69 protein-coding genes are annotated in these 82261 nt (G+C 38.4%); 30 read left to right on the top strand and 39 right to left on the bottom strand.

Annotated elements, in window-relative coordinates; translation table 11 throughout:
- From rpsC to rpsL, 11 genes are all read right to left on the bottom strand, one after another.
- On the bottom strand, positions 1–627 hold a 627-nt coding region (gene rpsC / locus V7D82_RS04545), incomplete at its 3' end, for a 30S ribosomal protein S3 (protein WP_333599785.1).
- Positions 628–632: 5 nt separating this feature from the next.
- Positions 633–1043: a 50S ribosomal protein L22 gene (gene rplV / locus V7D82_RS04540; RefSeq protein ID WP_324471052.1), complete on the bottom strand. Its 411-nt coding sequence runs from the start codon at positions 1041–1043 to the stop codon at positions 633–635.
- A 6-nt stretch (positions 1044–1049) separates the two neighbouring features.
- Positions 1050–1328 carry a 30S ribosomal protein S19 gene (gene rpsS / locus V7D82_RS04535; protein ID WP_007136562.1) on the bottom strand — a complete coding sequence of 93 codons (279 nt, stop codon included), beginning with the start codon at positions 1326–1328 and terminating at the stop codon, positions 1050–1052.
- 10 nt (positions 1329–1338) lie between these two features.
- Positions 1339–2163 (bottom strand): 50S ribosomal protein L2, encoded by an 825-nt coding sequence (gene rplB, locus V7D82_RS04530; RefSeq protein WP_333599784.1) that lies wholly within the window; start codon positions 2161–2163, stop codon positions 1339–1341.
- A 6-nt stretch (positions 2164–2169) separates the two neighbouring features.
- The gene (rplW, locus tag V7D82_RS04525) at positions 2170–2460 is read right to left on the bottom strand and encodes a 50S ribosomal protein L23 (protein ID WP_333599783.1); all 291 of its coding nucleotides are present in this window, start codon (positions 2458–2460) and stop codon (positions 2170–2172) included.
- Positions 2461–2466: 6 nt separating this feature from the next.
- Positions 2467–3096: a 50S ribosomal protein L4 gene (rplD, locus tag V7D82_RS04520; RefSeq protein ID WP_333599782.1), complete on the bottom strand. Its 630-nt coding sequence runs from the start codon at positions 3094–3096 to the stop codon at positions 2467–2469.
- A complete protein-coding gene (rplC, locus tag V7D82_RS04515) occupies positions 3096–3713 on the bottom strand; it encodes a 50S ribosomal protein L3 (protein WP_264520620.1) in 618 nt (205 codons plus the stop codon). The genes rplD and rplC overlap by 1 nt, the downstream gene beginning before the upstream one ends.
- A gap of 110 nt (positions 3714–3823) precedes the next feature.
- The gene (rpsJ, locus tag V7D82_RS04510) at positions 3824–4129 is read right to left on the bottom strand and encodes a 30S ribosomal protein S10 (protein WP_026710316.1); all 306 of its coding nucleotides are present in this window, start codon (positions 4127–4129) and stop codon (positions 3824–3826) included.
- An 11-nt stretch (positions 4130–4140) separates the two neighbouring features.
- Complete coding sequence (gene fusA / locus V7D82_RS04505) at positions 4141–6297, bottom strand: elongation factor G (protein WP_333599781.1); 2157 nt, start codon at positions 6295–6297, stop codon at positions 4141–4143.
- A 10-nt stretch (positions 6298–6307) separates the two neighbouring features.
- Positions 6308–6784 (bottom strand): 30S ribosomal protein S7, encoded by a 477-nt coding sequence (rpsG, locus tag V7D82_RS04500; RefSeq protein WP_333599780.1) that lies wholly within the window; start codon positions 6782–6784, stop codon positions 6308–6310.
- Positions 6785–6808: 24 nt separating this feature from the next.
- Positions 6809–7192, bottom strand: a complete 384-nt coding sequence (gene rpsL / locus V7D82_RS04495; RefSeq protein ID WP_007136570.1) for a 30S ribosomal protein S12 — start codon at positions 7190–7192, stop codon at positions 6809–6811.
- 275 nt (positions 7193–7467) lie between these two features.
- Between rpsL and V7D82_RS04490 the strand changes: the two genes are divergently transcribed.
- The 6 genes from V7D82_RS04490 to rlmB all read left to right on the top strand — a co-directional run bounded on the left by V7D82_RS04490 (position 7468) and on the right by rlmB (position 15930).
- Positions 7468–9135 (top strand): hypothetical protein, encoded by a 1668-nt coding sequence (locus V7D82_RS04490; protein ID WP_333599779.1) that lies wholly within the window; start codon positions 7468–7470, stop codon positions 9133–9135.
- Between the two features lie 97 nt (positions 9136–9232).
- A complete protein-coding gene (locus tag V7D82_RS04485; RefSeq protein WP_333599778.1) occupies positions 9233–12436 on the top strand; it encodes a SusC/RagA family TonB-linked outer membrane protein in 3204 nt (1067 codons plus the stop codon).
- A gap of 4 nt (positions 12437–12440) precedes the next feature.
- Positions 12441–13874, top strand: a complete 1434-nt coding sequence (locus V7D82_RS04480; protein WP_333599777.1) for a SusD/RagB family nutrient-binding outer membrane lipoprotein — start codon at positions 12441–12443, stop codon at positions 13872–13874.
- Positions 13875–13884: 10 nt separating this feature from the next.
- Positions 13885–14613 carry a BT_2262 family domain-containing protein gene (locus V7D82_RS04475; RefSeq protein ID WP_333599776.1) on the top strand — a complete coding sequence of 243 codons (729 nt, stop codon included), beginning with the start codon at positions 13885–13887 and terminating at the stop codon, positions 14611–14613.
- A gap of 18 nt (positions 14614–14631) precedes the next feature.
- The gene (locus V7D82_RS04470; RefSeq protein ID WP_333599775.1) at positions 14632–15132 is read left to right on the top strand and encodes a lipid-binding protein; all 501 of its coding nucleotides are present in this window, start codon (positions 14632–14634) and stop codon (positions 15130–15132) included.
- Positions 15133–15195: 63 nt separating this feature from the next.
- Complete coding sequence (gene rlmB / locus V7D82_RS04465) at positions 15196–15930, top strand: 23S rRNA (guanosine(2251)-2'-O)-methyltransferase RlmB (protein ID WP_333599774.1); 735 nt, start codon at positions 15196–15198, stop codon at positions 15928–15930.
- A gap of 116 nt (positions 15931–16046) precedes the next feature.
- Here the strand turns inward: rlmB and V7D82_RS04460 are convergent, their stop codons facing one another.
- Positions 16047–16814, bottom strand: a complete 768-nt coding sequence (locus V7D82_RS04460; protein WP_333599773.1) for a rhomboid family intramembrane serine protease — start codon at positions 16812–16814, stop codon at positions 16047–16049.
- 89 nt (positions 16815–16903) lie between these two features.
- On the opposite strand from V7D82_RS04460, the gene V7D82_RS04455 reads away from it, so the two are divergent.
- The gene (locus V7D82_RS04455; RefSeq protein WP_333599772.1) at positions 16904–18181 is read left to right on the top strand and encodes a replication-associated recombination protein A; all 1278 of its coding nucleotides are present in this window, start codon (positions 16904–16906) and stop codon (positions 18179–18181) included.
- Here the strand turns inward: V7D82_RS04455 and V7D82_RS04450 are convergent.
- Genes V7D82_RS04450 through radC form a run of 3 tightly spaced genes read right to left on the bottom strand, consistent with a single transcriptional unit; the run spans position 18178 to position 20336 of the window.
- Positions 18178–18960 (bottom strand): hypothetical protein, encoded by a 783-nt coding sequence (locus tag V7D82_RS04450; protein ID WP_333599771.1) that lies wholly within the window; start codon positions 18958–18960, stop codon positions 18178–18180. The two genes, V7D82_RS04455 and V7D82_RS04450, sit on opposite strands and share 4 nt — an antisense overlap.
- Position 18961: 1 nt before the next feature.
- Positions 18962–19645 (bottom strand): YjjG family noncanonical pyrimidine nucleotidase, encoded by a 684-nt coding sequence (locus V7D82_RS04445; protein WP_333599770.1) that lies wholly within the window; start codon positions 19643–19645, stop codon positions 18962–18964.
- 1 nt (position 19646) lies between these two features.
- The gene (gene radC / locus V7D82_RS04440; protein WP_333599769.1) at positions 19647–20336 is read right to left on the bottom strand and encodes a RadC family protein; all 690 of its coding nucleotides are present in this window, start codon (positions 20334–20336) and stop codon (positions 19647–19649) included.
- 51 nt (positions 20337–20387) lie between these two features.
- Between radC and V7D82_RS04435 the strand changes: the two genes are divergently transcribed.
- Positions 20388–21002, top strand: coding sequence for a DUF1287 domain-containing protein (locus V7D82_RS04435; RefSeq protein WP_333599768.1), 615 nt, complete (start codon positions 20388–20390; stop codon positions 21000–21002).
- Here V7D82_RS04435 and V7D82_RS04430 read toward each other — a convergent pair.
- On the bottom strand, positions 20995–22350 hold the full coding sequence (locus V7D82_RS04430; RefSeq protein WP_333599767.1) for a UDP-N-acetylmuramate--L-alanine ligase: 1356 nt from the start codon (positions 22348–22350) through the stop codon (positions 20995–20997). The genes V7D82_RS04435 and V7D82_RS04430 overlap by 8 nt on opposite strands.
- Before the next feature lie 3 nt (positions 22351–22353).
- A complete protein-coding gene (locus tag V7D82_RS04425) occupies positions 22354–23052 on the bottom strand; it encodes a tetratricopeptide repeat protein (protein WP_333599766.1) in 699 nt (232 codons plus the stop codon).
- 349 nt (positions 23053–23401) lie between these two features.
- On the opposite strand from V7D82_RS04425, the gene V7D82_RS04420 reads away from it, so the two are divergent.
- The 3 genes from V7D82_RS04420 (at position 23402) to V7D82_RS04410 (ending at position 40945) form a co-directional block, all read left to right on the top strand.
- Positions 23402–28972 (top strand): immunoglobulin domain-containing protein, encoded by a 5571-nt coding sequence (locus tag V7D82_RS04420; protein WP_333599765.1) that lies wholly within the window; start codon positions 23402–23404, stop codon positions 28970–28972.
- Between the two features lie 190 nt (positions 28973–29162).
- A complete protein-coding gene (locus V7D82_RS04415) occupies positions 29163–35174 on the top strand; it encodes a GEVED domain-containing protein (RefSeq protein WP_333599764.1) in 6012 nt (2003 codons plus the stop codon).
- A gap of 257 nt (positions 35175–35431) precedes the next feature.
- Positions 35432–40945, top strand: a complete 5514-nt coding sequence (locus V7D82_RS04410; RefSeq protein ID WP_333599763.1) for a T9SS sorting signal type C domain-containing protein — start codon at positions 35432–35434, stop codon at positions 40943–40945.
- Positions 40946–41020: 75 nt separating this feature from the next.
- Here V7D82_RS04410 and V7D82_RS04405 read toward each other — a convergent pair whose 3' ends face one another.
- The gene (locus tag V7D82_RS04405) at positions 41021–43174 is read right to left on the bottom strand and encodes a S46 family peptidase (protein ID WP_333599762.1); all 2154 of its coding nucleotides are present in this window, start codon (positions 43172–43174) and stop codon (positions 41021–41023) included.
- Positions 43175–43550: 376 nt separating this feature from the next.
- Between V7D82_RS04405 and V7D82_RS04400 the strand changes: the two genes are divergently transcribed.
- Entirely contained in the window at positions 43551–44075 is a 525-nt protein-coding gene (locus tag V7D82_RS04400) for a hypothetical protein (protein WP_333599761.1), read from the top strand.
- 61 nt (positions 44076–44136) lie between these two features.
- Here V7D82_RS04400 and obgE read toward each other — a convergent pair whose 3' ends face one another.
- From obgE to hpt, 4 genes are all read right to left on the bottom strand, one after another.
- A complete protein-coding gene (obgE, locus tag V7D82_RS04395) occupies positions 44137–45171 on the bottom strand; it encodes a GTPase ObgE (protein ID WP_333599760.1) in 1035 nt (344 codons plus the stop codon).
- 85 nt (positions 45172–45256) lie between these two features.
- The gene (locus tag V7D82_RS04390; protein WP_333599759.1) at positions 45257–46531 is read right to left on the bottom strand and encodes a hemolysin family protein; all 1275 of its coding nucleotides are present in this window, start codon (positions 46529–46531) and stop codon (positions 45257–45259) included.
- A 59-nt stretch (positions 46532–46590) separates the two neighbouring features.
- Positions 46591–47163: an adenylate kinase gene (locus V7D82_RS04385; RefSeq protein ID WP_333599758.1), complete on the bottom strand. Its 573-nt coding sequence runs from the start codon at positions 47161–47163 to the stop codon at positions 46591–46593.
- Positions 47164–47196: 33 nt separating this feature from the next.
- Positions 47197–47727, bottom strand: coding sequence for a hypoxanthine phosphoribosyltransferase (gene hpt, locus V7D82_RS04380; protein ID WP_333599757.1), 531 nt, complete (start codon positions 47725–47727; stop codon positions 47197–47199).
- 96 nt (positions 47728–47823) lie between these two features.
- On the opposite strand from hpt, the gene V7D82_RS04375 reads away from it, so the two are divergent.
- The 10 genes from V7D82_RS04375 to V7D82_RS04330 all read left to right on the top strand — a co-directional run bounded on the left by V7D82_RS04375 (position 47824) and on the right by V7D82_RS04330 (position 54757).
- Entirely contained in the window at positions 47824–48360 is a 537-nt protein-coding gene (locus tag V7D82_RS04375) for a hypothetical protein (protein WP_333599756.1), read from the top strand.
- A 53-nt stretch (positions 48361–48413) separates the two neighbouring features.
- Positions 48414–49577: a 5-(carboxyamino)imidazole ribonucleotide synthase gene (locus tag V7D82_RS04370; protein WP_333599755.1), complete on the top strand. Its 1164-nt coding sequence runs from the start codon at positions 48414–48416 to the stop codon at positions 49575–49577.
- Positions 49578–49588: 11 nt separating this feature from the next.
- Positions 49589–49882: a hypothetical protein gene (locus V7D82_RS04365; RefSeq protein ID WP_333599754.1), complete on the top strand. Its 294-nt coding sequence runs from the start codon at positions 49589–49591 to the stop codon at positions 49880–49882.
- Positions 49882–50367 (top strand): 5-(carboxyamino)imidazole ribonucleotide mutase, encoded by a 486-nt coding sequence (gene purE / locus V7D82_RS04360; RefSeq protein ID WP_333599753.1) that lies wholly within the window; start codon positions 49882–49884, stop codon positions 50365–50367. Before V7D82_RS04365 ends, purE begins: the two co-directional genes overlap by 1 nt.
- Before the next feature lie 3 nt (positions 50368–50370).
- Positions 50371–52395, top strand: coding sequence for a M3 family metallopeptidase (locus V7D82_RS04355; RefSeq protein ID WP_333599752.1), 2025 nt, complete (start codon positions 50371–50373; stop codon positions 52393–52395).
- A gap of 227 nt (positions 52396–52622) precedes the next feature.
- The gene (locus V7D82_RS04350; protein ID WP_333599751.1) at positions 52623–53126 is read left to right on the top strand and encodes a GbsR/MarR family transcriptional regulator; all 504 of its coding nucleotides are present in this window, start codon (positions 52623–52625) and stop codon (positions 53124–53126) included.
- A 57-nt stretch (positions 53127–53183) separates the two neighbouring features.
- On the top strand, positions 53184–53468 hold the full coding sequence (locus V7D82_RS04345; RefSeq protein WP_333599750.1) for a hypothetical protein: 285 nt from the start codon (positions 53184–53186) through the stop codon (positions 53466–53468).
- Positions 53465–53905 (top strand): hypothetical protein, encoded by a 441-nt coding sequence (locus V7D82_RS04340; protein ID WP_333599749.1) that lies wholly within the window; start codon positions 53465–53467, stop codon positions 53903–53905. Before V7D82_RS04345 ends, V7D82_RS04340 begins: the two co-directional genes overlap by 4 nt.
- A gap of 10 nt (positions 53906–53915) precedes the next feature.
- Positions 53916–54296, top strand: coding sequence for a hypothetical protein (locus V7D82_RS04335; protein ID WP_333599748.1), 381 nt, complete (start codon positions 53916–53918; stop codon positions 54294–54296).
- Positions 54297–54304: 8 nt separating this feature from the next.
- Entirely contained in the window at positions 54305–54757 is a 453-nt protein-coding gene (locus V7D82_RS04330; protein ID WP_333599747.1) for an SRPBCC family protein, read from the top strand.
- 67 nt (positions 54758–54824) lie between these two features.
- On the opposite strand, the gene V7D82_RS04325 is transcribed toward V7D82_RS04330, so the two are convergent.
- Together V7D82_RS04325 and V7D82_RS04320 are read right to left on the bottom strand one after the other, a co-directional pair.
- Positions 54825–58685, bottom strand: a complete 3861-nt coding sequence (locus V7D82_RS04325; RefSeq protein ID WP_333599746.1) for a GEVED domain-containing protein — start codon at positions 58683–58685, stop codon at positions 54825–54827.
- A gap of 349 nt (positions 58686–59034) precedes the next feature.
- The gene (locus V7D82_RS04320; protein ID WP_333599745.1) at positions 59035–59859 is read right to left on the bottom strand and encodes a hypothetical protein; all 825 of its coding nucleotides are present in this window, start codon (positions 59857–59859) and stop codon (positions 59035–59037) included.
- Between the two features lie 155 nt (positions 59860–60014).
- Here V7D82_RS04320 and gcvP point away from each other — a divergent pair, with 155 nt between their 5' ends.
- The 8 genes from gcvP to V7D82_RS04280 all read left to right on the top strand — a co-directional run bounded on the left by gcvP (position 60015) and on the right by V7D82_RS04280 (position 68644).
- Positions 60015–62858: an aminomethyl-transferring glycine dehydrogenase gene (gcvP, locus tag V7D82_RS04315; protein ID WP_333599744.1), complete on the top strand. Its 2844-nt coding sequence runs from the start codon at positions 60015–60017 to the stop codon at positions 62856–62858.
- 141 nt (positions 62859–62999) lie between these two features.
- Positions 63000–63380: a group III truncated hemoglobin gene (locus V7D82_RS04310; RefSeq protein WP_333599743.1), complete on the top strand. Its 381-nt coding sequence runs from the start codon at positions 63000–63002 to the stop codon at positions 63378–63380.
- 122 nt (positions 63381–63502) lie between these two features.
- Complete coding sequence (locus V7D82_RS04305) at positions 63503–64561, top strand: 3-oxoacyl-ACP synthase III family protein (RefSeq protein ID WP_333599742.1); 1059 nt, start codon at positions 63503–63505, stop codon at positions 64559–64561.
- Between the two features lie 44 nt (positions 64562–64605).
- The gene (locus tag V7D82_RS04300; protein ID WP_333599741.1) at positions 64606–65130 is read left to right on the top strand and encodes a methyltransferase; all 525 of its coding nucleotides are present in this window, start codon (positions 64606–64608) and stop codon (positions 65128–65130) included.
- A 354-nt stretch (positions 65131–65484) separates the two neighbouring features.
- Entirely contained in the window at positions 65485–66123 is a 639-nt protein-coding gene (locus tag V7D82_RS04295) for a WG repeat-containing protein (protein WP_333599740.1), read from the top strand.
- Positions 66124–66228: 105 nt separating this feature from the next.
- On the top strand, positions 66229–67077 hold the full coding sequence (locus V7D82_RS04290; protein WP_333599739.1) for a glycosyltransferase: 849 nt from the start codon (positions 66229–66231) through the stop codon (positions 67075–67077).
- Positions 67078–67130: 53 nt separating this feature from the next.
- Positions 67131–67877 (top strand): MlaE family ABC transporter permease, encoded by a 747-nt coding sequence (locus V7D82_RS04285; RefSeq protein ID WP_333599738.1) that lies wholly within the window; start codon positions 67131–67133, stop codon positions 67875–67877.
- Positions 67877–68644: an ABC transporter ATP-binding protein gene (locus V7D82_RS04280; protein WP_333599737.1), complete on the top strand. Its 768-nt coding sequence runs from the start codon at positions 67877–67879 to the stop codon at positions 68642–68644. Before V7D82_RS04285 ends, V7D82_RS04280 begins: the two co-directional genes overlap by 1 nt.
- Before the next feature lie 2 nt (positions 68645–68646).
- Here V7D82_RS04280 and V7D82_RS04275 read toward each other — a convergent pair whose 3' ends face one another.
- From V7D82_RS04275 to V7D82_RS04205, 15 genes are all read right to left on the bottom strand, one after another.
- Positions 68647–71889 (bottom strand): gliding motility-associated C-terminal domain-containing protein, encoded by a 3243-nt coding sequence (locus tag V7D82_RS04275; RefSeq protein ID WP_333599736.1) that lies wholly within the window; start codon positions 71887–71889, stop codon positions 68647–68649.
- 114 nt (positions 71890–72003) lie between these two features.
- Positions 72004–73065: a mannose-1-phosphate guanylyltransferase gene (locus tag V7D82_RS04270; protein ID WP_333599735.1), complete on the bottom strand. Its 1062-nt coding sequence runs from the start codon at positions 73063–73065 to the stop codon at positions 72004–72006.
- Between the two features lie 57 nt (positions 73066–73122).
- The gene (locus V7D82_RS04265) at positions 73123–73725 is read right to left on the bottom strand and encodes a SprT-like domain-containing protein (protein WP_333599734.1); all 603 of its coding nucleotides are present in this window, start codon (positions 73723–73725) and stop codon (positions 73123–73125) included.
- A 2-nt stretch (positions 73726–73727) separates the two neighbouring features.
- Positions 73728–74411, bottom strand: coding sequence for an SDR family NAD(P)-dependent oxidoreductase (locus V7D82_RS04260; protein ID WP_333599786.1), 684 nt, complete (start codon positions 74409–74411; stop codon positions 73728–73730).
- 75 nt (positions 74412–74486) lie between these two features.
- Complete coding sequence (locus tag V7D82_RS04255) at positions 74487–75113, bottom strand: hypothetical protein (RefSeq protein ID WP_333599733.1); 627 nt, start codon at positions 75111–75113, stop codon at positions 74487–74489.
- Positions 75113–76147: a D-alanine--D-alanine ligase gene (locus tag V7D82_RS04250; RefSeq protein WP_333599732.1), complete on the bottom strand. Its 1035-nt coding sequence runs from the start codon at positions 76145–76147 to the stop codon at positions 75113–75115. The genes V7D82_RS04255 and V7D82_RS04250 overlap by 1 nt, the downstream gene beginning before the upstream one ends.
- Entirely contained in the window at positions 76148–76858 is a 711-nt protein-coding gene (locus V7D82_RS04245; RefSeq protein WP_333599731.1) for an NRDE family protein, read from the bottom strand. It lies immediately after the preceding gene.
- Complete coding sequence (locus tag V7D82_RS04240; RefSeq protein ID WP_333599730.1) at positions 76846–77334, bottom strand: DinB family protein; 489 nt, start codon at positions 77332–77334, stop codon at positions 76846–76848. The genes V7D82_RS04245 and V7D82_RS04240 overlap by 13 nt, the downstream gene beginning before the upstream one ends.
- Before the next feature lie 57 nt (positions 77335–77391).
- Positions 77392–77781: a DoxX family protein gene (locus tag V7D82_RS04235; protein WP_333599729.1), complete on the bottom strand. Its 390-nt coding sequence runs from the start codon at positions 77779–77781 to the stop codon at positions 77392–77394.
- Positions 77782–77786: 5 nt separating this feature from the next.
- On the bottom strand, positions 77787–78242 hold the full coding sequence (locus tag V7D82_RS04230; RefSeq protein ID WP_333599728.1) for a YHS domain-containing (seleno)protein: 456 nt from the start codon (positions 78240–78242) through the stop codon (positions 77787–77789).
- 101 nt (positions 78243–78343) lie between these two features.
- A complete protein-coding gene (locus V7D82_RS04225; protein ID WP_333599727.1) occupies positions 78344–79219 on the bottom strand; it encodes a helix-turn-helix domain-containing protein in 876 nt (291 codons plus the stop codon).
- A 2-nt stretch (positions 79220–79221) separates the two neighbouring features.
- On the bottom strand, positions 79222–79641 hold the full coding sequence (locus V7D82_RS04220; RefSeq protein WP_333599726.1) for a nuclear transport factor 2 family protein: 420 nt from the start codon (positions 79639–79641) through the stop codon (positions 79222–79224).
- 58 nt (positions 79642–79699) lie between these two features.
- Complete coding sequence (locus V7D82_RS04215) at positions 79700–80236, bottom strand: carboxymuconolactone decarboxylase family protein (RefSeq protein ID WP_333599725.1); 537 nt, start codon at positions 80234–80236, stop codon at positions 79700–79702.
- A gap of 122 nt (positions 80237–80358) precedes the next feature.
- On the bottom strand, positions 80359–81036 hold the full coding sequence (locus V7D82_RS04210) for a Crp/Fnr family transcriptional regulator (protein ID WP_333599724.1): 678 nt from the start codon (positions 81034–81036) through the stop codon (positions 80359–80361).
- An 84-nt stretch (positions 81037–81120) separates the two neighbouring features.
- Positions 81121–82260, bottom strand: coding sequence for an acyl-CoA dehydrogenase family protein (locus tag V7D82_RS04205; protein ID WP_333599723.1), 1140 nt, complete (start codon positions 82258–82260; stop codon positions 81121–81123).
- Position 82261 lies beyond the last annotated feature (1 nt).

Below are 82261 nucleotides of genomic sequence, written 5' to 3'. Positions count from 1 at the left end.
TTTTCCGTAAACCTCACCTTTCATGATCCATACTTTGATACCCATTCTACCATAAGTAGTATGTGCTTCAGCCAAAGCATAATCAATATCGGCTCTGAAAGTTGATAGAGGAATTCTACCTTCTTTGAATTGCTCCGAACGTGCCATTTCAGCTCCGTTCAAACGACCAGAAATCAAAACTTTAATACCTTCTGCATTCATACGCATTGCTGCTGCGATAGCCATTTTAATAGCTCTTCTGTATGAAATACGGCTTTCGATTTGACGTGCAATACTAGTTCCAACTAAATATGCATCTAACTCAGGTCTTTTAATTTCAAAGATGTTGATTTGAACCTCTTTGTCAGTAACTTTCTTAAGTTCTTCTTTTAACTTGTCTACCTCTTGACCACCTTTCCCGATAATAATACCAGGTCTCGCAGTTGTGATAGTAACGGTTACAAGTTTCAAAGTTCTCTCGATGATTACTTTTGATACACTAGCTTTTGATAAACGAGCATGGATATACTTTCTGATTTTATAATCCTCAGCGATTTTATCACCGTAATCATTTCCACCATACCAGTTTGAATCCCATCCTCTGATGATACCAAGTCTGTTTCCTATTGGATTTGTCTTTTGTCCCATCTTACTTAATTGCTTTGTGTGTTATCTAATTGTCCTAATACGATGGTAACGTGATTAGAACGTTTTCTAATTCTGTGTGCTCTTCCCTGTGGAGCCGGACGAAGTCTTTTCAACATCATTCCACCATCTACAGTGATTGTTTTAATGAATAAGCCTGCTTCTGAAACGTTTCCGTCAGCATTTTTCTGCTCCCAATTGTTGATCGCAGATAATACCAATTTCTCTAATTTTCTTGAAGCTTCTTTTGAGCTAAATCTTAAAATATTTAAAGCTCTTTCCACTTTCTGACCTCTTACCAAGTCTGCTACTAAGCGCATTTTTCTAGGTGAAGTAGGGCAGTTATTCAATTTCGCGAAAGCAATAGACTTATTAGCCTCTTTTCTCGCATCTGCTGTTTCTCTTTTACGAACTCCCATTGCTTCTTATTTTTTACCTTTATTTTTTGCTCCAGCATGACCTCTAAAAGATCTAGTTGGTGAAAACTCTCCTAATTTGTGTCCTACCATGTTCTCAGTTACATAAACCGGAACAAATTGACGACCATTGTGTACTGCGATTGTTTGTCCAACGAAATCCGGAGTAATCATAGATGCTCTAGACCAAGTCTTAACCACACCTTTGTTTCCACCAGCAATATTTTCCTGAACTTTTTTATCTAATTTATAGTGTACAAAAGGTCCTTTTTTTAATGAACGTGCCATGTCTATCTAATTATTTCTTTCTGCGTTCAACAATATACTTATTACTTGGGTTTACTTTAGAACGAGTTCTATACCCTTTAGCAGGAAGTCCTTTTCTAGAACGTGGGTGACCTCCAGATGAACGACCTTCACCACCACCCATTGGGTGATCGACAGGGTTCATGGCTACTGGTCTTGTTCTAGGTCTTCTTCCTAACCATCTTGTTCTACCTGCTTTACCAGATACAATCAACTGATGATCTGAGTTAGAAACTGCTCCAATAGTTGCTGAACAAGTCAACAAGATTAATCTTGTCTCTCCTGATGGCATTTTGATTGTAGCATATTTTCCGTCTCTTGCCATTAATTGAGCAAATGTTCCGGCCGAACGAGCAATAGTAGCTCCTTGACCTGGACGCAATTCGATACAAGAAATTACAGTACCTAATGGAATTTTGCTCAATGGCAAAGTGTTTCCGATTTCTGGTGCTGCACCTTCTCCTGACACAACAGTTTGTCCTACTTGTAGACCATTTTGAGCAACGATATACGTTTTCTCTCCATCTACATACCACAATAATGCGATAAAAGCAGTTCTGTTTGGATCATATTCAATTGATTTCACTGTAGCTGGAATTCCAACTTTAGTTCTTTTGAAATCGATCATACGATACCTTTGTTTGTGACCACCGCCTGTATAACGCATGGTCATTTTTCCTTGACTATTTCTACCTCCTGAGTTTTTTATCGGTGCTAACAAAGAGCGCTCCGGCTTATCAGTCGTGATGGCGTCAAAACCATTCACAACTCTAAAACGCTGACCCGGGGTAATAGGTTTTAATTTTCTAACTGACATTTTCTATTAGATATTATTGTAAAAATCTATTGTTTCTCCCTCTTTTACTTGTACAACTGCTTTTTTGTAAGCACTTGTTTTTCCGCTAATCAAACCACTTTTTGTATACTTAGTAGTTCTATCAGCTCTATAGTTCATCGTGTTAACAGACACAACCGAAATTCCGTAAGCAGCTTCTACTGCTTTCTTAATTTGAACTTTGTTTGCTTTTCTGTCAACAACAAAACCAAAACGATTGAAAACCTCACCATCTTTGGTGATTTTTTCAGTTATGATAGGCTTAATTATGATACTCATGGTCTGTTATTTGCTTAAATTTTCTTCAATTCCTTCTAAAGATCCCTCTAAAAGAACTAAATTATTTGCATTTAAAATTTCGTAAGTACTTAATTCTGAGTTAGTTACTACGCTAGATGCCTTTAAATTGCGTGAGGACAAATATACATTTTTATTTGAATCACCCAACACAAACAAAGATTTTTTGTTTTCTAACCCTAAAGCTTTCAAAACATTAATAAAACTTTTGGTATTTGGCGTTTCAAAATTAAAGTCTTCCACAACTACTAAATTTGATTCTTTTACTTTTAAAGAGAAAGCTGATTTACGAGCTAATCTTTTTACTGTTTTGTTCAATTTGAAAGAATAGCTTCTTGGTCTTGGACCAAATACTGTTCCTCCACCTTTGAACAATGGACTCTTTTTAGATCCTGCACGTGCAGTACCTGTACCTTTTTGTTTTTTAATCTTACGAGTACTTCCCGCTACTTCAGCTCTTTCTTTTGCTTTGTGCGTTCCTTGTCTTTGATTTGCTAAGTATTGCTTAACATCAAGATATACTGCGTGATTATTTGGCTCAATGCCGAATACTGAATCAGAAAGTTGTACTTTTCTTCCAGTATCTTTTCCGTTGATATCTATTACTTTTACTTCCATTACTTCTGAATGATTACGTAAGAGTTTTTACATCCAGGAACACATCCTTTGATAACCAGTAGGTTCTTTTCAGCCACTACTTTTAAAACTCTAAGATTTTGTACTTTTACATTATCACCACCCATTCTTCCTGCCATACGCATTCCTTTGAATACACGTGATGGATAAGAAGATGCTCCTACAGAACCTGGCGCTCTCAAACGGTTGTGTTGACCGTGGGTAGCTTGTCCAACACCACCAAAACCGTGACGTTTTACAACCCCTTGGAAACCTTTTCCTTTTGATACACCTTGTACATCAACAAATTCTCCTTCGCTGAATACTTCCACAGTGATGTTATCACCTAATTTGTAATTTTCTTCAAACCCTTGGAATTCAACGACTTTTTTCTTGGCAGAAGTACCCGCTTTTTTAAAGTGACCTAAGTCAGCTTTAGTAGCGTGTTTTTCGCCTTTGTCATCGAAACCAAGTTGAAGAGCTGAATACCCGTCAACCTCATTGGTTCTGACTTGGGTAACGACACAAGGCCCAGCTTCGATTACTGTACAAGGAATGTTTTTCCCATTCTCGTCGAAGATGCTTGTCATGCCGATTTTTTTTCCAATTAACCCAGACATATTAAACTAATTATTAATTAATAAATTTTTTGTTATTCAATCATAAAGAATTAAGTAGTAGAATCATTTTCAAAACTCTACTACTTAAAACTTAAACTTTTAAAGAGTACTTACACTTTGATCTCTACTTCAACTCCACTTGGCAACTCTAACTTCATTAGAGCGTCAATAGTTTTTGAAGATGAAGAGTAAATGTCTAATAATCTTTTATACGAACTTACTTCGAACTGCTCTCTCGCTTTTTTGTTCACGTGAGGAGAACGCAATACCGTAAATATTTTTTTGTGTGTAGGTAACGGAATAGGACCTGTTACAACAGCACCTGTGCTTTTCACAGTTTTTACGATTTTCTCTGCTGATTTATCAACCAACATGTGATCGTAAGACTTTAATTTTATTCTAATTTTTTGACTCATCTTGATAAGAATTAAGCGTTACCTTTTGCTTTTTTGATTACTTCTTCTGAAATATTAGAAGGAGTTTGCTCGTAGTGAGAGAATTCCATTGTAGAAGTTGCTCTACCTGAAGACAATGTTCTTAATGTAGTTACATAACCAAACATTTCTGAAAGTGGCACATTAGCCTTGATAGTTTTGGCTCCATTTCTGTCACCCATATCATTCACCTGACCTCTACGACGGTTGATATCACCAACGATATCTCCCATGTTTTCTTCCGGAGTAATTACTTCCATTTTCATGATTGGCTCAAGGATTACAGCTCCGGCAGCTTTTGCTACTTCTTTGTATCCCATTTTAGCGGCTAATTCAAAAGAAAGTGCATCAGAATCCACCGGGTGGAAAGATCCATCCAATAGAGTTACTTTTAAACTATCTACTTGGTATCCAGCTAAAGGACCTGTTTTCATTGCTTCTCTGAAACCTTTCTCTACAGAAGGAATATATTCTTTAGGAACGTTTCCACCTTTTACTTCGTTAACGAACTGTAAACCAACTGGTACTTTTCCGTCAACTTCATCAGCAGGCTCTAATCTAAATACGATATCACCGAATTTACCACGACCTCCCGATTGTTTTTTATAGGTTTCTCTGTGTTGAGCAGATTTTGTGAAAGCTTCTTTGTATTCTACTTGAGGCTCACCTTGGTTTACTTCAACTTTGAATTCACGTTTCATACGATCTACAAGGATATCTAAGTGTAACTCACCCATACCTGAAATAATCGTTTGACCTGAAGCCTCGTCTGTTCTTACGGTAAACGTTGGATCTTCTTCAGCCAATTTTGCCAAAGCCATACCCATTTTATCCACGTCAGCTTTAGTTTTTGGTTCAATAGCGATACCAATTACTGGTGCAGGGAATTTCATTGACTCAAGAATGATTGGGTGTTTTTCATCACACATCGTATCTCCAGTCTTGATATCTTTAAATCCAACTGCTGCTCCAATATCACCTGCTTCGATATAATCGATTGGGTTTTGCTTGTTAGCGTGCATTTGGTAGATACGAGAAATTCTTTCTTTGTTTCCTGAACGAGTGTTCAAGATGTATGAACCAGCATCTAAACGACCTGAATAAGCACGGAAGAAAGCCAAACGACCAACATAAGGGTCAGTAGCAATTTTAAATGCCAAAGCTGCGAACGGCTCTTTTACATCAGGACGACGTAAGATTTTAGTTTGATCTTCTTCTAATAAATCAGCATCATCAGGGTGAATACCTTGGATACCTTCTTTATCTAAAGGAGATGGTAAATATTTACATACAGCATCCAACATAAATTGAACACCTTTGTTTTTGAATGATGAACCAGCAATCATAGGAATGATAGCCATATCCATTGTAGCAGCTCTTAAAGCGTTGTTGATTTCTTCCTCAGTGATAGATTCTGGATCTTCCATGTATTTATCAAGTAGGTTCTCATCATAATCAGCTACTGCTTCAATAAGAATGTCTCTGTATTCTTTAACTTCAGCAACCATGTCAGCAGGGATATCGATAATATCGAAAGTAGCTCCTTGTGTAGCATCATGCCAAACAATTGCTTGATTTTTAACCAAGTCAACCACTCCTCTGAAATCATTCTCTTCACCAATTGGCAAAGTGATCGCTACTGCGTTTGATTTCAACATATCTCTAACTTGTTGACAAACTGCCAAAAAGTTAGATCCTTGACGGTCCATTTTATTAACGAATCCCATACGTGGAACTCTATATTGATCTGCAAGTCTCCAGTTAGTTTCTGATTGTGGCTCAACACCATCAACAGCACTAAATAAGAAAACCAATCCATCCAATACACGCAATGAACGGTTTACCTCTACAGTAAAGTCAACGTGTCCTGGGGTATCAATAATGTTAAAGTGGTAAGCTTGTGATTCTGGTAATGGTTTACCTTGTTCTGTTGGAAAACTCCATTCACAAGTTGTTGCAGCAGAAGTAATGGTAATCCCTCTTTCCTGCTCTTGTGCCATCCAGTCCATTGTTGCAGCACCATCGTGCACTTCACCAATTTTGTGTGATTTTCCGGTATAGAATAATATACGCTCCGTTGTTGTTGTTTTACCAGCATCAATGTGAGCAGCAATTCCAATGTTTCTTGTTAATTTTAAATCTCTAGCCATTTCTTAAATATTAAAATCTAAAATGTGAGAATGCTTTGTTAGCCTCAGCCATCTTGTGAGTATCCATTCTCTTTTTAACTGCCGCACCTTCTTCTTTAGCCGCAGCTAAGATTTCAGAAGCTAGTTTTTGAGCCATTGATTTCTCATTTCTTCTACGGGCATAAAGAAGCATCCACTTCATTGCCATAGAAATTTTTCTGTCTGGTCTGATTTGCATTGGGATTTGGAAGGTAGCTCCACCTACTCTACGACTACGTACTTCTACGTGAGGCATAACGTTTGTTAAAGCATCTTTCCAAACTTCTAACGCTGATTTTTCATCATTGTTCTTTTTTGTTTCTACGATATCCATGGCATCATAGAATACTTTGAAAGCTGTTGATTTCTTACCATCCCACATCAAGTTGTTCACGAAACGTGTTACTAACTGATCGTTAAATTTAGGATCTGGTAAAAGTGGTCTTTTCTTTGCCGCTCTTTTTCTCATGTCTTTTCTTTAAAAGTTTTAAAATTACTTTTTAGCTTCTTTTGGGCGTTTAGCACCATACTTAGATCTTCTTTGTGTTCTTCCTGCTACACCTGAGGTATCAAGCGCACCACGCACAATGTGATATCTAACTCCCGGTAAATCTTTTACCCTTCCGCCTCGCACTAATACTATCGAGTGCTCTTGTAGATTATGTCCTTCTCCTGGGATGTAAGCATTCACCTCATTTCCATTAGTCAAACGTACACGCGCAACTTTACGCATGGCTGAGTTTGGTTTTTTTGGAGTAGTAGTGTAAACACGCGTACAAACACCTCTTCTTTGAGGACAAGAATCTAAAGCAACCGATTTACTCTTCTTAGTGATTTGAGTTCTTCCTGTTCTTACTAATTGTTGAATTGTTGGCATAATTAAATACTAAAATTTCTTTATTTATTAAAATCCCGCTTTTTTAGGGGTTGCAAATGTAGTAATTATTTTGAACGAAACAAATCGTAATTAATTAATTTTTTTATTATTTAAACATTTGTCTATTAATGAAATAAAGAATAGCCATTACGCAAGCCTTCGCCTTTAAAACCGAAGCCCCGTCAATGGCTATTTCAAACAAATTGTTTTTAGATTCGATTATCAGCAATAAAAACAGATTTTTTGCGTTATTTTGAAGCAAACAATCATCTCATTTGAAACAGATTTTTCTCTTTTTATGTCTAATTATCTTCAGCGGAACAATTTCTGCGCAGTATCTTCATTTAAAAATCATTGGGCAAAACGAGAAAGAAACCAAAACCATAGACAGCATTGGCTACAATTCAGATCATCCAAACACCAAATCAATTGTTGACGAAAATAATTTGTTGTATGAAAAGCTCGGACAAAAAGGCTATTTGGAAAGCCAGCTTTCTGAAAATTTCAAGTTAAATGATTCCACATTTTGTTTCAAATACAGCCTCGGAAAAAAAATAAATTATGCACGCATATATATAGGTATAAATTTTCAAGAAAACATACCGAGTAGTTACACCATCAAAAACGATTCTCTGACACTTCCTTTCGAAGAAGTTGAAAGCTTTTTGAGCGGCACTTTAAAAAAATTAGAAAGCAATGGTTTTTCTATGGCCAAAGTCAAACTCATCAATCTTCAAAGGAAAAGCAATTTCATTACTGCCGATTTATCAATAATAAAAGAATCGAAGAGACAATTGAACGGCATAGTAATTAACGGCTATGACAAATTTCCGGAAGGGCACAAGAAAAATATAATCCGACTCTACCGCAATAAAGTTTTTAATCAAAAAAACCTAGACAAGCTCTACAATGATTTTGACAAGTTCCGTTTTGTGAAGCAAAGTAAGTATCCTGAAATTTTATTTACCAAAGACTCGACCAAAGTGTATGTGTACTTGGAAAAAGCCAAAGCCAATACTTTTGACGGATACATTGGCTTTACTAACGATGAAAACAAAAAGCTGGTTTTTAGCGGCTACTTGGATTTGGTCTTGAATAATATTTTAAATTCGGGAGAGAAACTTTCGCTCTACTGGAAAAGCGACGGTCAGCAACAAAGAACATTTAATCTTGGCGTTGAATTGCCTTATGTCTTCAAAAGCCCAATCGGCATTAAAGCCGAATTAAACATCTTCAAGCAAGACAGCACTTTTCAAAACACTAAAACCGCCATTAACCTGGGTTATTATTTCAATTATAACACCCGTGTCTACTTGGGTTATCAATCCACCGAATCGAGTGACATCCAAAATGCCAACACCACGACTTTGAGTGATTTCAATAATTCATTCACAACTTCTTCTCTAGAATTTCTAGATTTTAAAAATGATGATTTTCTATTTCCGGAAAAAACAAATTTAAATTTTGTTCTGGGCCTTGGCAAAAGATACTCTAAATTGATTTCTGACAATCAACTTTTCACCAGCTTGTCATTGAAACACAATTTCTATTTGAATGAAAAAAACATCTTAAACATTAAATCCGAGAATTTCTATCTGCAAAGCGAAAATTACATTGTTAATGAATTACACCGATTTGGAGGCATAAACTCTATTCGTGGCTTTAACGAAAATAGCCTGCAAGGAAACATTTTTACCTCCATACTAACCGAATACCGCTACATACTAACACCAACCCTATACATTCACTCCATCATTGATTACGGGCATCTTCAGGACAAAACTTCAGACAGTAAAGAAAACCTACTCGGTATCGGGTTTGGATTCGGATTATTAACCAAAAATGGGCTTTTCAATATTGTTTATGCCAACGGAAGCACAAACAACCAACCCATCAAATTATCCAATTCCATAGTCCATATAAGTTTTAAAGCTAATTTCTAAGAGTTTAAAAACTTTAACACTAAAAAATTCTGTCAATATTAGGATTTTTAAGATTTTTTTAAGACTTTTGGAAGACTAATTATAACCAAATTAAATAATGAAAACAAAGTTAAATGGATTCTTGACGCTATTTATTGCGTTATTAGTGCAAATCTCTTTTGCACAAGAAAGGATTGTAACTGGTGTTGTATCTGACAACAGTGGCTTACCAATTCCAGGAGTTAATGTTCTTGTTAAAGGAACTAAACTAGGTACTCAAACTGATTTTGACGGTAAGTATTCTATCAAAGCCGCTCCAAATCAAACACTTGTCTTCAACTTTGTTGGGATGAAATCTCAAGAAATTGTAGCTTCATCATCAACAATTAATGTCAAAATGAAAGACAATGCTGTTGAATTAGAAGGAGTTGTAGTAACAGCTTTAGGTGTTAAAAGACAAAAGAAAGCATTAGGGTATGCAACAACTACAGTAACAGGGAAAGACCTTACTGAAGTTAACAACACCAATGTATTTGAATCTTTATCTGGTAAAATTGCCGGTGCCGACATTACTGCGCCTGCACAAGCTGGAGCTTCATCAAAAGTAATTATTAGAGGTTTTGGTTCATTAAGAGACAATAGCCCTCTGTATGTTATTGACGGAACGCCTATCTCTAACAACACAACAAGCGCAACAGGCAATACAAGAAGTTATGATGCCGGTACTGGTATAGGGGACTTAGACCCTAACAATATTGAAACCATGACAGTATTAAAAGGCTCAGCCGCTGGTGCTTTGTATGGTTCAGCCGGTGCTCATGGTGTCATAATAATTACCACCAAATCAGGCAAAAACAAATCAAAAATTTCTGTTGAAACGTCACATTCCGCTGAATTCTCACAAGTATCAAGAGTGCCACACTTTCAAAATACTCACGGTCAAGGATGGGACAATAAAGGATATTCTAACTGGTCTGGTCACCCTGACTATGGCTTCAGTAATGAAAATGGTTCTTGGGGACCAGCATTTAATGGTGAAATCAGACCTTGGGGAGCAATTGTTGATAACGCTCAACAAATTAAACCTTATGTAGCATTAAAAGACAATTATAAAGATTTCTTCGAGCAAGGCGCAACATATACTAATAGTGTTAGAGTAAGTGGTGGTGGAGAAAATTCAAATTTCTCTATTAATTTTTCAGACGTTAATTCAGACGGTATTATACCAACAGATGCTGACTCTTTTAAAAGAAAAACTTTTGGCTTCAACGGAGGTGTTACTAGTGATAAATTAAGCTTTAAAGCAAGTCTTAATTACATTAAAAAAGATCAAAATGCAGTAAACACTGGCCAAGGAGCCGATGCTGGTGAAGGAAACACATTAGTTCAAGAAATGTTACAAATCCCTCGTGATATCAGTATCGTTGATTTAGCCGATTACACCAATAATCCTTTTAACAACAACAGTAATTACTTTACTCCTTATGCAACTAATCCATATTGGGTAATTAATGAAAACTCCACTAATATTGTTGCCAATCGTTTCTTTGGAAATGCTAATTTAACTTATAAATTCAACAGTAAATTATCTTTAAGCTATCAAATTGGTGGTGATTACAAGGTAGAAAAAGTAAAATCATATGGTGCAAAAGTAACATACGAACCAGGATCCGCACAAGATTTAGGTGGTGCCAATGCAATCGTTGGTGGTGTTACTGAATTAACTGATGAAATTTCTAATTACGACACGAATTTAATTTTATATTACAATACAAAAATTAAAGAAAATTTTGGTATCAATTCATTTATTGGTTTTGGAAGCTATGAAAATAAAAGAAACAGATTGTTAGCTTCTATCACTAATTTAGATATCCCTAATTTTTATGAACTATCAAATTCTGCCGTTAAACCAACCGTGGCACAAAATGACACTATGAGTAGAGGATATTCTGTTTACGCATCCGTTGAAGCTTCCTATAAAGAAAAAATTTATTTAACCCTTACTGGAAGAAATGAGTGGAATTCAACTTTGCCAAAACAAAACAATTCTTACTTCTATCCATCTGCCAGTTTGAGTGGTATTGTTATTGACAACTCCGATTATTTCTTTAAAATAAGAGCCGGTTATGCTGGCTTGGCCAATGGAACTGATCCTTATCGAACTAACTCAGCTTTAGTTCCAGGTAATGCGGTTTTAGGCTTTGGTAACATCTTTTTACCAATTGGTGGTGTTAACGGATATGAAAATGGCGGAACTTTAGGTAACGCAAACTTAAAACCAGAATTTGTTCATGAGTTTGAAGTTGGATTCGAAAGTAACTTGTTTAAAAAGAGAGTAAATTTAGATGTCTCTTTATATAACAAAAAAACAGACGGAGGTCTAGCCACCGTTCCAACAGCTACATCAACCGGTTATGCTTTTATTACACAAAACGCTGTTGATTTAACTAATAGAGGTATTGAATTAGTTTTAAACCTTGTTCCGGTAAAAACTGAAAATTTCCAATGGGATTTTACTACCACTTTTGCCAAAAACGACTCTAATGTAGATGCTGTTGCTGGTGGACTTGATAAACTTCAGTTAGCAACAAACTATGGAGTATCTTTCAATGCAGTAGTAGGTCAACCATTAGGAGTATTTGAAACATTTGTTCCTCTTAAAAATGACGCAGGTCAATATATTGTAGACCCAACAACAGGATACTATAAAGTATCAAGTGATGAGCAAATCGTTGGAAATGCTCAAAGAGATTTCATCATGGGTTTCAAAAACAAAATTTCATATAAAAACCTAACCTTATCATTCGGAATCGATTGGAAACAAGGTGGTGAAATGTATTCATACACTAAAAGACTATCTCATTTCACAGGAAATGGTATAGAAACTATTTATAATGACAGAAATCCATTTATCATTCCTAATTCTGTTGTTGACAATGGTGACGGTACCTATTCTGAAAACACTACGCCAATTAACTTTGCGACAGTGTCAGGAGAATCTAATGGTAATGTAACTGATTTCTGGAATACTCAAAACAATCCTGGCGTTGAGGCTGGACATGTTATAGACAAAACATTCGTAAGATTAAGAGATGTTTCGTTAACGTATAACCTTCCTTCTAAATTATTAAAAAACACAGGGATAGTGAATGCTTCATTCAGTATTTATGGTAAAAATTTAGCTTTGTGGACTCCAAATGAAAATCCTTACATCGACCCAGAATTATCAACTTACGGTTCAGATCTAGGAAGTGAGCAAGGAGAATTTGGTGCCAACCCGGCACAAAGATCATATGGTGCTACACTTAAATTAACCTTTTAAAAAAATGAAAATGAAAAAGTTTATATTTAGTATTATAACCTTAACAACTGTATTCGTTAGCTGTAATACAGAGTTAGATATCAATAGCGACCCGGATTTATTAAATCCTGACAACGCCCCACTTTCTGCTCAATTACCAGCAGGAATAACTGGAATTGTTGGTTCTGAAGGAGCTGGAATGGCTATTTTTGGCGGTTTCTGGTCACAATACTGGACACAAAGTAATGTGGCAAATCAATTTAAAGACATTGACAATTATTCTGCCAGTACATCAGATTACAATTTTATCTGGGATGGAATGTATGATGCTTTGGGAGACATACGCAATGTTAAAAGAAGAGCATTAGCAGAAGGTAACTGGAAGTATTATTTAATTGCTACTACGCTTGAAGTACAAGCTTCACAAGTGTTAACTGACATGTATGGCAGTATTCCTTACAAAGAGGCAAATAACAAATTGATTTTATCTCCACATTTTGATACCGGAGAAGAAATTTACGGTTACATGATTGATGATTTAAATGATGCTTTATCAAAAGATTTATCTCAATCTACCGGTTTGGTACCTGGAAGTGATGATTTAATTTTTGGAGGTGATATGACAAACTGGACAAAGTTTGCCAATACATTAAAACTAAAAATTTACATGAGACAAACAAACAGTTCAAGAGCAGCAATAGCTGATGCTGGTATCCAACAATTAATTACTGATGGTGTCGCATTTTTAGATACTGATGCTTCAATGACTCAATTTGTAGATGAAATCAATCAAAGTAATCCACTGTACGAATACGTTGTTAGAAGACTTAATGTAGCAACTAACTTAAGAATGAGCAAAACATTATCCTCTTATTTAATTGATAATTCTGACACACGTAAAGCACAATATTATCTTGCTGGTAACGCTCTAAACCAAGGTGATTTTAATAGTACAGCTACTAACATTGCTGTTGTTAAACTAAGTGCAACTACACCGGTATTATTATTAAGCAAAGAAGAAAGTCTATTTTTACAAGCCGAAGCTATGGAGAGATATAACGGTGGTGTTGGTGCAAAAGCATTATACGATGCCGCTGTTACTGCCAACTTCGCTAGATATTCATTAAGCGCATCATCTTACCTTACAGGAGTTTATTCTTATCCAGTTGCCGGTACATTTGATCAAAAATTAGAAGCTATTATAACTCAAAAATGGGTTGCCAGTTTCCCTGGAAATGGATTTGAAGCGTTCTTTGAAACAAACAGAACAGGATATCCAAGAACTTCAGCTGTACCACAAACAGATGCAGGCTATGTTTCAGGACAACTTGCTTATGCCGCAAATGGAGTTACAGGTGGTTTATTCCCTAAAAGAATAGTTTATCCGCTAACTGAAAGAAATGCAAATACAAATGCGCTAACTTTAGTACCAATAACTACCCCAATTTGGTGGGAATAAAAAAAATATTATGAAAAAAGTAATTTTAAGTTTAGTATTCATTTGTGCTTTTTTAGTATCATGTGAATCGGATACAACAGGAAATGTATCCAAGGTAACAAATTATCCTCAATTTACACTTAATGGGGACGCCATTATTTATGTCCAAAAAGGAGATGAATTTATAGACCCAGGTGTAATTGTAACTGAAGGTGGTGTAGAAATACCATATACAACTTCTGTTTCAGGAGATTATAGAGGAGGTACAACATTAGATACTGACATAGTAGATGTATATCAAATTGTATACTCAGCCGTAAATCAAGATGGTTTCTCAGGATCTATTTCAAGAACTGTAATTGTATACGAAGACAGTGATTTAATCACTAGTATTTCTGGTTTATACAAATCAACAGTAGTAAGAAATGGAGTTGTATCAGCTCAATATGCTAATTTAAAATATGTATTAGTATGGAAAAATACGGACGGTACATATGAAATGTCAGATGGTATTGGTGGATATTACGCTATTGGTAGAGGTTATGGAACTGGTTATGCCGCCAGACCTGTAATCATTACGGCTAATGATATTGCTACAAATAACTTTGCTCCAATTCCAAGTTTTGGTGTAGGAGCTTTTGGAGGAACAGCAACAATGTCAGGTTTAACAGCTAATCCAGCAACCAATAAATTAAGTTTCTCAACCACTTGGGATGCAGGATATACATTTGTAGTAACTATGACTAAAGTTGTTTTATAAATTATAAATATGAAAAAAATGAAGATTTTAAAAAATAGTTTAATAGTTAGTTTTATCCTAGCATTAACACTTGTTTCCTGCGATGAAGGTGGAGATCCAAATCCAGGAGGCACTAACACTCAAAAATTTGCTGGCGATTGGCACGTGATTGCGTTAGAAAACGATGGAGTAACTCCAGCCTTTGGGGGAGATTATGTATTGTTTTCAACATATAATGCCTCTTCAAATGACGAAAACTTTTGGCTTGATGACCACGATAACTGGATGGAAATTAAAACAAAAGTACAAGCCACAGATTTTACCAACTTGACATTCTCCGGTCAACCAGCCTCAGCAGAGCTTTATACTGGCGCTACTGTTACAGTAACCAATGGTAAAATTCTAAAAAATGCTGCCCATTCATTTGGAGGACATATTGTAGATAGCCTTTATTTTGAAGCTGAATTTGATTGGGATCCGGGTGTAACTTACAAGTTTGCCGGTCACAGAAGAACAGGTTTCATAGAAGATGAATTATAGTATTTATTTTTTATAACACAAAACCACCAGTTATCACTGGTGGTTTTTTTATATCTTTGCGCCATGGAAAAAGAAAACCAAATCTTCGGAATCAGAGCTATTATTGAGGCCATAACCGCCGGAAAAGAAATCGATAAAGTATTTATTCAAAGCGATGCTCAAAGCGAATTAATGCAGGAATTGATGAAAGCTATGAAAAAACATAGTGTCAATTTCTCCTATGTTCCCGTAGAAAAACTAAACCGATTAACCCCCAACAATCACCAAGGTGCTGTAGCAACCATTGCTCCTATCACGTTTGTAAAATTGGAAACACTGGTCGACAGCGTAGTCGAAAGTGGTAAAACTCCCCTATTCTTAATCCTTGACCAATTAAGTGACGCCCGTAACTTTGGAGCCATTATCAGAACAGCAGAATGCACCGGTGTGGATGGTATAATAGTTCAAAAAACTGGCTCAGCTCCCGTTAATGGCGACACCGTAAAAACTTCAGCCGGAGCCGTATTCAATGTGCCAATTTGTAAAGTCGACCACATCAAAGACGCCATTTTTTATTTGCAAGGCAGCGGTATCAAAACGGTAGCAGCCACCGAAAAAACAGAAAGCAGTATTTATGATATTTCACTTGCTGAACCCGTGGCCATCATTATGGGTAGTGAAGACCGTGGCATCAATCCTTCGGTACTGAAAATTGTAGATGAGAAAGCCAAGTTACCCATGTTCGGAACCATTGGTTCTTTGAATGTTTCTGTGGCCTGTGGCGCTTTTCTATACGAAACAGTAAGACAAAGACAATAAGAAGCGAATGGCTTGGGATGGATCAGCAATCCCTATTCCCGCTATTCAATACAATAAAAATGTCCCGAAAATTCGGGACATTTTTATTTCCATTACTATCGGGGCTAGTTAGCCAATTATTCGATTGTTTTGTTCTCGTCAGTTCTTTGCATATACTCATAAACATAGTGAATGGGAGCTGGCGGAATCTCCTCCATACTTTCTTCCTCAGGTTCCGGTGTATTCACAAAGTTGCCATTCTCATCAAAATGCTTCATAAACACATCCTCCTCCGGATTGAAATCGGGCTTCTCCCAAGGATATCGGGTAGCCTTAACATAATCGGGCGTTTTAAAATAAGCAGCAAATAAGAAGCCGGTAATTAGTCCGGCTAAATGTCCTTCCCATGAAATCTGCTTATCCACTTCCGGAAAAACATACCAAATCAAACCTCCGTAAATCATCACTACTGAAAGCGACAAAGCCATCAAACGATAATATTGCGTCATCATTCCTTTAAAAAAAATAAAGGAAACCAGCACATAAATCAAACTACTGGCACCAATATGAAAAGAACTTCTGCCAATTACCCAGGTAATAATACCCGAAAGCAAAATGCCATACAACAAAACCTTCAGCGAAACATCTCTATAAAAATAAATAAGTGCCGTAGTCAGTATAAAAAGCGGAATAGAATTATTGGCAATATGATTCAAATCGCCATGCAAAAACGGACTAAAGATAACGCCTTGCAAACCCGAAAAAGTTCTGGGTAAAATACCATGCGAAGTCAAATCGACATTAAAACTATTTTCAAAAAAGAAAACAGCCCACATCATAAGTAGCAACAGCGCCGGGACTATCCAAACAGAAGGCGTAAATTTAAAATGATGGGAATCGTTCATGAAACTATTTTAAAATCTATCAAGTCAATTCAAAGATAAAGCCAAATTTTATTTAATGCTATTTTGGCAGAAATCTTTACTTTTACACCATGGAAGCACCACTTGCCGAACGCATCAGACCACAACGTTTAGAGGATTATATCAGCCAATTACACCTCGTTGGTGATAACGGCTCGTTGACACAACAGATTGCACGAGGCGTTATTCCTTCGATGATTTTTTGGGGTTCTCCCGGTACTGGCAAAACCACTTTGGCGCAAATTATTGCCAAGCAAAGCAATCGTCCGTTTTATGAATTGAGCGCCATCAACAGTGGTGTGAAAGACATTCGGGATGTGATTGAAAAAGCCAAACTCAGCGGTGGTTTGTTCACTGCCAAAAATCCAATTCTTTTTATTGATGAGATCCACCGTTTCAGCAAATCACAACAGGATTCGTTATTGGCTGCGGTTGAAAAAGGCTGGGTTACGCTAATTGGAGCTACTACGGAAAATCCAAGTTTTGAAGTTATTCCCGCTTTGTTGTCACGTTGTCAGGTTTATATTCTCAATCCGTTTTCTAAAGAAGATTTATTGGCTTTGTTGCAAAGAGCTATGAAGGAAGACAAAATCATTTCGACTAAAAAAATAAAACTAAAGGAAACCGAAGCCTTACTACGCCTTTCGGGCGGAGATGGACGCAAACTATTAAATATTTTTGAACTCGTGGTAAACGCCAGCCCTGAAGGCCAGATTAAAATTACCAACGACAAAGTTTTAGAATTAGTACAACAAAACACGGTGCTCTATGATAAAACCGGCGAGCAGCATTATGATATAGTTTCGGCTTTTATCAAATCCATTCGCGGCAGCGATCCTAATGGAGCCGTGTATTGGTTAGCCCGAATGATAGAAGGTGGCGAAGATGTAAAATTCATAGCCCGAAGAATGTTGATTTTATCGAGTGAAGATATAGGCAATGCTAATCCTACTGCATTTATTATGGCCAATAATACCTTTCAGGCGGTAGCCACTATCGGTTATCCTGAAAGCAGAATTATATTAAGCCAGTGTGCGGTTTATTTAGCAACTTCAGCGAAAAGCAACGCCAGTTATATGGCAATAGGCGAAGCACAAGCCTTGGTAAAACAAACCGGCGATTTATCGGTACCGATTCATTTGCGAAATGCCCCTACGAAGTTGATGAAAGAATTAGGTTATGGCGAAGAATACCAATATTCACACAATTATGCCAATAACTTTTCGGAACAGGAATACTTGCCGGATGAAATTAAAAATACCGCGTTCTATAAACCCGGAAATAATGCCCGGGAAAACGAATTACGCACTTTTCTGAAGAATCGCTGGAAAGACAAATACGGCTATTAAAACTTTAGTTTCAGAGGTTCAGAAACTAGTTTTCCACTTTCATAATATTCAAAAAACCATTGGTCGTTTTTTAAAATTACTACACCGTTAGTATTTCCTTTTACCCCGATGAAAACATTTTTCTGTGAAGTGTTCAGCAATCGCATAATGACTCTTGGTTCACTATTGACAATTTGAAATCCATTGGTAATAGGTTGGGCAAAAAAGAACATTTCCGGACTAATTGCTTCCGTTGTTTCCGTACTTTGGGTTTTGGCGGCTAACGTTTCTGATAAATCTTTTTTTACCGGAATTGGCGTCACAGGTGTTTCCGGTACAACTGGTATACCGTTGGCGTTGGTCGCATCATTTTTACCGTTATAGGTATAATTCAGTTTCTCAAATGATTTAGAAGCATTTCTTATAGCTTCATTATAGGCAACTGCAAAATCTTTTTCCCGGCTGGTGCCAAAATCAGTTTCATAAACAACCTTTTCCTTACAATCCTTTAGAACCACTTTTATTTTAGTAGCAAAAAAACTATTGTCCTCTACCAACGAAGCATACAAAATAGCACACCTTTTGCTAGTGACTTCTTCAGGAATATCATCCGTGCTTAAAAACGCTTTGAATCCGTATTTCTGTAACAAAAGTTTAGTAGTTGTATTTAATCGGTATCGGTCATTATATTTTAAAAAATCAAATTTAATGGGAACTATTACATATTGATAATCATTGATGCTTTGCGAAAAAGCCGGAATAGCTAAAAGTAAAATCAGCAACAAGAATGTTTTCTTCATTTTATAGTATATTTTTTAATTCTGATAAATGTTTTATGGTCAAAACTCCTGCTATGGAGTGGATTTCTTTTTCGTCAAATAAAATGGCCTGCATACCGAATTCCATCGCCCCTCTGACATCCGCATCAATACAATCACCAATCATGATGGCATTTTCTTTATTGGCTTTTGCCAAAGATAAGGCAAATTCAAATATGTTCCGGTGTGGTTTTTTGACACCAGCCAATTCCGAATTGGTAATCGTTTTAAAGTAATTCCCAATGCCGGAATTGTTGATTTTTTTGCTTTGTACTTCGGCAAAACCGTTGGTAATAATGTGCAGATTGTATTTCGGATACAAATACTCTAAAACTTCCAAAGCGCCATCAAAAAGCTGATTATTATCGGGCAAAAAATCAATATAATCGTGTGAAATTTTATCAATAGCAGCATCAGAAATATTGTAATTCAGCGCATCAAAAGATTGTCGCAAACGAGTATAACGCAATTCTTCGTGTGTTATTTTATCAACTTGATACAGCTTCCAACACGCTTGATTGATTGGCGCATATATTTCCATAAACACTTCGGTATCAATGGTCGGATGTTGTTCTTTGAAGATTTTATCAAAAGCGATAACGGAATTTTTATCAAAGTCCCAAAGCGTGTGATCTAAATCAAAAAAGATATCGGTAATGTGTTTCATTTTAAAAAATACCTTCGTCCTGAAAACTCAAATAGCCCTTTTCGGTGATGATAATATGGTCAAGCACTTTAATATCTAATTGGTCTCCGGCGATTTTTAGTTTTTTAGTAATTTCTTTATCAGCGTCACTGGCCTGCAATTTCCCTGACGGGTGATTGTGTGTCAAAATTACGGAAGTAGCATTGTGTTCCAAAGCCATTTTGAAAATTAATCGAATATCCACCACCGTTCCGGTAATTCCTCCTTTGGAAAGTTGTGCTTTATAAATCACTTTATTGGAATTATTGAGATACAAAACCCAAAATTCTTCATGCGGCAATTCGCCAATAATGGGTTGCATAATCTCGAAAACCGCTTTGCCCGAAGTTATTTTTTGAAGTGCTACTGCATCTTCGGCTCTGCGTCTTCTTCCCAATTCTAAAGCCGCTGCGATGGCAACAGCCTTGGCCTCTCCTATTCCTTTGAAGGTCATTAACTGTTTCAAAGACAATTTCCCTAAAGTATTCAAGTTGTTGTCCACGCTGGCCAAAATTCGTTTGCTCAAAGCCACAGCACTTTCATTGCGGCTTCCGGAACCTATCAAGATAGCTACTAACTCGGCATCACTCAAAGCGGTCTTGCCTTTCAACATGAGCTTTTCGCGGGGCTTATCATCTTCTGCCCAATGTTTTATGGAGAAATTTTGTTCCATTAGTAATACTAAAAGCTTGCTTTTTACGTTATTAAATGAAACCCTAAAAGTATGAAATCATTTCATTTTACGCTAATTTTACTTACATTTTTAACATGCGGACAAAAAAGCAGCGAAGCTGTAGTTTCACTAAAAACAAATCCGTTTCAGGAAAAATTATCAGCTGCCGCTATTTCAATCATTGACCCAACTATTGAATATGACCCAACCTATTTTGCCATAAAATACCCTTATGGCGATGTGCCCAAAGACAAGGGAGTCTGTACTGATGTGGTGATTCGGGCATATCGAAAACTGGGTGTCGATTTACAAAAGGAAGTCCATGAAGATATGGTTAAAAACTTTTCATTGTATCCCAATATCAAAAAATGGGGGTTGCATAAAACCGATACCAATATCGACCATAGACGCGTTCCAAATCTTGAAGTTTTCTTTGCCAGAAAAGGTGAAAAATTAACTGTTTCCGATAATCCGGATGAGTATCAAACAGGAGAAATTGTGACTTGGATGATTGGCAAAAAATTTCCCCACATTGGCATCATTACTAATAAAAAATCACCGGACGGAAAGCGCCCGATGATAGTTCATAATGTGGGAAATGGTCAGGTTCTAGAAGATTGTTTGTTTCATTATGAAATTGTTGGGCATTTTAAATATACTAACTAATCAACCCTTTGACCTCATCAAAATTCAATCCGCCATAATTCCCGGAACTCATTAAAAGCAATGCTGAATTATTCAAATCGTAATTAAAAAGAAAGTCTTTAAACTCAGCCGGATTGGTATAAATAATCAAATCATCCCGTTTGAAGGATTGGGCAATTTGGTCATAACTTACTTCTTCCAGTTGTTTGATCTTCACTGCATCAGGTGAATAGAAAACCACTGCTACATCAGCGGCATCGAGTGCTCCTTCGTATTCTTTCAGGAATTCGGCATTCAAACTGCTGTAAGTGTGTAATTCTAAACAGGCCACTAACTTTCTGTTTGGATATTGGGCTTTTACGGCTTTGGTTGTTGCCGACACTTTACTAGGCGAATGCGCAAAATCTTTGTAAGCCACTTTGCCTTTACCTTCAGCAATTTTTTCTAATCGTTTGGAAGCGCCTTTGAAACTGGCAATGGCTTCGTAGAAATCAGCTTCGTCTACGCCCATGTTTTGGCAAATCCATTTGGCACCAGCCAAATTATTGAGATTGTGTGCCCCAAAAACCTCAATCGGCATTGGTCCTTCCGGTGTGTCTAATAAAGTCGTTCCATCTTCCACCGAGTAACTTGGCGTTTGATACGGAATTCTTCTGATGGTATTGGTTGATTCTTCGGCTACTTTTTTAACCGTGGCATCTTCCTCGTTATAAACCAGGATTCCGCCTTTGGTAATTTGGTTGACAAAAATCTCAAATTGCTCTACATAGTTTTCAAATGTTGGAAACACATTGATATGATCCCAAGCAATTCCCGAAAGCAACGCAATATTGGGTTGGTACAAATGAAATTTTGGTCTTCTGTCTATTGGAGAAGACAGGTATTCATCGCCTTCCAACACTATAAAATCATTGGTTTCGGTTAAATGCACCATGGTATCAAAACCTTCCAGCTGTGCTCCTACCATATAATCTACTTCGATATTGTGATAATGCATCACGTGTAAAATCATAGAAGTAATGGTCGTTTTTCCGTGCGAACCGCCAATGACTACACGGGTTTTGTTTTTGGATTGTTCGTATAAAAATTCGGGATACGAATAGATTTTCAATCCGAGTTCTTTGGCTTTCAATAATTCAGGATTATCGGCTTTGGCATGCATTCCCAGAATGATGGCTTCAATATCAGCCGTGATTTTTTCGGGAAACCAGCCCATTTCGGCCGGCAATAAACCCTTTTTTTCTAATCTCGATTTGGAAGGTTCAAAAATCGCATCATCGCTTCCGGTGACTTGGTATCCTTTGTTGTGTAAAGCTAATGCCAGATTGTGCATGGCGGCACCGCCAATGGCTATAAAATGTGTTCGCATGTTTTAAGACTTGGTTTTATCTTGGTATGTTTCTAATACTAATTTTGCTCTTTGGGGCTGATTCATTTTGTTTTTATATAAATCGGCCAATTTTTGATAAGTGGTTTTAGAGCCGCCAATGGCTATGGCTTTGGTATAATTTTTTTCGGCGTCTTTGTAGCGTTCAAAATACTCGGCAATATGTCCTTTGGCCAGATAGCCGTCAACGGGAGAAATTTTGAGTAATTCGTTGGCATACTTTTGTGCTTTTCGTTCGCTTCCGCCAACAATTCCGGGCAATTGAAGGTATAATTCAATCAAAGCCCACCGCGCTTCTATATGATTCGGATTGAGCTGTATGGCTTTTTCAAAGGAAGATTTTATATCGCTTATCATTCCCAGTGCTTTGAATTTATTACAGTCTTTGGCTTTCATACCAAGGCAGCCACCGTATTTATAATAATAATTGGCTTCTTTAGGATTGAGTTGTTTTAATTTACCATAATAAAACATGGCGCTGTCCCATGATTTATTCATACCTTCTATATCGCCTAAATACTCTAATGCCTTTAAATGATTTGGATTTTCTTTAATAACGTTTTCAAAAATGGGTTTGGCCAAAGCATACTTTTCCTGAGAAAATAGCTTTTCGGCTTTTTCAAAATTGGACTGTGAATACAATAGCACAGGAAAAAGAAGCATGATTTTGACAATCAATCTCATTTATTGCTTTTTAATAGGAAACAAATATAAGTTTTATTGTGTTTAAACGGAAAGCTAAAAACAGGGATTGCAAATAAATCATAGGCTTTTTCAATTCATGCTTTTCTCCACAAAATCGTTGGAATTTACTAAATAAAACCTCCGTTAAAGTAAGATTTAATCGACGAACTACCTTGCTTCAAAAAACATAAATGATTGCTTTGTAGCTAATTACGATTTTAACAACAAAAAATTTGTCAAAAACTGTAATTTATCGATTATTGAGGTAGAATACCTATAAAATTGCCCTTCACTGGTGGTATCGGGTAAATTTGTGGAAGTATTAACGAAGTTTAAAATTCATCGCCCTATGAAGAAAAACTACTTACACTCGAAAAAAAGATTTTTACTAGAATTATTTTTTGCTAAAAAATATATCCTACTTCTAGTTGTGCTTACTTCTTTCACAAGCCAATCTTTACAAGCTCAAACTGCCGGTCCGAACAATGCCGGAACAGGAGCTAACAACACCGGAACAGGAACTATTGCCTGGACCACTTTCGCTAATGTAACTGCTGCTGATGGAGCAAGTGCTACCTCTGCAATCACAACCAATGCTTTTACCAATTATTTGCAAGGCACTAATTATGGTTTTTCCATTCCTACCGGAGCTATAATTAACGGCATAGAAGTTGTTATAAACAGAAAAACCAGCGCCAATAACGGTGGAAAAGTTACCAAAGACAACATCGTCAGAGTAATTAAAAACGGTACTATCGTAACGGCTACAAATTATGCCACGGCAACCGGATGGCCAACAACATTGGCAACCGCAACCTATGGTAGTGCAACCGATTTGTGGGGAACTACATGGACTCCGGCTGATATAAATGCTGCTAATTTTGGTGCCGTGATATCGGCAACCGCCAATAGCGGCATTACTGCTGCTGTTGATTATATTCAAATTAAAATTTATTACACCACCATAACCTTTTCACCAGCAAACGGATGTGTTGGATCTGGAACTTCTGTTGTAATAACCGGAAATAATTTGATAGGGACAACAGCTGTAAATTTTAATGGAACAGCAGCGAGCTTTACTCAAAACAGCACTACTCAAGTAACAGCTACTTTACCTTCTGCTGCTATAACTGGAACAATATCTTTAACGACTCCGTCGGGCACAGGAACAAGTGCTGCTAGTTTTACTGTAAATCCATTACCAGCAGTTGCTGCCATAACAGGAACTACATCCGTTTGTATTGGTAATACAACCTCTCTAACGGATGTAACTTCTGGTGGAACATGGAGCAGTGCAACACCTGCAAAAGCTTCCATCAATTCGAGTGGCGTTGTAACGGGAGTTGCTGCCGGGACAGCTGTTATTTCTTATACCTATACGAATGGCAATGGGTGTACTAATTCCGTTAATACTACCGTTACTGTAAATGCTTTACCTGTAGTTACTGCGCCAAGTTCGGTTTGCACAGGAAATACTGCTCAATTAACTCCAAGTTCCGGCGGAACATGGAGTAGCAGCGATACCACAAAAGCAACTATTGATAATACCGGGCTTGTTACAGGAGTAACTTCAGGAAATGTGACTTTTACTTTTACTGATACCAGTACAAATTGCAGCGCTACTACAACTCCTGTGAGTGTCGTTACATCCCCATCAATTACTACAAATCCAGCAGCAACTCAAACTATATGCTCTGGTAGTTCTGTAAGCTTTAGTATTAGTGCAACTGGTGGCGGTTTAACTTACCAATGGTATAACGGTGCTACTTCATTAACTAACGGAGGAACTATTTCGGGAGCTACTACTTCAACATTGACGATAAATCCTGTTTCCTTAAGTGATGCCGGAGCCAATTATTATTGTGTTGTTAGCGGTTCTTGTTCTCCAAATGCTACTTCCAATACAGCCGAGTTAATTGTTATTGACAAAGTAACTATAACTACCCAACCTTTAAGTGTTCAATCATTTTGTATTGGCGATACCGCAACCCTATCCGTAAATGCTACTAATGGAACGGCATACCAATGGTACAGAGGAGCTACACTTTTAGTGGACGGCGGTACTCTTTCTGGAGCTACCACAAACACATTAACGATATCGCCATTAGTTGTTGGAGATAGCGCTTCTAACTATTATTGTTTGGTATCAGGAACAAGCCCTTGCAGTGCAGTGGCTTCCGGTTTTGCTACTGTAAATGTAAATCAAGGTGTTTCTATTACTACCCAACCACAAGTTTCTTTAGCGGTTTGCCAAGGCAATTCAGCAAGTTTTTCGGTTAGTGCTTCCGGTGGAAATTTAACGTATCAATGGTACAAAGGAGCTTCTTTACTAAATAATGGTGGAACTATCACTGGTGCCACAACAGCAACTTTAGTACTATCTTCAACATCAGCAAGTGATTCCGGCTCATATTCTTGTCTTGTTACTAACAGTTGTTCCGGCAGTATTGCCAGTGATACCGCTACATTAGTGGTTAGCGCTACTACGGTTGGAGGTGCTGTGACTAGTTCAATGCCAAATGTACTTCCTGCCGTAAGCAACATAACGGAATGTCATTTTGCAACGGGAACCTTGTATTTAAGCGGAAATACCGGTAGTGTTGTTAGATGGGAATATACTACAACCGGTGGCGCTTCGTGGATTCCTATTATTAATACTGCAACCAGTTATACTTATACTAATATTACTGTTTCCACTTTTTTCAGAGCTGTAGTCCAAAATAGTCCTTGTAGTTTGGCCTATTCTTCAACTACCTTAGTAAATGTTATACCAAATGTAAAACCAACTCCGGTTACAGCTACGCCATCTACTATTTGTATTGGGGATTCTTCGGATTTATTTTCACAAAGTGGTTTTGCCACGAGTTCATTAATTCAAGACGGAGGTACATTTAGCAATGCTAATCCAGCCAACTGGCAAGTTGATGGTTGTGGTAATTGTTTGAATGCGGGTGGAAGTAATACCAATCCGGCTCCATTTCATTTGAGTGCTACGAATGGCGGAACGTATTCCGGTGTAAATTATACTTCTAACGGAAAATTTGCTATTGCCAATGGAAACTACAACTCCATAATGGAAACTCCTGCTTTCAATACTTATGGTTTGAATTCAGCGACTTTGAGTTTTAATCATGCTTTTAATTTACAAGTTGGCGCTTCCGCTACGGTAGAATTATCTTTAGATGGTGGTCTAACTTACACTGTCGTTTTAGCACAATATGTTGGTGCCAGTACCCGAACTCCCTATACAGCATTCCCTATTACAACTATTGATTTGAGTAATTATATTGGTCAAGCCAATTTAAAAGTTCGTTTCAATTATCATGGCACTGTAAACAGTTCTTGGGCCATTGATAATATTTTAATTCCGGAAGCTCCGTCCAATTTGACTACTGAATGGGTGGATTCATCTACCGGACTTGTAATTAGTAACACGGCTACCGCTACAGTTTCTCCAATCGTAACTACCACTTACGCTATAACATCACACTTAAACGGTTGTACCAGTTATGGCCCAGACGGAACAACTTATGTTACGGTTACTGTTAACCAGAGACCAACTGCTAATATCGGTCCGTCACAAACTATCTGCAATGGTGGAACAGCTACATTTAGTGTTGCTTTAACAGGAACCGCTCCATGGAGCATAACATACAGTAACGGAACAACCTCAACGACAGTGAACAATGTTAGTACAAATCCGTATGTGTTTAGCATTAGTGGTATAACTTCTAATAAAACCTATACCATCACGGCGTTAAGCGATTCCAAATGTATTTCAAAACCACAAGATTTAACGGGTTCCGCGGTTGTTACTGTTTTAAACGGAACGGCTGGTTTATGGACTGGTTTGATCAGTACCGATTGGTTTGATTGTAGAAATTGGGCCGGTGGTTTACCGTCTTCAACGATTAATGCTCAAATTCCGGCAGGAGCAGCAAGAATGCCTCTCATTGATCCTTCTTCATCAAGCTTTGCTGCTTCGTACAGCAATATCGCTTCGGCACAAGATATAATCATTGCTAACACAGCATCAGTAACTATGGCTGCCAATTCCAACTTATACATTAGCAGAGATTGGAAAAACAGCGGAACTTTTACACCGGGAACCGGAACGGTAACCTTTAACGGGTCAACTGCAAATCAAATTCAAACGATAAATGCAGGTATAAAAACCAACGAAACATTTTACAATTTTACACTTAACAACTCTAACGGAGCAAAAGGTATAAGTGTAGTAGATGGTTTTGCCTTAACTATAGCTAACAGTCTGTCTTTACAAAGTGGCGACCTTCGTCTGGTTGGCGAAGCACAGTTACTACAAAGTGGTACAGCTGCTAATCCATCTTCGGGAACGGGTAGAATTTTAAAAGATCAACAAGGAAGTCAAAGCAGCTATCATTATAATTACTGGTCTTCTCCGGTTACAACTAATGGTACTACTTATACCATAGGAGGTGTGTTAAGAGACGGAACAGATTCCACTTCAAATCCATTCAGTCCAAGCAATGTGACGTTCGGTGGCGGTGTTTATTTTGCAGATGGTGCTTTAACAAGTCCTGTAAAAATTAGCACAAGTTGGTTATATAAATACACCAGTGTTAGCACCGCTTACGCCGGATGGCAGTATGTAGGCAATACCGGCACCCTTAAACAAGGAGAAGGATTTACCATGAAAGGAAACAGTGGTTCTTCATCAAATACAACACTTCAGAATTATGTTTTTGTGGGCAAACCAAATAATGGAACTATTTCGGTAAGTATAGCGCTAAACCAAAGTTACTTAGTTGGAAATCCTTATCCTTCTGCCCTTGATGCTGATGAATTTATTAAAGACAACATTAAAGACGGAGCCGGAAGAGCTGCCTCTAACATCTTCAACGGAGCGCTATATTTTTGGGATCATTTTGGAGGAACAGCTCATATTTTAGGACAATATGTGGGTGGTTATGCTACCTATTCCTTAATGGGTGGGGTGGTTGCCATTTCTAATGATCCATTAACTGCCAATAACGGGTCAACCGGTACAAAAGTGCCAACAAAATATGTAGCTGTTGGTCAAGGATTCTTTATCGGAACAGGAGCCACAACAGAGTTAACCACCAACAATCCTAACTTAAGTACACCAGTAACTGGTGGTACCATCAATTTTAAAAACAGTCAGAGAGTTTTCAAAACAGAAACTTCTGGTAGTTCTCTATTTTTCAAGAATACGGCAACCGAAGCTACTGCAACTGACGAGCGACCAAAAATCAGACTAACCTTTGAATCGCCTTCCGGTTTGTACAGACAGTTGTTAGTTGGCGCTGACGAAAATGCCACCAGTTCTTTTGATATTGGTTACGATGCTCCGATGATTGATGCTAATGATGAAGATTTATACTGGCCAATAAACGGAACCAAATTTACTATACAAGCCATAACTGATTTCAATGAAAACCAAATTATTCCTATTGGAATCAAAACAGCTACTGAAGGATTGAGTACCATTAGAGTGGCTGGCTTGGAGAATATCCCTGAATCTACTCAGCTTTATATTCACGATAAAGAGACCGGAAACGATTATGACATTAAGAACAGTGATTTTTCAATCGCGTTGCCAATAGGTGACAATACCGATCGATTTTCATTGCGTTTTACCGGAAATGCATTAGGAATAGTTACTCCTGATAATGTAAAACCACTACTCTATTTTACAAACAATGACAGCATGTTAAACATTAAAAACAATAGCTTGACCAGAAATATTACTGCAGTAAACTTATTTAATTTATTAGGTCAATCGGTTGGCACTTATAAAGTCGAAAACACTAACCAACAAGATATAAAAATACCGCTTCAACAACTGGCATCAGGAACCTACATTGTAAAAGTAACCACTGACAAAGGTGATTTTAGTGAAAAAATAATCATACAGTAAATTAACAATTAGCTAAAAAACACAATAATTAATGACAATTATTCGTGATTTTATTAAAATAGAACCATTATCAATACTCATTTAACAAAAATAAAGCGTTAATCCAAATTTTAACATTCAAGCGCATATATATTGTGTATATTTGAGATTATAACACGTTCAGTTTATTTACTGCATCAGCTTTTCGACTATGAAAAAAAACTATTTCATCCCCAACCCGAAAAGTCTCAAATCGTTTACCCCTACTGCTATTTGCTCTGTTCTTTGTAAAAAATCATGGAACGGAACGCATTTACTATTGCTAATTATTACCTTTTTTGCTACATCATTTGAAAATGACTTAAATGCACAAACGGTTACGACATACACAAGCTCAGGGACTTGGGTCTGCCCACAAGGAGTCACTACTATACAAGTAGAAGCTATAGGTGGCGGCGCAGGAGGAAGAGCGTCCGGGAGTACTAAAGGCGATACCGGAGGAGGTGGTGGTGGTGGCGCTTATGCCAAAAGAAGCGCTGTTACAATGATTCCCGGAACATCCTATACGATAACCGTTGGAGCTGGAGGAGCCACTTCATTTAACGGTGGCACAACTACCGCTGCATTTGGAAGCACAACAATAACAGCCGCAGGAGGTTCAACAGGAACAACCACTACCAATGGTCTCGGCGGGAATGGCGGTACAGTAGCCGCAAGTCTTGGAGATGCCGGTGCTGTTTTTGCCGGTGGAAATGGCGGTAATGGTTTTGGTTCTTCTAGTGGCGCTGGTGCTGGTGCTGGTGGTGGTGGTGGTTCAGGTGCCGGAAGTGCTTTAGCCGGAAACAATGGAACTAGTGCTGCAAATACATCTACCGGTGGCGCAGGCGGTGCTGCAAGAGTTACTTATGGTGGTGCCGGTGGTGCCGGTGGAAACAACGCTACAGCAGGTTCGAATGCTTCTACTACCAATTATGGTGGCGGTGGCGGTGGCGCCGGAGAGAAAAATTTAAGCGGTGGTAACGGACAGGGAGGCGCAATGATCATTACTTACACTTGCCCAACAAATACTGTAGCTAATGCAGGAACTAATCAAACTTTAGTAGCTTGTGCTACCACAACAACTCTGGCGGGTAACATTCCAACATACGGCACCGGAACCTGGAGTGTAGTTTCGGGAACAGCAACAATAACTTCTCCAAATTCAGCAACATCAACTGTTACGGGATTAACATTAGGAACAACCGCAACCTTGCGTTGGACAATTACCAACGGAAGTTGCGGAAGTACAACAAGTGACGTAACAATTACTACTTCTTATGGCTCTAGCTGTTTGACATATTGTACCGTTGGGGGAAACACCGCGGCTAGTTCTTATATTTCAAATGTTACGCTCAATACTATAAATCAAAGCAACTCTGCTTGGAATGGTTATGTGAATTATTACCCAACCGTTTCAACTAATTTACTTCAATCGAATTCCTATACCATAAGCGTTACCATTTGGAATGCAACAACTTCTCAGAAAAATATTTCAGCCTGGATTGATTGGAATTTGAATGGCACATTTGATGTCGCTACTGAAACGATTTTATCCACAACTTCAACCGTTGCCGCAGCACAAAGTGTAACGTTAACCAATACTTTTACGGTGCCTTTGAGCGCCGTTGTAGACTTATCAAGATTGAGAGTTGAACTTGCCTTTAACGCGGAAGGAGCCGCCGCTCCTTGTAATGTAAACAGCTTAACGGATGCTCAGGATTACAAGATAAATGTGCAGCAAATTTTGCCTTGCTCAACCCCAACAACGCAACCTACAGTATTATCGTTAACTCCGGGAGGAATAGAAATTTCCGGAACTTTTACAGCAGCATCGCCAGCACCAAATAATTATTTGGTTATAATCAACACAACCGGTACTACACCTACTCCCGTAAACGGAACAACTTATACCATTGGAGGAACTGTAGGTGCCGGAAACACAGTAGTTGATACCGATAGTAATAACAGCTTCACCGCTTCCGGATTAACTATTTCTACGTTGTATTATATTTTTGTTTTTTCATACAACTCTTCCTGTACAGGAGGTCCGTTGTATTTAACTTCAAGTCCTTTGACCACAAGTGTCACTACATTAGCAACCAGCTATTGCATCCCTACCGGAAACTTGAATTGTTCTACCAATGGAGATTACATAGCAAATGTCACTATCAATACACTAAACAACAATACAACCTGTGCGGCAAGTGGGTATACCAATTATCCGGCAACGGGAACTCAAACTACTACTCTAACCCGAGGCAACACATACAATTTAAGCGTAGGAACCGGAAATGGAAATAAAAAACACGGTTTGGCTGTTTGGATAGATTTCAATAAAAATCAAGTATTTACCGATGCCGGAGAATATTTTTTCATTGGTAATGGCGTTATTGCCAATTCCATAAATACTGTGGCGGTGGCTATCCCTGCAGGGGCTACATTGGGAACAACAAGAATGAGAGTGCGATACGGCCGGCAAACTAATGTGGCTTCAACTTCAAGTTGTACTATGAGCGGAACTTATGGAGAAACCGAAGATTATACTATAACCATCGCTGATCCTATAGTTTGCGTAGCACCAACAACACAACCTATAACGTTAATACTAAATTCTACTGGTACCACCATTGCAGGAAGTTTTACTGCTCCGAGTCCGGCGCCCGATAATTATCTTGTTGTTATTAATACAACTGGTGTAGCGCCGAGTCCGGTTAATGGAACTTCTTATACTATTGGCGGAACCGTAGGAGCCGGAAACACAGTAGTGGACAATGATGCCAATACTGCTTTTGTAGCTTCAGGATTAACCGTTTCGACCACTTATTATATTTTTGTTTTTGCCTATAATTCAGCTTGTTCCGGTGGACCAAAATATAATATGGTAAGTCCGTTAAATGGAAGCATAGCCACTATCAGTTCTAATTACTGTACTCCATCTGTAAGCAGCGGGCAGCAAAGCTTGGGTTATTTCTCTGAAGTAAGTTTTGTGGGAACACTGAATGACGTTTCCAATTATTCAACTTATTCTTCGAGTCCATTGGGGTATCAGGACTTTACTAATCTAACCAACTTAGCCATTCAAGCCCAGGGAGAAGGAGTTAATATTTCCGTACAAGCTTTGAATTCGTCTTATATGAAAGCTTGGGTAGATTGGAATAAAGATGGTGATTTTTTGGATGCCGGAGAGCAAGTATATAGTACCGGCGGAATTTCCACCTATTCAACAACTTTCGGATTTGTTATTCCGAGTGGCACTGCTGTGGGTAATTATAGAATTCGTTTGCGATTAAACAGTCGTGATTTTACATTCCCTTACGATGCCAATTCAACAGATAGTTATACTTCCTGTGGTAATATTAATTATCCGGGAGAAACCGAAGATTATCTATTTACCGTTGTATCAAGCTGCAGTGCCTTAATTTCAACAGTTACTGATGGAAGAACTTGTGGCTCCGGAACGGTAACTCTGGCAGCAACCAGTGCTTCTGCCGGCGTGACCGAATACCGATGGTACACCACCCCTACAGGATCAACGCTTGTCGGAACATCTTCTACCGGAAGCTGGACAACTCCTTCAATTTCCACCTCAACAATTTATTATGTTACGGCTTATAACGGTTGTGAATCTTTAGTAAGGACCGCCGTAACCGCCAATATCAGTCCAATTCCGACATTGACTTATTCGCCAAGCAGCCCAAGTGTTTGTGGTGAAGATGTTGTGTTGAATTTAACAGCTACCGGCGATCAAGAAGAAGTGTATTTAATAAACGAAAAATTCTCCAGCGGATTAGGAACATTTACCAATACCAATATCGTTTCTACTACTGAAAACACTAATTCTCAATGGCAAAATAAAACGAGCACCTTTATACCAACGGCGGTTACAAATTACAATGTTTGGTTTCCGGCCATTTCAACCGGTGTTAACGGAAATGGTTTTGCTTTTGCTACTTCCGATGTAGGTGGTGTAACGATTCATAATCAAATGGCTTCGGCTACAGTAAGTTCCGCCAGCTTCACAAGTTTAACGTTATCCATGCGTTTGTTTTATTCCAGATATTATGAAGACGGGCTATATCTTCCGCTTGATTATGTTACTATTGATGTTTCAACCGATGGCGGTAGCAATTGGACCGAAATAAAACGATATACTGAAGATGTTGGTATTGGAACCCGATTTGAAACAGTTTCTTTTGATTTGGCCGCTTATATAAACCAGCCCAATTTAAAAGTTAGAGTTCGTTATTATGGCGAATGGTGTGATGGTTTAGCTGTGGACGATGTCAAATTATATGGTTACAGACCTATTGGAACAGCCTTAAGCTGGACAAGCGCTACTCCTGTTGCCGCCTTTACCGATGCGGCCTGTACCATTTCATACACAGCAGGAACTCCGGCTACGAATGTTTATGTGAAGCCAACAATTACGCAATTAGAAACCGGAACTTATTCTTTCACAGCTAATGCTACTTTGGCTAATGGCTGTACAACCAGTCAAACGATTACTGTAACTAATAATTCTAAAATTTGGCAAGGAGCAAATTCAAGTTGGGATGATGACAGCAACTGGAAACCTAGTGGAAAACCAACATCAAGCAATTGTATTATCATTCCTGACACTCCTATTGACCCAATCATTTCAGGAACAAGTTATGATGCTTATGGTAAAAACATCACTATCAAAAATGGAGGAATAGTAACTGTCAATTCTGATAATAACATTACCATAACCGATGAAGTAACAGTTAAAACCGGTGGTTTATTTGATTTGAAAAACAGTTCCAGTTTGATTCAAACTAATGACAGCGCCATTAATTCCGGAAGTATAAAAATGACCCGAACCAGTAGATCTATGACAAGATGGGCCTATGTGTATTGGGGCTCACCAATAGTCGAAGATGCTTTTAGCCAAATTCCGAGTCAATTTGATTTGAAATACAAATGGCAATCGGGTACCTCAGCGGGAAGTTGGCTAACACTATCTTCTGTTTCAGCCGGACAAGGATTCATTACCCGCGTGAAGAATATTGCCCCGTTCAGCACCGGAACCGGAACTATAGATTTTCCATTTATCGGAACACCGAGAAATGGAGCCCTAACGGTAACAGTTGATAGTTTTGACTCAAGTTCCTTAGTGGCTGGAAATACTGTTCTTTTGGCAAATCCATACCCTAGCGCCATTAATGCTACCACGTTTTTACAACATTCTAACAATACAGAATTGGGAGGAACGTTGTTCTTTTGGACATCCATTACAACCTATTCAGGTACCGGCTTGTATAATACTTTAGATTACGGAAGTTGGAATTTATCAGGCGGCGTGGGTACAGCACCATCGACAGACCCAACTAACCTCAGTTTAAAACCTAACGGTAGAATTGCCGCCGGACAAGGTTTCTTTGCTCAGGTTTTTGCTGATGGAAACATCTCTTTTAACGACAGTATGCGTGTTCCTGATTATAATTCTCAATTTTTCAGAACGAATCAAAACACCGCTGATTTAAAAAACAGAATTTGGTTAAATCTATACAGTGCTACTACCTTCAGACAAACTTTGGTGGGCTACATAGCAGGCGCTACCAATGATTTTGATAAATTTTATGACGGTGATTCCTATACCAATAATGAAATCAACATTTATTCTTTGCTTAACGAAAGAGCATTAGTCATCCAAGGGAAAGCTCTTCCATTTGATGACAATGATGTTATTCGACTTGGATATAAAATAACGAACAAGGGAATCTATTCAATTACTATTGATGAATTGGATGGGATTTTTGGGCAAAATCAAAATGTATATTTGAGAGATCGATTGTTAGGCGTTGAACATGATTTAAAACAAAGCCCCTATTCATTCCAAAGCGATTCCGGTACTTTTAACAATAGATTTGAATTAATTTTCAAAACAACTGCTCTGGGAATTTCAACTCCAAAAGAAACACAACCGCTTGTGTATTTCTCAAATTATGACAGCACATTGAACATTAAAAATAATAATTTGAATACAGTTCTTAAATCTGTGAATTTATATAGTGTTTTAGGTCAATTAGTAACAACTTATGCTATTAAAAATGACGATCAACAAAACATTCGAATTCCAATAACAAACGTTGCATCGGGAACATATATTGTAAAAATACACTCAGAATCTGAAAGTTATACTCAGAAAGTAATTATAAACTAATCTAACTAAACTTTAGTATCGCTACCGATTCTACTAAAAAAGGATGTTTTAAAAAAGCATCCTTTTTTATTGTATAACTATTCCTTAATAAATCTAAAAAAATAATTAGAAAATATCTTATCAATGATATTTTTTACCACATTATCCGCATTTATTTATCAACAATCGTTGATTATGTTTTATTTTTTTAACAAAATCAATGTATAATATTTATATTTGATATTTGCTAACGGATTGCCAAGATTGAATAAATTCCCATGACTATAGATTACCCAAAAACTCAAAATTCCAAACCGGTAGTTTTGAGGACAATTGCCTCTCAAATTGCGTTAGTAGCACTAACTGTTCTATTCAATATTGCTACCAGTTTTGCCCAATGCAGCAACTATCAGGTTTATGAAAGCTTAGGAACATCATTACCCACTTCAGGCGGAACATGGGCTGCCACATCTATGACATACGGAACCACATCAGGAACAGCAAGAACAGGTGTAAATTATGCTATTTTTAATGCAAATGGCGACATATTAGAGACTCCTCAAATTGCAAATCCAAGCATTTTTTCATTTTGGTACAAACGCTCCGGAACCTCAACAGGTTCACCGCAATTCACAATTGAGACTTCACTGAATAACAGTACTTGGACATCGCAAGGAACAGTAACACCTACAGGAACCTATCAGCAATTCACTTTAAATTTGGCAGCTCTTTCGTTGACCAATGTTTACGTTAGAATCAGGGATACCAGAGCATCAGGAGCTGCAGAAAGATATGTTGATGATATTTCCTGGACATCAACAGCAAGCAACACTGTGATTCCAACAATTGCCAATTGCTCACAAACCATTACTTGTGGCACAACTTATAGTTTTAGTGATTCCGGAACTACAAGCGACACCTATAATGCTTCGGAAGATTATACTATCACTTTTACACCTTCAGTAGGTACTAATAAAATTCAAATGATCTTCAGCACATTTGATACTGAAAGCTATGACGGAATGGTTATTTACAATGGGCCTACTACCGCTTCACCCATAATTTCTTCCGGTTTATCAGTGGGAAGTAGCAGCACAAATTGCCCCGCTGGATCGTATTACGGAACAACAAGTCCCGGAACCATAGTTTCAACCGATGCAACGGGAGCTATAACCATACGCTTTAGGTCTGACTCAACCACCAACAATCCGGGTTGGTTAGCTAGTGTTAGTTGTATTTCCGTAAGTCCGTGTGTCGCTCCTGCAAGTCAAGCTTCAGCCTTTTCTCTCGGAACCATAACATCAAGTTCAATTCCTTCTTCATTTTCAGGAACGGCTGATGGTTATTTGGTAATAAGCTCAACAACCAACAGCCCGCCATCACAACCTGTCAATGGAACAACCTATTCCAGTGCCAATATTGCTACACTTGGGGCAGGGTTAACTTTTGTTCAAACAGGATCATCAACCAGCATTGCTGAATCGGGGTTATCCGGCAACACAAAATATTACTATTTCATTTATGCGTACAACAACACCAGTTGTTCCGGTGGTCCGATTTATAATACCAGCGGAGCCCTTACCGGTAATGGCACAACTTGTCCGGCCGTACCGAATTCGGTTGCCACGGCCAGTATATCCACTAGCGGATTTTCACTCAACTGGGCCATACCCACGGGTGGTTCTGCTTCCGCAGTAACCTATACTGTTCAAGTGACAACAGACTCCGGTTACACGACAAATGTGGCGGGCTCTCCATTTACTATTGCTGCACCGACTGTAACCTTAAACCTAACTGGGTTAAGTTCCGGAACTAAATATTATTACAGAATTCTTGCCAGCAATGGCTGCAGTAGTACGTATGTTACCGGAAATGTTACCACAGTAGCGGTTGCTCCTTCAAACAATCAATGTGCAAATGCAACTTCGTTGCCTTGCGGAACTACCAATTTATCGGGCACTACAGTTGGAGCTTTAAGTTATGTTAACGGAACAGGCTGTACTATGGCAGACTATGGTGTTTGGTATACTTTTGTTGGAGATGGAAATTCAAATACTATAGCAGCAACAACTACAAGTTATGACATTGAAATGTCAATAGCTAGTGGGTCTTGCGGATCTTTAACCAATATAACCTGTCAGGACATAGCGGTTTCAAGCGGCACAGAGACTTATACTTTTACAGCAACCTTAGGAGTAACTTATTATGTCTATATTGCTTATTACTCAAGTGGTGGAACTACTACAGGACCTTTTACCATTTCGAGAACTTGCACAACCCCTTTTAATCCATGTACCTCTATTCCAAATATTTCGGCTTGTAGCTCAACAACTAATACTACAATAGCATCCGGTACCGGAGTTTATGGTTCCTCTACTTGCGGATGGAGTACTCCGGGTCAAGAACAGATTTACACCTTTACACCTTCTACATCCGGAAATTATTTTATACAACAAATTAGCTCTTTTGATTATATTAATTATCTATTCAAACCCGTTTCATCAGGTTGTGGCAGTAGCGGTTGGACATGTATCGATGCGCTTTGGGGAGCCGGTACCACACCGGTTTTTGCCCTAACAGCCGGAATTCAATATTACATCCTTTTAGACCCAGAAAGCTCATCCGGCGGAAGCATTAGTTTTGTACTTAACTGTCCGATTACAACTCCCGCAAATGATAATTGTAGTGGTGCCATTTCATTAACGGTGAACCCTACTTTATCTTGTGCTACCAATACTTCAGGAACAACTTTAGGAGCTACTCAATCTCAAACAGCTTGTTCCGGTACGGCCGATGATGATGTGTGGTATAAGTTTGTGGCCACAAATCCATCTCACACAGTAACCGTAACTCCCGGTAGTTTGTCGGATATTGTACTGCAAATTTTTAGTGGTAGCTGCGGATCTTTAACAAGTGTAGATTGTGTTGATGACACATATTCTTCAAACGAAGCAACAATATTATCCGGATTAACCATTGGAAATACTTATTACATAAGAGTTCATAGTTACAGTAGTGGTTCGGGGCAAGGAACATTTACCATTTGTGTTACCACAAATGTACCTTGCACCAGCGGTACAGGAACCGGTACAACCAGTTTAGGTTGTCCATCAGTGACCTCAGGTGGTTTAGGTCTAAACGGAGCAGACCCGGCACCTATCGACTGCCTTTCCAACTCAAGTTGTGTTGACTTGGAAGCTACCTACTTAAGATTGGGTCAAACAACAAGCTACTCAGTGGAGGCTATCCCTTACGCACCGCCTTATCAATTCAATTGTTTAGCCAATGCGGTGAGTGTGAATAGCGATGATATATGGTCTCCGGTAGTTAACTTGCCTTTTAATTTTTGTTTTTATGGCAACACTTATAATTCCTGTCTAATTGGTTCGAACGGCATGTTATCTTTCAATACTGCCAATGCCGGAGGAGCCACCGGATATGCTTTTAGCAATAGCTTACCAAGCACAACCGGAGCCTTATTTGCCAATACCATTTATGGCGTTTATCACGATATTGATCCGAGTGTAGGTGGCGAAGTGGGCTGGGAATTAATAACTTTAAATACAGGTTGTCGTGCTTTAGTCGCTTCCTGGAGTGATGTTCCCATGTTTTCTACCAATAGCATTTTATACAGCGGCATGATGGTACTTTATGAAAATACAAATGTTATTGAAGTATACATCAAAGAAAAAAATATAGACGACTACAACGTATCGCCCTGGAATGGTGGGAATGCCATTGTTGGAGTTCAAAATGCGGCCGGAACACAAGCGGTAGTGGCTCCTGGAAGAAATGGTCTAGACACCAATTGGGCAGTCACCAATGAAGCCTGGCGATTTGTTCCTGCCGGCACATCGATTACCTCAATCAAATGGTATGAAGGTGCCGGAACTGCTGGTACTGTTGTTGGTACTACTGATACGATTAATGTTTGTCCGGCTTCAACAACAACTTATACTGCTGAAGTAACCTATACTTTGTGCAATGGGACAACTCTGAAAGAAACCGATCAAACCACCGTTACCGTTACCGGAAGTAAAGTATGGAATGGTTCCGTTGATACCGATTGGAACAAAGCAAACAACTGGACACCGGTTGGCGTTCCAACGAATACTGACTGTGTTGTGATTCCGAATGTAACCAATGATCCAATCATTTCCGGAACATCGTACAATGCTTATGGCTATAATTTAACTGTGCTAAATGGAGGAAATTTACAATTGAATTCGGCTAACAACATCACCATTACCGATTTTGTGAAAGTAGCCACCGGAGGAACATTTACCATAAAAAACAGTGGCAATTTGGTTCAGATTAATAATTCGGCAGTAAATACCGGAAACATTACTATGGAACGAACCACTAGTATTCGCCAGTTAGATTATGTGTACTGGTCATCACCGGTAGCCAATTTTAACGTGAGTAATATCACCGCTCCTATCGCCTCCGGACTAATTTATAAGTGGAACACAACTGTCGCTAACAACAACGGAGGTCAGGGCAATTGGCAAAGCGCCACTGGTAATACGATGTTGCCGGGAACAGGTTATATAGTCGGAGGTCCGGCTAGTTTTAGCAATACTGCTTACTCCACACTTCTTGGCACTTTTAATGGTGTCCCAAACAATGGTATCATCACTACAATCATTTACCGTGGCAATGACCAAAACACAGCGTATCATACCGGAACCAATGGAACCGAAATAAACAATTACAGCGACAACTGGAATTTACTTGGAAACCCTTATCCTTCCTCGATAAAAGGCAGTCAGTTTTTATTAGACAACAACACCAAGATTATGGGACAACTAAGATTATGGACCCACGGAACGTTGCCGGCCATCATTTCGAGTCCGTTCTACAACACCTTTATTTACAATTACAACCCGGGTGATTATTTTACTTATAATTTCACCGGAACCAGTTGTTGTCCGGCTGCGGGTGCTGATTTATTTGTTGGTGCTGCTCAAGGATTTTTTGTTCAAATGGTGGATGGTGCTGCTTCCTCCACTACCGTTTCTTTTAACAATAATCTTAGAAATGAAAGTTATTCCAATACTACCTTTTATAAAACAGCCAATCCAAATGCAGCAAATACTAACATAATCGATATCGAAAGAAACAGAATTTGGCTGGATTTATTAGATGTTAACAAGCAATCTGACCGTGCCCTGATTGGTTATATTGAAGGCGCTACCATGGAGGCCGACAGCTTCTTTGACGCAGGTACATTGGCACCAACTCAAATGGCAATTTATTCTATGATTGGCAATGATAAGTTTGTAATTCAAGGACGCTCAATTCCTTTTAACCCTAATGATATAGTGCCGCTTGGCGTTAAAATCACCACTCCTGGCAAATACACTATTGCCATTGGAGCAGTGGATGGTTTGTTTGAAAATCCAAATAAAAACATCTTTTTAGAAGACACTGAAACCAAAACAATTCAAAATCTACGCGAAGGCCCTTATACTTTTGACATTACTGCCGGAACGAATAACACCCGTTTCAGATTGCGTTATAAATATCCACATGGCAATGGCAACAATAGCAAAGCGTTATCAGAAACTGTTCTTGTAACCGCTGCCAATAAACAAATCAGCATACAATCTTCGGAACAAAACATTCAAAGTGTAATACTATATGATTTAGTCGGAAGAGAAGTTTATACTGCTGATAAAATAAACAAAACCGAAGTTACCATCAACAATGCCGTAATAAACCAACAAGCGTTGATTGTCAAAATCATGCTAAGCGACGGCACCATCGTAACCAAAAGGGTGATGAATTAATCTCATTAAACTATCTATCCATAAAAAAAACGTCCCGAAAATTCGAGACGTTTTTTATTATAAACTGAAGTGATCTTATTTTACCAAAGTCATTTCGTCAACAATGTGTTTGGCTCCCGAGAAATTCTCAATAACCCAAAGCACATAGCGAATATCTACATTGATGGTTCTTTGCAATTTGTTGTCAAAGATAACGTCACCGGCCATAGCTTCAATGTTTCCGTCAAAAGCCAAACCGATTAATTCCCCTTTACCGTTCAACACCGGAGAACCTGAATTTCCACCTGTGATATCATTATCGGTTAGGAAATTCACGTGTAAACTTCCGTCTTTATCAGCAAATCTTCCGTAGTCTTTTTTCTTGTTCATTTCAAGAACTTTCACCGGCAAGTCAAATTCTTCATCGCCTTTTTTATACTTTTTCACTTGTCCGTCAAGGGTAGTGTAATTGTTGATTTTAGCATCGTTACGCTTATCAGCTGGCAAAGCACGAACTTTTCCATAAGTCAAACGCAACGTAGAGTTAGCATCCGGATATTTGATAGCGCCAATTTTTGACTCTCTCAAACCTTCCACTAACAAACGGAAAGAAGCTCCGTAATCATTTTGTGCTTTGGCAATTTCATCTGATTTTGAAGTAAAATGTGTTACCAGATTAGTAGACAAAGCATACAACGGATCGTTATCTAATTGTCCTTGTGTTGGCAATTGCAGGAATGCTTTCACTCTGTCTAACGAAGAAAAAATACTCAAATCAATAGCCGCATTGGCATATTTTGTAAAATCGTTATTATTTTCAGCACCAATTTTTTCTACCATCGGAGCGATTTTGTAACCGGTTGATTTGGTAGCATACAATTTCAATTGTGCCGCCAAGATGTCTTTTTCAGCCGGAAGGTATAAGTCTTTATAAATGGCTGTTGCCGCTTCTTCGATAGCCGGAGCCATTTGAGCTCGTTTAGCCGCATCTGCTTTCACATAAGCATCTACTTGTTTTCCTAATGTTCTTGCGATGTTACCCAAAGCCGAGGTTCTGAACAATTGTGATAAGTAGTTATCATGTCTTGACTTTTCATTGGTCAAGGCGTAGAACTTATTGATATTGGTAATAACGTTACCATACTTGGCTTTGTTGGCTGGTTTGTTGGCCCATTTGTCAAATTTAGCTTCTTGTTTTGCTTTTGAACTGGCTGTACCGAATTTGGTTAACGCATCAATCATTCCCTGACGGTTTTTCCAATAGTTGGCTGTTCTGGCATATTTTGAAGCGTAAACCAGATTCAAGGCATCGCTTTGATCCATGTATTTTTTCATGTTGTCCATACCGGTTTTAGCACCTTCTACCCAAGCAGGGTAAGCAAACTTTACATTTTGCTCAATACCACCTGCCGGCATCCAACGATTGGTAGTTCCGGGATAACCTAAAATCATGGCAAAATCACCTTCTTTAACTCCGGCTAAATTTACAGGCAAATAGTGTTTTGGCTGTAAAGGCACGTTGTTTGGAGAATAATCTGCCGGGTTGCCCTCTTTATCAGCATAGACTCTGAACATAGAGAAATCAGCTGTGTGACGTGGCCATTCCCAGTTGTCAGTATCGCCACCAAATTTTCCTAAACTTTCCGGCGGAACTCCTACTAAACGTACGTCTTTATAATCCTGATAAACGAAATAATAGTACTCATTGCCTTGGAAAAACGATTTTACCGAAACGGTATATTTTCCACCTTCGTTGTTTTCTTTTTCGATTAAAGCAATCTCAGCATTCACTGCTTTCTCTCTATCTGCCTCGCTCATTGACGGATTTAGTTTGGCCAAAATTCTTTTGGAACAATCATCCATACGCACAAAGAAACGCACATACAAACTGGTTTCCGGATGTTTTTCAGCCATTTTGTTTTGGGCCCAAAAACCATCTTTCAACAAATTGTTATCCGCTGTCGAAAGCTCAGCCACGGCATCGTAACCACAATGGTGATTGGTTAATACTAAACCATCTTTAGAGATGATTTCGGCGGTACAGCCTCCATTGAATTGTACAATAGCATCTTTCAAACTGTGGTGGTTGATGCTGTAAATTTCTTCGGAAGTCAGTTGCAAACCTTCTTTTTGCATGTCTCTATGGTTCAAACGTTCAATAAACATTAGAAACCACATTCCTTCATCGGCCTTCATGCTCATAGGAAGCAACATCATCCCGACGATTAAGGATAGAATAATTTTTTTCATTTTAGTATTTATAAGTGTTATTAGATTGAATGCTAGTAGTCTATCAAAAAACAAAATTGTTACAAATCGTGTTACAGAATAGCGCTAAAAAGCGGTGCGAATATAGTTTTTTTCGAGAATTTACGAGGGGTTTTTAACATAAAAACAACACCATCATCGTGTTGAATTCGGAGATTTGAAGATTTGAAGATTTGAAAATGAGCTTTTTGTCTTAAAAAACCAACTTTTCAGCATTTTCAAGGGCTCACAGCCTTCAACGAGGCTTCGGACTCCTTCAAAGAGTCTTCGGAGTGCTTCCAAAACACTTCGGAAAGTTGCTTTTGGTCTTCGGACAGTAACAAACACTTTTCGGAAGGATTCTTTTTGATTGCGGAGGATGGCAAACGTATTGCGGAGAGGTGCGATGTTGCTTTGTAATCTTTTTTATATATTAGCTGATGATATTAAAACAGGAATAAAATTGAATTTTGGAATAGCACAATATACCAGCTTATCTCAAGAACAAAGCAATTGGATAAATGATTTATCTGTTGAATTAAAATCTTTTTTTGAAAATCGGGATTATGGGAAAGATTTAAATGAGCTATATTTTGGAATAATAATCGTAAAACCTGAATTTGACCAATTTTTTAAGGTCAAAAGACCACGATATAAACCAGGAGAAAGGACATCATTTGTTGACGGATTTGAAATAAAGTCAAATAATTGTGTGGAAATTGATTGTAAAATAGAATTCAACAAAGTTTCAGCACTCAATAAAACAGAACTAATTAAAAAAGTCTCTGAAGAAATATTGACTACATCGGGTTCTCTTACTCGATTATCAAAACTGAAAGATTTTGACTTTAATTCTTATAAAGTAGACTTAGAAAAATATTTGATTCAAAAAAGACACATATAGTCAAAACCACTCAGAGTGACAAATTCAAACAAAAAATCCCGCCTTTAAGCGGGATTTTTATTTATATACCATGACTGTTCTCCGGTTCTTCGGTGTCTACGTTTAGCATTTCCCAAAGCTTGTCTTTTAACTCGGTTAAGCCTTGATTGGCTACTGAGGAAATGAACAAATACGGAGTCCCTTTGAACTCTTTATCTAACTGGGATTTTAATTCGTTTTTCAATTCGTCGTCCAGCATATCGCATTTGGAAACCACAATCAGTTTGTCTTTATCCAACATTTCCGGATTGTAGCGGCGTAATTCGTCTAACAGAATTTCGTATTCTTTTTTGATATCATCGGCATCGGCAGGCACTAAAAATAATAACGTCGAGTTTCTTTCGATGTGGCGTAAGAAGTAATGCCCCAATCCTTTTCCTTCGGCCGCACCTTCAATAATCCCGGGAATATCCGCCATGATAAACGACTTGAATTCGCGATACGCCACAATGCCTAAATTCGGCTTCAAGGTCGTAAACGGATAATCGGCAATCTTTGGCTTGGCAGATGTCAATACCGAAAGCAAAGTCGATTTTCCGGCATTTGGGAAACCTACCAAACCTACATCGGCCAAAACTTTCAATTCCAAGATTACATCCAACTCTTCCGTTGGCATACCCGGCTGGGCATAACGCGGTGTTTGATTGGTCGAACTTCTAAAATGCCAGTTCCCTAAACCACCTTTTCCGCCTTTTACCAATATTCTTTCTTCACCATGTTCCGTGATTTCGAACAAAATTTCTTCAGTTTCTTTATCGCGAACTACAGTTCCTAATGGCACTTCAATCACTTTATCTTCCCCATCGTGTCCGGTACTACGAGAGCTTCCGCCATCGCCACCGTGACCGGCTTTGATATGACGCGCAAACTTTAGATGAAATAAAGTCCATAGTCCTTTGTTTCCTCTTAGTATCACGTGCCCACCGCGACCACCATCACCACCATCCGGGCCACCTTTTTCAATAAATTTTTCTCGGTGTAGATGCGAAGAACCTTTCCCTCCTTTTCCGGAAGAAACATATATTTTTACGTAATCTACAAAATTTCCCTCTGTCATAATTCCTAGTTTTCAGTCTCAGTTTTCAGTCTCAGTTCCGCCATTTACCACTTTCTGTAAACTGCGACTGTGACGGCCAACTTATTTATTCTTTTAATGCTTTTACCAGCACTTTATCAATCTTCACGCCATCCATATCGATGACTTCTAATTCAAATTTGTTCCAAATGAGTTTCTCTCCGGTGGTAGGTATTTTGCCCATTTCGGTCATGATTAAACCGCTCACGGTGGTTACCTCATAGTCATTGGTCAACTCATCCATATCAAAATACGTCAGGAAATCGTGTAAGGAATACAATCCGTCCACCAGCCACGTTCCGTCTTCCCGGCTTATCAATTGGTATTCATCATCATCAAAATCGGCCGCATCACCCACCAAGGCTTCCAAGATGTCATTCAAGGTAATAATTCCCTGAAAAACACCGTATTCGTCGGTTACCAAAGCATAATGTACTTTGGATTTTTTGAAATTCTCCAGCGCTTTATAGGCCGAAGTATGTTCAATCATATAGACCGGTTCTTTGACAATCGATTTTAATTGGAAATTGCCTTTTTCAAAACCGGCAAACAAATCTTTCAGCAATACTATACCAACCACATCGTCCAAATTATCCTGACAAACCGGATAAAACGAATGCAATTCGTCCAGCATTTTGGTTTTCAATTCGGCAACCGTATCGTCATACGAAAGATAAACAATCGATTGGCGGTGCGTCATTAAGGAATTTACCTTTCGGTCGCCAATGTGGAAAACGCGTTCTACTATGTCTTGTTCTATTTCCTGTACCTCGCCGCCTTCGGTGCCTTCTTTGATAATAGCTTTGATTTCTTCTTCGGTAACTTTTCCGTCGGCTGTTGGTTTGATTTTGAAAACATCCAAAATAAAATCGGTGGATTTAGTCAATAACCAAATAAACGGCATAGTGGCTATGGACACCATTTTCATGGGAACGGCAACGCCTTTGGCAATCGCTTCGGGATAATTCAATCCAATTCTTTTCGGCAATAATTCACCTAAAACCAAAGAAAAGAAAGTCAATATCACCACTACAATTCCAACAGCAATGCTGTGGGCATAAAGCTTTAACGCCGCAAAGCTCTCTATAAATAAAGTAACATCGGTAGTAATCTTATCTCCGGAATAAATCCCGGTCAGAATCCCGATTAACGTAATTCCGATTTGAACCGTAGATAGAAATTTGTTAGGTGAATTGGCCAAATCCAACGCCACCTTGGCATTGGTATTTCCTTTTTTGGCTGCGGTTTCCAAACGGTTTTTACGCGCCGAAATCAATGCGATTTCCGACATGGAAAAGACGCCGTTGAGCAGTATTAAAAAAAGAATGATTAGTATTTCCATTTTGAGTTATGAGTTATAAGTTATGCGTTATGAATATAACTGCTAACCAAAAACGTAAATTATAAATTGTCGATTACTGAGCTTAAGCGTTGCGTAACTTCTGCAATAGTACCGATGCCATCCACCGCATAAAACTTACCCTGAGCATCATAATAGTTGGTCAATGGCGCTGTTTTTTGGTTGTATTCGTCATACCGGTTTCTGATTTTTTCCTCGTCCTGATCGTCAGGTCGGCCTGATGTTTTACCTCTTTCCAACAAACGTTGCACCAAGATTTCATCGTTAGCTTCCAACGCCACAGTAGCCGTAATGCTTTGTCCTTTGGATTCTAAAAAAGCATCCAAAGCGGCTGCCTGCGCCAAAGTTCTAGGAAAACCGTCGAATAAAAATCCGGCTGAGAGTGGGTTGTTATCCACTTCGCTTTCCAACATTTTGATGGTTACTTCATCGGGAACTAAATCGCCTTTGTCCATAAAGGTTTTGGCTAGCTGCCCCAAATCCGTGTTGTTTTTTATATTGTATCTGAAAATATCTCCGGTAGAAAGATGCGTCAGGTTGTATTTTTCTTTTAAAAATTCAGCTTGTGTGCCTTTGCCTGCACCTGGTTTTCCGAAAAGAACGATGTTAATCATTTTGTAAAAGTTGTAGTTATAGTAAGGTATATGTTATTCTGCTAATTGGTATACATCCGGTAAATTTCTTCCTAAACCGTCGTAGTCTAAACCGTAACCAACGATGAATTTATTTGGAATTCTGATTCCTACGTAATCTATTTTAATGTCTTTTTTATAGGCTTCCGGTTTGAAAAATAAGGTGGCAATTTTTAAATGCTTCACTTTTTTTTCTTTGAAAATAGCTTTCAGTTCTTCAATAGTATTTCCGGTATCCACGATGTCTTCGACGATTACTACTGTTCTGCCTTCCAAATCTTGATTCAAACCAATCAGTTGTTTTACTTCATGAGTTGTTTTTGTTCCTTCATACGAAGCCATTTTGACAAAACTCACTTCACACATCCCACGATATTGTTTCATCAAATCGCTCATCACCATAAAAGCGCCATTCAAAACGCCAACAAATACAGGCACTTCATCAAAAAAATCATCGTCCATTTGTTTGGCCAAATTTTTAATGGCAAAATCAATCTCTTCCGAAGAAATAAAAGGTTCGAAGGTTTTGTCGTGCAAATGTATCATGTGTGTTGTTTTTAAAATAAGGTGCAAATTTAAAGAAGTCTTGAGTATTAAGTACTAAGTATTAAGACTTTTTTCCAAAAATGCTATTTTTACAAAATGAATACGATTTTTCAGGACCGAATTGCTAAAAGCAACGCCAGTACCAATTGCCGCCATGGCCTTCGCGATTTTGTGGCTCAAAACCCGGAACACATGACTGAGTTGGTGGCATTCGCAACGGATTTATCTAATAAAAACCACTACAAAGCCGTCTGGATTATTGAATTGCTGGTCGAAACGCATACGCAAATGCTGGTTCCATTCATTGACTTAATTTGTAATACGATGGCCCAGTACAAACACGAATCCGCCATTCGTGGGATGTCAAGAACGGCTTATTTTTTAAGCACTTCCAAAACTATTTCATTGACCGAAAACCAAAAAGAAAAACTGATTGAAATCTGTTTGGATTGGCTCATTGGTGATGCTAAAGTGGCTCCAAAAGCCTATGCCATGTACACTTTATGCCATTATGCCCAAAAGGAAGACTGGATTAAAGACGAATTGAGAAACATCATCAACAAAGATTTTCATGCGCAATCCGCCGGATATAAGGCTGCCGCCAAAGAAGTTTTGAGAAAGATTTCGAAATGATTTTTGAATTGGATATAGTATCTTTGTGCCAACAACTACAACAACTACAACGAATGAATTATTTCTCTTCTGATTTTAAACTGGGAATTCTCGGTGGCGGGCAATTGGGCAAAATGCTCTTGGCCGAAACCCGAAAGTTCGACATTCAAACCTATGTTTTTGATCCCAGCATGGATGCGCCTTGCCAATACGGAGCCACAAAATTTTTTATTGGTGATTTGATGGATTTTGATACGGTTTATGATTTCGGGAAAAAAGTGAATCTGTTGACTATTGAAATTGAAAATGTGAATTTGGATGCTTTGGACCAATTGGAAGCGGAAGGCTTAGCCGTTTTTCCATCGCCAAAAACATTGCGATTGATTCAAAACAAAGGCGTACAAAAAGATTTTTATGTCGAAAATCAAATTCCAACAGCCGCCTATAAACGATTTACTTCCTTATCGGATTTAAGAACGGAAATTGAAAACGGCATGATAGCCTTGCCTTTTGTATGGAAATGCGCTCAGTTTGGTTATGATGGTAATGGTGTAAAAGTGGTACGTTCCATTTCGGATATAGAAAATTTACCCAATGTAGAATGCATCGCGGAGCAAATGGTACCATTTAAAAATGAACTGGCCGTGATTGTTGCCCGTTCCGTTTCCGGGGATGTAAAAACCTATCCGGTTGTTGAAATGGAATTCCATCCCGAAGCCAATCAGGTAGAATATGTAATTTGCCCGGCTCGAATTGACTATAATATTGCCAAAAAAGCGAATAAAATTGCGCTTCAGGTTTCCCAGGCCTACAACCATGTTGGATTGCTGGCGGTTGAAATGTTCCAGACGCATGATGAAGGGATTTTGGTCAATGAAGTCGCACCGCGCCCTCACAACTCAGGACATTACAGCATTGAAGCCAGTTATACTTCGCAATTTGAAAACCATTTGCGAGCCATCTTGAATTTGCCTTTGGGCAATACCGCTAGCAAAGTTGCCGGAATTATGGTAAATTTGGTCGGAGCAGAAGGTTTTTCGGGACCGGTGATTTATGAAAACATCGAAAAAATCATGGCAATAGATGGTGTTACGCCACACATTTACGGCAAAAAAGAAACAAGACCATTCCGCAAAATGGGACACGTAACGATTGTCAATGAAGATATGGCAGAAGCCAGAAAGATAGCCGAAGAAGTAAAGAATACTATTAGAGTGATTAGTAATTTGAAAATGTAACCCTTTGAAATTTGAAAATACTAAAGCCATTTTTTAAGATTAGTTTTTATGCTGTCATTGTCTTTTGTGTGATTTCATATGTCTCATTAATGGCATCTATGCTAAGCAGTAAATTAAATAATACCTTTCCAAATTTCAGTATGGGTTTTCCTTTTACCTATTACCATCAATTTTTACTACATGACAATGATTTCCATCATGGATTTAAAAGAGGAATGGTGGCTGATTTTTTAATTATCTGGATAATTACATTCATTCTTTTGGCAATAAAAAAAAAACCACAAACAACAAACCAACAACAATAATGAGCAAAGTAGCCATCATCATGGGAAGCCAAAGCGACTTGCCAATCATGCAGGAAGCCATCGACATCTTAAAGAGTTTTGACATCGAAACGGAAGTCGATATTGTTTCGGCACACCGAACTCCCGAAAAATTATTTGAATTCAGTAAAAATGCGCACCATCGCGGTATTTCGGTTATCATTGCCGGTGCAGGCGGTGCTGCCCATTTGCCGGGCATGGTCGCATCAATGTCGCCACTTCCTGTAATCGGTGTTCCCGTTAAATCGAGCAATTCCATTGACGGCTGGGATTCTGTTCTGTCTATTTTGCAAATGCCAGGTGGTGTTCCTGTGGCAACGGTAGCTTTAAACGGAGCCAAAAATGCCGGAATTCTGGCAGCACAAATCATCGGGAGCCATGACAAAATGGTACTTGATAAAATTATATTATACAAAGAAAGTCTCAAAGACGCGGTGAATAAATCATCGGACGAAATGAAGAAATAAACTATGAAAATCTTAACAGAAACCTTTACTACCAAACACAATACGGCACCATTTAGCCAAATTAAAATAGAGAATTACCAACCCGCTTTTGCAGAAAATATTGCCAAAGCCCGGGCCGAAATTGACGCGATTACTAACAATCCGGAAGAGCCGACTTTTGCCAATACCATTGAAGCTTTAGACTTTTCGGGAGAAGCTTTGGATAGATTGTCGTCTATTTTCTTCAATCTGAATTCGGCGGAAACTTGTGATGAACTGCAAAAAATTGCTCAGGAAGTATCGCCTTTACTGACTGCTTTTGGGAACGATATTGCTTTGAACGAAGATTTATTCAAACGGGTAAAAGCTGTTCACGACCAAAAAGACAACCTAACGTTAACTCCGGAACAAGCCACGTTATTGGATAAAAAATACAAAAGTTTTACCCGAAACGGAGCGCTGCTTTCCGAAGATAAAAAAACCCGTTTGCGCGAAATAGATACTGATTTAGCCAAATTAAAATTGACTTACGGGGAAAATGTTTTGGCCGAAACCAACAGTTACAAGCTGCATATTTCCAACGAAGCTGATTTACAAGGATTGCCCGATGGCGCTAAAGAAATGGCTCGCTCATTAGCCAAATCCGATGATTTAGACGGTTGGATGTTTACACTGGATTTTCCAAGCTATTTGCCTTTTGTAACTTATGTTGACAATCGTGAACTGCGTAAAGAAATGGCGATTGCTGCGGGGAAAAAAGCCTTTCAGGAAAATGATTTCGACAATCAGGAAAATGTAAAAAACATAGTGAAATTGCGTCACGAAAGAGCCAAGTTATTAGGCTACAACTCGCATTCGCATTTTGTTTTGGAAGAACGCATGGCACAAACTCCGGAAAAAGTACAATCGTTTTTAAATGATTTACTGGAGAAAGCCAAACCGGCAGCTCAAAAAGAATTTGCCGAATTAACCGCTTTCGCTAAAGAATTGGACGGATTGGAAAGTCTGGAAAAATGGGACAGCGCTTATTATTCAGAAAAACTGAAACAGAAGTTATTCAGCTTGGATGACGAGATTCTGAAACCGTATTTCAAATTAGAAAACGTACTGAACGGCGCTTTCACTGTAGCTGAAAAATTATTTGGTATCAAGTTCAAAGAAGTTTTTGATATCGACAAATACCATGACGATGTACAGACTTTTGAAGTATTAGACTTCGAAGAAAAACTGGTAGCCATCTTCTACTCCGACTTTTTCCCGAGAAAAGGAAAACGCAACGGCGCCTGGATGACCTCGTTCAAGCCACAATTTATTAAAAATGACATCAACGAAAGACCGCATGTGTCTATCGTTTGCAACTTTACGCCACCAACCGAAACCAAACCATCGTTGTTGACTTTTAACGAAGTGACCACTTTGTTTCATGAATTTGGACACGCCTTGCACGGTATGTTAGCCAATACGACTTATCCAAGTTTATCGGGAACTTCGGTGTTTTGGGACTTTGTGGAATTACCAAGTCAAGTGATGGAAAACTGGTGTTACGAGCCGGAAGCTTTGGCTTTGTTTGCCAAACATTATCAAACAGGAGAAATCATTCCGCAGCAATATGTGGAAAAAATTAAGGAAAGTGCGAGTTTCTTAGAAGGCATGGCAACATTGCGTCAATTAAGTTTTGGACTTTTAGATATAGCGTATCATGCCAAACCGCATAAGATAGAAAATGTAAAAACCTTTGAAAAAGCAGCCATGAGCAACACTACCCTGTACCCTGATGTGGCTGAGAATTGCATGAGCACTTCGTTTTCGCACATTTTTCAAGGCGGGTATTCATCGGGGTATTATAGTTATAAATGGGCGGAAGTTTTGGATGCGGATGCTTTTGCGTATTTTCAGGAAAAAGGCATTTTTAATAAAGAAGTCGCCACCAAATTCAAAGACAACGTACTTTCCAAAGGCGGAACTGAATTGCCGATGGAATTGTACAAACGTTTCCGCGGACAGGAACCAAAACCTGAAGCGTTATTGAAGCGAGCCGGATTGATTTAAAGTATGAAGTACGATTTACAAAGTACAAAGCATACTATATGATTTAAGAACCGGAGGTAACACTTCGGTTTTTTTTATGAAAATCAAATCGCGTTAGGGATTGCAGCGAGCTACCATGTAGCGCGGAAAGCCCGACCCTGAACTTGTTTCAGGGGAACGCCCAAATTAACTATAAATATCTTTCATTTTTTTTTGAAAGTTTAAAAACTTTTAGTTACCTTTGAGTCATGGAATTCAAAGAAGCTAAAAATAAATTCGTTCAAACCTGGGGAGCCTTGGGCTCACAGTGGGGCATCAACAAAACGATGGCACAGATTCATGCCTTGTTGATGGTGTCTAACGAAGCCGTTTCGATGGAAGACATTATGGACGAATTGCAAATTTCACGCGGGAATGCCAGTATGAATTTGAGAGCGCTAATGGATTGGGGCATCGTGTACAAGGAATACAAAACCGGGGAACGCAGGGAGTATTTTACTGCCGAAAAAGACTTGGACGAATTAGCAGTGAAAATCTCGAAAGAACGCAGCAAACGCGAAATCAAACCGGCTTTGAAAGTATTGAAAGAAGTGTCTTCGATTGATGCGAGTGCTACCGCTGAGGAAAGACATTTTGTGGAGCAAACCTCAAAATTGTATGATTTTGTACTGAAAGCTGATAATGTTTTGGACAAAATAACCGAATACAAAGACAATTGGCTGGCACAGATTTTAATTAAATTTATGAAATAACCTTTTTTTTTAATTCTAACTTTCATTTTTTTCTGAAAGTTTAAAATAATAAATATCATGAAAACTTTTTTTAAAATAACCGAAATCATAAATATTATTGCATTGCTATTCCTGTTGTTAGGCGCTTACGGATTGGCCATCACTGGCATACTGCAAGTTACTGCTGCCTTATTATTTGTCATACTGTTTCCAAAAAACAAATTAATCTATTGCTACTTTGGTTTGGTTATTCTTTTCTTTTTACTTTGGGATGGTCATAGCATGGATTGGCTTTTTTTACTACCTATCTTTTTAGTTTTCTTCCTAACTTTTATCATTTATAATCAAAAAAGAAAATTATGAACACCACTATCCCCAACTGGCTCATCATCTTTAGTGGTGTTGGTCAAATTTTTACAGCATTGATTTATCCTTATATCCGTCATCATGTTTTTGATTGGTATAATGATGTGAAACAACTCAAACCGCTGAATCAGGAAATCTGCAAAACCTATGGGCGGTACATACAAGGATTGAACTTTTCGTTTGGTTTGATTGCCATTTTGTTTACCAATGAACTGAAAGAACAATCAGCATTGGCCGTTGCTTTGACCGGATTAATAGCCGCCTATTGGGTTGGAAAAGTAGCCACACAAATTGCTTATTATCCAATGTATCAAATTCCACAACGCAGGCTTTTCAAAATTGGGAGTTATGGTATGAATGCATTGTTTGTGCTTTTTGCCTTAGTGAATACATTGCTTTTCCTTCATAATATAATTGGACATTATAAACTATAAAACAGCAAAAATGAATTGGTCCTATTTATTTAAACATTGGTTTGGTACATTATTACTTGGACCTATAATTGGTCAAGTAACCGAATATTACTCTTCGGTCAATTCCCATCTGGTTTTAGGTTATTTAGAAGCCTATCCAGTATTCATTATGGTTAGTTTATTTTGTTCAAGCCCAACTTACATTTTATATGGTTTTTTATATCTCTTCTTAGCCAAAAAAAATAGCAACCCTAACTATGCCAAAGTGATTTTAATTTTATTTGCAGTTTCAGGAGTTATAATTTCATTTTGGTTAATCGGAGGCAGCATGAGTTTTAATGGTACCATATCTTATTGTATTGCCTCAATATTAGCCGGGCTTTTATTTAAATTAAATTTCAAAAAACTCTAAATAAATCCATGACCACCATCCGTCTCATCACCAAAATACACGCACCAATACAAACCGTTTTTGACGTAAGCCGCAACATCGATGTGCATCAACTCTCTACTTTTCAATCCAATGAAAAAGCCATAGCCGGCAGAACTTCGGGTTTGATTGAACTAGGAGAAACAGTTACCTGGCGCGGAAAACATTTTGGTTTTTATCTGAAACATCAAAGCAAAATCACCGAAATGGAGATTCCCAATTATTTTGTGGATGAGATGATTAAAGGTCATTTCAAATCGTTCCGGCACGAGCATACTTTTGTTGCCAAAAACGATACAACCGTCATGATTGACCATTTGGAATATGAAACCCCTTATGGCATTTTGGGAAAACTTTTTAATCGATTACTTCTGAAAAACTATCTGACTTCCTTTCTTAAGCAGCGAAATACTTTCCTTAAAAATTTAGCAGAAAAAAAATAGGCAAACCCATTCGTTTTAAAACAAAAAAGCCACCTTACGGTGGCTTTTCTATATAAATAATTTATGCTTATTGTTTAATGACTTTGATTGTTTTTGAAGCATTTGCTGTTTCAACTTTAACAAAGTAAGTACCGCTAGTCAAGGTAGACATATCAAGAGCGGCGGTAATTCCGTTTACTTTTTTGGAAGCAACTTTTTGGCCTAAAGTGTTGTACACCTCAACAGCCGAAATAGTGCCTACATATTCAATATTTAAAATATTGGTAACCGGATTAGGATAGTATTTCAATCCACTCAAATCAAAAGAAGCATTCCCTAGCGCAACTGTAACTGTCACGGCCAAAGTAGTAACACTTCTACAACCATCAACTGTTTGTACAGCATAGTAAGTAGCACCCGTAACTAACTGAGTACTGGACGCCAATGGATTTACATCCGCTAATGCATCAGCTTCAGAAGCATACCAAACTACGGCAGTTCCGGTGGCTGTTAAATTAGCTACAGTAGCGTCGGCAGTATTGGCTACAGAAACCGTTTGCGTAGAATTGCCTGTTGGAGCCGGTGTGGAAGTAACAGTAATCCCAACTGTACCCTCAGCATAGCAACCTGTAGTTGCATTGGTCCCTCTAACAGTATAGATGGTACTGGATGCTGGTGATACGGTAATTTCATTACTAGTCAATGCGTCCGGATTCCATAACCAGTTTACCGTTCCTGTTGACCCCAATGGCCCTCCAAGAACAACATTCAAACGCTGTAAAGAAGTAGCTGGTGTTACTGTTCCAGCCGTTACAAGGTTTTGAATAGGATTAGTCGCAAACGTAGTACTGGTAGTAGCCGATATCGTCATAGTATTTGTAGTAGCAGTATAGTAAGTAATAGCATTATTAGTACTATCTACACCATTTTGTCTGATATCAACAACAATGTTAGAAACACCGTCCCAAACATAAGGTGTTGCAAAAGTAATTGTATTCACTCCTATAGCGTGAGTGTAGGTTGCAGGACCATATACGGTAGTTAAACCGGTAGTAATAAATGAGGTTAAAACATCATTGGTAGTTGTTCCGATTCTTATAGAAAAATTAGTAACATTAGTGCCTGAGCCTAAAGTAGTAATATCATAAGCAATAGAAGTTATATTCCCTGGTTTTAATCCCATAGCCTGAAGCTCAGTCGCAGTAAATATAGTTTGATTCCAATATTGAGCCCAACGATTACAAAAAGCAGTTGGTTGTGTCGTAGCACTAGTTAATGTTGTTCCTGTTCCAACAGAAACAGTCCCCGGTACAGTAGTTAAGGCTGTCAGTGTAGCAGAACTTCCTTGACAAATGGTAGCCGAAGTTGGTGATACCAGTACAGTCGGATTTGGATTTACCGTTACTGTCACAGGAACAGTAGTGGTACAATTGCCTGCCGATTGAGAAGCTGTTAAAACATAGTTGGTAGTAACACTTGGATTAAATATCCAACCCGCTGCTGCATTACCGGTTACGTCTGTTGCCGGTGACCATACATAAGTATCATAGTCAGCTGTTCCGGCTGTAATAGTCACAGCTGCAGTTGATTGTCCGCTGCAAACCGCCACTGGAGTAGTCGTCGTTAAAGTCGGTGGCGTAGTTACCGTAGCAACAACTTCTGTTCTTGGTGAAACACAACTACTGTTGTATTTTAAATCATAAAAGTAATAATAGGTACCGGTAGTAGTTCCACCCCATTCAGAAGACGTTACGTTAAGTTTACCATCCGTTCCGTTATAAGGGAAAGTCAAGGTAGTGGAATCGCGAATTAAAGTAACACCCGTATAGGCTTTCACCAAAATTCTATAACCTGTTCCGGCTGGTAACGTAAAGTTAAGCGGAATAATATTCGGGGTAGTAGTGCCTCCGGCTGCAATAGCTACATTTCCGGTAGAATAGATTTCAGTTAATGCTGCATTCGTGATTTTAATATCTACTGTCCCGGCAGTCGTTGAATATAAAGAAACGCTTTGCAAGTTTAAAGGTTCTGTAGTATTAAAAACAACACCCCAGTTTGTTAAAGTGGTACCGGTAGCCGAGGCTGGTGGAGCCGATTTTCCTGAAGATTGAGTAGTACCATTAAGGCTAGCTTCAACCCAGTAAGACGTGGTAGCCGAAATACTTGGTGTAGTATAACTTGTTCCCGTTGCCAGAGCATTTCCTCCTGTAGCAGCAGCATACCATTTCAAAGTACCTGCTGTAGCCGTAGCACCCAAACTAACGGTTCCTTGTCCGCAAACAGAACCCGGAGTAGTACCATTGATAACCGGTGGGTCACAAGGCGTAGTAAAAGTAGTAGATGATGTCGACCAAATACTAGTACTTCCCGAACCACAAGCACTTCGTACCCAAACGTAATAAGTAGTGGTAGCACTCAACCCTGAAATAGAGGCAGTCAATACACCAGCTCCTACAGTTCCTGAAACAGTAGTTCCTGCAGTAGGCTCAACAGCGGAAGTGGAATAATAATACTCATATCCGCCACTTGGCGCGGTTGTAGAAGCAGTCCAGTTTACCGTTGCTGTATAAGCAGTAGTCGCTGCAGAGGTTAATCCCGATGGTGGTAAACACGCTGGTGGCGCAATAACGCTTACTTTATAGTCTTCTGCTTCTGTTCTTGTATTGGCAGTTGAACAAGCATCCGGTGCTATGGCATTGAAATCAATTCTTACCCGCATTCTGTAATCACCAATGGCAGTTCCGCTTGGCACTGTAAAACTTCCGGTTTGATTATTACCATAAGCAGTCGTAACAAAAACTCTTTCGGTAGTATTATCAAAAACTAAATCGTTATTCCAATCTACCCAAATACTGGTACCCACAGTTCCTCCCACAATAACAGAAGAAAAATTGATGATTCCGGTAGCATATTGGCTCACCGAAGCGGTAGCATAATTATCCTGATACCCGGTTCCGGTATACCCTGAAATTAAATTTGAAATATTGGTGGTTCCTCCGGTAGTGGAGAAACTATTGATATAAGAGGTGTTCGCCGTTGAAGAAGGAATACAATACCCGGTAAAGAAAGTACCGGAACTCCAAGCGCTAAAATCTCCTGAACCACAATTAGATCTTACATAATAAGTATAAGCAGTATTAGCAGTCAAACTGGTCAACCCTAAGGTAACCGCTGCTGTTGTACCACTGGTTACCAGTCCGGTAGCACCACTGCCAACCGCACCGCTGGTTCTTACTTCATAATCATAACCGCTGGAAGGAGCCGCTGTAGGGGCTGTCCAACCTATTGTTGCTGTAGTAGCAGTAAAAGTAGAAGTCACCAAACTCGTTGGAGCACCACAAGTATAAACTTGTAATGCAATGTTATCTATAGAAGCCGGAGGATTCGCTCCGCCTGAACCATCATTTTTCCAAACAAAAACCAAACGTTTGGTAGTTCCCAAAACATAAGTCAATTGCGCTGCCGACAAAGTATAAGTAACATTTGTCGTAGTGGTTGGTGCTGTAGTACCATTGCGTTGTAACAAAAAGTAACCGGTGGTACCATTCGTATAACCGGTCCAACCCGTTGTAGTCGTGTTGGTGCTTGTAGGTCCCGCTGTAGTAGGCGTAATGGAAGTATCCATCACATAAACTAACAGATTATCATAATTTCCATCATTCCCATTGGCTCTCCAATCAAAACTTAATGTGGCAGACACTGCCCCAGCCGGAAAAGTAACATCTCTGTAAAAAGAAGAACGGTTAGCGGATGAATTGGTATACGCCCAACTAGTACCAGTGTCATTGGAAACATAAGCGCCTCCCGTACCGGTAAACCAACCGGGTGCTGTTCCCACATTCCAAGTGTTAGTTGCGGCATTTACAGTGGTCCATCCATTAGCAGCAAAAGTAGAACCGCTTTCAAATCCTCCCTCAGCAGCAGGATTGATAAGGGTTGTTTGTGCCATAGTTTGTTGTCCTAGTAAAAGTGTCAGGACAAAAAAGCAAAAATTGTATTTCGATGCGAGAATTTTGGGCAATCGAAAATACAGTGAAAAAGTAGATTTTTTCATTCCATAAATAGATTTAGGTTAATAAGGCGAAATGTAGCTTTTAAAAATCCTAATGGAAATCATTAAAAATTCTTTAACTTTATGTGTCTTAATTTTTAAATTTTAATGATAAAATAGTTAAGCAATCCATGTTAAAAGTGTTAATTTTTTTGAATATGCCCTAAAACTTGAACCTGAGAAAACGAAAAAAAACCATAATTCACCCTAAAAGTTCATTCTTCCAATAGCTTTTTAGGAACCAAAACTAGCTTGGATTCAAAAACCAAAGGAGCGACAACCACCACAAAATCGGAATGCTTTCTACCCAAAAAGAACTGTAATATTTTGATTTCTTCTCATGAGCAAAAAGTAAAAAAAGCAAAATAGTAAAGGCCACACCCAATCTTAAAAACAAAGCCGTAAAACTAAAATCGGTTTGAAAAAATCCTAAAAGAATAAAAAGCAACAATAAAACACTGCCGACTATTTTGGTGCGCTCCACTCCTATTTGCTGCGGAACGGTTTTTAAATTGGGATCATCAAGCTGCAAATCAATAATTTCAAAAATCAGTATCAGTACAAAAATTAAAATAAAACGCTGAACAGCAACTACAAAAATATCAATCGACAATGGGATTCCGGCATTAATTAGAGGCAGAAAAAGAGTCACGCCCACCCAGCACAAAGCCACTATATAAATCTTCACGCCTGCCCAATTTCGGGCATTTTTCCGGTTAGGAAAAAAGGGCAACGTGTACAACATCGTCAGTATCAGAAAAGCAAAAGCAATGATTTTGGTATTTTGTGCCAATTGCAAAAAGTAAAATCCGGCCGCCAAAAAAGAAAGAAAACTCAAAGTTGCAATAGCTTTTAATTCGGTTCTCATTTGCAGTTTTTGAGTCCGAGCCAAAGCATCATATTTGACAAAATTATACCCGACTATTGTTCCGAAAAAAGCAAAATAAGCACTGACTCCCACCTCTTCAATACGAAACAAAAAACCAGTCATCTGCACGAATGCAAATACTGACAGTGCTACATGAATGCTGCTGTTAATGTAAAAGTCGAGAAGTTGCTTTAGCCATCGCATTTTATAAAAGTAATCAAACTGTTGATAAGAAGTCTTTTTGGTTGAAAATTTGTCAAAATATTAGACTTTGTTTAGCACAAAATTAGAACATTAATAATTACTTTTGTTGGCGTTAAAAAACAGCACAACTAAACACACTTAGAACTTACATTTTAATGAGAACAGACGCATTTGCATTACGCCACATAGGTCCACGTGAGAGCGACCTAAACCACATGTTCAAAACCATCGGAGTAGAGACTTTTGATCAACTAATTTACGAAACCATCCCCGATGATATTCGCCTGAAAAACGATTTGCAATTGGATCCCGCGATGACTGAATATGAATATTTATTACACATTCAGGAACTGGGCAAAAAGAATAAAGTATTTAAATCCTATATTGGTTTGGGCTATCACCCAACCATAGTTCCGCCGGTGATTCAAAGAAATGTTTTTGAAAATCCCGGTTGGTATACTGCTTATACACCTTATCAGGCCGAGATTGCCCAAGGAAGATTAGAAGCGATTTTGAATTTTCAAACCACAGTTATCGAGTTGACCGGAATGGAAATTGCCAATGCTTCCTTGTTGGATGAAGGCACAGCGGCAGCCGAAGCGATGGCATTATTATTTGACGTTCGTACGCGTGACCAAAAGAAAAATAACACCAATAAATTCTTCGTTTCCGAAGAAATATTACCACAAACGTTATCCGTTTTACAAACACGTTCAACGCCAAAAGGAATCGAATTAGTTGTTGGAAATCACGAAACTTTTGATTTTTCCGCTGATTTTTTTGGCGCTATTTTACAATATCCAGGTAAATTTGGTCAAATACATGACTACGCCGGATTTATTGCCAAAGCCAAAGCCAACGAAATCAAAGTAGCTGTAGCGGCTGATATTTTATCATTAGTAAAATTAACCTCTCCCGGAGAAATGGGCGCCGATGTAGTCGTAGGAACCACGCAGCGTTTCGGAATCCCAATGGGATATGGTGGGCCTCATGCCGCTTTTTTTGCTACCAAAGAAGAGTACAAACGTTCGATGCCGGGAAGAATTATTGGTGTAACTATCGACGCCAACGGAAACCGTGCCTTGAGAATGGCTTTAGGAACTCGTGAGCAACACATCAAACGGGAGAAAGCCACTTCCAATATTTGTACGGCTCAGGTTTTACTAGCCGTTATGGCCGGTATGTACACTGTATATCACGGGCCAAAAGGTTTGCGATACATTGCTAATAAAGTGCATGCCTCGGCAGTGACTTTGGCAGATGCTTTAAATAAATTAGGTGTTTACCAAACCAATTCAGCTTTCTTCGATACAATTTCAGTAAAAGCGGATTCGAACAAAGTAAAAGCGATTGCCGAAAAACACGAAGTGAACTTCTTTTATGCCGATGCGGAAACGATTTCGATTTCGGTAAACGAAACTACTTCGTTGAACGATTTGAACCAAATCATTGCCATTTTTGCGGAAGCTAGTGGTAAAGAAAGTTTCAAAGTTTCGGAACTAAATTCAAATGACAACATCCCTGCTTCATTGGAAAGAACCTCATCCTTCTTGCAACATGAAGTATTCAACAACCATCATTCTGAATCACAGTTGATGCGTTATATCAAAAAATTAGAGCGTAAAGATTTATCGTTAAACCACTCAATGATTTCGTTGGGTTCTTGTACGATGAAACTCAACGCGGCTGCCGAAATGCTACCCTTATCGATGGCAAATTGGAACAGCATTCACCCCTTTGCTCCTATTGAACAAGCCGAAGGCTACATCACCATGCTTAAAAAATTAGAGCAACAATTAAACGTGGTTACCGGTTTTGCTGGAACCACATTGCAACCCAACTCTGGCGCACAAGGCGAATATGCCGGTTTAATGGCGATTCGTGCTTACCATTTATCACGTGGCGACCATCACAGAAATGTGTGTCTGATTCCATCCTCTGCTCACGGAACCAATCCGGCTTCAGCAGCGATGGCTGGAATGGAAATCATTGTGACCAAAACAATGGAGAACGGAAATATTGATGTAGAAGATTTGAGAGCTAGAGCTATTGAACACAAGGATAATCTTTCGTGTTTAATGGTGACGTATCCATCAACTCATGGTGTTTTTGAAAGTGCTATTTGTGAAATCACCAAAATCATTCACGACAACGGCGGTTTAGTCTATATGGATGGTGCCAATATGAATGCGCAGGTTGGTTTAACTAATCCGGCAACGATTGGTGCTGATGTTTGTCACTTGAACTTACACAAAACTTTCGCTATTCCTCACGGTGGCGGTGGTCCTGGTGTGGGGCCAATTTGCGTGAATGAGAAACTAGTGCCATTCTTACCAACCAACCCAGTTATTCCGGTAGGTGGAAACCAAGCGATTACCGCTATTTCTTCTGCTCCTTATGGCTCGGCTTTGGTATGTTTGATTTCGTATGGTTATATCACCATGCTTGGCGCCGAAGGTTTGAAAAGCTCAACCCAACACGCCATTTTGAATGCCAATTATATGAAAACAAGACTGGAAGATCATTATCCAATTTTATACACAGGAGAATGCGGAAGAGCAGCACACGAAATGATTTTGGATTGTCGTTCTTTCAAACAAAACGGTATCGAAGTTACTGATATTGCCAAGCGATTAATGGATTATGGTTTTCATGCACCAACGGTTTCTTTCCCGGTAGCCGGAACTTTAATGATAGAACCAACCGAATCAGAAGATTTAGCTGAGTTAGACCGTTTTTGTGATGCGATGATTTCCATTAGAAAAGAAATTGATGCCGCTTCGGCTGACGATGCCAATAACGTTTTGAAAAATGCACCGCATACTATGGCTATGCTAACGGCTGACACTTGGGTTTTCCCATACACCCGTGAGCAAGCGGCGTATCCGTTAGAATATATTCATGAAAACAAATTCTGGCCAAGTGTGCGTCGTGTAGATGATGCTTATGGCGACAGAAATTTAGTTTGTTCGTGTGCGCCAATTGAGGCTTACATGTAATTCAAAGTACAAAATACGAAGTTAGAAGTACGAAGTAAAGGTTTCAAGGTATTCTTGGAACCTTTTCTTTTAAAAGCTGATTTTAATCAGGAATTTTAAAAACCCAAAGCTTTATTTTTGTTTAATAGTAGAGATTAAATAATGAATGACATTCAAACCCAAGGCGATTTGTATTCACTGGTGGATGAGTTCTACAAAAAATTGCTTACCGATGATTCCATTAGCTATATTTTTACCGATGTAGTCAAAATAAAACTGGAAGAGCATTTGCCTATATTGGTTACGTTTTGGTCGCAGGCTATTTTGGGAACTGGTGGCTATACACATAATTTGACGCAAATTCATTTGGATGTGAATGCTAAAGAATACTTGTCGCCCGAACTTTTTAAAATTTGGCTGCATCATTTTTATGCTGCCGTTGATGAAAATTTCAAAGGCGAAAAAGCAGAGCAAATTAAAACACAGGCACTCAGCATTGCTACTATTATACAGATTAAAATTGCTCAGCAAAAAGACAAATAATTAGTAGTTCTATAATAATACAGGATGTTTTTTAAATTATTCACAATAGTTTTGAATTAATTATCAATTTTACAACTCCTAAATATTTTTATTAATAATTTCGCAATGAAATATTTAAAATAATGAATATAAAAATAACTGGTTCCGGAAGTTACATTCCCACTGAAATAGTATCCAATAAAGATTTTATAAAACACGTTTTCCTTAATGATGACGGTACTCCTTTTCCCTTACCTAACGAAGTCATCACCGAGAAATTTTTTGACATAACCGGAATAGAAGAACGCCGCTACGTATCGGATGATTTACAAACTTCGGACATTGCTACGATAGCTGCCCAACGAGCTATTGAAAACTCTAAGATTGATCCGGAAACATTAGATTACATCATTTTTGCGCACAATTTCGGAAACGTAAAAAAAGGAGCCATTCAAACCGATTTACTGCCAAGCTTAGCTACTAGAGTAAAGTTTGATTTACGCATCAAAAACCCAAAATGTGTTTGTTACGATATGCTGTTTGGTTGTCCGGGTTGGGTGGAAGGTGTGATTCAGGCACAAGCTTTTATCAAAGCCGGAATGGCCAAAAAATGTTTGGTAATTGGAGCTGAAACCCTTTCCCGCGTGGTTGATTTGCACGACAGAGACAGTATGATTTACTCTGATGGTGCTGGTGCCACTATTATAGAAGCCACTGAGGAAGCCGGCGGAATACTGGCCCATGAAACGGCTACATTCACTTATGACGAGGCTTACTATTTATTTTTTGGAAATTCATTTAACAAAGCCCACGATCCTGATGTGCGTTATATTAAAATGCACGGAAGGAAAATTTATGAATTTGCTTTAAGTCAAGTTCCTAAAGCGATGAAAGAATGTTTAGACAAGAGTGGCATTGGCATTAAGGAAGTGAAAAAAATTCTGATTCATCAGGCTAATGAAAAAATGGACGAAGCCATCATTCAACGTTTTTACAAACTCTATCAGGAAACACCACCCGAAGGCATTATGCCAATGAGTATTCATAAACTTGGAAATTCCAGTGTGGCTACAGTGCCTACCTTATATGATTCCTTAGTGAAAGGTAAAATAGAAAATCAAAGTTTACATAAAGGCGATGTAATTCTTTTTGCTTCGGTTGGTGCCGGCATGAACGTGAATGCAATTGTTTACAGAATGTAATAAAGTTTGTAACTTCGCGGCTTTATAATTTGTAATTTCAATTCATGTACGAGAAGACCTACCCCAGCAAACGCTTCAATTTAACGTTAGCTTTTTTGCAAAAACACATCACCACTTCTGAAACCATTTTAGATTTGGGTGTCCCGAATCCATTTTCAAAGATTATGGAAGAAAACGGTTATACTGTAAAAAACACCAAAGGCGAGGATTTGGACAATGATCAGTCAAACCTACAGTCAGAAAGCTATAGTGTAGTTACTGCTTTTGAGATTTTTGAGCACCTGTTGAATCCTTATACTATAATACAGAATGTAAAAGCGGATAAAATTTTAATTTCTATACCGTTGCGTTTATGGTTCTCACCAGCTTATAGAAGCAAGACCGATATGTGGGACAGACATTATCATGAGTTTGAAGATTGGCAGCTCGATTGGCTTTTAGAAAAAGCCGGTTGGAAGATTATTGACCGTGAAAAGTTTACCCATCCGGTTAAAAAATTTGGATTTAGACCCTTCTTAAGATACTTTACTCCGAGATATTATATGATATATGCTGAAAAGATAAAATAATATCCATTTTTTCAGTTTTTATCCAAAATCATCCTACGGGATGATTTTTTTTATGCTTCTTTTTCCTATTTTTTTATTAACTTATTGATTATCAAAAATGTAAATTTTAAAACAGTAAATTATCTTCTTCATACAGTAGGATTTGGAGCAGAAATTTCATTTTTCTACCGAACAATTCAAAACGAATTAATTCATCCAATTCTTAAAATTAAAAAACAAACAATTGTAAGTATTATTATAATAAAAACTTACTTTTTTATAAAAAACATGCATTTCATCGATTTTATTTGTCATTTAATCGGTAAACCCCCTATGTTTGACTCGAAATAAAACATAACCCTTAAATCAAAAATTATGAAGAAATTATTTACGCTTTCGATGTCTTTAGCATTAACTTGCTCATTCGCTCAAAAAATGTTTATTGTTAAATCTGATGAAAAATTCGGGATTATAAATGAGTCAGGAATTGAAATTGTTCCGCCAAAATATACCTCCATTGAAGAGTTTGACAAAATGCATCCAAATTGGGCCAAAGTAGAACTTAATAACTTGTTCGGCTTTGTTGACAAGAATGGTAAAATCATAGTAGAACCAAAGTACCAAACGGTTGAAAACTATGACAATTATAATGCCGGATGGGCATTGGTTGTAAAAGACGGAAAGTATGGTTTCATGAATGAAGCAGGAAAAGAGATTGTCCCTCCCATTTATGATAAAATCGGTTCTTTCGGAGAGTACACCAAAGAATGGGCACTGGTTGAAAGCCAAGGTCTGAAAGGATTTATCGACAAAGAAGGAAATGTTGTTGTTCCTGTAAAATATGTGGAAGTCTCTAAATTTGACGATGTTAGAAAAAACTGGGCTTTGGTAAAAGACCGAAAAGAAAAACTAGGTTTCATCGACAAAACCGGTAAAGAAGTAATTCCTGTAGTGTATGATAACATTGAAGCTTTCACTAAAAAGAAAACTACAGAATTAGCCAACGTGGATTAGATTGTTTGTTTGTTTATAAAATTAGTTGAAAAAAGGATTTCTCTTGAGGAATCCTTTTTTTATGCTTTCAAATTTCTATTTTTACGGCGTTAAGCTAAGCTGCACATGAACTACTACATTGTCATTCCCGCTCACAACGAAGCGCAATTCATCGGATTAACACTGCAATCTATAATTGAACAGACAATTTTGCCAAATAAAGTGGTGGTAGTGGATGATAATTCAACCGATACTACTGCTGAAATTGTATTGGCTTTTGCCAAAGAATACCCGTTTATTAGCTTAGTCAATAAAACTTCAGACGCAATTCATCTCCCAGGCAGCAAAGTGATTCAGGCTTTTGAAAAAGGATTGGAAACTTTAGATAATCACTATGATTTTATTGTGAAAGCCGATGCCGATTTGATTTTTCCTTCGAATTATTTTGAAACCATTATCCAACATTTCAGATCAGATGATACTATCGGAATGGTGGGTGGTTTTGCCTACATCGAAAAAAATGGCGACTGGATTTTGGAAAACCTCACCGATAAAGATCATATTCGAGGTGCTTTTAAAGCGTACCGAAAAGCCACTTTCGAACAAATTGGTGGTTTAAAACCAGCTATGGGTTGGGACACCGTTGACGAACTGCTTTGCAAATTTTACAACTGGAAAGTAGTAACCGATGAAAGTTTACACGTAAAACATTTAAAACCAACCGGGGCCAATTACAACAAAGCCAGCCGTTACAAACAAGGCGAAGCCTTTTACAGTTTGGGTTACGGGTTTTTCATAACCACAATAGCATCCGTAAAACTAGCGCTGCGAAAAGGTAAGCCGCTGCTTTTCATTGATTACATCAAAGGATTTTGGCAAGCCAAATCAGCCAAAAAACCTCTTTTAGTTACAGAGGAACAAGCCAAATTTATTCGCGCTTATCGTTTGCAAAAAATGAAAGCGAAATTATTCTGACCAAAAACTTATAACTCATAACTTATAACTATTTTTGACAATATTTAAATGCTATGATGTTAGTTCGCTATTTATCTCAAATAGGAAAATATTTCTTGATGTGGAAAGAAGTCTTCAACAAACCTACCAAATGGTCGGTGATGAGACAGTTAATCTTCAAAGAAATTGATGATTTAATTATAGACTCCCTCGGAATTGTATGTTTCATTTCCTTCTTCGTTGGAGGCGTTGTTGCCATTCAAACGGCCTTAAATTTGACCAATCCTTTAATCCCAAAATACCTTATCGGTTTTGCCACAAGACAATCGGTAATTCTGGAATTTGCCCCAACATTCATCTCGATAATCATGGCCGGTAAAATGGGTTCCTTCATTACTTCAAGTATAGGAACGATGCGCGTTACCGAACAAATTGATGCTTTGGAAGTGATGGGAGTGAACTCTTTAAATTATTTGGTTTTTCCAAAAATAACAGCGCTCCTGCTCTATCCTTTTGTGATTGGAATTAGTATGTTTCTGGGCATTTTAGGCGGTTGGATTGCTGCTGTTTATGGCGGATTTGCATCAAGCAATGATTTCATAACCGGAATCCAACAGGAATTTATTCCGTTTCATATTGCCTATGCCTTTATTAAAACTTTTGTTTTTGCTTTAATTTTGGCTACCATTCCGTCTTTTCATGGCTATTATATGAAAGGTGGCGCACTCGAAGTGGGTAAAGCCAGTACGGTATCCTTTGTGTGGACAGCGGTAACGATTATTTTGGCCAATTATATATTAACTCAATTACTTTTGACCTAATGATAGAAGTAAAAAACGTTGAAAAATCATTCGGAGACTCTAAAGTCTTAAAGGGAGTTTCTACCATTTTTGAAACGGGGAAAACCAATTTAATCATTGGTCAAAGTGGCTCAGGGAAAACCGTTTTGCTCAAAAGTTTACTCGGAATTCATACCCCCGAAAAAGGAACCATTTCCTTTGACGGCAGGATTTATTCCAATTTAACCGATGACGAAAAAAGAGCTCTGCGAACCGAAATCGGGATGGTATTCCAAGGCAGTGCATTATTTGACAGTATGACGGTTGAAGAAAATGTAGGGTTTCCATTGAAGATGTTTACCACCAAAACAGCTGCTGAAATTAAAGAGCGTGTTGATTTTGTTGTTGACCGAGTAGATTTAAAAAGTGCCCATCATAAAAAGCCGTCAGAGTTATCCGGTGGAATGCAAAAACGTGTGGCCATTGCCCGTGCTATTGTCAACAATCCGAAATATCTTTTTTGTGACGAACCCAACTCGGGTTTGGATCCTAAAACCTCAATTATCATTGATAATTTGATTCATGAAATTACGGTAGAATATAACATTACAACAGTAATCAACACCCACGACATGAACTCAGTTATGGAAATTGGTGAGAAAATTATATTCTTAAAACAGGGGATTTTAGCTTGGGAAGGAACTAAGAAAGACATTTTCAAAACCGATAACGAAGCCATTACCGACTTTGTGTATTCGTCCAATCTTTTCAAAAAAATCAGAAAAGCACAAAACAAAGAAGAGTTGTAGCACTAGCCTCTGTTCAGAAAAACCCAGCCTATTTTTGACTCCTGGTTTCTGAGTTTTATATAGTAGTAATAAGTAGAATCCGGAAGGAATCCGCCGTGCATGTTTTGTCCTTGCCATTGGTCAATGTAGTTCTCTTTTTCATACACTTTTCTTCCCCAGCGGCTATAAATTTCGAGTTTCTCAACATCCAATCCCGACAAATCAAAAGTATCGTTCAGGTTGTCATTGTTGGGTGTAATCACGTTTGGAATTTGACAAAAAGTGCTGGCCACCTCAATGCTTTCAGTACTGTCACAACCATTGGTATCGGTGATAGTCAGCGAATAACTCCCCAGAGACAATTGTGTAATATCAGCAGGGTTTACTGTACTAGTAAAGCCATTGGGACCGCTCCAGGAATAGGTAACAGCATTGACATCAAAAGACGCATTCTCCGGAAAAGCCGATAGGATATAGCGCCCACCATCACATTTTGAATCTAAAGTGAATTTTGGAATTGGATTCACCAGCAAATCTATGCTCACTTCTTCGGATTGACATTCTCCCAAGATTGATTTTACACTATAAGTTCCGCTATTGGCCAAAACAGCATTTTGAATAATCGGATTTTGTTCGGTGGAGGCAAAATTATTAGGACCAGTCCAAGCAAAAGAATACCCTGATGGCATTTCAACATTAGCGAACAGTTGGGCATCGTTTCCTTCACAAATAGTTTCTGATGCAGTAACAAATGGCGTTTGTGGAATTGAGTTGATGATAACAATGACAAAAGCCTCATCAACAAAACTACATTTGCTAACGCTATATTTAAACTGATACATCCCCGAAGAAGCGAAGGTTGAATTCCAAAGATTATTATTTAAAAAACCACTATTGGTAAGTTCCGTCCAAGTACCATTCCCATCGTAATTACCTGTCAGTAAAGAGAACAAATCAATTACCCCTTTATTCCCACAATAACTTACCTGAGAGCCTTGACCGGCATTAGGATTGACAAGAATTGGCGATACCGTATAATCTATAACAAAATCAATACAGCTGTTGGGATTTGACAGGTAACTTATTCTAACGTGATACGTTCCGCTATTATTCGCCAAATTAAAGGATGGAAAAGTCAAAGTATTGGTAGTACTCAAAATAGTCCCGGTATTGTTGTCTTTCCACCATTGGTAACTTAAAAGTCCGAAAGCCGGAATTGACAATGATGCTACTTGCCCCTCACACATGTTAGTAGGTGTTATACTCAAATCAAATGGATGTGGAATCTCAAAGACGCTATTCAATACATTGCCGCAATTATCTATCACTTGAAAATTGTAAATTCCGGGCGCTATTCCTGTTAATATATTTGAATTTCCATTATCTATTATAAATGAGACTCCGTTTTTTGTAGTGATTTTATACGTTAGCGGCAACGTTCCAACAGCATCCACCAATACACTGTAATTACCATTCCCACAAGCAAAAGAATATACTGCATTGATTTTTGGAAGACCATTATATTCAAAAGTATAAATTACATCCTGGCATTTTACCAAACCATTGCTTCCATTAGCATAAACAAAAAAAACTTTTACAATCCGAAACGTACCACTGTAACTAAAATTCAAATTTGTGAAATTATTTTGTAATGCAATAGCGTTTAAAGGACCCGGTTGGTAACTATCATAATAGTTCGTTATCGGATTTCCCCACTGACTGCTGGCCACATCCCATTTTTGCATATAAAACAAAGCATTTGACGTGGTGCTTTGATGGTTCAAGGCAATATCAAAAGAATTACAATTATTCACCAGGTTAACACCATTGCTTATAATTTGGTATCCCTGAATTTGAACATTTACTATACTGGAAAAGCCACAGCCATCCATAACTTGAAAAGTATAATTCCCAGCCGGAAAAGAATTCATAGTGAAAATTCCATTATGCAAATTATAACTGACGTCTTCTGGCAAAGGGTTTTGGTAGATTTGCGGTGCCGCTACAATAGTAACACTGATAAGATTGTTAGTTCCATTTGAAATCAATACAGAGCCTTCTCCTGTTTGGCATCCGTTTAATACGCTGGAACCTACGTATGGAATTGGTGGCGGTTGCGTGGTGTATTGTTGCGTAACCGAATGACCACAGGCATCCGTCACTTGTATCGTATAGGTGCCTTGTGGGTAACCAAAAGTATAAATAGCCGTTTGAGTAAACGGTCCCGGGTGCTGGCTATTATAATCAACAGGAACGAATCCGGGTGGTGCACTAAGAAACGTAACCGTAAAAGGAGCCACGAAATTTATGGGATTAACCACCAATTGCATAGCACATGAAACCGGCTGTTCATAGACCAACAACTGCATCCTAATGAAAATCTGATTACTGTTTTTAATGAATACATTACCACAAGCATCCGTAATTTTAACATTATAAGAATAACTTTGATCGTAATACAGCGGAAACTGAGTTGAAATTTGTTGCTGGTTTGGGTTTCCCTGAGTTAAAGTTTGCGTGGTAGTTGTTGAGCCTCCAGTTGGTGGAAACAAGGTAAATTCAATAGTTATCGGATACGCTATAATTTTTGTGGCGTTATAAGCACCACTAAAAATATAAAATGATGCCGATACCAAATTACAGCTAGCTATTGAATTAGTATTAGAATTAAATTCAATATTGGGAATCGATTTTTCTAGCTGGAAATTCTGAACAACACCCTCGTTACAACTATTAAAAACCCTGATACTATATAGCCCTTCCGGAAGATTGGTAAAAACATTTGAGGATTGAAGTGGTCGGGTTACCGGTCCTGCAAAAAGCTCATAGTTTACGGCTGTTCCTCCCGTTATATTTACCGTTATTTTACCGTCATTTCCGCATATTACATTGGTTCCCACTACTTGGTAGGTTAATGCTGTTACCTGATAAAGTATTGTTATATCCTGTTGCTGTGCATTGGTGGAACCGTTTAAAATTTGAGTAGCCACCACTCTGTAATTCCCGGCAACAAGCCCTGAAATAGTCGTAGTTGATTGCAAAGAAATTGGAGTGGTTACATCAGGCAAATGATAAATAGTATAAATCATGGTAGCGCCGGGTGCCGTATTAGAAACTGAAAAAGTTAAACTCCCGTTAGCGGTGCAGGTTTCATTTGTTTTGACAACGGTCAGCGTAAAATTTGTCAATTGCCCAAAGGAAGATTGAAAAAAAAGCAACATACCAATCAGTGCTATTTTCCAAATATAATATCCCTTTTGCTGCATATAGTTTCAGATTCTTTTTAAGAAGTACTAAAGTAAAAAAAGTTGCGCAGAAAGTAGTACAATTTTACACTTAATTTCAACCTATAAAAAAAGGAACCCTAAGGTTCCTTTGCTTTATAATTTATTGGCCATAGCCGTTATTCGTTTGATGTCCTGCTCTTTACTTTTTGGATAAATCAACAGAATACCTTCTTTATCTACAATGATATAATCGTGTAAACCGTCAATAACGATAAGTTTATTGGCATCGGAGCGGACGATGTTATTAGACGCATTTTCCATAACCACTTTAGCATTGATAACGCCGTTGTTGTTTTCGTCTTTGTCTAATTTCTCATGCAATTGTCCCCAAGTTCCCAAGTCATTCCAATCAAAAGTAGCCGGCAATACATACACATTTTGCGCTTTTTCCAAAATGGCATAATCAATGGAAATATTTTCAGCCTTGGCGTAATTAGCATTGATGAATTCTTTCTCAGCGGAAGTGTTATAACTACTGTTCCCTTGCTGAAACAAAGCATTCATCTGAGGTTGAAACTTTTCAAAAGCTTCAGTTATGGTTTTAGCACTCCAAATAAAAATGCCCCCATTCCAAAGGAAATTCCCGGCTTCCAAAAACGATTTGGCCGTTTCATAATCCGGTTTTTCCCGAAACTGAGTTACTTTTTTGATTGGATTTGCATCGGTTTTATCAAACTCAATATACCCAAAACCGGTATTCGGGAAAGTCGGTTGTATGCCCAGCGTCATCAACGCATTCTCTTTTTGGCAAAAGTCAAAACACTGCTGCAAATTTCTTGAAAACTCGTCTTCATCTTCAATCCAATGATCGCTTGGCGCTACCACCATAACGGCATCCGGATTTTGTTTCTGAATTTTTAGCGAAGCATAAAGAATGCACGGTGCTGTGTTTCGCATGGCTGGCTCCAGCAACACTTGCTCCTGTTTTACCATTGGCAGTTGTTCCAACACCAAATCGTTGTAGCGTTCATTGGTTAATATCAAAATATTTTCGGCCGGAATCGACTTGGCCAAACGACTGAATGTTTTTTGTATCAAAGTATCGCCCGAACCTAACATGTCGTGAAATTGTTTCGGGAAATCAGTGGTGCTAACCGGCCAAAAGCGCGAACCCACGCCGCCTGCCATTACTATGGCGTAATAATTTTTATTCATTTTTTTTAAAAAGTAACTAAGCCGCTAAGGTACTAAGTTGCTGAGTTTTTTAAACTATCAACCCGGTAAAATTTCCACCTCAGCGTTGGCATTGAACAAATAAAGCTTGCCGGTTTTGACTTCAAGGCATTCATACCGCTTAACCCGCAATCCTTTTTTCTGAAAAATTCTGCCGTTTTTGATTCTGAAAAAGCTTCCACTGGGTACTTCGTGAATGAAATGAATGTCTGATTTGCGTTCGTCAAATTGTTTTAAAGCAAAAGCCAAGCGCGCATCAGTATCACTACTGGCAGTAGGATTTCTGAAATGATTTGCCACCAAAGGCAAGACCGAATGCGGAAAAATCTCCGGGTGAATAAATGGCACCATCAAACGTTGAAAAGTGTGTTTCCATTCATTGCCGTGTGGTTTTATCAGGCGACCGTATTTTTCGTAAGCTACCAAATGAGCAATCTCATGAACCAAAGTAATCAGAAAACGGTATTTGTTCAAGTTGGCATTAACCGTGATTTCGTGTTTGCCACCAATGGCTCTGCGGTAATCTCCGTGACGCGTTTGGCGCTCGTTGACGATTTTCAAATGCACATTATGGCTTTTGATTAAGTCAAAGCAAGGCAGAACAGCATGTTCAGGCAAATATTTTGAAAGAACTTCGCTCAAGTTTATGGAGTTGTTGAGGAAACCTGAATCACTTTCCCATTGTGGTATTTATTGCCGGTGAGTGCAAAATTGAAAATATAATCCGCCATTTCTTTAGCAGAAATTGGGGCGATATAACCCGGGAAAGCTTCTTGCAACATTTCGGTTTGTACGGCGCCCAAAGCTAACACATTGAAGGCAATGCCTTGTTCTTTGTATTCTTCGGCCAAGAGTTCAGAAAGCGTAATGACAGCACCTTTGCTGGAACTGTAAGCGGCCAATCCCGCGAATTTCATACTGCCTTGAATACCGCCCATCGAACTGATGGAAACCACATGACTTCCTTTTTGCAAAAATGGCAAGCACACTTTGGTCAAATTGGCCACGCCAAAAACATTGACTTTATAAACGTTTTCGAAATCCTGTTGGGTGGTTTGTGCAAAAGGTTTGTGCAGCAAACTACCCGCGTTATGAATGATGACATCTACTCTTTTCCAAGTTGAGGAGAGAAAATTTTCTACTTTAATCAAATCATTTTCCTGAGACAAATCTACAGAAAGACAAGTGATGTTAGGATTTCCCAATAATCCTTGTGGTGTTTTGCGGGAAACCGCCAGAACCTGGTGACCGGCATTGGCAAATTGTAGTGCAAGCTCATAGCCGATACCACGTGATGTTCCCGTAATGATGATGTGTTTACTCACTATTTAAAGATTGTTTTTGTGTTCGTGAATCTTCGATTTCATTCTTGTCGTAAAGATACTAAAAGTAAAGAAATGAAATCAGCCTTTGTACTGGCGATAAAACTTTAGCGATTGCCACATTCCCAATCCGACAAAAACTAACGGAATGATGAGCTGCAGTAGGTATTTAGCCAAAAAATCAACATTGGAAGTAAAAAAATGAAGTAAAAAAATGAGTATCAACATCCCAAAAAAAGTTCCAGCAACGGTGCCGAAAATATAGAAATACTTTCTGGTTTTGGAAATTTCAATATAGTTTCCGTTTAAAAGCCAGAGATTCCAGCCCGTCCAAAACGGAATCTGCACAAAGTTGAAACAACTCAGCACCAACCCTAAAACAAAAGGAGCATAAGTGAATGAAGCAGAATAATCCGTTTTGGCATTGGAACCAAAGTAAAAAACAAGCGCTAAAACGAACATGAAAACAATAGAAAAAGCTTCGATAAACTTGGTCAGCTTTTTATTTGCGGCTAATTGTTTGGCAAAAATTAAAGTGAAATAAATCACCCAAAACTCAATGATGGTCACACCTAATACATACAATATAGTTTCCTGCAATCCTGATTTCTGAAACAGTTGAAAGCCCACCACATTCAAATACCCAAGCGGAATGGAACCAATGAAACTGACCAAAAAACCCACCACGATGTTCTTTAAATTTTGCATCAGAAATGAACGATTTTATCAGATTGTTCTAAATGCAATCGGTATTGCTCCACTCCTACTTTATGCGGCAAATAGCTAAAGCCACGCTTGTGGTTTTCGACGCTGATTTGAAACATGTATTTGATATGGCGCGCCAATTCTTTCCAGGCAAAAAACAGCGAATGTTTTGGATCGTATATGTGGGTAGGTTCGCTGGCGGCTCCGTTCAATTCTACGATGGAGAAATTTTTACCTTGTTCCAGTTCCGCCCAGCTGTTGTACATCAAATCCATTCTGCCAAAATAAAATTCCGGAATTTGCAAGCACATTTCATCAATAACTTTGGTCAATTCGGGTGAAATCAGATGACTGTAATCTAAAAATTTGGCACCACGAGCATGATTTCCATAAGGCACCAAATTGCGCTTTTCTCCTTTCGACAAAATGTCGTTCAGTTGAGTTCCGTATTCTTTTTCCAGAGCTTGTAACTGAAATTCGTAACGGGGATTGGCCTTTAACAATGCGGCAATAGTGGAAAGCCCATCGCCTTCAACAATCAGAAATTCTTTGGCGACAATGCCGGTAATTCTCCCATGTTTTTCCTGTGGAAAGCGAACATAAAAAATACCAACTTCGTGGTCATACGGAATCAAATCCTGCAACAAATAATTGAAATTGGCTTTGGCATGATACGCTTGCAACTCTTCCAAATTAGTAATTTTCTTAACCGCCGAACCTCGCAAACCTATATCGGGCTTGGCAATTAACGGCAACTTAATTCGGGAATTTTCAAGAAGCAAAACCACCTCATCAAAAGGAATTTTTTCTTTGACCAACTTGGTTTTTGGATAGAATTGTTGTGGAATTAAATCATAGATTTCTATCTTACTATCCATGATAAAGCCACCATTTTTCATATTGGGATTGCAGGTATTGAAAAAGAAAATCGTCCTGGCTTTTAACGCATAATATGCCCACAAAAAATAAATCGGAATATAGACGATTTGGAACGGCCAGTATTCCCAATGGAACAGTTTATGGAAAAATAACTTCATTTAAATGGAGATGAAAGTATTGGAATATTCCTTTTCGGCGATCAAATCCGAATAGTGAATCGCGACTTTATTTTGTTCGATAACGGTTTGGGTGATGCTTAATGTTTTCAAAACATCATTTCTGTTAATGACTAAACCATGATCTGTGTTGTCTTCTTCGGTATAGCGGTGAAAATTGAACAGTTCTTCTTCATGGATTTGAGTTTTGGTGTCGAGAAACGTATGAAACCAATGAGCTCTTTCGGCTCTAATTTCCTTTGAATATAAAGTCGAGGAAGACCAGATATGGCTTTGATTGGTCTCTAATTCTTTGGTTTCTTTTTCTACTTCATTCCAGCGCAATTGATACAATTTTTGATTTTCAAAAAGCACCAAAGTGAACGGTTCGATATCGTTTAAATCAATATCATTCCAGGCTCTAATTGGCGACTCACTACTGATAATATCCAACACTATCAAGCCCCGACTTTTGCGGTAATGCTCTCTGATGAAGTGTTTTTCTTCAGCACCATTGAGCAGCACGACAACATTGGAATGCTCATCAATGGCATACCAAGTACCTCCTGCTTTGCTGTCTTTGGGGAAGATGATTTTTTTGTTATGAATGTGGTAATTTTTAGGTGCGATGGCGTTGGGCCGAACTGTCTTTTCATCGCGGTTGGACGTGATGATAATCTTACCGTTGGCATTGACAAAACTTACTGTGCACATTGTTTTCTGTATTCGATAGTGGAACGGGCAACGCCAAAATTTTCATCAACAGTCAAATTCGCTGATTGGAGAATCGCCACTTTTATCAGTGCCTGATGATGGATGCAATGCTCTAAATTATATAACAATTCCCGATCATAATTGGTTGCTATCAAAAGTGCTTCGCTATCAATTACTTGTTGCAATTGCAGATTTTTATTGGGTTTGCTTATTGCATTTAGCAAGTCAACAATACTTTTTTGGGCGAAAGCCGAATTGGTTTGTATCCGATAATCCCGTTGTCGATTGTCATAGTTAATTACACCGTTTGGATATTGATTGACCAAACATTGAAAAAGTTCAATAATGTGTCGGGTGTGCTCGCCAATGGTGGCGTTGCTCAGATCGGGACAGGCGCAACAATAGTCGCTGTCGGAAAGTTGCGATAGTAAATCGGACAACTCGTTTAAGGTTTTGTGGATAGCCGGAATTAACATAATTGGTTTCGTTTTTTGGTTGTTTCTTATGTACGATTTCTTTCGAAAAACGGATTCTTACAGCTTGAATCGCAATAAATCCGGGAGTTTATTTTTTTGGCTGTAAACCAAAATCAAACAACAGACTAATGTAATTACGGCCAAAAAGAATAATGTTCCTCCATCATTTTTCACCTCAATTCCTAACACAAATATATGTGAAAAAATGGCGCCACACATGGTTCCCAAACCCAAAAGTGCTCCAAGCAAAGTGGTTCTCGGAATCAGAATTAGTATTGAAGCAATCAGCTCTACAACACCTGAACCGATTCGTCCGTAAGGCTCGATTCCTAAGGTTTGAAAAATGTAAACGCTCTCTTCGGCTCCTGTGAATTTGAAAAATAGCGTCTGAACCAGGATTACCACTGCGGTGAGTTTTATAATCCAAATAAATATTGGGTTTTTCATGAGTTCTAGTTGTTACTTTTTTTCCAGTTGCCATCTGCTTTTTTCTTCAGATTGGGTTCGTCTTTGTTCCAAGATTTCAAGGTGTTATTGAAATACGCATTGTAGAACAAATAGAGTTTTCCATCCAAAATCTTGAAAGTCTCCGGATTGATTGCTACTTTTTCACCACTGGAACCCATGGCATAAGCACACCAGCCTCCGTATTGTGGTTCGTAGCTTGTTGGGTTTTTGGCAAAGGCTTCTTTATTGGCCTGGGAAGCAAAATAATAGATAACACCATCATTGGTAGCAGCGATTTCTTTTTTGCCTTTGACTGCTTTCTTTTGAGTAAAGTACGCCACCGGATCATAGCCTTGAAGGGCTACTTTATTTTCTAAATTGAATTGTGTTGCTCTCGAATTTTGAGCAAACCCGGTTACCGACAATAAGGTAACGAAGAGGATTAAAATGTGTTTGTTCATGATACTGTATTTTTGTTTATCTGATTTGATAAAGCAAAAGTAGCATCCGTAGGAAAAGTGAAATGTCAGGTAGTTTACAATTGGGGCAAAATTTCTAAAAATTAACCCATGGCCCTGGCAAAACCAACCGTTTCACGATAGATTTGAGGAGAAACCTCAGCATTGTTTTTAAAGAAGCGACTGAAATAATGCTCATCGTCATACCCCAATTCAAAAGCGATTTCTTTTACAGGTTTATTGGTAAGATACAATTCACGCTTGGCTTCAATGATAATGCGTTCTGAGATTAGATTGGTCAAGGTTTTATTGAAATGGGTTTTGGCAATTTTGGCCAACGATTTCGGTGTGATATGCAGCAAATCGGCATAATCACTAGCGGAATGTTTGGTTTTATAATGGAGTTCGATATAGTTTTTCAGATTTTGGAGAATAAACGGAGTGGTGCTTTCCGAAGTATCAGCCGGCGGTTGTTGTTCTTTTTTCAATCTGGAAGCCGTAATTAATACGATTTTCAAATACGAAATCAGTAATTCATATTGCGCCAAAGCAGGATTTTGCATTTCGGTTTTGATTTGTTCCAAAATCATGTCCAATGTGCTTTTAGCACTAGCATCAATAGTCACATAAGGCGGCTCATAAATATTATTGAATAACACGCCGTGACACGCCACTTCCTGATGATGTTTGTGAATGCAGAAAAAATCGGGATGAAAGTGAATGACCACTCCTTCGATTTCTTCTTTGGTCGTCAACATAAAAGGCTGATATGGTGCAAAAGCCAGTAATTGGTTTTCGGTAAAATCATATTCAGAGAAATCTACTTTTACTTTGCCGCTGCCTTTTTGAATCCAAATCAAAGAATAATAATTCAAACGCTGTATATGATCAAACGAACTGTTATCTTCAAAAGAAAAAAGCTTGAACGCCAAGTTTCCTGTTTCGGGATTAACTAAAGTAAAAGTATTTTTATTGGTCATTACTATAAAATTCTGTCGGTTGCTGCTATTTCCAAATCATTGATGCTGGCAAAACGCTTGCGCATTAGTCCGTTTTCGTCAAATTCCCATAACTCGTTTCCGTAGGCCCGGAACCATTGTCCGTCTTCGGTTTGGTATTCGTATTCAAAGCGAACGGCCATGCGGTTTTCGCGAAAGCCCCATAACTCTTTTTTGAGTTTATAGTGTCGTTCTTTTTCCCATTTGCGTTTTAGGAATGCTTTGACTTCTTCTCTACCGTTGATGAATTCCGTCCGATTGCGCCATTCGGTGTCGATGGTGTAAGCTTGAGCAATTCTGTCGATATCCTGACTGTTCCAGGCATCCTCGGCTAGTTGCACTTTTAGCAAAGCCGTTTCCATGGTAAAAGGTGGCAAAGGTAATTTTTGTTCCGTTGTGTTCATTTGGATAAAAATTGAAAAGCAAACCAACTCGAGAGGAATTGGTTTGCTAATTTACAAATTATAATGTCGGAGCTAATGGAAAATCTACCGGAACTTTGGTCAAATTGTGTAGGTAGTTCATAGCGGTTTTGTCACTAATTAGCAAAATTAAATCTACTAAGTTTTCATTGGTATAGCCTTGAGCGAAGAAAGCATCAACTAAATCTGAGTTGGCTTCCCCTCTGGTTTTGGTGATTTCGGCTGCTAATTGCACTAAAGCATTTAGTTTAGCATCAGCGGCTTTTCCTTTTCGGATGTCTGTTAATTGTTCATCTGTGAAACCATTCATTTTACCTAAAACCAAATGGGCACTTTGGCAATACACACAATTGTTGACTTGGCTCACAATTAAATTAACTGCTTCTTTTTCTTTGTTGGATAATGTTGTTTTGGCATTTTGGTAGGCCAAGAATCTTTCCAAACCATTTTTGGAGTAACCGATAGTAGCATACAAATTAGGCACAAATCCTAATGCTTTTTGTAAATTATCAAAAATAGCTTGATTGTTTTCAGAAACTTGTTCTCTGATTGGTACTGAAAATGTTGTTGTAGTCATTTTATTTTTCTTTAAAATTGTTTGTCGTTATTGACAAGGCAAAGATGCGACCCCTTTAAAGGCTATAAAATGGACAATAACCGCAAGGTGATGGACAATTTTCCCGAGAAGGATTTTGGAAACTACAACTTCGAAAGATCTTCTATGATAATTTCTTTTCTTCCGTAATGCATCAGGCCGTTTTCTTCTAATTCGTTTAATAACAAAGTAGCCGTTTGGCGAGAGGTGCAGATGATTTGGGCAATATCGGTTTGGGTAAGGTAGTTTTCTATAATAGTTCTGTTGCCCTCTTGTTTGCCGTCGCGTGCGGCCCAGTCTTTTAGGAAAGTGAGCAAACGGGTTTTAGCATCTTTGGACATCAAATTGGCATAATTGTTTTTGATGCGTTTCATTTTCAGACCAACAAACTTGGTATACGACAAGGCCAAACTCGGATTCCGCAGCAACAAATCTTCGAAATCTGACATTAGGAAACTGCAAATGATAATATCATCGGTTAAAGCTTTGGCATATTCATTGGAACTTCTGTCACTGTCTAATTCCAGTTCGCCAAACAAATCGCCTTTTTGAATAATGTCTTTGATGGTTTCATTGCCGTCTTCATCAACGGAAACGATTTTGATATTCCCTTTTTTGAGCAAAAAAACACGGGGCAAATCAGAAGAAGAAAAATAAATGATGTCGCCTTTCTTGGCTTTTTTAAAACCGGTTATGATGCACAACTGCTTGATTTGCGACATGCTTAACGTCCAAAACAACTTGTGATCGCGGAGGTACCAATATTTTAATTCTTCATACATATTGTAAAAGTATAAATTATTTCCATTAAAAAACCCTTTCAGCAATTACACTAAAAGGGTTATTCTATTTGTGGGTTTGTTGGATTAAGAAACCAAACCTCTTGAAATTACAATTCGTTGAATCTCTGACGTTCCTTCATAAATCTGAGTGATTTTCGAGTCGCGCATCATGCGTTCTACATGGTATTCGGCTACATAACCGTTTCCACCGTGAATTTGCACTGCTTCATTGGCTACTTCCAAAGCAATTTCGGAAGCATATAATTTGGCCATAGCACCCGAGTGAGCAATGTCTTTGCCTTCGTCTTTTTCGCTGGCGGCTTTCATGATCAACAATTTGGCGGCTGTAATTTTCACATACATATCGGCCAATTTGAATGCAATCGCTTGGTGTTTGAAGATTTCTTTCCCAAAAGCTTTACGCTCGTGTGAATATTTCAAAGCCAATTCGTAGGCACCGGTAGCAATTCCTAAAGCTTGTGAAGCAATCCCGATTCTACCACCGTTCAATACATTCATCGCAAAGTTGAATCCGAAACCATCTGCTCCGATTCGGTTTTCTTTTGGAACCTTCACATCGGTAAACATTAAGGAATGCGTGTCGCTTCCGCGGATTCCCATTTTCTTTTCTTTCGGACCAATTTCAAAACCAGCCCAACCTTTTTCCACGATAAAAGCATTGATACCTTTGTGTCCTTTTTCTACATCGGTTTGTGCTATTACAAGGTAAGTCGAAGCGGTACCACCGTTGGTAATCCAGTTTTTGGTTCCGTTTAAAAGATAATAGTCTCCCATATCTTTGGCAGTAGTTTTTTGCGAACTCGCGTCACTTCCGGCTTCCGGTTCAGATAAACAAAAAGCTCCAATTACTTCCCCTTTGGCCAAAGGCACTAAATATTTCATTTTTTGTTCTTCCGAACAGTATTTTTCCATTCCGGCACAAACCAAAGAATTATTAACCGACATAATTACCGCAGCCGAAGCATCTACTTTGGCAATTTCGGTCATCGCCAAAACATAAGAAACGCTGTCCAATCCGGCACCACCATATTTTGGGTCTACCATCATGCCTAAGAATCCCAATTCGGCCATCATTTTGACTTGCTCGGTTGGAAACTTCGAATGTTCGTCTCTTTCAATTACACCAGGTAATAATTCAGCCTGAGCAAAATCGCGTGCCGCTTGTTGAATCATTAACTGTTCTTCGGTTAAATTAAAATCCATA

The sequence above is a fragment of the Flavobacterium sp. genome (genome assembly GCF_036741995.1).
GTDB lineage: Bacteria > Bacteroidota > Bacteroidia > Flavobacteriales > Flavobacteriaceae > Flavobacterium.
Note: the sequence above shows the minus strand (reverse complement) of the source record. Positions and strands in the feature narration are given on the sequence as shown.

Excerpts from the sequence above, each read along its gene's own strand:
- rplV (WP_324471052.1), bottom strand. The coding sequence starts at position 1,043 with ATGGGAGTTCGTAAAAGAGAAACAGCAGATGCGAGAAAAGAGGCTAAT.
- rpsS (WP_007136562.1), bottom strand. The coding sequence starts at position 1,328 with ATGGCACGTTCATTAAAAAAAGGACCTTTTGTACACTATAAATTAGAT.
- rplB (WP_333599784.1), bottom strand. The coding sequence starts at position 2,163 with ATGTCAGTTAGAAAATTAAAACCTATTACCCCGGGTCAGCGTTTTAGA.
- rplW (WP_333599783.1), bottom strand. The coding sequence starts at position 2,460 with ATGAGTATCATAATTAAGCCTATCATAACTGAAAAAATCACCAAAGAT.
- rplD (WP_333599782.1), bottom strand. The coding sequence starts at position 3,096 with ATGGAAGTAAAAGTAATAGATATCAACGGAAAAGATACTGGAAGAAAA.
- rplC (WP_264520620.1), bottom strand. The coding sequence starts at position 3,713 with ATGTCTGGGTTAATTGGAAAAAAAATCGGCATGACAAGCATCTTCGAC.
- rpsJ (WP_026710316.1), bottom strand. The coding sequence starts at position 4,129 with ATGAGTCAAAAAATTAGAATAAAATTAAAGTCTTACGATCACATGTTG.
- fusA (WP_333599781.1), bottom strand. The coding sequence starts at position 6,297 with ATGGCTAGAGATTTAAAATTAACAAGAAACATTGGAATTGCTGCTCAC.
- rpsG (WP_333599780.1), bottom strand. The coding sequence starts at position 6,784 with ATGAGAAAAAGAGCGGCAAAGAAAAGACCACTTTTACCAGATCCTAAA.
- rpsL (WP_007136570.1), bottom strand. The coding sequence starts at position 7,192 with ATGCCAACAATTCAACAATTAGTAAGAACAGGAAGAACTCAAATCACT.
- V7D82_RS04485 (WP_333599778.1), top strand. The coding sequence starts at position 9,233 with ATGAAAACAAAGTTAAATGGATTCTTGACGCTATTTATTGCGTTATTA.
- V7D82_RS04480 (WP_333599777.1), top strand. The coding sequence starts at position 12,441 with ATGAAAATGAAAAAGTTTATATTTAGTATTATAACCTTAACAACTGTA.
- V7D82_RS04475 (WP_333599776.1), top strand. The coding sequence starts at position 13,885 with ATGAAAAAAGTAATTTTAAGTTTAGTATTCATTTGTGCTTTTTTAGTA.
- V7D82_RS04470 (WP_333599775.1), top strand. The coding sequence starts at position 14,632 with ATGAAGATTTTAAAAAATAGTTTAATAGTTAGTTTTATCCTAGCATTA.
- rlmB (WP_333599774.1), top strand. The coding sequence starts at position 15,196 with ATGGAAAAAGAAAACCAAATCTTCGGAATCAGAGCTATTATTGAGGCC.
- V7D82_RS04460 (WP_333599773.1), bottom strand. The coding sequence starts at position 16,814 with ATGAACGATTCCCATCATTTTAAATTTACGCCTTCTGTTTGGATAGTC.
- V7D82_RS04455 (WP_333599772.1), top strand. The coding sequence starts at position 16,904 with ATGGAAGCACCACTTGCCGAACGCATCAGACCACAACGTTTAGAGGAT.
- V7D82_RS04450 (WP_333599771.1), bottom strand. The coding sequence starts at position 18,960 with ATGAAGAAAACATTCTTGTTGCTGATTTTACTTTTAGCTATTCCGGCT.
- V7D82_RS04445 (WP_333599770.1), bottom strand. The coding sequence starts at position 19,645 with ATGAAACACATTACCGATATCTTTTTTGATTTAGATCACACGCTTTGG.
- radC (WP_333599769.1), bottom strand. The coding sequence starts at position 20,336 with ATGGAACAAAATTTCTCCATAAAACATTGGGCAGAAGATGATAAGCCC.
- V7D82_RS04435 (WP_333599768.1), top strand. The coding sequence starts at position 20,388 with ATGAAATCATTTCATTTTACGCTAATTTTACTTACATTTTTAACATGC.
- V7D82_RS04430 (WP_333599767.1), bottom strand. The coding sequence starts at position 22,350 with ATGCGAACACATTTTATAGCCATTGGCGGTGCCGCCATGCACAATCTG.
- V7D82_RS04425 (WP_333599766.1), bottom strand. The coding sequence starts at position 23,052 with ATGAGATTGATTGTCAAAATCATGCTTCTTTTTCCTGTGCTATTGTAT.
- V7D82_RS04420 (WP_333599765.1), top strand. The coding sequence starts at position 23,402 with ATGAAGAAAAACTACTTACACTCGAAAAAAAGATTTTTACTAGAATTA.
- V7D82_RS04415 (WP_333599764.1), top strand. The coding sequence starts at position 29,163 with ATGAAAAAAAACTATTTCATCCCCAACCCGAAAAGTCTCAAATCGTTT.
- V7D82_RS04410 (WP_333599763.1), top strand. The coding sequence starts at position 35,432 with ATGACTATAGATTACCCAAAAACTCAAAATTCCAAACCGGTAGTTTTG.
- V7D82_RS04405 (WP_333599762.1), bottom strand. The coding sequence starts at position 43,174 with ATGAAAAAAATTATTCTATCCTTAATCGTCGGGATGATGTTGCTTCCT.
- V7D82_RS04400 (WP_333599761.1), top strand. The coding sequence starts at position 43,551 with ATGGCAAACGTATTGCGGAGAGGTGCGATGTTGCTTTGTAATCTTTTT.
- obgE (WP_333599760.1), bottom strand. The coding sequence starts at position 45,171 with ATGACAGAGGGAAATTTTGTAGATTACGTAAAAATATATGTTTCTTCC.
- V7D82_RS04390 (WP_333599759.1), bottom strand. The coding sequence starts at position 46,531 with ATGGAAATACTAATCATTCTTTTTTTAATACTGCTCAACGGCGTCTTT.
- V7D82_RS04385 (WP_333599758.1), bottom strand. The coding sequence starts at position 47,163 with ATGATTAACATCGTTCTTTTCGGAAAACCAGGTGCAGGCAAAGGCACA.
- hpt (WP_333599757.1), bottom strand. The coding sequence starts at position 47,727 with ATGATACATTTGCACGACAAAACCTTCGAACCTTTTATTTCTTCGGAA.
- V7D82_RS04375 (WP_333599756.1), top strand. The coding sequence starts at position 47,824 with ATGAATACGATTTTTCAGGACCGAATTGCTAAAAGCAACGCCAGTACC.
- V7D82_RS04370 (WP_333599755.1), top strand. The coding sequence starts at position 48,414 with ATGAATTATTTCTCTTCTGATTTTAAACTGGGAATTCTCGGTGGCGGG.
- purE (WP_333599753.1), top strand. The coding sequence starts at position 49,882 with ATGAGCAAAGTAGCCATCATCATGGGAAGCCAAAGCGACTTGCCAATC.
- V7D82_RS04355 (WP_333599752.1), top strand. The coding sequence starts at position 50,371 with ATGAAAATCTTAACAGAAACCTTTACTACCAAACACAATACGGCACCA.
- V7D82_RS04350 (WP_333599751.1), top strand. The coding sequence starts at position 52,623 with ATGGAATTCAAAGAAGCTAAAAATAAATTCGTTCAAACCTGGGGAGCC.
- V7D82_RS04345 (WP_333599750.1), top strand. The coding sequence starts at position 53,184 with ATGAAAACTTTTTTTAAAATAACCGAAATCATAAATATTATTGCATTG.
- V7D82_RS04340 (WP_333599749.1), top strand. The coding sequence starts at position 53,465 with ATGAACACCACTATCCCCAACTGGCTCATCATCTTTAGTGGTGTTGGT.
- V7D82_RS04335 (WP_333599748.1), top strand. The coding sequence starts at position 53,916 with ATGAATTGGTCCTATTTATTTAAACATTGGTTTGGTACATTATTACTT.
- V7D82_RS04330 (WP_333599747.1), top strand. The coding sequence starts at position 54,305 with ATGACCACCATCCGTCTCATCACCAAAATACACGCACCAATACAAACC.
- V7D82_RS04325 (WP_333599746.1), bottom strand. The coding sequence starts at position 58,685 with ATGGCACAAACAACCCTTATCAATCCTGCTGCTGAGGGAGGATTTGAA.
- V7D82_RS04320 (WP_333599745.1), bottom strand. The coding sequence starts at position 59,859 with ATGCGATGGCTAAAGCAACTTCTCGACTTTTACATTAACAGCAGCATT.
- gcvP (WP_333599744.1), top strand. The coding sequence starts at position 60,015 with ATGAGAACAGACGCATTTGCATTACGCCACATAGGTCCACGTGAGAGC.
- V7D82_RS04310 (WP_333599743.1), top strand. The coding sequence starts at position 63,000 with ATGAATGACATTCAAACCCAAGGCGATTTGTATTCACTGGTGGATGAG.
- V7D82_RS04305 (WP_333599742.1), top strand. The coding sequence starts at position 63,503 with ATGAATATAAAAATAACTGGTTCCGGAAGTTACATTCCCACTGAAATA.
- V7D82_RS04300 (WP_333599741.1), top strand. The coding sequence starts at position 64,606 with ATGTACGAGAAGACCTACCCCAGCAAACGCTTCAATTTAACGTTAGCT.
- V7D82_RS04295 (WP_333599740.1), top strand. The coding sequence starts at position 65,485 with ATGAAGAAATTATTTACGCTTTCGATGTCTTTAGCATTAACTTGCTCA.
- V7D82_RS04290 (WP_333599739.1), top strand. The coding sequence starts at position 66,229 with ATGAACTACTACATTGTCATTCCCGCTCACAACGAAGCGCAATTCATC.
- V7D82_RS04285 (WP_333599738.1), top strand. The coding sequence starts at position 67,131 with ATGATGTTAGTTCGCTATTTATCTCAAATAGGAAAATATTTCTTGATG.
- V7D82_RS04280 (WP_333599737.1), top strand. The coding sequence starts at position 67,877 with ATGATAGAAGTAAAAAACGTTGAAAAATCATTCGGAGACTCTAAAGTC.
- V7D82_RS04275 (WP_333599736.1), bottom strand. The coding sequence starts at position 71,889 with ATGCAGCAAAAGGGATATTATATTTGGAAAATAGCACTGATTGGTATG.
- V7D82_RS04270 (WP_333599735.1), bottom strand. The coding sequence starts at position 73,065 with ATGAATAAAAATTATTACGCCATAGTAATGGCAGGCGGCGTGGGTTCG.
- V7D82_RS04255 (WP_333599733.1), bottom strand. The coding sequence starts at position 75,113 with ATGCAAAATTTAAAGAACATCGTGGTGGGTTTTTTGGTCAGTTTCATT.
- V7D82_RS04250 (WP_333599732.1), bottom strand. The coding sequence starts at position 76,147 with ATGAAGTTATTTTTCCATAAACTGTTCCATTGGGAATACTGGCCGTTC.
- V7D82_RS04245 (WP_333599731.1), bottom strand. The coding sequence starts at position 76,858 with ATGTGCACAGTAAGTTTTGTCAATGCCAACGGTAAGATTATCATCACG.
- V7D82_RS04240 (WP_333599730.1), bottom strand. The coding sequence starts at position 77,334 with ATGTTAATTCCGGCTATCCACAAAACCTTAAACGAGTTGTCCGATTTA.
- V7D82_RS04235 (WP_333599729.1), bottom strand. The coding sequence starts at position 77,781 with ATGAAAAACCCAATATTTATTTGGATTATAAAACTCACCGCAGTGGTA.
- V7D82_RS04230 (WP_333599728.1), bottom strand. The coding sequence starts at position 78,242 with ATGAACAAACACATTTTAATCCTCTTCGTTACCTTATTGTCGGTAACC.
- V7D82_RS04225 (WP_333599727.1), bottom strand. The coding sequence starts at position 79,219 with ATGACCAATAAAAATACTTTTACTTTAGTTAATCCCGAAACAGGAAAC.
- V7D82_RS04220 (WP_333599726.1), bottom strand. The coding sequence starts at position 79,641 with ATGAACACAACGGAACAAAAATTACCTTTGCCACCTTTTACCATGGAA.
- V7D82_RS04215 (WP_333599725.1), bottom strand. The coding sequence starts at position 80,236 with ATGACTACAACAACATTTTCAGTACCAATCAGAGAACAAGTTTCTGAA.
- V7D82_RS04210 (WP_333599724.1), bottom strand. The coding sequence starts at position 81,036 with ATGTATGAAGAATTAAAATATTGGTACCTCCGCGATCACAAGTTGTTT.
- V7D82_RS04205 (WP_333599723.1), bottom strand. The coding sequence starts at position 82,260 with ATGGATTTTAATTTAACCGAAGAACAGTTAATGATTCAACAAGCGGCA.